Source organism: Mucilaginibacter sp. SG564 (assembly GCF_013149275.1).
Lineage (GTDB): Bacteria > Bacteroidota > Bacteroidia > Sphingobacteriales > Sphingobacteriaceae > Mucilaginibacter.
In genome coordinates, this window is the sequence record NZ_JABGNA010000011.1 from 1 (window position 1) to 115,343 (window position 115,343).

At 41.5% G+C, this 115,343-nt stretch carries 87 protein-coding genes and 1 tRNA gene (1 of these 88 running past the window's edge); 26 read left to right on the forward strand and 62 right to left on the reverse strand.

The annotated features are described in order from the left end of the window. Positions 1 to 296: 296 nt before the first annotated feature. The gene (locus FHW89_RS22460) at positions 297 to 1,130 is read right to left on the reverse strand and encodes a nuclear transport factor 2 family protein (protein ID WP_172337303.1); all 834 of its coding nucleotides are present in this window, start codon (positions 1,128 to 1,130) and stop codon (positions 297 to 299) included. Positions 1,131 to 1,454: 324 nt separating this feature from the next. Further along, the gene (locus FHW89_RS22465) at positions 1,455 to 2,879 is read right to left on the reverse strand and encodes an AAA family ATPase (protein ID WP_172337304.1); all 1,425 of its coding nucleotides are present in this window, start codon (positions 2,877 to 2,879) and stop codon (positions 1,455 to 1,457) included. 54 nt (positions 2,880 to 2,933) lie between these two features. Here FHW89_RS22465 and FHW89_RS22470 point away from each other — a divergent pair, with 54 nt between their 5' ends. The 3 genes from FHW89_RS22470 (at position 2,934) to rsmD (ending at position 4,807) form a co-directional block, all read left to right on the forward strand. Continuing rightward, positions 2,934 to 3,407: a hypothetical protein gene (locus FHW89_RS22470; protein WP_172337305.1), complete on the forward strand. Its 474-nt coding sequence runs from the start codon at positions 2,934 to 2,936 to the stop codon at positions 3,405 to 3,407. Positions 3,408 to 3,476: 69 nt separating this feature from the next. Further along, positions 3,477 to 4,289 (forward strand): DUF3822 family protein, encoded by an 813-nt coding sequence (locus FHW89_RS22475; protein WP_172337306.1) that lies wholly within the window; start codon positions 3,477 to 3,479, stop codon positions 4,287 to 4,289. Next, positions 4,265 to 4,807, forward strand: a complete 543-nt coding sequence (gene rsmD / locus FHW89_RS22480) for a 16S rRNA (guanine(966)-N(2))-methyltransferase RsmD (protein WP_172337307.1) — start codon at positions 4,265 to 4,267, stop codon at positions 4,805 to 4,807. Before FHW89_RS22475 ends, rsmD begins: the two co-directional genes overlap by 25 nt. A 341-nt stretch (positions 4,808 to 5,148) precedes the next feature. Here rsmD and FHW89_RS22485 read toward each other — a convergent pair whose 3' ends face one another. Next, positions 5,149 to 5,898 carry a DeoR/GlpR family DNA-binding transcription regulator gene (locus FHW89_RS22485; RefSeq protein ID WP_172337308.1) on the reverse strand — a complete coding sequence of 250 codons (750 nt, stop codon included), beginning with the start codon at positions 5,896 to 5,898 and terminating at the stop codon, positions 5,149 to 5,151. Between the two features lie 61 nt (positions 5,899 to 5,959). On the opposite strand from FHW89_RS22485, the gene nudK reads away from it, so the two are divergent. From nudK to FHW89_RS22500, 3 genes are all read left to right on the forward strand, one after another. Beyond that, the gene (gene nudK / locus FHW89_RS22490) at positions 5,960 to 6,538 is read left to right on the forward strand and encodes a GDP-mannose pyrophosphatase NudK (RefSeq protein ID WP_172337309.1); all 579 of its coding nucleotides are present in this window, start codon (positions 5,960 to 5,962) and stop codon (positions 6,536 to 6,538) included. Next, positions 6,535 to 6,915 carry a DUF4406 domain-containing protein gene (locus tag FHW89_RS22495; protein WP_172337310.1) on the forward strand — a complete coding sequence of 127 codons (381 nt, stop codon included), beginning with the start codon at positions 6,535 to 6,537 and terminating at the stop codon, positions 6,913 to 6,915. The genes nudK and FHW89_RS22495 overlap by 4 nt, the downstream gene beginning before the upstream one ends. A 291-nt stretch (positions 6,916 to 7,206) precedes the next feature. Then, positions 7,207 to 7,560: a nuclear transport factor 2 family protein gene (locus FHW89_RS22500; RefSeq protein ID WP_172337311.1), complete on the forward strand. Its 354-nt coding sequence runs from the start codon at positions 7,207 to 7,209 to the stop codon at positions 7,558 to 7,560. Positions 7,561 to 7,616: 56 nt separating this feature from the next. Here the strand turns inward: FHW89_RS22500 and FHW89_RS22505 are convergent, their stop codons facing one another. Together FHW89_RS22505 and FHW89_RS22510 are read right to left on the reverse strand one after the other, a co-directional pair. Then, positions 7,617 to 8,525, reverse strand: a complete 909-nt coding sequence (locus FHW89_RS22505) for a GTP pyrophosphokinase family protein (protein ID WP_172337312.1) — start codon at positions 8,523 to 8,525, stop codon at positions 7,617 to 7,619. Between the two features lie 39 nt (positions 8,526 to 8,564). Then, entirely contained in the window at positions 8,565 to 9,017 is a 453-nt protein-coding gene (locus FHW89_RS22510; protein WP_172337313.1) for a hypothetical protein, read from the reverse strand. Positions 9,018 to 9,197: 180 nt separating this feature from the next. Between FHW89_RS22510 and coaD the strand changes: the two genes are divergently transcribed. Next, positions 9,198 to 9,659 carry a pantetheine-phosphate adenylyltransferase gene (gene coaD, locus FHW89_RS22515; RefSeq protein WP_172337314.1) on the forward strand — a complete coding sequence of 154 codons (462 nt, stop codon included), beginning with the start codon at positions 9,198 to 9,200 and terminating at the stop codon, positions 9,657 to 9,659. On the opposite strand, the gene FHW89_RS22520 is transcribed toward coaD, so the two are convergent. After that, positions 9,628 to 10,266 (reverse strand): NUDIX hydrolase, encoded by a 639-nt coding sequence (locus FHW89_RS22520; protein WP_172337315.1) that lies wholly within the window; start codon positions 10,264 to 10,266, stop codon positions 9,628 to 9,630. The genes coaD and FHW89_RS22520 overlap by 32 nt on opposite strands. Here FHW89_RS22520 and pyrE point away from each other — a divergent pair. The 4 genes from pyrE to FHW89_RS22540 all read left to right on the forward strand — a co-directional run bounded on the left by pyrE (position 10,265) and on the right by FHW89_RS22540 (position 13,664). After that, positions 10,265 to 10,924 carry an orotate phosphoribosyltransferase gene (pyrE, locus tag FHW89_RS22525; protein ID WP_172337316.1) on the forward strand — a complete coding sequence of 220 codons (660 nt, stop codon included), beginning with the start codon at positions 10,265 to 10,267 and terminating at the stop codon, positions 10,922 to 10,924. The genes FHW89_RS22520 and pyrE overlap by 2 nt on opposite strands. A gap of 128 nt (positions 10,925 to 11,052) precedes the next feature. After that, positions 11,053 to 11,448 carry an SRPBCC family protein gene (locus FHW89_RS22530; RefSeq protein ID WP_172337317.1) on the forward strand — a complete coding sequence of 132 codons (396 nt, stop codon included), beginning with the start codon at positions 11,053 to 11,055 and terminating at the stop codon, positions 11,446 to 11,448. A gap of 362 nt (positions 11,449 to 11,810) precedes the next feature. Next, positions 11,811 to 13,439 carry an ABC-F family ATP-binding cassette domain-containing protein gene (locus tag FHW89_RS22535; RefSeq protein WP_172337318.1) on the forward strand — a complete coding sequence of 543 codons (1,629 nt, stop codon included), beginning with the start codon at positions 11,811 to 11,813 and terminating at the stop codon, positions 13,437 to 13,439. Positions 13,440 to 13,591: 152 nt separating this feature from the next. Then, a tRNA-Lys gene (locus FHW89_RS22540) sits at positions 13,592 to 13,664 on the forward strand. Between the two features lie 241 nt (positions 13,665 to 13,905). Here the strand turns inward: FHW89_RS22540 and FHW89_RS22545 are convergent. The 32 genes from FHW89_RS22545 to FHW89_RS22700 all read right to left on the reverse strand — a co-directional run bounded on the left by FHW89_RS22545 (position 13,906) and on the right by FHW89_RS22700 (position 58,473). Further along, positions 13,906 to 15,609 (reverse strand): DUF4091 domain-containing protein, encoded by a 1,704-nt coding sequence (locus tag FHW89_RS22545; RefSeq protein ID WP_216650667.1) that lies wholly within the window; start codon positions 15,607 to 15,609, stop codon positions 13,906 to 13,908. A 9-nt stretch (positions 15,610 to 15,618) separates the two neighbouring features. Then, positions 15,619 to 18,234 carry a GH116 family glycosyl hydrolase gene (locus tag FHW89_RS22550; protein ID WP_253952300.1) on the reverse strand — a complete coding sequence of 872 codons (2,616 nt, stop codon included), beginning with the start codon at positions 18,232 to 18,234 and terminating at the stop codon, positions 15,619 to 15,621. Between the two features lie 19 nt (positions 18,235 to 18,253). Beyond that, entirely contained in the window at positions 18,254 to 19,681 is a 1,428-nt protein-coding gene (locus tag FHW89_RS22555) for a sialate O-acetylesterase (protein ID WP_216650668.1), read from the reverse strand. Between the two features lie 8 nt (positions 19,682 to 19,689). Then, complete coding sequence (locus FHW89_RS22560) at positions 19,690 to 21,969, reverse strand: DUF2961 domain-containing protein (protein ID WP_172337319.1); 2,280 nt, start codon at positions 21,967 to 21,969, stop codon at positions 19,690 to 19,692. Between the two features lie 5 nt (positions 21,970 to 21,974). Then, positions 21,975 to 23,267, reverse strand: a complete 1,293-nt coding sequence (gene hisD / locus FHW89_RS22565) for a histidinol dehydrogenase (protein WP_172337320.1) — start codon at positions 23,265 to 23,267, stop codon at positions 21,975 to 21,977. A gap of 25 nt (positions 23,268 to 23,292) precedes the next feature. Continuing rightward, a complete protein-coding gene (locus tag FHW89_RS22570) occupies positions 23,293 to 24,399 on the reverse strand; it encodes a family 43 glycosylhydrolase (RefSeq protein WP_172337321.1) in 1,107 nt (368 codons plus the stop codon). A 35-nt stretch (positions 24,400 to 24,434) separates the two neighbouring features. After that, positions 24,435 to 25,604 carry a glycoside hydrolase family 172 protein gene (locus tag FHW89_RS22575; RefSeq protein ID WP_172337322.1) on the reverse strand — a complete coding sequence of 390 codons (1,170 nt, stop codon included), beginning with the start codon at positions 25,602 to 25,604 and terminating at the stop codon, positions 24,435 to 24,437. A gap of 10 nt (positions 25,605 to 25,614) precedes the next feature. Then, entirely contained in the window at positions 25,615 to 26,793 is a 1,179-nt protein-coding gene (locus tag FHW89_RS22580; RefSeq protein ID WP_172337323.1) for a glycoside hydrolase family 172 protein, read from the reverse strand. Positions 26,794 to 26,800: 7 nt separating this feature from the next. Next, on the reverse strand, positions 26,801 to 28,954 hold the full coding sequence (locus FHW89_RS22585; RefSeq protein ID WP_216650669.1) for a hypothetical protein: 2,154 nt from the start codon (positions 28,952 to 28,954) through the stop codon (positions 26,801 to 26,803). A 40-nt stretch (positions 28,955 to 28,994) separates the two neighbouring features. After that, positions 28,995 to 30,209: a hypothetical protein gene (locus FHW89_RS22590; RefSeq protein ID WP_172337324.1), complete on the reverse strand. Its 1,215-nt coding sequence runs from the start codon at positions 30,207 to 30,209 to the stop codon at positions 28,995 to 28,997. Continuing rightward, entirely contained in the window at positions 30,206 to 31,021 is an 816-nt protein-coding gene (locus FHW89_RS22595) for a glutamine amidotransferase (RefSeq protein ID WP_172337325.1), read from the reverse strand. The genes FHW89_RS22590 and FHW89_RS22595 overlap by 4 nt, the downstream gene beginning before the upstream one ends. 38 nt (positions 31,022 to 31,059) lie before the next feature. Beyond that, positions 31,060 to 32,901, reverse strand: a complete 1,842-nt coding sequence (locus FHW89_RS22600; RefSeq protein WP_172337326.1) for a hypothetical protein — start codon at positions 32,899 to 32,901, stop codon at positions 31,060 to 31,062. 304 nt (positions 32,902 to 33,205) lie between these two features. Continuing rightward, positions 33,206 to 34,411, reverse strand: coding sequence for a glycoside hydrolase family 172 protein (locus tag FHW89_RS22605; protein ID WP_172337327.1), 1,206 nt, complete (start codon positions 34,409 to 34,411; stop codon positions 33,206 to 33,208). 67 nt (positions 34,412 to 34,478) lie between these two features. After that, a complete protein-coding gene (locus FHW89_RS22610; protein ID WP_172337328.1) occupies positions 34,479 to 36,299 on the reverse strand; it encodes a RagB/SusD family nutrient uptake outer membrane protein in 1,821 nt (606 codons plus the stop codon). Between the two features lie 21 nt (positions 36,300 to 36,320). Then, positions 36,321 to 39,509 (reverse strand): TonB-dependent receptor, encoded by a 3,189-nt coding sequence (locus FHW89_RS22615; protein WP_172337329.1) that lies wholly within the window; start codon positions 39,507 to 39,509, stop codon positions 36,321 to 36,323. Positions 39,510 to 39,765: 256 nt separating this feature from the next. Then, positions 39,766 to 40,770, reverse strand: a complete 1,005-nt coding sequence (locus tag FHW89_RS22620; protein WP_172337330.1) for a LacI family DNA-binding transcriptional regulator — start codon at positions 40,768 to 40,770, stop codon at positions 39,766 to 39,768. Between the two features lie 612 nt (positions 40,771 to 41,382). Next, the gene (locus FHW89_RS22625) at positions 41,383 to 42,150 is read right to left on the reverse strand and encodes a PoNe immunity protein domain-containing protein (RefSeq protein ID WP_172337331.1); all 768 of its coding nucleotides are present in this window, start codon (positions 42,148 to 42,150) and stop codon (positions 41,383 to 41,385) included. Positions 42,151 to 42,169: 19 nt separating this feature from the next. Further along, positions 42,170 to 43,531, reverse strand: coding sequence for a PAAR-like protein (locus FHW89_RS22630; RefSeq protein WP_172337332.1), 1,362 nt, complete (start codon positions 43,529 to 43,531; stop codon positions 42,170 to 42,172). A 38-nt stretch (positions 43,532 to 43,569) separates the two neighbouring features. Then, complete coding sequence (locus FHW89_RS22635) at positions 43,570 to 44,448, reverse strand: hypothetical protein (RefSeq protein WP_172337333.1); 879 nt, start codon at positions 44,446 to 44,448, stop codon at positions 43,570 to 43,572. Between the two features lie 2 nt (positions 44,449 to 44,450). Continuing rightward, a complete protein-coding gene (locus tag FHW89_RS22640; RefSeq protein ID WP_172337334.1) occupies positions 44,451 to 46,322 on the reverse strand; it encodes a type VI secretion system Vgr family protein in 1,872 nt (623 codons plus the stop codon). A 17-nt stretch (positions 46,323 to 46,339) separates the two neighbouring features. Continuing rightward, complete coding sequence (locus FHW89_RS22645) at positions 46,340 to 46,960, reverse strand: hypothetical protein (RefSeq protein WP_172337335.1); 621 nt, start codon at positions 46,958 to 46,960, stop codon at positions 46,340 to 46,342. A gap of 2 nt (positions 46,961 to 46,962) precedes the next feature. After that, the gene (locus FHW89_RS22650) at positions 46,963 to 47,856 is read right to left on the reverse strand and encodes a hypothetical protein (RefSeq protein WP_172337336.1); all 894 of its coding nucleotides are present in this window, start codon (positions 47,854 to 47,856) and stop codon (positions 46,963 to 46,965) included. A 97-nt stretch (positions 47,857 to 47,953) separates the two neighbouring features. After that, positions 47,954 to 48,346: a type VI secretion system tube protein TssD gene (gene tssD, locus FHW89_RS22655; protein ID WP_172337337.1), complete on the reverse strand. Its 393-nt coding sequence runs from the start codon at positions 48,344 to 48,346 to the stop codon at positions 47,954 to 47,956. A gap of 79 nt (positions 48,347 to 48,425) precedes the next feature. Continuing rightward, positions 48,426 to 48,824: a type VI secretion system tube protein TssD gene (gene tssD, locus FHW89_RS22660; protein ID WP_076376521.1), complete on the reverse strand. Its 399-nt coding sequence runs from the start codon at positions 48,822 to 48,824 to the stop codon at positions 48,426 to 48,428. Between the two features lie 105 nt (positions 48,825 to 48,929). Continuing rightward, positions 48,930 to 49,499 (reverse strand): NAD(P)H-dependent oxidoreductase, encoded by a 570-nt coding sequence (locus FHW89_RS22665; protein ID WP_172337338.1) that lies wholly within the window; start codon positions 49,497 to 49,499, stop codon positions 48,930 to 48,932. A gap of 121 nt (positions 49,500 to 49,620) precedes the next feature. After that, complete coding sequence (locus FHW89_RS22670; RefSeq protein WP_172337339.1) at positions 49,621 to 51,000, reverse strand: DUF5458 family protein; 1,380 nt, start codon at positions 50,998 to 51,000, stop codon at positions 49,621 to 49,623. A 26-nt stretch (positions 51,001 to 51,026) separates the two neighbouring features. Further along, complete coding sequence (locus FHW89_RS22675) at positions 51,027 to 51,467, reverse strand: type VI secretion system contractile sheath small subunit (RefSeq protein ID WP_172337340.1); 441 nt, start codon at positions 51,465 to 51,467, stop codon at positions 51,027 to 51,029. Between the two features lie 96 nt (positions 51,468 to 51,563). Beyond that, complete coding sequence (locus FHW89_RS22680) at positions 51,564 to 54,044, reverse strand: ATP-dependent Clp protease ATP-binding subunit (RefSeq protein WP_172337341.1); 2,481 nt, start codon at positions 54,042 to 54,044, stop codon at positions 51,564 to 51,566. Between the two features lies 1 nt (position 54,045). Further along, positions 54,046 to 56,412 (reverse strand): type VI secretion system protein TssR, encoded by a 2,367-nt coding sequence (tssR, locus tag FHW89_RS22685; RefSeq protein ID WP_172337342.1) that lies wholly within the window; start codon positions 56,410 to 56,412, stop codon positions 54,046 to 54,048. A 41-nt stretch (positions 56,413 to 56,453) separates the two neighbouring features. Then, a complete protein-coding gene (locus tag FHW89_RS22690) occupies positions 56,454 to 57,413 on the reverse strand; it encodes a PKD domain-containing protein (RefSeq protein ID WP_172337343.1) in 960 nt (319 codons plus the stop codon). A 44-nt stretch (positions 57,414 to 57,457) separates the two neighbouring features. Further along, entirely contained in the window at positions 57,458 to 57,946 is a 489-nt protein-coding gene (locus FHW89_RS22695; RefSeq protein WP_172337344.1) for a type VI secretion system transmembrane protein TssO, read from the reverse strand. A gap of 5 nt (positions 57,947 to 57,951) precedes the next feature. Further along, on the reverse strand, positions 57,952 to 58,473 hold the full coding sequence (locus tag FHW89_RS22700; RefSeq protein WP_172337345.1) for a hypothetical protein: 522 nt from the start codon (positions 58,471 to 58,473) through the stop codon (positions 57,952 to 57,954). Positions 58,474 to 58,673: 200 nt separating this feature from the next. Between FHW89_RS22700 and FHW89_RS22705 the strand changes: the two genes are divergently transcribed. Together FHW89_RS22705 and FHW89_RS22710 are read left to right on the forward strand one after the other, a co-directional pair. Next, positions 58,674 to 59,108 carry a GPW/gp25 family protein gene (locus tag FHW89_RS22705; protein ID WP_172337346.1) on the forward strand — a complete coding sequence of 145 codons (435 nt, stop codon included), beginning with the start codon at positions 58,674 to 58,676 and terminating at the stop codon, positions 59,106 to 59,108. Between the two features lie 10 nt (positions 59,109 to 59,118). Then, a complete protein-coding gene (locus tag FHW89_RS22710) occupies positions 59,119 to 60,972 on the forward strand; it encodes a type VI secretion system baseplate subunit TssF (protein ID WP_172337347.1) in 1,854 nt (617 codons plus the stop codon). A gap of 8 nt (positions 60,973 to 60,980) precedes the next feature. On the opposite strand, the gene FHW89_RS22715 is transcribed toward FHW89_RS22710, so the two are convergent. Beyond that, positions 60,981 to 61,916: a type VI secretion system baseplate subunit TssG gene (locus FHW89_RS22715; RefSeq protein ID WP_172337348.1), complete on the reverse strand. Its 936-nt coding sequence runs from the start codon at positions 61,914 to 61,916 to the stop codon at positions 60,981 to 60,983. A 117-nt stretch (positions 61,917 to 62,033) separates the two neighbouring features. Here FHW89_RS22715 and FHW89_RS22720 point away from each other — a divergent pair, with 117 nt between their 5' ends. The 3 genes from FHW89_RS22720 (at position 62,034) to FHW89_RS22730 (ending at position 65,490) form a co-directional block, all read left to right on the forward strand. After that, positions 62,034 to 62,927: a TssN family type VI secretion system protein gene (locus tag FHW89_RS22720; RefSeq protein WP_172337349.1), complete on the forward strand. Its 894-nt coding sequence runs from the start codon at positions 62,034 to 62,036 to the stop codon at positions 62,925 to 62,927. Between the two features lie 33 nt (positions 62,928 to 62,960). Beyond that, positions 62,961 to 64,100, forward strand: coding sequence for a hypothetical protein (locus tag FHW89_RS22725; protein WP_172337350.1), 1,140 nt, complete (start codon positions 62,961 to 62,963; stop codon positions 64,098 to 64,100). 544 nt (positions 64,101 to 64,644) lie between these two features. Then, entirely contained in the window at positions 64,645 to 65,490 is an 846-nt protein-coding gene (locus FHW89_RS22730; RefSeq protein WP_172337351.1) for a hypothetical protein, read from the forward strand. A gap of 367 nt (positions 65,491 to 65,857) precedes the next feature. On the opposite strand, the gene FHW89_RS22735 is transcribed toward FHW89_RS22730, so the two are convergent. The 6 genes from FHW89_RS22735 to FHW89_RS22760 form a co-directional block, all read right to left on the reverse strand. Then, positions 65,858 to 67,714 (reverse strand): FG-GAP-like repeat-containing protein, encoded by a 1,857-nt coding sequence (locus FHW89_RS22735; RefSeq protein WP_172337352.1) that lies wholly within the window; start codon positions 67,712 to 67,714, stop codon positions 65,858 to 65,860. A gap of 66 nt (positions 67,715 to 67,780) precedes the next feature. Next, on the reverse strand, positions 67,781 to 68,830 hold the full coding sequence (locus FHW89_RS22740; protein WP_172337353.1) for a metallophosphoesterase: 1,050 nt from the start codon (positions 68,828 to 68,830) through the stop codon (positions 67,781 to 67,783). Between the two features lie 72 nt (positions 68,831 to 68,902). Further along, a complete protein-coding gene (locus FHW89_RS22745; RefSeq protein ID WP_172337354.1) occupies positions 68,903 to 70,441 on the reverse strand; it encodes a RagB/SusD family nutrient uptake outer membrane protein in 1,539 nt (512 codons plus the stop codon). Between the two features lie 28 nt (positions 70,442 to 70,469). Next, on the reverse strand, positions 70,470 to 73,862 hold the full coding sequence (locus FHW89_RS22750; protein WP_253952301.1) for a TonB-dependent receptor: 3,393 nt from the start codon (positions 73,860 to 73,862) through the stop codon (positions 70,470 to 70,472). A 128-nt stretch (positions 73,863 to 73,990) separates the two neighbouring features. Next, positions 73,991 to 74,935 carry a FecR family protein gene (locus FHW89_RS22755; RefSeq protein ID WP_172337355.1) on the reverse strand — a complete coding sequence of 315 codons (945 nt, stop codon included), beginning with the start codon at positions 74,933 to 74,935 and terminating at the stop codon, positions 73,991 to 73,993. Between the two features lie 71 nt (positions 74,936 to 75,006). Further along, the gene (locus FHW89_RS22760) at positions 75,007 to 75,597 is read right to left on the reverse strand and encodes an RNA polymerase sigma factor (protein WP_172337356.1); all 591 of its coding nucleotides are present in this window, start codon (positions 75,595 to 75,597) and stop codon (positions 75,007 to 75,009) included. A 326-nt stretch (positions 75,598 to 75,923) separates the two neighbouring features. On the opposite strand from FHW89_RS22760, the gene FHW89_RS29215 reads away from it, so the two are divergent. Both FHW89_RS29215 and FHW89_RS22770 read left to right on the forward strand, forming a co-directional pair. Next, positions 75,924 to 76,040, forward strand: a complete 117-nt coding sequence (locus FHW89_RS29215; RefSeq protein ID WP_172337438.1) for a hypothetical protein — start codon at positions 75,924 to 75,926, stop codon at positions 76,038 to 76,040. A 183-nt stretch (positions 76,041 to 76,223) separates the two neighbouring features. After that, positions 76,224 to 77,858 (forward strand): ATP-binding cassette domain-containing protein, encoded by a 1,635-nt coding sequence (locus tag FHW89_RS22770; RefSeq protein WP_172337357.1) that lies wholly within the window; start codon positions 76,224 to 76,226, stop codon positions 77,856 to 77,858. A 253-nt stretch (positions 77,859 to 78,111) separates the two neighbouring features. Here FHW89_RS22770 and FHW89_RS22775 read toward each other — a convergent pair whose 3' ends face one another. Next, positions 78,112 to 78,708 carry a short chain dehydrogenase gene (locus FHW89_RS22775; RefSeq protein ID WP_172337358.1) on the reverse strand — a complete coding sequence of 199 codons (597 nt, stop codon included), beginning with the start codon at positions 78,706 to 78,708 and terminating at the stop codon, positions 78,112 to 78,114. A 110-nt stretch (positions 78,709 to 78,818) separates the two neighbouring features. Between FHW89_RS22775 and FHW89_RS22780 the strand changes: the two genes are divergently transcribed. Further along, the gene (locus FHW89_RS22780) at positions 78,819 to 79,178 is read left to right on the forward strand and encodes a helix-turn-helix domain-containing protein (protein WP_172337359.1); all 360 of its coding nucleotides are present in this window, start codon (positions 78,819 to 78,821) and stop codon (positions 79,176 to 79,178) included. Between the two features lie 76 nt (positions 79,179 to 79,254). Continuing rightward, on the forward strand, positions 79,255 to 80,214 hold the full coding sequence (locus FHW89_RS22785) for a glycoside hydrolase family 26 protein (protein ID WP_216650670.1): 960 nt from the start codon (positions 79,255 to 79,257) through the stop codon (positions 80,212 to 80,214). Between the two features lie 135 nt (positions 80,215 to 80,349). On the opposite strand, the gene FHW89_RS22790 is transcribed toward FHW89_RS22785, so the two are convergent. The 3 genes from FHW89_RS22790 to FHW89_RS22800 form a co-directional block, all read right to left on the reverse strand. Beyond that, the gene (locus tag FHW89_RS22790) at positions 80,350 to 82,218 is read right to left on the reverse strand and encodes a RagB/SusD family nutrient uptake outer membrane protein (protein WP_172337360.1); all 1,869 of its coding nucleotides are present in this window, start codon (positions 82,216 to 82,218) and stop codon (positions 80,350 to 80,352) included. Positions 82,219 to 82,228: 10 nt separating this feature from the next. Continuing rightward, a complete protein-coding gene (locus FHW89_RS22795) occupies positions 82,229 to 85,600 on the reverse strand; it encodes a TonB-dependent receptor (protein WP_172337361.1) in 3,372 nt (1,123 codons plus the stop codon). A gap of 309 nt (positions 85,601 to 85,909) precedes the next feature. Continuing rightward, the gene (locus tag FHW89_RS22800; RefSeq protein ID WP_172337362.1) at positions 85,910 to 87,067 is read right to left on the reverse strand and encodes a FecR family protein; all 1,158 of its coding nucleotides are present in this window, start codon (positions 87,065 to 87,067) and stop codon (positions 85,910 to 85,912) included. A gap of 169 nt (positions 87,068 to 87,236) precedes the next feature. On the opposite strand from FHW89_RS22800, the gene FHW89_RS22805 reads away from it, so the two are divergent. The 6 genes from FHW89_RS22805 to FHW89_RS22830 all read left to right on the forward strand — a co-directional run bounded on the left by FHW89_RS22805 (position 87,237) and on the right by FHW89_RS22830 (position 97,442). Beyond that, positions 87,237 to 87,845 carry an RNA polymerase sigma factor gene (locus tag FHW89_RS22805; protein WP_172337363.1) on the forward strand — a complete coding sequence of 203 codons (609 nt, stop codon included), beginning with the start codon at positions 87,237 to 87,239 and terminating at the stop codon, positions 87,843 to 87,845. A 322-nt stretch (positions 87,846 to 88,167) separates the two neighbouring features. Further along, a complete protein-coding gene (locus FHW89_RS22810) occupies positions 88,168 to 88,740 on the forward strand; it encodes an RNA polymerase sigma-70 factor (RefSeq protein ID WP_172337364.1) in 573 nt (190 codons plus the stop codon). A gap of 68 nt (positions 88,741 to 88,808) precedes the next feature. Continuing rightward, the gene (locus tag FHW89_RS22815) at positions 88,809 to 89,942 is read left to right on the forward strand and encodes a FecR family protein (protein ID WP_172337365.1); all 1,134 of its coding nucleotides are present in this window, start codon (positions 88,809 to 88,811) and stop codon (positions 89,940 to 89,942) included. 270 nt (positions 89,943 to 90,212) lie between these two features. Continuing rightward, on the forward strand, positions 90,213 to 93,533 hold the full coding sequence (locus tag FHW89_RS22820; protein ID WP_253952302.1) for a TonB-dependent receptor: 3,321 nt from the start codon (positions 90,213 to 90,215) through the stop codon (positions 93,531 to 93,533). A gap of 12 nt (positions 93,534 to 93,545) precedes the next feature. After that, entirely contained in the window at positions 93,546 to 94,997 is a 1,452-nt protein-coding gene (locus FHW89_RS22825; RefSeq protein WP_253952303.1) for a RagB/SusD family nutrient uptake outer membrane protein, read from the forward strand. A 78-nt stretch (positions 94,998 to 95,075) separates the two neighbouring features. Beyond that, complete coding sequence (locus FHW89_RS22830; RefSeq protein ID WP_216650671.1) at positions 95,076 to 97,442, forward strand: right-handed parallel beta-helix repeat-containing protein; 2,367 nt, start codon at positions 95,076 to 95,078, stop codon at positions 97,440 to 97,442. 113 nt (positions 97,443 to 97,555) lie between these two features. Here FHW89_RS22830 and FHW89_RS22835 read toward each other — a convergent pair whose 3' ends face one another. From FHW89_RS22835 to FHW89_RS22895, 13 genes are all read right to left on the reverse strand, one after another. Further along, positions 97,556 to 98,857, reverse strand: coding sequence for a DUF5690 family protein (locus FHW89_RS22835; RefSeq protein WP_172337367.1), 1,302 nt, complete (start codon positions 98,855 to 98,857; stop codon positions 97,556 to 97,558). Between the two features lie 25 nt (positions 98,858 to 98,882). Next, positions 98,883 to 100,043, reverse strand: a complete 1,161-nt coding sequence (locus tag FHW89_RS22840) for a TIGR03364 family FAD-dependent oxidoreductase (RefSeq protein WP_172337368.1) — start codon at positions 100,041 to 100,043, stop codon at positions 98,883 to 98,885. A gap of 9 nt (positions 100,044 to 100,052) precedes the next feature. Beyond that, positions 100,053 to 101,501, reverse strand: coding sequence for a phosphonoacetaldehyde dehydrogenase (gene phnY, locus FHW89_RS22845; RefSeq protein WP_216650672.1), 1,449 nt, complete (start codon positions 101,499 to 101,501; stop codon positions 100,053 to 100,055). A 31-nt stretch (positions 101,502 to 101,532) separates the two neighbouring features. Further along, the gene (gene phnA / locus FHW89_RS22850; protein WP_172337369.1) at positions 101,533 to 102,774 is read right to left on the reverse strand and encodes a phosphonoacetate hydrolase; all 1,242 of its coding nucleotides are present in this window, start codon (positions 102,772 to 102,774) and stop codon (positions 101,533 to 101,535) included. A gap of 328 nt (positions 102,775 to 103,102) precedes the next feature. Beyond that, positions 103,103 to 104,140, reverse strand: coding sequence for an alpha-L-fucosidase (locus FHW89_RS22855; protein ID WP_172337370.1), 1,038 nt, complete (start codon positions 104,138 to 104,140; stop codon positions 103,103 to 103,105). 109 nt (positions 104,141 to 104,249) lie between these two features. After that, on the reverse strand, positions 104,250 to 106,028 hold the full coding sequence (locus tag FHW89_RS22860) for a RagB/SusD family nutrient uptake outer membrane protein (RefSeq protein WP_172337371.1): 1,779 nt from the start codon (positions 106,026 to 106,028) through the stop codon (positions 104,250 to 104,252). 22 nt (positions 106,029 to 106,050) lie between these two features. After that, the gene (locus tag FHW89_RS22865; protein ID WP_172337372.1) at positions 106,051 to 109,212 is read right to left on the reverse strand and encodes a TonB-dependent receptor; all 3,162 of its coding nucleotides are present in this window, start codon (positions 109,210 to 109,212) and stop codon (positions 106,051 to 106,053) included. Positions 109,213 to 109,775: 563 nt separating this feature from the next. Continuing rightward, positions 109,776 to 110,357, reverse strand: coding sequence for a helix-turn-helix domain-containing protein (locus FHW89_RS22870; protein WP_172337373.1), 582 nt, complete (start codon positions 110,355 to 110,357; stop codon positions 109,776 to 109,778). Between the two features lie 330 nt (positions 110,358 to 110,687). After that, positions 110,688 to 111,575, reverse strand: a complete 888-nt coding sequence (locus tag FHW89_RS22875; protein WP_172337374.1) for an alkaline phosphatase — start codon at positions 111,573 to 111,575, stop codon at positions 110,688 to 110,690. Between the two features lie 20 nt (positions 111,576 to 111,595). Continuing rightward, positions 111,596 to 112,600: a metallophosphoesterase gene (locus FHW89_RS22880; protein WP_172337375.1), complete on the reverse strand. Its 1,005-nt coding sequence runs from the start codon at positions 112,598 to 112,600 to the stop codon at positions 111,596 to 111,598. A gap of 19 nt (positions 112,601 to 112,619) precedes the next feature. Continuing rightward, positions 112,620 to 113,717 carry an alkaline phosphatase family protein gene (locus FHW89_RS22885; protein WP_172337376.1) on the reverse strand — a complete coding sequence of 366 codons (1,098 nt, stop codon included), beginning with the start codon at positions 113,715 to 113,717 and terminating at the stop codon, positions 112,620 to 112,622. A 27-nt stretch (positions 113,718 to 113,744) separates the two neighbouring features. Then, a complete protein-coding gene (locus tag FHW89_RS22890; RefSeq protein ID WP_172337377.1) occupies positions 113,745 to 114,671 on the reverse strand; it encodes a metallophosphoesterase in 927 nt (308 codons plus the stop codon). 359 nt (positions 114,672 to 115,030) lie between these two features. Next, positions 115,031 to 115,343, reverse strand: the 3' end of a protein-coding gene (locus tag FHW89_RS22895; RefSeq protein WP_172337378.1) for a sugar-binding domain-containing protein. It continues 2,549 nt past the right edge of the window; the window shows 313 of its 2,862 coding nt (coding positions 2,550–2,862); its start codon lies beyond the right edge, outside the window — the gene reads right to left on this strand; the stop codon is at positions 115,031 to 115,033.

The following is a 115,343-nucleotide window of genomic DNA, read 5'->3' on the forward strand; positions in this document are numbered from 1 at the left end:
TCAAACTCAATCTAAAAGGAATGAGCCCGGTAAAATACCGAGCTCATATTATGAATAGTTAAATTAACTTTGTCCAACTTTTGGGGTGCACTTCATTTGGAGCCTCTTTTGTTTTTGCCGTACTTGATTTGCACAACGTAGGGCTTACAAAGTTTTAAAAACTTCATAAGTCTTACGTTGTGCTTGTTTGTCATCCTGAACTTGTTTCAGGATCCCTCAGGACAGGTTAACCAGCATGATTATGCTTTACTTGTGGGATACCGAAACAAGTTCGGCATGACGTATTTGTTGATGTATCAAAACATAGCATCCGGCTCCACCCCATCCGGGATTGCCTGCTCTACCACCCAGTGTTCGGCTATTTTACTATGCTCAACCCTGAATATTTCATAAAATACGAAAGCTTTTCCAGCTCGTTTGAACTCTGATTGAACAACAACAAAATCACCTTCGCCAATAATGCGGTGTATTTTAATTTGCCGATCACTATCGGCGGTCAAATAAGCACCCAGGCCTTTACCGCTATAAATTACTGCTGGATCATGCTCCACATAGTCTGGCTTTATCAAATCAGTTACGGATACTTTTTGAATTACAGCCTGATAAAATTGATCAATAACGGCTTTACTTTCTGTAGCAGAGGCACTTTGGTCAATTTCATTGCTTCCATTGGTAGCGGTTATAGCCATACCGGTTTGATCCGGCATCGTTTGTATCGCATCCCAGTGTTCGGCCAGCATACCATTCTTTAGTTTAAACAGATCGATAACAGCCATACGCTTACCCATAAATTCGATATCCAGATGGGTCACTACCAGGTCGCCTTCCTGTATAGCCCTGATGATAGGTGATTTGGCACCGGCCGGTGGTAATGGTAACGTTTTTAGATAATTGATCATTTCGGTAATACCTACCCTACCCTGTTTTACGGTTGTATTATGCTGAATATAATCTTCCTGCACAAATTCAGGGATCAGTTCGACCCGTCGCTGACCAACAATTAGTTTATAAAATGACAGTACTTTTTGTTTATTATTTGTAGTATCCATAATGGTATTTGCTTTGGCGGGCAAGCCGGAGCACAGTAAAATGCACGATACAGCCATTGCCTGCAGATTGGTAATTTTCATTACTATTGATAAAAAAATGATGTAAAATTTAGTTCGCGGAAACACTGGCACTAATAGTTCAGTGCTCTTGATAACCTGCTTAACAGGCCGGATTTTTGGCAATCCTTGTTTGATATGTGGTAAAAGTAATTATGCTTTAAAGGTAGCAATATTTTCGGTATAAAGGTAAAATAGGTGCCATCCAATACGAGTAATTTATGGCTTAAAGTGGGTTAACATAAATTCAACAATATAACAGTATTTTTTAATTTAAATAATTGATAACCAACTATTTAAATATATGTAAACCATAAAAAAGTGTAAACCATGTAAACCCACTTTTGCCTATTCCTCGGCCGGAGCAGCATAAAACCTACCGTCGAAATTAACCAGGAAAAGCTCGGTGGTGGCGCGGGTTACGGCGGTATAAAACCAGCGCAGAAAATCCATGTTGATCATTTCGTCGGTCACATAACCCTGATCAACAAATACCGCGTCCCATTGCCCACCCTGGGCCTTGTGACAAGTAATGGCGTAAGCAAATTTGATCTGCAAGGCATTATAATAGGGATTTTGCTTCAATTCATTGTGCATAGCCCTTTTGTTGACCATTTGCTCATAATCCTTCATCACCTCTTCGTAAAACCGTTTTTGATCGGCCTGGGATAGGGCCGGGGAATCGGCATACAGCGTATCCAGCAATATTTTACAATCCAGCACCGGATCTTCCGCATAATCAATAAACTCAATTTGCACATCAGCAAACCTGAAACCATACATATCCTCTATCCTGCGCATTTTCCTGATCCGGGCAATATCGCCATTGGCTATAAAGTTTGTGCTGCTTTCGTCCTGTTCCTGCAGCCAGAAGTAGTTATTTTTCACCACCATGATCTGGTCGCCGCCAGTAAGTTCCTCTTCCCGGTACAATATCCGGTTCCTGATCTGCCCATTGTACAGGTTGGCGTTTTTATTAGAGCGACAGATGATCAGCGTACGATCATATCCATATTTGCGGTAGGCATATTCCAACCCCTCGGGCAAACGCTCCCCCGTCATCCGGAATACATCTTTATATCCTTTGGTGACTACTTTTGGGGCACTTATTTCCTTTGCCCGGATAATATCACGTATGCGGGTAGCATTGTACAGTATCCCTGAGTCTTTTCCCTGCCTAAGCACATCAGTCAGTTCATAGCCAAACACGGTTAGTCCAAACTTATCCTTCATCAAACCTCCATCAAGCGCAGGGCTGTTTTCAGAGCCTACAGGGGGCAATTGGGCGGTATCACCCACCAATACCAGTTTACAATTTTTATCGTTGTAAACGTATCGTAAAAGGTCGTACAGCAACGATGTACGGTTTAGGCCGCCCGGCTCGTCAGATATCATCGAAGCCTCGTCTACAATAAAGAGCGTGTCGCTGGCCAGGTTATCTGCAATGGCAAAGCCATCATCCAAAGTCAAAGCCGATTTTTTGCGATAGATCCGCTTGTGTATGGTAAATGCTTTACGCCCCGAATAGTTGGTGATTACCTTAGCCGCGCGACCGGTAGGTGCCAGCAAAACGGCTTTATATTTATACTCCCTTAAAGCCTTTACTAAAGCGCCCAATACCGTGGTTTTTCCCGTACCGGCGTACCCTTTGAGTATAAAACACTCATCCCCATCATTGCTCAGCAAAAATTCATGTAAGCGGTTAAACAACTCCAGTTGCTGCCCGGTAGGTTGATGCGGAAAGGCCTTACGTATATGATCAAATTCAGTCACTTTGCAAAAATGACGATAAGTTAATTACTTATCAGCATTTTTATAAATTTGACCATGGAATTTGATGAAGATAAAATAGAAGAAACCGGAGGAGACTATGTTGAAATATATTCCAGGCGAGCCATATTCTGGTTTGCTGTATTCAGCCCATTATATGCAGGTATATTGCTCATCATCAATTTATGGGTAGCGGGCTATAAGTGGGTAATAAGCCAGGTAATCCTATTTTTATTGCTGGGCAATGTTCTTTTGTTGTTTATTGTTAAGGCACTTAATATTAAACCCGATCTGGAAGCATTTCGAAAGTTTGCATCAGGCGGCACCCCGGTAACATCGTTTAGCCAGATAATGCCTATTTTTCAATTATTTTGTATAACCCTATTTTTCAATATTTTAGCTGGTATTGTTTTGACAAGATATTTCTTTAAGAAATATTTTCCCGACGATGATTATTACCCCAGGTCTGTTTTATGGCCAGTGCTCATTTATATCCTTTTAACGTTATTTTTGGGCGGACGGGGCTTTTAATCAAACAATGCTTTTTTAATTGCGGTATCTAAAGTATCTGCCGAAAAATATTACTTTTGTTAAACTGGCATGAGCGAATACAATTACAACTACCATGATGATAACTTTAGTCTTGATGAGGCCGAACGTTATAATTTATTGATACAGATTGATAAAGCCACATTTTCGTACGCGATTACTGATCAGGATAAACTGGTTGCGTGCGCCGATATGCACCCTCTGGACGAGTTGACCAACCCGCAGGAGTTACTCGACCTCCTATCAGCCAAGTACAAACAGGTAGTTGTAGGTTTGCCGGCTAATGGTTTTACCCTGATACCGCAAAGCCTTTTCAGCCAGGATCATGTTACCGATTTTGCCCGCTTTTTGGACGTCCAACCAGGCGAAAAAGTATCCGCTCAAGCTTTGGATAGCCACAACACCATTATTTACAAAACCGACAGCACAATTATTAACGCAGCCGAAGAATTTGGCCTGCGTAACAGTGTTTTTTCGTCAAAAGGGTGGATAATGGCCATTGCTCAAAATAACCCAGCCGATCATGATCTGTATCTCAACTTAAATGAATCACAAGTTGAAATTGTGGCCTTTAAGGGGAATCTTTTACGTTTTTATAACCGGTTCGCGTTCCAAAATAACGACGAGCTAACTTACTTTATAGCGCTTGTAGTAAACGAATTGGGTTTGCAACCAGCCGATGTTCATATCTATTTAAACGGCGATATCGACACAGACGATAAAAGGATCGAACACTTAGCTGAATTTTTTGGACAGGTGCAGCTTAACCGGTTACAGATAGTGCAAATCCCCGCCGAAATCTCTGCTCACCAAATATTGTCACTCGCTGCTTTATCTTTATGCGCATCATCGGGGGCAGTTTAAAGGGGTTACGGCTCAACCCACCCAAAAATCTTCCGGTACGCCCTACAACTGATCTGGCTAAGGAGGCCTTATTCAATATCCTCCAAAATCAGATTGAATTTGAGGATATTAAGGTACTTGACTTGTTTAGCGGCACAGGTAACATATCTATGGAATTCGCTTCCAGGGGCGCCGCGCAGGTGATCTCTGTCGACCGTAGCATTCATTGCGTAAACTATTTGAAAGATATATCCCGCCAGCACAGGCAGGAACAGATAAAGACCTACAAGGAGGATGTTTTTAAGTACCTCCAAATGGAAACCGAGCAATACGACCTCATTTTTGCCGATCCTCCTTACGACCTTAACAAGATCCCGGAAATTTCCAAGATAGTTTTTGAGCGCAACTTCCTGGCACCCGATGGGCTGCTGATCGTAGAACATCAATCTATGCAAAATCTCAACAATCATCCAAGTTTTGTAGAGCAACGAAAATATGGACATTCCTCGTTTTCGTTTTTCAGACATCCTGCTGAGTAACGCCCCCAAAAACTTTTTAAACCTTAAATTTTAACAAATTTCTGCCCAAAAACGGGTAAAAAACAGCCAAAAATTTATTCGAAATCATCGATTTTAACACTTTTTAACAAATTTCAACCCGATTTTGGGGCGATTTTAAAATTTTAAAAAGTATTAATTTATTGGCTATCAAATAACTATAGGAAAAATAATTAATTTTTGCCCCGTTTTATCCCTTAATAAAAGAGCCCGGGTCTCTGTAGAAAGAGACCCGGGCTGCTTATGTTATAAAGATACGAAATTTTTCTGACAGACAGTTCCAATCCAGCATATTATCCTGAATAAATTGGATATTCACTGTTTTACCCCACCTGCAAAATAGTCAGCGCGGTATCTTTAAATCCTGCAAGCTTTCCGTCATCAGCATTGGTGATAACCGCTTCAACCTGGTTGATATCGGCAAATTTGAGGTAGGTCTCCTTGCCTACTTTGCTATCATCACATAATACATAAGTATAGGCGCTTTGGCTGATATACATCGATGTAATTTCGGCCTCCAGCTCGCTGTTGGCGAACAAACCTCGGGCAGATATACCATCCACACCTAAAAAAGCCTTACCGGCATGATACCTGGCAATGTGCTCATTGGCTATTTTGCCATGCGTGGCCTGCCGTTCATTATTAAACTCACCGCCAATGATATTGATGGATACTGAGCAATTTTGCAGCTCATAAATAACCGGCAGCGAATTAGTAATCACTTTGATCTTTTTATGCTTGATAAACTGGCACAGTCTGAAAACCGTGCTGCCGCAGTCCATAAAAATAATATCGCCATCGGTGATATGCTCAGCCGCCTTACGGCAGATATCATCCTTTACACCAGCATTTTGAGCTGCCTTATTGGCAAAATCTTTCGGTTTAGCTAAGGGATCAACTTTCATGGCGCCGCCGTGAGTGCGGTACAACAGGCCATCGTTGGCTAATTGGTTCAGATCGCGCCGGGCCGTGATCTCCGAAATATCCAATTCGGTAGCCAGTTCTTTAATGTCAACCTCGCCAGTACGGTCCAATTGCTCCAATATTTTTTGCTTTCTTTTTTGAAAGTTCATTTAAATAATTCTACATTTGATCAAATATAATCAAAATTGATCATTTTTAATCAAATTATACATGACTGATATTAAAATTCTAAAAACAGAGGTACTATCAGACAACTGGTACATCCTCCGGAAAATAATTTTTGAAGCTACAAAAAAAGATGGCACCATACTAAAACTTAGCCGCGAGGCATATGACCGGGGCAATGGCGCTACCATACTTTTATACAATAGGGATACCAAAACGGTGATCCTCACCAAACAATTCCGCGTGGCTACCTACATCAATGGTAACGGCAATGGGATGCTGATTGAGTGCTGCGCCGGTTTGCTGGATCAAAGCAATGCCGAAGATTGCATCAGGCGCGAAACAGAAGAGGAAACGGGTTATCAGATCAGTAACGTAAAAAAGGTGTTTGAGGCATATATGTCGCCGGGCTCGGTAACGGAGATCCTGTATTTTTTTGTAGCAGAATATACAAATGACATGAAGATAAGCGACGGTGGCGGACTGGAAGAAGAGCACGAAAACATTGAGGTGCTGGAACTACCCTTTGTTACGGCCCTGCAAATGGTACAAACCGGCGAAATAAAAGATGGCAAAACCATTATGCTTTTACAATATGCACAACTTAATCAGTTAATATCATGACCACTACACCTTTAGTAATTTTAATAGCAGGCCCGTACCGCTCGGGTACCAATGACGATCCAAACCTGATGGCGCAAAACTTAAAAAAACTGGAAGAAATGGCGCTCCCGATATTCCGGGCGGGGCATATCCCGGTAATTGGCGAATGGTTTGCCCTGCCCCTGTTGGAGCAAGCCGGCTCAACACACCCGGGTGATGCCGCCTATGAAGAGATACTATACCCTGTGGCTCAGCGCCTGCTTACCAAATGTGATGCCGTTTTAAGGATCCCAGGCGCATCCAAAGGAGCCGATGAAGATGTGAGGATAGCGAAAGAACGTGGTTTGAAAGTTTATTTTCAGTTGGAAGATATTGTTGGGGCAGGGAGAGGATTGTAAATACCATTTGAAGACTTACGAAGTTTTAAAAACTTCGTAAGTCTTGCTTTCGGCATAACTCTTTTTAATACATGAAGTTATGCCGAATTTATTTCGGCATCCCACCAGCAAGGTGTACAACCGGGCAGTTAACCTGTCCTGTGAGGTCCTGAAACAAGCTCAGGGTGACGCATTTCCATCATAGCGCATCGTTATATCATTTCTGTATCATCCTTTGCTTTTAAATAGGAGTTGTTGTAAAAATTGGCTTAGTATTACCATTAGTTACTATCAAACAATAACCTCAAAAACATGAACACTTTACCAGAAATAGCCAATCGTTTAGCTTCATTATGTAATGAGCTTAAATTTGTTGAAGCTTATACCGAATTATACGCTGATGACGCCGTAAGCATTGATCCCAATAATAACAATGAGCCTATAACCGGTCTTCATAATCTGCTTGAGCGCGAGAAACAATTTTTAGCTATTGTAGATATCCATGATATTAAAGTATCTGAAGCAACTTTTGCCGGCAGCTACTTCAGTATGGTTCTTTCTATGCATTTCACCATTAAGGGCCAGGATCCTAAAATGCTTGAAGAGATCTGCGTTTATAAAGTTGAAAACGGAAAAATTGTTAGTCAGCAGTTTTTTATAGGCTGATGAGCTAAAGAACCTTTTGTTGTGCTGGGGCACGAAGCATCTATTACAGGTTGGATTTAATTAGAAACAGATTGTGATTCTTGATTTTTGGTTATATCTAATTTATAAGCATCAAGTAGTTTAATTACTGCTGAAATAAATTGTTCGCTGTCAAGATCAGCCCCAATAATTCCTGATCCTTGCAAAATTTCATGTAAAACAGCGGCATTTAAAATATTATAATTAGCTTCGATTTCGGAACTTAATATTTTATTATGCTTTTCACTATTCTCGTATAAATTTTGGGAATGGTACTGCATAACTCTTCTAAACGTATCAGGATTGAGATCCATTTTTAAAATCTCGCCATAAGGACATTCTCTTATATAATTAAAATGCTCGTCAATATTCTTCTTTATATTTTGCATTTTTTCATCTACCACTTCTAATAATGCTGACAACTTTGATAAGTCTCTTTTCATTACGTCAGGTATATTTTCCTCTCGTTTATAAAACAACGAATGGGAAGTTTCGGCCCATACGTGCTCTGAAAGTGTTCTAACTTGAATTTCAACCCTCTTTCCTTCATGATCCTCCCAATTTTCTGCTTTAGCCCATTCGTCCTTTATAGTAACTATTAAATGCGTGGAACTATAATCAAATATTTTCGGATTGGATAAAGGGATTGATTTCTCTAAAACTTTAAATTTATTTTCAATTAATTGAATTACTTGATCTTTATATTCTGGAAATAGCAATACTATTCTTACTCCAATTAAATCATCATACTCAGTAATTGATTCGACAATATTTTTTTTTCGATTGTATTTTTCTTGAATTGATTCAAGCTCCTTTATTCTCGCCGAAATTTCAAATGCTACAGGTATTTCATTCTTCGAAAGCATTTTTGCAATTATTTTTTTAATTTCCTCTAGAAAATCCTCATAACTCTCTCGTAGGTGACTATACTCCTTACTTATATTCATGACATTTAACTTATACTAAGAACATGATTAAACCGTCTTTTAGCTGGTTGTTGTTTCCCATATCCAATATTTTCCGTGGACATGACAAAAAGAATGCAACTCCTTATAAATCTCAATCGAGTAATAAACTGCTGCTATGAGAGTGCCAATTGCTATTATACCTGTTAAAAAATTCATTTGATTACGACTTAGCGTTTGAGCAATTTCAAGATTTGCTAATCTAGAATTTTCGAGAGAACGATTTAAGATATCTTTCTCATATCCATCGAATAATAAGCCTTTTATCTTAATTAGAAATAAACCGTCTCCATTCTGCATTATAAAATCATCCGCTTTAAGTTGATTCACATATCTTTCTATTTCTAAATCAGACGCTTTTATTCCTTTTCCCTCCATCATCTCTTTAATAAAATGCCAACTAATCGCTTCTTGTTCATCTTTAAATAATTGTAGTAACGTATCAAGCTTTTTAATTTGTGATGAGGTTTCCATAAAAGGTTTATTATTAGGCAATTTGAAATTATGAATAAGTTTTCGAATATCAATACGATATTTCTTTTCAGTGAGAGGGTTTCCTGACTCTTAGCTCCTGATTCTAAATATTTCCACCTGATGCTCTTAAACATTAGAAATCATTATTACTTTTGAGCAAAGCATTAACATCAGCCTAAAATGAAGATCGCTCTTTTCCCTGGTTCTTTTGATCCTGTTACCAAAGCCCACGTTGATATTGTAAAACGCTCGGTAAACTTGTTTGATAAGGTTTATATTGGCATAGGCGCCAACAGCAGTAAACAGGGCCTGCTCAGCATTGAAACCCGCGAGCAGATGCTCAGGGCGGTTTTTAAACACGATGAGCGGATACATATTGTAGCTTACGAAGGATTAACGGTAAATTTTTGCAAAAGCATCGGCGCCACTTACATGATCAGGGGGATTCGTACGGTATCTGATTTTGAATACGAAAAAGCCATAGCCCAGATGAACCATGCCCTGGTGCCCGATATTGAAAGCATTTTTATTGTAAGCAAGCCAGGCTATTCGTCCATCAGCTCAACCATTGTGCGCGAAATTATGCGTCATCATGGCGATGTGGCACAGTTTATCCCCGCAGAGGCATTAGCTTATTTGTGACCAGCTTTTCTTTATGTAATACATCCATAATTGACGGAAAAGTATTTTCCACAATAGGTTCAATATGTTCTTTTTTAAACCAGCGCACATCGGTAATACCTTCTTCCTTTTGGGGTTTTAGCTTATCCTTGCCCTTGCTGTCCATGGCAAACCAGTGCGTTTTTTTGAGCACTACCTCACCCCTGCTAATATAAACATGGTAGGTTTTGCATATTTTCTCGTTCAGCTTGCTCACTTTTATGCCACACTCCTCCTCTACTTCGCGCACGGCGGCTTCTTTTACCTTCTCATCCTTCTCAATTTTACCTTTGGGCAGGTCCCATTTATCGTTACGGTAAATAAACAGGTAATCGCCTGCTGTGTTCATCACCAGGCCGCCGGCAGCCTCAATAAGCGTGATGTTTTTGATAACCGATTTTAAAAAAAGTTTGGCATTTCCGCAGGGCACATAGAACAACTTTTTAGGATTTGCCAGTATCCAGGTATAAATTATTCGCAGATCAAATGTCTCAGCATCAAGCCGTTCATAACTTTCTACGTGGGGTGGTTCTGATTCAGTTAACAGGATAACCTTTTCGTTGATATAAATTCTGTATTTTTGAGCCATGTTTAATAATAATGAGATCGAGCAGCAAGTTGCTGAATTCCTGCTGCAAATTAAAGCAATTAAATTACAACCTAACAATCCTTTTACATGGGCGTCGGGGTGGAAATCGCCAATTTATTGCGATAACCGCGTAACACTTTCTCATCCGTCTATCCGTACTTATATCCGTCAGCAGTTAACCATTGCTATCCAGGAAAAATTTGGCAGTGTAGGTTGTATAGCCGGTGTAGCAACGGCCGGTATACCGCAAGGCGCCCTGGTAGCACAGGAGCTGGGACTGCCATTTATTTACGTGCGCTCAAAACCAAAAGATCACGGAACCGGCAGCCTGATTGAGGGGGATGCCACCACCACTACCGGCAAACGTGTGGTAGTTATTGAAGACCTGATATCAACCGGTAAAAGCAGCTTACAAGCCGTTGAAGCCTTACGCGCCGCTGGTTTTGAAGTTGCAGGTCTTGCAGCCATATTCAGCTACGGGTTTGATGTAGCTACCGAGAATTTTAAACAAGCAAGCTGTCCGTTCGTTACCTTATCAAACTATAACGCTTTGATAAAATACGCCGAAGAGCATCAATACATTGCCGATAAAGACGTGGCCGTTTTAAAACAATGGCGCGAAAATCCGGCCGCCTGGGGGCAGATAGCATCTAGCTAAGACTGTCGATTTTTTTGATTCCGACGATTTTTGTTGGAACCATGACTGGCACAATTAAAGGATGAACTGTATTTTGACTGATCATTTCCAAACGTAAAATTTACAACGTATCACCTACAACGTAAAACATGAGCATTTTCACCAGTAATACCAGTATTAACAAACCTATAAATGAGGTTTATGAGTTTTTGGCCGATTTTAATAATCACCAGAAACTGATGCCGGAAAATATACAGGAATGGGTTTCGACCACTGATGAGGCTCATTTCAGCATTCAGAATATGGCCAAACTTTCTTTAAAGATCGAAAGCCGTATACCTGATCAGGAAATTATCATTGTACCAACGGCTAAATCGCCATTTGATCTGAAATTAAAATGGTCGTTATCTTTTGATAACGACCATACCAATATTCTTTTTACTATTGATGCAGATCTGAATATGATGATGAAAATGCTTGCCTCTGGCCCGCTGCAGAAATTAGCGGATCATGAAACAAATAGCTTAACCGAAATATTAAGTTAAGCGCGCCATCTGCCTATCAATATACCTTTCTTTTTTGTGTGTTGTTAATGGCTATTATAATATTGATAACAACCAATGTGATGATTAATGCTGCCATGACCGGTAATATTTAATAATGTATAAATCTGTTGAGTCAAAGGCTGTTCCATTTTTTAATTTTGATTAATTTATAGTTAAATAACACCAAAACGCTTACCCTGTTTTAAATTTACGCACAAAACGGGCAAATATGTACACGACAATGTCAATTAATTGTGACGAGGATTGTACATAAATCCACAATGTGCCTCATTTTAATATCTACCCAAATACCAAAAAAATGAACTATTTACCGTATTTTTGCGCCAAATTACAGGTGCAGCATGATCACGGTATCCAATCTATCATTACGTTACGGAAAACGGACTTTATTTGAAGACGTTAACCTTAAATTTTCGCAAGGCAATTGTTATGGCATTATAGGTGCCAATGGTGCCGGTAAATCAACATTTTTAAAAATTCTTTCGGGCGATATCGACCCTACCAGTGGTTCTGTGAGCTTCACTCCCGGCGAGCGTATGGCGGTTTTAAGCCAAAACCACTATGCCTTTGACGAGTTTACAGTTATCGAAACCGTAATGATGGGCTACAAAGAAATGTATGCCGTAATGAAAGAAAAGGATGCCATTTACCTGAAGGAGGATTTTACCGATGCCGATGGCGAGCGCGCCGGCGAACTGGAAAACCTTTTTGCCGAAATGGATGGCTGGAATGCCGAAAGCAATGCCGCTACCCTGTTGAGCAACCTGGGCATCAAAGAAGAATTTCATTATAACCTGGTAAAAGACCTGGATAACACCCAGAAAGTACGCGTATTATTAGCACAGGCCCTTTTTGGCAAACCCGATATTTTATTACTGGATGAGCCTACTAACGATTTGGACATCCATACTGTAAGCTGGCTGGAAGATTTCCTGGCATCATATGAAGCCATCGTTTTGGTAGTATCGCACGACAGGCACTTCTTGGATACGGTTTGTACCCACGTAGTGGATATCGACTTCTCCAAAATGACCATCTATACCGGTAACTATACGTTCTGGTACGAGTCGAGCCAGCTGGCATTAAAACAACGTGCCGATCAGAATAAAAAAGCCGAAGACCGGGTTAAAGAGTTGCAGGAATTTATTCGCCGCTTTAGCGCTAACGCATCTAAATCAAAACAAGCTACCAGTCGTAAAAAGGCGCTGGACAAGATCAACCTTGACGAGATTCAGCCATCAAACCGTAAATACCCGGGAATTATATTCAACAACCTGGGTCGTGAAGCCGGTGACCAGATATTACAGATAGAGAATTTAAGCAAAACCCTTAACGGCGACCTTCTATTCAACAATATCAGCCTTACGGTAAATAAAGGTGATAAGATAGCCATACTGTCGCAAAACAGCTTGGCCACCACTGCTCTGTACAATATTTTAACAGGCCGTGATACTGACTTTAAAGGTACCTTTAAATGGGGTGTTACCATTAACCCGGCTGATATTCCGATTGATAACGCCGAATATTTTAAAGGTAAAGACGAAAACCTGATCGACTGGTTGCGTGAATATTCACCTGGCGAAAAGGATGATCAGTTTATCCGTGGCTTTTTGGGCCGGATGCTGTTTTCGGGCGAAGAGGTATTGAAAAAAAGCAATGTACTTTCTGGTGGCGAAAAAATGCGCTGCATGTTTAGCCGTATGATGCTGCAACAAGCCAATTTGCTGATGTTTGATGAACCAACCAACCACTTGGATCTGGAATCGATCACAGCGCTTAATAATGGCATGAAAGACTTCCGTGGCACCATCCTATTCACCTCACGAGATCATGAACTGGTAGAAACCGTAGCCAACCGCATATTTGAATTAACTCCGGGCGGCTACATCGATAAATTGATGACCTACGATGAATATATCAACAGCGATGTTGTAGAAAAACAACGGACTGACCTGTACGCTTTGGTTTAAAGAGTCCGAAAGTTAGAAAAGACCGGAAGCCGGAAAGTCGGAAGTAAAAAAAGCTTTCAGACGTTCCGGCTTCCGGTCTTTAGTACTTTAAAGAAAACTCTTTCGCACTTCAATAAAATTTTGTTTATTTGCAACCCCAATAAAAACACCACGACTCCGTAGCTCAGCTGGTAGAGCAAATGACTCTTAATCATTGGGTCGAGAGTTCGAATCTCTCCGGGGTCACTGAAGGAAACATTCTATTATGGATGTTTCCTTTTTTTATACCCATAAGAAAATGATAGCCAGACCGTTAGGCCACCACAAAAAAGAGCTAAAATTTCCCCTGTAAGACTTTATACTAATTTTAAATCGGATCTATTTTTATTCAAATCACCAAGCAATAACGCTTTTTCGGGGTTCAATTTTCTGTTCAGGTTATTTATTATCCGTTAATACAAACTCAGTGCTTACCATACTCCTCCAACTATTTTAACAACTTAGCCATCGTACTGCTTATCCATGTTTCCTGTTTTGGAAAATCGCGATAATTTTTAATATCGTGAAGTAATTCACTGTTTGCACTTATCCCTGCCGATTGCAATATGGCATAATCCTGTAAAGCCTCTGCGAAAACCTCCCACCTGATAGAATCATACGGCCCATCGGGGCCAGGGTAAACCACAAATGGATCGCCCTGAGCTATGCCAGGATAAGCCGTTGCAGCGCCCTCATTAAATGGATCAATAGATTGTTCAGTATCCAGCTTGTACCAAAAATTGTATCCCCAATGCAGAAAACCTTGTGCTTTTAATTTATAGAACAGGAAGCCCGACATGCGTATCTTAGCCAAAGGTGTATCGTAAAACCGGTTGAGCCACGGCCCACGTGGGCCGGTACAATAATAAACCCAGTGTGGTATGCCTTCTTTTAAATAATCTTCTGCCGAACTAATAATGGGAACCGGGATATCCGTCAGCTTATCACGACCATACCTTATATCGCTCAAAGCATCCATAACTTTCATCCAGGGAGCTAATTCATGCAGGAGATCTCTCGCTTTTTTATAGTTCTCTATATGCTCAGACCACGGCTCATCGGATAAATGGAAATAAGAGTTTTCCAACAACTTTTCCTTCTTTAAGAAGCGATGAAATTCCGGAAGATATTGCTTCAGAAAATTAATATATATGGGGTCCATCGCCTTTAAATGCTCATCCCATAACAATCTGTAAGTACCATCTTCTTTTTTAGTATATACGTGCATTGCATCTGCTACCCCCCAATACAACCAAAGGTGTGCCCACTCAAACTTCATGTACCCCAATTCACGGCACATATCAACAAACCGTTTCACATTTGTCCAGTCAAAAATATATTTACCCGGACTCTGTTCATTAACAATCAGCATTTGGCAAGGCTTTTTGAATACGGCTCTTAACTCAAAAAAGTTTTGAATAAATGCCACATCATTACCATGTTCAATCAAATTTTTCATTAGCGCGCGGGTAAGTTTCCACCAACGTTCATCGTACAATTCTGTTTTATAATACAAAGCGGTGGCCTCGCCTCTCCACCAGTGGGTTACATGAAAATCATGACGAGGTTTTATCACCAAATTGGCCACCTTAACTTTTACAAAAAGTTGCTGTTGCTTCTGCACCTTTCCTTCTGTCCAGGATAATTTTACTTTGCACTCATGTTCGCCGGGCGATATAGCTGCTGGTACGGTTAAGGTTATCCAAAAAGAGCGACTGGCATAAGGTGTAGCGTCAGCTTTAGAAACCGGGTAAAGAGGTTCGGGCAGCATCCCCGGCAAATAACCAATACCATCTATTTCTTCCTTGCTTACATCGGTGTTGAAATTCGGAAAAGGTACCAGCCCTACATATCGTACCTGTGTTTGAATATCTCCACCATCTACCAAACAGTTGATCTGGGTTTGATCTTTCATCTGGTTATGAAATGCTACCTGAAAGGATATCTTACTATTTCGGGCGGCAAGTAAGCTCATACTATTTCTTTGCAATACAGGAGATTGCGGAAATACTTTATTTAAAGAACTTTCTAACCAAACGCTCATATGCCGGTCAAGGGAATCTGTTTTATTTATGGCGTAAATTGGCGTAATACTAAAAAGGCAATAGAAAACAAATAAGCCCGAAATGAGTAACCGAATTCTGTTTTTCATCTTAACTTATTAAGCTGGTTGTTTTACCCTACCCTTAGCAGATACATTATGCTGCCCGGATATACTAAAGGTTTTTACGGGTATTTTCCCGTATAACACATTTAAGAATGGCTGTCCATTCTGAAGACTGATTACTCCAAAACCGGTATTTGCCGATATGAAACTTTTAAAATCTCCAACTTTTGGGTCGATATATAACACCTGGTCAACGGCATCAAAGCGCGCTCCTGTCAAGGCCTGTAAAAGACCATAGCTGGCCATGGCACGTGCGTACCAGTGTCCACACTCATACTCATTAAATGGATTCCGAACCCGGCCATCGTAACGATCACGACAGGTACGCACCACCTCCAATCCTTCGTTTATTTGCCCAGTCAGGATAAGATGAGATGCGGCCTGGTATTCAATACCGGTCCATACTTCGTCACTATACACAAACGGGATAGACAGTTTACCACCATTTGGCCAGGAACATAACAACAACCCTCCTTCTTTCCCGATAGCGTAAGTAGGTCTTTGTGGGTTGGCGTGTTCAGACAGATCTGTTTTCAGGTTATATCTATGTACAGAGGCCAGGTGCTGCTTAATCTTTATTTTATCCAATGCGATATCCAATCCACACATCTCAGCTATCCAGACACCCAGTATCCCGTCTGACAAGCAACCCGTGCCATACTGATATTTTGGCCCCTCCTTTTGTAATAACGCGGTTGCTTCTTTCGACAGATTTTTTACAGTAGTAGGATCTTGCACGTTAAGACCTGTCCACTGTATCTTTTGTACAAAATATTCGCCATTATATAAAGTACCTTCCAGTACTGCTTTTCCTTTAGCAAACAGGTCTTCATAATGTTGAGTAGGCTCCTTTAAAAATTTGCCCATCGCGGTAGTAGCTGTTAATGCACCCAGGTAAAAAGTAGTACACATAGGATCAGCGCCCCAAAATTCGATATCGTAGGTATTATGATGAGGTTCTTCCAATACACCACGACCACGTGGATCCCAGGTTTTGATACAATAATCCATGCTCATTTTTACCTTAGGATAAAGGCGTTTGAGCCAGGCATTATCGCCGCTAATCCTCCATTCACGATAAACTTTCATAATACCGCCTAATTGCCCATCAGATGCCGCGTGAAAATTGTGCGCCACCGGACGTATCGGTATCGACGTGCGGAATTGCTGGTGACCATCACAATTCTGACTTACCTCGAACTCTGTTTCTCGCAGCGTTCTTTCCAGTGATGGGAAAAGATGTGAAACCGCCTGCGCGTAATTCCATACGTGTGTGCATGAACCATGACAACTCCCCCAGCTATCACCGCAGCCTTCCCAGTTCCACATACGGCCATCGGTTTGTCGTAAAACTGTAGGCGACTTGAGAATGGTTAAATTAGCTGCAACAGCTTCCAGTGCCTCGGGAGGAAGCGACGAATCATAAAAGGCGTTTTTAAAAATGGTTGATTTTTTATAAAGCTGGGTATAGTTCTGCTGCCAGTATGCGGCTGCCTCCTGTATATTTTTAAATCTGCCGCTATACCAGGGTTTATGGAATTTATTACCGGGTTCGCTGCCTGATTTTTCGCATGGCTGGTCATTATTATTGCGGGGCTCATCGCCTATGCGCAGGTTCGTATCCGGCACATACCAGGTCATCAGAAGCTTAAGGGTTTTCTTCTCTCCTGCGGATAACTTTAAAGGCACGTATAATGAGGCGCCAGGTGCGCCGGACTCTACAGGCTCATTTTTACGTAAATCAGCTGTCTGTACGGTATTCCAGGCCATGGTAAAAGCATCCCACCAATCACCACGAAACCAGCAATGGTCAACCATCGTACTTTCATTATCCGTAAATATGGCAAAGTCGCCGGCTTTTTCGGGAGCTTTCTCTGTTCCATCCTGCGATAATATAAAGCCATTCGTAATAGGTTTAACCGAATTCCTGGCATCTCTTTGCTGCATAAAATTACGGCTGTTATATGAGAAAACCACCTCAATAGTCTTGCTGCTGACATTTTCAAACTCGTATTCCAAAGCGGCTACCGGTAAACTGGAGTTATCCGCGTCAGTTGGTATAAATGGGCTCCAGGCATTAATATTTACTTTCAATGGCATTGAATTGTCTTCCAGTTTTATAGTAGCAAAGGGGAAACGGGCGGTAAACTGTACATCTTTAAAACGTGGCAGGCCCCATGTTTCGCCTCCCCCACCTAAACCAGAATCATGCTGTCCGAATTTTTTCCAGGCAGGCACCGGGCCTTCCAGCACCCTTGCTCCCTTCTCCATTCCCTTTACCGAGATGGCCGCGAACATACAGGGCTCATTAAAGATCTCGGGGTTATTGCGTACCGACATATGTGATATGGCACCGGTTCCCTCGATACAAAACATACCTGCCCCCATACCGCCCAAGGGAAAGGCAACACGATTTAAATAAGCATCCGTATATGTTTCATTGTATACACGTGCAGCGGGGATCATATCATGGCACAACTGCGGTTGCAGATTAGGCGTTGTGGGTTTAGTATCAGCAAACAGATCAGCCGGAATAGCTGCCACGCCCAGTGCACCCACACCCAGGTTCTTAAGGAACTTACGCCTGTTATTATTTTCTTTCATTCTCATAGAATTTAGGTTTATATGATCATTTTATCTGTATCGGCCAGCTATCCGTTCTAAATGGGCCGGCGGGAAGGCCATCTTTACTAAAGAGGTTGCCAATAGCTGTATTACTAAATCCATAGCGTACAGCTATGGGTTGTTTTACCATGGGGCTCCAAACCATCAATATGTTTTTTTTCACTAAGGCTTTTGCCGGATAAAATATCCTATCAGTCCCGGCAATAGTTATTTCGGTAAGAGAGTCTCCTTTTATTTTTAAGCCGCTGTCTGCATCATCAAAACTTATAACAGCTTTCTCTTTATAGATATTTATACTTTTAAATATCGGGTTTTTATAGCGAATGCTGGACTGGTGATAGGTTTCGGCAAGGGCCCAATTGGCCAGCCTTAAACCAACATCGTGCTTATTGGCAGGGTGTACATTATTCACATCCGCCACCAGATCGGTTATAACCACCATCCCGGTATTTGGATGTTTCATGCTTTCGGTTTGGGATTCCCGCATCAATGCGCCCACATTGCTCAATTGATATTTAAAAGGCGCTACCTGTACAAAATAAAAGGGAATATTTTTACTGAACGCCCGCCGCCAGGCATCGATCATAGCGGTAAACAAATGCTGATAAGTACCCGCATTGATGGTATTATTTTCGCCCTGATACCAAATTACGCCTGCTACGTTGAAGTCTTTTACGGGAGCTATCATTGCATTATACGCATAACCGGCAACATTAGGGCATTGATCATTGGCCACTATTTTGGTGGCAGCCTGTTTTAATACGTTATCATTATTTATTACGCTATCTGGCGTCCACACTTCAGCCGACGAGCCCGACCAGGCGGCTTCTACCAAGCCAATGGGCACATTCAGCTTGCTATTTAAATTGCGCCCAAAAAAGTAAGCTACGGCACTGAATGATCTCAGGGAATTACTATCACAAACAGCCCATTGCGCATGACAGTCATCTTGTGGCACCCTGGCTGTAGCCTTGGGAATGTGAAAAAAGCGGATGTTGGTATTGCCTGCTATTTTATAGGCCTCTTTAATATCCTGTAAACCCCAGTTACCGCTCATTTCCATATTGCTTTGTCCCGAACATACCCAAACCTCTCCTATCATTATATTACTTAAAACGATGGTGTTACGTGCCTTGATAGCAATGGTATAAGGCCCACCTGCAACTGGGGTATTGATATCAAGCGCCCAGTTAGCGTTACCATTAGGTTTGGTTTCCGGGTAAGTTTTATTGTCCCATGAAGTGGTAACCGTGATTTTTTCGTAAGGTTCGCCCCAGCCCCAGAGCTTTATGCGGCTCTGCTGCTGCAAAACCATGTTATTGCTCAAAACGGCCGGTAAACGAATATCTGCACGAACAAAAGCACCCGCGCAAATCATCACGACCATACACGCCGTTTTTATAAATCCCTTTTTGTTATTACTATTTTTCATGGTATACATTAATTGCCAATATGGTAATCAGGACTAACATAACTGTAAACCTGATAGACCAATTCACTCCAGGCACTTGGTTCAGGAAAAGGCTTACCAGGATATAATTGCTGACCGTTGGGTATGAATTTTAATTTAACTTTTATAGCCGAAAGTCCTCTGGTTAACCTGGCAGGTATCAGGAATTCATCATCCCTGAAACGGCGGTTGGATGTTTGTATGTTATAAACCCGTTTGCTTAACTCACCCGGCGGGCGAGAAACAACACAGGTGTTGGCCCCGGCAAGATACCATGTGCCCGCCTTTTGCCAATTTACTTTTCCTTCATTCTGCCCTTTAATAACCCGGGCTACATAAACCTCGGCGGTTTGATTTGGGAAGCTATAATCCAGTGCACGCCGCAGTAAGGCACCTAAATTATGGCGGGCAAGCGTTACGGTAAACTCCGATGCACCGCGGGTGTAACGGCCATCTTCCTGGTGCGACGGGTAGATCTCTTTACCCATAAACTCTTTATAGCCCGTTTTTTTATTCAGATCATACCCCCATGCGCCAGTCGGGTAATGGTCTGGCCCCCATTCATAACGGGAGTTTATTGTCTGCACCGCCGATGCATCCGGCGAATAATAAGCGTGCTGCTGTTCACTTTTGATCTGCCCGATATTTAAAGAATCGGTTTTAACGAGCGATGGCGTCGGCAGGCCATACCAATAGGTAACAGCTTCATAATGTTCCTGCGATACATTTTCATTATGTTCAAAACGGATAACGGCGCGGTTACCGAAAGGCATCATATCGGCCACAAGAAAACGATATGCCGACTGGATCAGATCTTTTTCATTAACTGCGGTCTTCTTTTCTGTTGATCCGCAGGGATGCCCTGCCAGCGGAAGCGTCATATTTTCACCCCCCCAATAGTCGCCGCCCCCTGCCCATTCTTCGGTACCCGTGCCGTAAGCCTGCGGAGTTTGACTATCGTCAAAAAAGAAACGTGGGTCACCCTCCAAAGTACTCAGATTGGCGTTATGCGAAAATATAAAAGATGTCCCCATAAAGCTGCCCGACCAATCCCGGTGCCCTTCTATGCCGCGCGTATCCAGCCAGGTCATATCCAGGCCCAGCTCAGGCTTTGGGAGGTCTTTATAAGTTGCATGAAAATAACTACTTCGGTTCTGTGTAATCTTAGCAGGTTCGTATCTTATTTCATAATCCAGCTTCGTTTCCTGTGATGACATTGCAGTCAATTCCAATTTTGCTGATCTGAAAAAGGGCATTGGGTAATAACAGGCCAGTTCAACCTTTTTGTTGATATAATCAAAATGAATATTGATAGGCAGTCCTTTTACAAAATCGGCCTTATTCTCCCGGTTATAAAAAGTACCTGCGCCAAAAAACAAACAAAGGGGTGCATCTATCGACGGATATTTGGCATCATCCCAGGTTACTTTCAGTCTGACACGTTCCAGCTCAATAGCTTTATCAAGCGGTAAACTAAATTTCAACGCCCTGATGGTTGAATTAGTTGTCCGGATATCTGCCACTACGATGCTATCGCGGTTAAGCTTGATATTACCCCTCAAAACCTTAATGTTTTGAGGGGCGATATCAGTACCCGCGCTATTAAGCAGCTTTATTACATCCAGACTTGGCGCTTTGGCCATGTTCCATGAACTGATGGATCGAGAAAGCCGGGTGTCATCAGCGTATAAATGATAGATATAATAACCTGTACCATAAATGGTGCGTGCATAAGCTATCCGCAAGGAATCACGGAAAGGTATCGGTGTCCAGATCAGATCGGCACCTTTGGTAGTGGCCCAGGTATATGCCAATGGTTCAGGAAAAGCCCTGACCGGTATAAACTCAGTTTGTTTAAATACCTTATCGGCATTTACGGGAGCAGCTGTGGCCGTTTCCTTTACTATATTGTCCGTACCATCTATAGTAAAATGCCATGGACTACCGTGCCAGTGGTTAGCCCTGAAAAAATACAATATCCCCTTGCCCTTCACATCCAGGGTAACATTTTCGTCTTCTTTATTCATAAATAAGAAGTGGGAGGCATCATAACCGCCCCCACCCCGATCATAGGTACTTCGCATATAAGCCCTTACACCAATGCGCTGCATTGGTAACAGATCCCAGCGGAGATAAGCATCATCACCTACTGGAATAGGTCTGTACGCTATATCACCTGCTTTTTTGTACCGTGACTGAGCTTGTGCTATCGATGTGCTCAACAGTAAGCAAAGCACACGGATCCAATACCTGATGATCACCTTATTCATTCGTTTTATTTTACTTCATTCAATAAGTGGCCATAGCGCCTTACCCGTAATGCGGCTTGCTCTTTATGCGCTGCAAAACCCTCCAATTCACATAAGCGCATAGCGTACTCACCAATCATGGCACTTGCTTCTTCGGTACAGCGTTGATAGGTACAGTTCTTCAGGAATTTACCTACCCAAAGCCCACCTGTATATTTAGCCGCTTTCATGGTGGGCAAGGTATGATTGGTTCCTATAACTTTATCGCCATAGGCCACATTTGTTTCGGGGCCCAGGAACAGTGCACCATAGTTAGTCAGCTTGTCCAGGAAAAACCGAGGATCCCTGGTGAGTACTTCCACGTGCTCGTAAGCCAACTTATCGGCCTCCAGAATGGCCTCGTCTTCATCAGCCACCAAAATAATAAGGCCATTATTCTCCCAGGCCACACGAGCAATATCCGCTGTTGGTAATTTTGCCAGTTGGCGTTCAATTTCAATTACCGTTTCCCTAGCCAGGCTCGCAGAGGTAGTGATCAATGCTGCAGGTGAAGTTGGCCCATGTTCAGCCTGACCTAAAAGGTCACAAGCTACCATCTCTGCATCGGCAGTATCGTCAGCAATGATCAACACTTCTGTTGGTCCTGCAAACAGATCAATACCCACTCGCCCGTATAACTGACGTTTTGCCTCGGCCACATAAGCATTACCGGGTCCAACTATCATATCCACAGGCTCTATAGTATCGGTACCAATTGCCATGGTTACCAGTGCCTGCACACCTCCAATAATATAGATCTCGTCTGCGCCGGCCATGTACATCGCACATACCGTTGCCTGGGGGATTTTGCCATTAATCGGCGGTGTGCAGGCAATCACTCGTTTTACGCCAGCTACTTTTGCTGTTAATACACTCATATGGGCCGATGCCACCATAGGATACCTTCCTCCAGGGATATAGCAACCTACACTGTTAACGGGTATATTTTTATGCCCCAGAAATACTCCCGGTAACGTTTCGATCTCAATATCCGAAATAGAGGCCCGCTGTTGCTCGGCAAAAAACCTGATCTGCTTTTGGGCAAACCTGATATCGTCTATGACCTGTTGAGGGGTATTATCGACAATTTCTTTGATATGCTGCTCGCTGAGTTTAAACGATGTGGGCGACCAATGGTCAAGCATTTCCGAGTATTGCAGCACAGCACTATCACCACGATTTTCAATATCACTGATTATTTTTTCTACGGTCTCTTTCACCCTGGTATCCGCGTCTTTAATTTCCAACGCGTTTCTTCCACTTTTTAAAACCTCTGCCATGGTTATGTTATATATTATTTTGTTATTATTCTCCCGAAGGTTTTTTTAAGTTTTGCAATGTGCTTACAGGTATGCCAAAATCTGGAGTACCATCAGCGTTCCAGGTAAATTTTTGTATCCTCGGGCTCCTTGATCCACCACAGCCCAGGCCACTTTGTGCATTGGCGTGGTAAATGATCCAATCTTCTTTGTTATCCTTTGATTTAAAGAAGCCATTATGACCAGGACCAAATACATTATTGTCGATATTTTTACTAAATACAGGGACCGGGCTTTTAACCCAGTCAGCCGGATTTAAAGGGTCGCCATCTGCTTTGAGGCTAAGCATACCCAGTCCATAATCATCGGTATTACAACTGCTGCCAGAGTAGACAAGGAATACCCGCCCTGCCGTGTTTTGTAATACCTCAGGACCTTCATTGACCGCCGATCCCTTTTTCTCCCAATCGTATTCGGGCATGCAGATCTGTACTTTAGCGGTTTTCAGTGTCCAGGGATTGGCCATTTCGGCAATGTAAATACGCTGGGTGATATCCTGTTTAGAGATTTGCCCGCTCCAGATAAAGTATAGCTTGCTTTTATATTCCAGCACTGTACCATCAATAGCGAAAAAATCGCCATTAGGATCAAAAAGTCTGCCTTTATCGGCCCATGTGCCATTTAAGGGTTCCGGGGATGAATTTTCGAGCACAAAACAACGTTGCGTACCCAGATCTGACGATGCCCCTGCTGTATAATACAAATACCATTTTCCCTGCAGGTAATGAAGTTCCGGCGCCCATATGTTCCGGGAGTTGGGCCCGGTTGAAGGAGGGGTCCATACTACTGTTGAACTGGCATTACTCAATTCGGAAATTGCAGCTGTTTTGGTAATGGAAATATTGGATACCTGGGTGCTCATGTAGTAAAATACGCTACCGCTTTTAATTACCCAGGGATCGGCACCGCTACTAACTAAAGGATTTTTAAATGTGCTTACCTTAGCCGCCGCCCCAGACGGGAGCGTTGTGTTTGAAACATTTTTTTTGGTGCAGGATAAAATAATGATGAGCGATATGGCCAATAATGCCAGCTTCAGTAAGCTATTATTCTTAACGGTTTGTATGATCCTGCTTTTAATTTGTTTTTTCATCGATAGGTTGTATGGTGAATAAAAATGATCGCTGTTTAATTACCCCACAGCTTTGGATCATTGCCTTTACTTTTGCGCCATTCGTTGCGCCAGCGGTGTATATCAACAGGACCGATCATAGGCATGGGTTTACGTGCGGCAGCACCGGATATGGAAGGTATTCGCTCAGCTTTGTCCTGATACCAATAAGCCACACTGGCCAAATCAAGTGTCATCACATTTGAGCTGCCGTGTTCAATAGTGAATTTTAACGACCGGTCAAAATAAATCGGGTCGGCAATGTTAAAGCGGTAAATATGTGTCTTGCCCAGGAAGCCGATATCGTTATTGACTTTAGCGTAACCAAAATACGGTGTGCTGTAAGGCGTTTTAGGCGCCCCCCAGGAGGTATTAAAGTAATCTTCGGTGCCTGTTCCATTTAAAGTTGGTTTATCATCACCATCAATAAAAATCATATCATCTCCTTCGCCATACCAGTAAGGCGTGGGCGAATGCACGTAATAATTGACACCAACAAAATGCCCTTTGCCCTTAATATCGGCAATTATGTAATTATCCTTTCCGGTTTTGTTGGGCTTGTTGGGGCCAAACATCCAGTGTTCGTCTTCCACACTATCTGCCGGACCCGTAAGCTGTTTGTTATACCAGGCATGGAACCGGCCGGTATTGGCAGGCAGCTTTTTCATTTCCACGTAATCCACATAAAAATAAAACGCCTTAATATCTTGTCCCGATTGGTTTTCGATCTCGATCCGCGCCCCCTTAGCAAAAGGCATCGCGAAATAACTTACCAGGCCATTCCCGTTCATCGGTGTTGCCAGTAACGGCGTCGAAGTGAACAGATATGATTCCTGCCAACCCTGCCCAAAGAATGGGCCGATGGGTGATTCAACAGAAGGGTAATCGTTCCCGTCCCAATACATGCGGATGATAATATCGTTGCGGCTCAAAAACCGGGGTTCAGGTGCCATTGTGATCCAGATGTGATTGATGATACCCGTACCCTGTACATTAAATATCGTCCGCTTTTCGCCGGGCTTAATATTTTGCAGATTGTCGTGATTATCACCGCTCTGATCGTAACTACTTACACGCTTTGATCTTACATCATGTTTGATCAGTGTCAAATCCGTCATTTCCTGAGCGTGCAACCGCGAGGCACAGGCCAAAAGCAATGCAACGACAACGTATTTTAATGATTCCATACCTATAAGTTTAATTGCCCCATAAAAGTGGATCATTACCTTTACTCTTGCGCCATTCATTACGCCAGCGATGTATGTCACCTATATTGATGAGCGGCATTGGCTTTCGGGCCGCAGCATCCGGAATGGCTGGCACAGCAGTAGCTTCAGTTTGATACCAATAGGCTACACTCGCCAGATCTAACGTGAGTACATTATTATGCCCATGTTCAATAGTGAACTTAAACGACTTATTAAAATACAGTGGATCGGTAATATGAAACCGATACAGATGGGTACGTCCCAACCACCCTATATCATTATTTACCCGGGGATAGCCATAATATGGATGTGAGAAAATATCCTTTGGGCACCAGGCGGTATTGAAATAATCTTCAGTTCCCGTACCATTTAACGCGGGTAGCTTCGGGTCATCGATAAATATCATTTCGTCACCCTCGCCATACCACATCGGCGTGGGTGAATTAACATAATAGTTTACCCCAACAAAGTGCCCCTTACCTTTAATATCGGCAATCACATAATTATCCTCACCACAGAGATTATTGCCGGGCTTACCCAGAATACCCCATTCATTCTCCCCTTCAGTTTTGGAGGCACCTGTTAACTGCTTATTATACCAGCTATGAAAACGCCCGGTATTGGCAGGTAGTTTATCCATCGCAGCATAATCAATACTGTAGTAAAAATGATCAATGTTGCGCCCAGACTGATTATCTATCTCGATCCGTGCGCCATTATTAAAGGGCATGGTAAAATAGCATACCATCCCCCGCCCTTCAACCGGGCTTGCAGAAAGCGGCAAAGCACTGTAATTGTAGGACTCCTGCCAGCCCTGTCCAAAAAACGGGCCGATGGGCGACCATACCGATGGATATTCCTTACCATCCCAATACATTTTAATGATCACATCATTACGGCTCAGGGTGCCAGGGTCGGGCGCCATGGTGATCCAGATATGATTAATAATACCAGCGCCCTTAACTTCAAATATGGTCTTTTTTTCATCCTTTGCTATCCGGATAAAATCATCACCGCCACCACTGCGATCATAGCTACTAATTCGTTTTGAGGTTACACCCTGCTGTATTTGAGACAATGCCGACAGATCGTTATTGAGAATTTGAGCATTCACAGCAGTATTAATGAATGCGATGGAGAGAAAAATAGTAAAAATGTTTTTTTTCACGATGATATTATTGCTTTAACATGTGCTTAATGACCGGATCTGCCTGGGCTTTAATGATAGAATTCTTTGTTACGTCCCAAAAGCTGTTTTTTTGTTCAATCTGTATTTGCGAGGTTACTATCCAGCTTTGGATCCAGCCAGTTAATGTACACCAGGCGCCCCAGCCTGCGTCAGAGTTGGAAGCCCAGTAATCCCATCTGCCATAGTCAAAGGCGCGCATCCAGGCACCATCCAGATCGTGATGTTTGGTACTATGTACCTGTATGCGGGTTAAAAAATCCGACAGTTTATCAACCGCATCTTTATATTTTTTATTACCAGTGGCCTGGGCTGCTTCGTTTAAACTAAACAAGGCGAAGTTGCAGGTATACAACATACAGGATGCCTTCTCGCCATTACGAAATATAAGGGAGCCTTCATCTGTTCCATAATCTGCATTACTATTCAGGGCTTTGAACATGCCTTTACCTTTTCCCAATTCTTCCTGTATGGCACCGCTGTCGTCCTGGTATTTCAGTATCTCGTTCACCATTTTATCCAGCCATTGGCGGTGTTCGGGGGTGTCTTCTATACGTACCAGCCATGCCAGCGGCAGTATCATACGGGCACGCTGGGTTTGCATACTACTGCCCCATTTCCATTTATCAGGATAACCATCCATGGTAATTTTAATGGCTTCTTTAGTGCGAGCCAGTAATGGTTCATATTTTGTTTTACTATACAACCATAAATAACAAGCCCACATCCATGATTCAAAATGAGGCGACTCATGCACCAGATCGCGATTGTAATAGTATTGCCAACCGTTTTTAATAATGTCCGCTTCTTCAAGCCGCTCTCCCCTGAAACCTTGTTTACCCGTCGTTCTGAAATTTCCTATAATAGCCTCGGTCAATTCTTTATCCCATTTATCGGTATGCAGATATGATGCCGCAGCTATAGCGCCCAGGATGGCCCGGGAATTATCATCGCCATAAAAAGTTGTGGCATTGGGAGTCGACCAGCCTAAGAGACCAAAAGCCGGACTGTTTGGATCATTCTTATTTCCTCCACGCAGGTTGGAGGTTTTGAACAGATAGTTTACCAGATTGGCAGATTTGGTTTGATATTCGTTATTGTTCAGCAAATTACCTGCGGCAGCCATAGCCATACTTACCTCACCCTGTACATCAGCGCGCATCCAGTAACGGTATTGCTGGCTGCCATCATAGTAAATAGTAGATGTATGCCCCTCGATAATGCCCAGGCTTCCATCACCACTTAGTTTGCTTTGATTCACCGGTGGACCAATAGGTACTGTATTATTGGTCCCATCATGTTTCAACCAATCCGCCTTCCAGCTTTGGTCGATAAAAAAACGGCCATTATTAAACCACTGTGCGCCTTTTTTTATAGAGGTTAAACGAGCGTCTGCAGGTAACCGGTCTTCACGATCAAACATGGGTTTTACATCTTCCAGCCATTTGTCCAGGTTAACATTCTGCTTACCAATTGTATGGGCAAGTATGTATCTCCAAACTGTTTTTACAGCTTTCTGTGGGCCGTAGCGGCCTGTTTCAAAATTGCTGAGGCCTGTCATACTTACCAACACACCATTTCGCTCAAAAAGCAATGGATAAGTTTTGGTATCTTTTAATCCGTATTCGGCTTTATCAAAACCTACTACTTTGGCTAAAACAATGAGGGGGTTGTTTATTTCAACGGGTAAAATATAGCTGTTTTGTACAGCAAACAACGCCATTGGTTTTAAATTTTCACCAAAAACATCTTCAGTTACAACGGCACGTTCCAAATGAGTTTCAACAGGTTGTGCAGGTATAGTTAAACCAGGAAACGCAGAGGGATATTCCACATATAATTTAAGTTCTTTTTTTTGGGCCTGATCAATCAGCTGCTGATTGATCAGGTTAACGGGGTCTGTTTTGGGATAGGCATCGGCAATAATAAATACTCCAGATTCACGGGTAGCTGCATTTACAGCAGCTTGTGGTGTATTGTACTTCTTTACGTTGAAGCCTTCGCGCTTCAGCAATTGAAAGAGATCATTTTTTTCGTTGCAATAGAAATATAGATCCTTACCTTTTGCAAAACATTGGATAACAGCAGCATTCAGCAGGATGCCTATCCAAATAATGCTTTTTATGGTTGTATTTATTTTCATGCTTTTTATCATTACAATTTCAATCAGCTATTGCCGATATTTATTTGTTATACAATTCATTTAATAAACGTAAAGCCTCCTTACTGACCACCTTGTCGGTTCCTGCTTCCATGTATGACCATTTACCCGGACCTGCCTCATAACCACCCAGTTGAAACGCTTCTGCCGTAGGAATATAGCCGATATTGTTTTCGGCATAGGCCACGATTATGGTGTAGGTAAAAGGGGATCCATCCTCAATATCCTGAGCCGTTTCCACAAAGGGTTCACCTGGCAAAAAAACTATGGCTAACTCTCCTATCCTGATAGCACTAAAACGGGCCAGGGCATCCCGTCCATTAGTTATCCCACAACCCGGCCTGATGGGAAGCTGTAGCTTACTATTGGTAAATGCGAAAAGGGAACTATCTATTCTCAACAGTTTTTGATCATTTTGGGCTACTTTGGCCAGGGCGATACCATGTTCCCGGGCATAACCGGGCCCCATAGAAACCGATGGAGGATTAATATCACCCGCCGCTCCATTTAAAAACATAGGCATACCGTTTTGGGTCGAACGTTCCATTTCTCTACACATTTCGCCAGGAAATTCGGCCGAAATATGTTTCATACACATTTCATGTACCGGATGGCATATAGCTTGAACCACAGTTGCTACGCTTTCTTTTTTTTCGTTATAAAACCGAATAGTTTTAACCCGGCGATCAACGGGAAGCAAATCAAGCAATTCCGGGGCTATGGGTTGGAGGCTATCAGACATCACGATCCCTCCGGCCGTTTTAATACGGCGTTGCATGGAAAAATCATTCAGCTCATCATAAAAAACAGACAGTGTACATGGCTGCATGGCTACCAAGGCGCTCTTTATGGCTTCCCTGATCCTGAACTGAACCTTTGCCAGCCAAAACTGGTAGATCTCTGTTTGATATAAGTTTGACAAGGCTACCGATTCGGGCGCATTGTGCGTATGGGTATAAGTGAAAATTATCTTACCGGGATCGATAATATCTGTCATACCCTGCTTAAAATTATCCCATCCCTCAACTGCGGTATCATTTAAAGCAAGCAGATCTGCGGATATAAGAGCAAGCAATTCCGCCCCGGAACGAAATACTAGCACCCGGGCCTTTAATGGCAATCTTACAGACTCGAATGGTTCATAAGTGCCGTTCACTGAGGAGGTTAACAACCCAACCTCAAGCGGCGGGGTTATATCAGTAACCGAAGTTCCGACAAGTAATGGAGATAAGGTCATTTATTTTTCTTTTTAACCCAGTTTAAGGATTGCTGCCAGAACTTGTCGTAATCAGCCCACAGTTCAAAATTGATCCCCCAGTGCGGGGCCGGATCAGACATATAGGTTAATACCCGGCCTTTGCCATATTCGCCCACCACTACCAGCGGATGGCCGGTTTCTTTTACCCTTACCAGTACTTGTCCCTCAGGTTTTTCGTTTACTTCGTTATAACCAAATATGGGTGGAAATTTGTCCCATGCCAAGCCTTTTACTGCCGGATGATCGGGTACCAGAACCTCGGCTGTAAACCCCGCTGATGACTCCACCAGATCCTCGATCAGCAAACAATCAACCGGTAAAGCATCTTTCAAAGTACTCCTGCCCCAGCCCGATTTGGCCTGCACACCACTGAATGATAACCAGCCGCCCAGCATCATCATGCCGCCACCATCACCGATCCACTCTTTGATCACAGTCAACCTATCCGGAAAAGTCACTACTTTGTTTTCACGCCTGGCACGGTCAAAAAAACTTGGATACAGATGGAAACATTTGGCCTCAACATCGCTAATGATTAGGGAAACGGATTGCTCCAGATATTCCTCCAGCTTACCGGGTTCCAGGCGATATAGTTCCCAATTGGCCAAAGGGGTAACATCAACGTGATGCTCCAGGGCTTCGGTAAGGCGTTCACCGTAGAAATGCAGGTCGGCGTCTTTTGTTTCTGTTCCAAAGGGGGTTTCGATAAATGTAGGGCCAACGTGGAATACCCAGTCGCCAAGATATAGCACATGTTCATCTTTTGATCTGAACTCTTTTTTTGCTCTCATAAATTTATAGCCTATTGATTATTAATTTTTTAAAGATTTTATTCAATTATGGTCATGACAGTTTTTTGTATTTCGGTATTTTCTGCCGTACGAATGGTTAAATAAGCCAGATACGCTTTGGCTGTCTGTTTAAATATGATGAATAACACGGCAGATACTATCAGCTCTGCCAGGCTTCTGTAGTAATTCCCAAACCATGCCTCTGTTAGTCCTTGTATGAGTAATGATGTAGCTGCAAAGCCAATAACCGCGATACCCAAGCCGCGATATATGGGTTTAACAATATTGGTCAGCGGTTTTGAGCCGTGTTTTACACGGAATGGTTTCCAAAAACCTAAAGGATGCACTCGTTGGTAAAAATCATCCAATAATTTATCCGGATCTGGTTTGGTAAACAGGGCTACGGTTACCCACAAAACGGTAGTTAACGCCATCACCAGCAGGGTTAACCAATACCAGGATAACACCAGCTTTTGTGCCTGATTAATTCCCAGCCATAACAGCAGTTTAGGCCCCAGCACCACAACGCAAAAGATGATCGCCCCACCAAATGATGCCGCTACCCGTGCCGGTCCATTGAACCGCCACCACCACCATTGTGCCCAATTGGCGGGTAGCTCGGCAGCGCTGAGCTGCAGCATAAATATGGCTACATCGGTTATAATACTCACATTAAATACCACGGCAATAGCCAGTGATATAATGATAGCCATTCCTACTTTCCCCATCAGCATATAGTGTTTTTCGCTGGCCGAGCGTACAAACCATTTACGGTAAATGTCGCTTACCAGCACCTGACTGCCAAAATTCAGATTATCGCCTACTACCGACATCGTGGCGGCCATCATAGCCGCTACCAACAGGCCCATGGCTCCATGTGGCAGCATTTCTTTCATTAACCGGCCATAAACCAGTTCACGGTCGGCACCCGGATTGCGCAGTTCCGGCCAGATCACAGCGGCCGAGATACTGGGCAGTGTAACCAGCAGCAATAAAATAAACATGGTGATAGCCGCTACTACGTACATGGTTAGTGCTTCTGCCGGTGTTCGGGTTGAGAGTATTCGCTGCCCTTCCATTGCCCCTCCCATAGGCGCGGCATCGCCGCCGTAGCCTATACTTTGACCAAACATCCAGGCCATGGCAGCCGCCAGCGGAAACACATCATGCTTAACAGGCGGTATCATCTGTAACATTTCGGGGTGGGTTGAACCAAACATATGGGCAATAGCCGTCGTCATAGCTACAGGTCCGCCAAAATGTGCCAGCGTGAGGCCGGCCAGCGTAATGGTTCCGATAAAGAAAATGCTCATCTGGATCAGATTGGAGATTACCACACCCTTATAGCCAGAAAAGAAAACAAAGAGAAATGAAACCGGAACTACCAAGTATAATGTCTCTACTTTAGTTAACCCAAATGCCGGCCCCATGATCTTAAATGCCGCCAATAATGTGATCCCTGTCCAGGCAGGCATTGCTATTAATGATGTACGTATTGCTATCCATATCCGCATAGCTGACGCCGCGCGGGCCGGAAATCTTAATCCATAAAACTCCAGAGAGGTAAACAAGTTTAGGCGTCGCCAGAAAACCGCAAACAGCACACCTCCAATGAACAAGGCCAAACCAAACCGGCTTAAATACCACCAGGATATAAAGGATCCTGTTACCAAAGCCAAACCACCATAACCTGTTGCTGCATCAGGGCTAACCAGGGCTGCGGTATAAGATATCCCGTTCAACCAGCCGGGGATCTTTCGCCCGCCCAGAAAAAAGTTTTCGAGATTGGCCGATGCAAATCGCCGGTGCCACAGCGACAAGCCAAACATCAGTACCAGGTATACTGCAACTATCCAAACATCCAATTGATCCCAGTTCATATAGATTTATTAATTTGGTCTGGATTGATAATTACATATTGGCTGAAAAAGTTTTCAATCCACCATCTCCTATCTAAAAAATCAAACATGAATACGTAGTCATTTTTATTTATTATATCATTCATCAATACCGGTATTAGAAGCATTATTATCTTAACATTATTTATATTTAGGTTTTGAGCTTTACGGCGATGAATAGAATCTCAATATCCACAACTTTTTTGATCTGGACATTTTGAATGCGTATTCAAATTTAAAATTTTCCAATTAACATTCCAATAGCTGATCAAAATAAATTCACTTTTTATACCCCCTTTATCCTTTCGACCAATGGAGCCAGTTGTGGTAGGTTGCTTTCGGGCTTATCCAGATAAAAATATGCAGTCGCCGAATAGTTATCAACCCTGTAAAAATTCACCCATTCATCTGCAGGGAATTTATCATCAAAAAGATCTGGATAAGCAGGGTCATCCAATAATTTGATTAAACTTCTTGACGTTCCTACCGATATGGGCTTCGCCTTCCCCCCGGCTTTGACTATTGCCCTGATCAGGTCGCGCCCAGCCCCTCCTATTTGTTGTATGGTTACACGGCAATCGGTATGAAAGTATATTGGATCAGGTATATGATACCTGTAAAAAGCAAATTGCTTCTTCTGTTTGTCAACAACCGTTGCACCCTGATATAATTGCGAAAATGGTCCAAGGTTCCATGCCGAGCCAATATAGTCCTCCGTACCGGTACCAGCTAAAGTGGGATATTCATTGTCACCGTCAAGATAGGTTTTTACTTCACCTTCACCAAACCAGGTATCTCCGTATATTTTATCAGCTATTACACCAATATTTGCCCCCAAATACCTGCCTTTACCATTTACCCGGGGTAATATCTCAAAATCCTGGCCTAATTCTACGCCTTTATTATTGCTCCAATAAGCATGAAAATAAGCTATGTTTTTGAGGTGCTTCTTTACCTTGGTCAAATCCACATCATAAAATAGCAGTTGGTTTTGTTTTGATTCATTAATCAGCACGATCCGGGCATGTGTTTTAAAAGGCATAGGGATGTAACAATTGAATGATTTACCTTCAGGATTAGTAAACAACGCACTTTGAAAAGCGGCCATTCGTCCTAAACCCACACCAAAAAAATCCCCCAACGGAGCCGATACCGCTGGTTTTGTGGCTTTATCCCAATACATTTCTATATGAATAGCACGTAAAGCCTCAGGATTACGGTCAATAATGGTCATCCAGATGCGGTTGATAATACCAGCACCGTCAAAATCAAGCAAAGTGACACTTTGGCCGGCATTTATCCATTCGCTGGGATGGCCTTTACCGCCTTTATTCTCCATGGCTCCCCTGCCCTTATCACCGGAGCGATTCTCGAAACTTACCCAACGGGCTTCTGCATCTGCTGGCAACTCATAAAGCTGCTGCGCTTTTACCTCAACTGTGTAAAAGCTAACTATTAACAATACTGCGGTTATTCCAAATGATTTATTCATATATAAATTTTATTAAGTCAAATAATACCGGGGCTCGCCCCCGGTATTAAACTAACCAACTAAACAATCACCAACCCGGGTTTTGTACCAGATTGGGATTTTTATCTGTTTCGCGCTTCTGCATTGGCCATAGGTAATGTTTCTTTTCAAAAACGCGTTTCTCTACTATTGTTCTTACAAAAAAGGCGGGGTCTGTTTTTGATGCGCCTGCCTGAATATTCATACCATAGATATAAGTATTATCGGTTTGTTCGGCTATTTTCCAACGGTGGCAATCAAAATAACGTTGTGTTTCAAATGCCAGTTCAATGCGACGTTCATGATGGATACGCTCTCGCATATCACTTTGCGAAAGGCCTGCTGGTAATCCTGGCATACCGGAGCGAGCCCTGATCAGGTTGACATAACGGTAAACGTCGCCTACTGGCCCCTGCGCTTCATTCAAGGCTTCCGCGTAATTCAAATACTGTTCGCCCAGTCTGAAAAGAACCCAGGTACGTAATACCGATTGTACTACCGGTCTCCAGACAAAACTGGGGTTACACAATTTTTTTACGAGATACCCGGTTTTGGAATAATTGCCCGAACCCGCGGCCTTTTTACCATCGGCGCCATTAAACCAAAATTCCAGTCCCTGTGTGCGGGTTTTCCATATATCACCTGAGAAGTGAATGGTAGCATAAAAACGAGGATCACGGTTGACATACATATTACTGGTGCCTGCTACATACTTTCCACCAGGGTCAGCTTCCGTTGTAAAACCTGTTTCCGTATAGCCAGACTCCGGGTTGATGATTGGAGTATGATCGGCATTATATCCGGTTATGGGTCGCGTGCCATTGGCCATCTCGTAATCATCAACCAGATCCTGCGTTGGGGCGTTCAAGGTAAACCCAAGTAAACTCAGTGGTTCACTATACACATCATGATCATTAAACAAACCCGCGTTGTAGGAAAAAAATGCTTCCTTGTTGTTGTTTACATAAAATATCTCCTGGTAGTTTTTTACCGGATCATTTGTTGCCGAGGTATAAAGTCCATACCCAGCCGCTTCTGTCTGATCGATACAGGTTTTGGCTGCATTGGCGGCGTCCTGCCAGCGTGAGGCAGCAAAAGCCGGAAATAAATGAGTACCCTTATCGTCAACCAGGCCAGTATAATCCGGGTTTCCGTTCCATAGCGGACTGGCCATATAAAGCAAGGTACGCGCCTTTAAAGCCAGGCAAACAGATTTTGCAGGTCTACCATATTCGGCATCAGAGGTAATACGTGCAGGGAGTAACGCAGCGGCTTTATCGCATTCTGATGTGATAAAAGCAACACATTTATCGATCGGATCACGGCGAATGGCTTTCAGATCGGCAGAAAGTGATACCGTATGATCTGAAATAGGTACAGGACCATAAACCCTGATCAATAAAAAATGAAAGTACGCGCGCAGAAAAATAGCTTCTCCTTTTAATCTTGACCTTAATGCATCTGTAAAAAAGTCGTCAAGTGGTACCTTATCAATGTTTTCAATAAAAATATTGGTTTTACGAATGGCGTTATAATTCTCAGTCCACGGATCAGGGATATTATTGCTATAAGATGTTGGGTTCCACGAACCCGCGTTCATGCTGTTTGAAAAAGAGATGGCGTAAAACTGATCCATCTCATCAGATGCACCTATGTAAGGGTTACCTTTGGTATCGTTGTCGACCTGCCTATGCTCTTTTGGTAAGGAAGCATAAATGTTGCTCAGGAAACTTTGTGCATAATCGCGGTTAGCAAAAACCTTATCAATAGTCAGGTCATCATCAGGCGCTTTATTCAAAAAATCTTTTTTACAGGATGCTACTACAAAAAGCAACAACGTGATCATAACTGATTTTACAAGTAATTTCATAATACTATTAATTAAATGTGTTTAAAAAGTAACCTGCAGGCCTAAGTTGAGTGTTCGTACCTGGGGATATCCCCCGAAACTCACGCCATTACTGTTATCCTGCTCCGGATCAATCACCTTCAAATGATCCCAAAGCAATAAGTTGGTACCGTTCACAAAAAAGCGCGCATTACTTATCCCAAGCTTTTGGGAAAAGCTTTTAGGTATATTGTAACCTATTTCGGCCGATTTGAGTCGGAGGTAATTACCATTTGCCGCATACAGAGAATTGGTAACATAATTGTTGGTGTTCTTTACATCGATAACCGAAGGGTACTTGGCATTGGCATTATTTGCGCCCGGGATCCACCGGTTATCATAATATTCTTTAATAACATTATAATTACCAACCCCATCCATAAAGGCCCATACGGGTCGTCCTCCCAGAAAGAAGGTAGAGCGGGCGGCACCTGTAAAGAACACACTGATATCAAAGCTCTTATATCCCAGTGTTATACCAAAACCATACATAATTTCGGGATTACGGGCATAACCAAAGTAGGTTTGATCATCCGGAGTGATCTTACCATCACCATTAAGGTCCTTATATTTAATGTCACCTGGACGGATAACGGATTGTAGCTGCGTTTGGGACGGGCTATTGTCGATATCCTGCTGATCTTTGAATAACCCTACAGCGATATAACCATATGGCCGGTCGATACTCTGTCCACGTGAGTTCTGATAAGCCAATGGTTTTACCGGCGAATCGTCTTCAATTATTTTATTGCGGGCATAAGTAAAGTTAGCCTGGAATGCATAGTAAAATCCACCGGCTGTACGGTTTCTGATCTGTATATTACCGTCAATGCCTTTGTTGTTAACAATACCTAAGTTAGCGTAAGGAATATTATCTCCAAATCCTGCCGAACTGGGGATCTGCTGACGTTGAAGCAATATACCGGTACGGTGTTCGCGAAAGGCGTCAACCTGTAATACCACCTTGCCATTAAACATCTCCATATCCAAACCCAGATTGGCTTTGGTTGATGTTTCCCAACTAATATCTTCATTACCAATACGGCTTTCGGCAAATGCTCCTGTTGGGAAAGCCTGACTGGAACCAAAAGGATAATTGTCAGCATTTTTATTAATGGTGGTTTGAAACAGGAATCGCGAACCGCCGATCTGGTCGTTACCAACTTTTCCATATGATCCCCGGATCTTCAAGGAACTGACCACTTTCTTATTCCAAAACTTTTCATTGGATATGATCCACCCAAAAGCTCCTGATGGGAAAAACCCATACCGTTTACCCGGCGGAAAATTCTCTGAGCCGTTGTAACCACCGTTAAATTCAAGTAAATATCTGGAATCGTAATCATAGGTTACCCGACTTGCCAAACCTTGCCTGCGGAATGGAATATTATCAAGTGAACTGCCGGCAGTGAGGTTAATATACTCCCTCCTATTACCCAATAACAAGCCACTTACCGAGCTCCTACCAAATTTACGGTCATAATTAACCGATGCTTCGAGGTAAACCGCGCGATTAGCGGCGCTGCCATAATAAAACCCTAAAGCAGTCTCTGTTTGGATCAGTTTATACTGATCCTGTCCATTAGTATCCTTACCCAGGTACTGATACGTGCTGGGTATCTTGTGACGTACATTGTCCGTTTCATTGAAGTAGTCATAAGAAAACAAGCCATTAAGCGACAATCCCGGGGTAATAAGCGAAGATAAATCCCATTTTGTACCTAAAGAGCTTTGTAATGTGGTACGAAATTGTTTTTGATAGCCTTCCTGCGTTGTACGAGTGTACGGACTTTCTGATAGGAATGTACCTTTACCGGGGATAGAACCGTCGGGATTTTTAAAAGGATAACTGTTATTGGGTGTATAATTTAAGGCATCATAAATAACGCCTGCACTTGAGCCCGGATAATTACCATTTGATATAATACCGCCTACATTAAGCGCTATAGAGAAACTTTTAGATAGACTTACATCAACATTTGAACGGAAGTTGTAGCGTTTTACACTGGTATTTGTAGGGTATGGAATGGTAGGATCTTCTTTATATATACCGTCCTGGATGGTGTAGCCAACATTGGTGAAATATTTAAATGTTTGATTACCTCCCTGCAGGCTTAAATTGTTGATGGTTTGGATTGTATTCTTTTTTAAGGTGGCATCGATCCAATTAACATCCGGGTATAAAAACGGATCTGAATGATTTTTATATTTTTGCACCTCTTCTGGTGTAAAAAAAGCAGGTTTCCCTACATTGGCCATGGCTTCATTTGCCAATATCGCGTATTCATAACTATTGATAAAATCAGGCAGACGCAGGGCGGTCAGCATAGCCGTTTCTGTACGAAATGTCACCTTTGGCCTGCCTTCGGCGCCACGCTTTGTATTGATCAGAATAACACCATTGGCACCACGTATACCATACACCGCTGTAGCCGAAGCATCTTTTAACACCGAGAAACTTTCCACCTCCTGTATATTGAGATTATTCATATCCCGCTCAACCCCATCAACCAGTACCAGTGGTGCCCGCCCTCCGGATGTGGTACCAAACCCCCGGATATATACACTCGAAGCGTCATAACCAGGCTCGCCAGAACTCTGCCTCGTGATAATACCCGGCAACCGGCCTCCTATAGCATTGGATAGTGAAGGTGTTGAAACCTGCTGCAGATCGGAGATCTTTACGGTTGATACTGCTCCGGTAACTGATACCTTTTTCTGTGTACCAAAGCCCACAACTACTACATCATTTAACTTCCGGCCTATCTCATCCGGAACCAGCTTTATTCGCATGGTGCGGTGATTACCTACCCTAACATGTTGGGTCTTATAACCCACAAAGGTTACGGATATTGAGTCGTTTTCACTCGCAACTTCGATCAGAAATTTGCCGTATACGTCGGTAATTGTTCCTTTTGCACTACCTATTACTTTAACCGTGGCTCCGGGTAATATCTCGTCCTTTTCGTCAACAACAGTACCAGATAACACAAACGATGCAGGATTTGACGTTTTTGGCGCGCTATTTAGTTCGCCAAATGTAGACACCGTGGCGCTTACCTGGTTACATAAAGCACAAATAATAACAAGTAAAAAAAGCTTATAATTATTGTGCTTTGCATATCTAAAGCTCCCTTTTAGATTAATGTGGGTTTCAAGATCCAAAACCCCCGGTTTTGTAGAAATTCGCATAAATTAATAAAGTTTAGCATACGTGTATTATTTATTAATTACTCAAGATGATCGTTTAAAACACGTTCATCCACACTGCGTCATGCAGTCTTTGTTTATAGCTGTTTCAAGGTGGGTTTTCATCAAATTCTCTCATGCTTTTTGGTTTTTATGGTTTATCTATATAGTTACTCTGTTAAAGTGTCTTAAAAAAAATTTGTCTTTTATTTTTTTGAATACGTATTCAAAAAAATAAAAGACAAAAAAAATGACCAAGTCATTTTTTTTGTCTTACAGATGTTCGCACAACCAGGTGCCCTTTCATCATAATCACTTGCGGTTCTGAACTTTTATCGCTGATTTCTTTTAGCATTAACTCCACGGTACTATCAACCATGTCCTCCAAGGGTTGTTCCCAGGTTGTTAAAGAATAAGAAGGCCACTCAGACATCCTTATATTATCAAATCCGATGACCGATATATCGTCGGGTATTTTTAAGCCGATAACCCGTATAGCGTCCATTACACCAAGAGCTATGATATCATTACCACAAAAGATACAATCAATGTTCTTATTACGTGTTATCAATTCCTGGGCGGCTTTAAAACCGCTTTCATAGGTATAGTTGCCCGGTTCAATTACCAGGTTACTAATTCCCCTGTCATCAAGCACTTCTTTAAAGCCCTTCAATCTGTCGATAGTGGTTGACGTGTCTGAAGGGCCCGAAATAAAAGCAAACGACTTGTGGCCCATCTCCACAAGATATGTTGCTATCTGCTTGGCAGCAAGATAATTATCACAAAAAACAGCACTACTCTCCAGCTTTTCGGTATAACGGTTAAATAAAATTACCACAATGCCGTTCCTGTTAAATTTTTGTGAAGCTGATGAGGATAATAAAGCATCCGTAATAATCACGCCCTCAACATTATACTCTAACAATTGGGTTATCTCCTTTTCCTGGATCTCTTCGTTTTCTGAATTAATAAATATCAAATGATAACCCAGTGCTGCTAAACGGTTATGAAATATCTCTAAAACAGCTGAATAAAAAGGATTTCGGATATTTCGCATAACAATACCAATCATCATGGTTTTTCTGGTGATCAGGCTCCTGGCATGGGCATTGGGCTGATATTCTAATTTTTCTGCAGCATCTAATATTTTCTTTCGTTTTTTTTCGGACACATTGGTATTACCTGCAAAAACTCTCGAAACAGTAGACTGCGAAACGCCCGCTAGTTCCGCTACATCCTGAGAAGTGTAATTTTTTTTATTCAAACTTATAAGTGATTAATAAGAACCATAAACATACTGAATACGTATTCAATAATCAAATATAATTTTTTTCTTTAAAAAGAGATTAATTTATTTACTTTTTTTTCGCTTGATATCAGTATAGCGAATTACAAAAATTCGATTAGGATAAGAAAGGCATTCGGATTATAATTATGCACTTATTGAAGCTAATTTCTTCAAACCCTCCATAGAAGAGTTCGAAAACTGTAGTCGCAAGTCACTGAAGGAACATTCCATTATGGACGTTTCCTTTTTTAATGCCCATAAGAAAATGATAGCCAGACTGTAAAGGCATGCTTTTTGCCGAGTCCATATTAGACATGCGAACAAACCTTTAAGTGAGTTGCTAAAAGCCCGTTCGACTCTATATTAATATCCAATTCCATCGAAAACATTTCAAGTCTCACCAGTACTTAAACACAATTAGCGATAGAAGTTAGTTTCTTCAAGTCATCTATAAAAGGGTTCGGAAACTGCGATCAGACCATCACTTAAAGAGGCAACACTAATGTGTTGCCTCTTTAAGTGATAAAAATATACAGATCAAATAATTACAATATGAACGACCTAAAAGCATTTCATATTCATTATAAGTTAGCCTTTCCAATGTACCATGTCATAAGGATAATAAGGATTATCTTTATAGCTGCTATCATCAAGTCCCATTATTTTAGTTACGGCACCAGCCTCCCAGCACCAATACCCCCGGTATGCACGTTCTTTTTTATGAGCATCATACCATGGATCATCTTTATGCAGCTTGTACCAATTTTCCAAGTAAGTTTTCATGGCCTTTTCAGCCTGATCTTTAGGCAGTTTGGTTAATGAAAATATTTCACTATACAGATTTTTATAAATTACGTCATCCGGTATTTTTCCTGTAGTGGTTTTGGCGTTGATGATATACCAAAGCAAACCATCGGGTTTCCACTCTTCAAAACTTGATCCTTCATCAGCCTGTGCCACATAATTAACAACTTTTTTAAAATCTTCGTCCGGGATATTTAACAAATAACCTAAAGAGACCATATCGATCATATCGGCATAAAAGGCATCTGCATCCCAACCTATTCCATAGTATTCAGTAGCTTTTAAAAAATCATCATAACATTGGTTAATATTGTTATTCATAGAATAATTGATGTATACCAAATCAAGATACTCCATTGCAATTATCCAATGATTATAGGGCTTAAGCTTGCTCTCGCTTTGCAGTTTCGCGTTATCTTCCGAATACATTTCAAGATTACGCTGTTTCTTTTTGATCATTGAATCAAAAAAAGCCTCATCTTTAAACTGGGCCCTTATCGGCTTCGCGGTTTCGGCCTTAGAATTTCCAAATATGCTGTTAAAAAAACCCATTTTTATATATTAATTATGTTTAAAACCAACTTGCAATTGTTTTACCCAGGCCACTACCGGCGATCCCCCCTATCACCCCTCCAACTATTCCTCCTACAACCGTGCCAACACCAGGACAAATAGCGGTACCTATAATGGCACCCAACTCCGCTCCTGCGATTCCACCGGCCAGCCCGCCGGCAGCACCGCCAACAGCCTCTTTTGTTTTTTCGCCAAAGCCCCCCTCTTCTTCGTAAGCCGAATATATGTTATAAGCATCAATAGCAACACCAACAACAATAAGGCCACGGCCGGCCACTTTCCCAGCAACACTTAAAGCAGGTGACCTTGCTATTGCCTGGCTCGCTTTAAATAAACCATCGTTAGCTCCTGTAGCGTATTTACTGCTACGCACCGCCTGGGAGAAATTTGACTCTGAAAGTGCTGTTAAAGCTTTTGAATTGCGCAGAGATGAGCGGACACTATTCATCATATTGCCTGCCCTTGAAGTTTGAATCTCCAATGCCTCGCTTTGTCCTCTGGTAGCCTTAAACCCCCTGTCATTCATGGTTTCTGACGTCATGGTACCATCGGGTTTTACTTTAGTGACCTCTCGCGTAAGCGTACCATTATTATTAGCCCTTGCAAATGCCTCTTCATCAGCAGGGTTAATAGCCCCATTATTATCAATATGGTTTCTTGTCCAACGGGCGCTTAACTCACGCCCATTATTGGTATTGGCAATGGTGGCGGTATTATATTTGGTATCGGTTATTTTAAGTTCATCGCCTTTGGCATAGGCACCGTCTATACCAGAAGCAGTGGGCTTATCAATGTTTATTAGCGGGTGTTCGCTCCTAACATCTCGGTATCCTTGCTGCCTGTGATAAACATTATCTTTCATTTCGCCATAATTGCCCTGCCGCCGGTAATCGCTTGGACTGTTTGGCCGCACCAGGCTCAATTTACCGTTTTCCACGTCGTAAATAGTGCCTCGTTGTAATATATCTAAAGTATTGGTATAATCTCCATAAGTAAATACGCCAGCCCCCAATCCGGTTAGGGCTCCGTTACTGCTTCCACTGGGGGCATTAAAATCTACTTTTATTTTACCTCCTTTTTTGCAAAGCAAATTAGCGTCTTCAAATAATAGTTTATAACCATTTACCTTTACGCCCTTATTTGTTTTATCCCAGTAGATAGGTTCAAACTGACAAGGGCCACCCGTAGCTGAGCACCTACCCATTGGCTGAATATTTTCACCGGGGATCATGTCCATTTCACTGGCCAAATACTCACCATATATTTTGGTATTGTTATGATGGGTAACCTTCAGCCTGCACGGGCTTGAACCCTTATCGCAGGTAAGGCAGCTATTATCCGGAATATATTTCTTTGACATCTTATATAACTTTAAGGCGGTGTAACACTTCCTTTATATTATACCATTAACATACTATTCTTAAAAATGCTGGCTTTTTTACCATTTGATTCGGGCAGTTCAGATTGCTCTATCCGCTTGCACTGATGTGCGTTTACCACAGTATAAAAAGATGGTACATGTAACTGTAAATACAGATCAGCGCTTTGCAATACGTTATTTTTAAACAGGTAGATCTCCTCCATTTCGGTTTGCAGATCAACCTTTAGATCATAAGTATTGGTAAGATCTTTCATCATTCGTACAAAAGCTTTCCGGTCAAATTTTTCGTCATCGATTTTTGCGTCATTGGTTATTTTTACCCAATCGCCGGTCTGCTCGTTGTTAGCGTGAATGATCAGCGGCAGATCAACCGGGCCAAAAAAGCCCTTGAGCAATAAGGGATATTTTTCGGTTATTTCTAACGCTCTGTAAAAGGGTTGAAAAAAACAGCGATAATGGCTATAGCCCATAAAACTTTGTAAAAAACGTTTGGGATCCTGTAGTAATTTTTCGGTTTCGGAGAGCATCACATGAATACCTTCATGGTTTTGGTATTTATTGGCAATTTTTACCCGATAACCGTTATTCCATCGGGTTATAAAATGGTTAAAGTTATTAATGCCAATAAATTTTCCCTCAAGATCGGTAATAACCTGTATCGGCAATTGCAGCCATTCCATATCGCCGGCCCATTCGTGGATGAGCGCCGATCCCTCCATGTCCTGATCAAGTAAGGAATACTCAAAAACCCGTTGTTTTTCGTCCTGACTTATCAACTTTATTTGTACCCATCTGTCCTGTACAAACTCCAATACTTTTGTACCGGTAATGGTACGACTGGATGACGTAACCTGATACCAGGCACTTTCAAAATCGGTTCCAAATGATAGTTTCATGATTAGGATTGATTAATTTCAACATCAGCCGCGATGATATGTGCCAAACTGCCTCCATCGATATTCATTTTATCAACCGAACTTATCTCCGCTGTTTTACCCGAGGCCGAAATTTTTCCTGATGGAGCATCCATGGTCACATCTTTTGCCGTGGCAGATAGTTTTACACTTTCTGTTTCACTGGTAAACGAAATATCCTTTTTTGCATTGGTGGTTATCCCTTCATCCTGTGCAGTAACACCGATTGACTTTTTGGCTGTCATGTTGATTACGCCATCCCCTCCACCTTCTTTAGCAGGGGCGGCCGTTATATTTATACTATTACCCGCATTTATATTAATATCTTTTGATACCAGGGTGATGGTATTTGGCGCAGAAATAGTTACCGTTCCATCACCATTGAGCGTAACCACATTACCACTCGGATCTTTGACATTAACACTGCCGTTACTATCATCCAATATTACCGTATTACCGCTTCTAGTCGTGAGCGCCTTAACTTTATTATTCTGGTTACCGCCGCTGCCCGTTTTGCCGCTGAACATGCTACCTATAATAATAGGCCGGGCTATATTGCCCTCTTCAAACGCAACTAAAACCTGATCGCCAACCTCAGGAATAAAAACAAACCCGCGATTCTTGCTTACTTTATCAGAACTGCCTGCATCCGGTGCAACTACCCTTAACCATTCTGTAACATCATTGGATTGGCATTGCCATTTAAATTTCACCTTAATACGTCCATGTCCGTCGGGATCCGCGTTGTCAACCACATCAGCCAGTTGCATATCCGGATTAGGCTTAACGGCTTCATTCACCGGCAGGCGTTCTGTATCAGCGGTTACGCCTTCAAAAGTATTCTGATAATGGCCTACACCGTCTATCTGGTGATAAACTGCCGTAACCAGGAATTTTCCGAAATCCTGCAATTCAAAACTGGTAGCACCCCGCATACTTGTACTCACATTCAGCACTTTTCCCAATCCTACCTGTGGATTATCGCCATTGCCTATAATATTTACCAATTCAGCTATCTGCGCCTTTTGCTCATTATTTACAAAATCACTTATTTCTTTTTGCGAATTCACACGCACCTCCATTGGCCCATTAAAAACCTTGCTAAATACTTTATTAGAAGCATCTATCGCATGTGACACATCCGGATTGCCACCTGCCGCCCCTTGCGGTTCGGCTTTAAGCAACTCGTCTTGTTTGGGATTATAAGCAAACTTATTTTGTTTAAGAGGAGCTATCTGCATAGCGTACTGCAGGCTATGGAGGTCGCGGCCATAGATCAGGCTTACTTCATCAAGCTTATCTGGCTTTCCAAAATTTAGTTTTTGCCCATCATAGTAAAACCATTCATAATACTCAGCCGACAGTCGATTGATAAAGTCATAATCACTTTCGCGGTATTGGATGATATAATCAATTGGAGAAGTATTAGTTGGTTTAATATTGAATTTCAGATCATTTTGAGGTGCATCCTGCGTAGCCAGTTGAATGATGGTTTTAAGATCCTTATTCAGGTATGAACCCAGATCAGGCCCTCGGTCTATCAGTATACCCGGACTAAAGCCGCTAATTAATATATCTCCATGAAAACCATGACTTTGTGATAGCTCTACTTTGGTTACGATCCCGCTAAATATATTTTCGCTACCACTGGCTACCCCAAATTGTACCGTTATGTTTTTACCGATAAAATCTTTAGAGTTTTGCAATGTTACCTGGTTATACTCTTCAACCTGATCATGGTTAAAGCGTAACTGAAAAGTGTGGTGCTCGTTAAAACGCTGATCAAGGTTAAACGTTGAAAAATGCGTTATTGGAGTGCCTTCTATGTTGATATCAACTATTAATTTCTTTTCCATAATTCAGTAGATGATCCCTAGCCTTTGAGTGGCCAAGGGCAGAAATAACTTATAACTTTATACTGGCCCTTTATCTTCCCAAACACAAAACCGTATGAAGTTTCTTTACCGTTTTTTTGTTCATATTGCTGTTGCAGTTCATACAGCTTACTACCTTTGTCAGTTGCTTTTTTTAAGGTGTTGTAATAGTTATCTTGAGTAGCCGGATCAATTTCAGACAGATCGTCTTCTTTACTTAGAGGTATTAACCGCAAGGCATCTTTACTAAAAATAGCTCCTTCGTATATCGGATACTCGGTAGCACTAATTAGTCCTTCTGCAGGATTTATAGTAGTAGCCTTCATATCTTCAGCAGTCCATTGAGGAAGGGTTTGCAACGGAAAGCAGCACATCATTTTCAGCTGTATTTTGTCATGTTTTTTTGCCGCTTCTTTAAATTTTTTTAAAAACGCTCTAAACTGCTGTTCATCATTATTGTTAACAGGAATATCAATTTGAGCCATCTTACCGACCTGTTGTACACGAGAAGTACTAACTGCTGCTTTATTTTGCACGGGCGTATTACCCTTGCAACCCATATGTATGCAAGTCAGCAAAATAAGCTGAAAAAGCAAAATATATGTGGTCTTTTTCATCATGATCAACTTCTTGGTATACTGATAATGGCCCTGTCTTCCATTCTTTTTAAAATTACCGCAGCTCCTAATTGTTTGGATACAGCGTTGACATCAAAAACACGATCCTTTACATACTTACCTTTGGTATAATGGTTAGAAAAGCTCCAGAGGTATGGTGTATGTATTCCCTTACCGGCATAACCAAAGCCGTTATAACCTTCTAGTTTTTGTAATATAAAAGGCAGGCTCCAGTTATTTACCTTATCGTATTTCATGAGCTTAAGGGCGTCAACCGCACTTTCCTCAAAGGTAAAAGGCGGCCCGTGCCCAACCTTTGGCCTGTTGGCGGGCACCTGCACTGTGTAACCCGTTAAAGGATCGCCATTGTGTAAATGTTTTTTAAAACTGAAGGAGCATTCCAGATAATGTACACAAGCAATAAAATACCATGGGATAGAAGAGCCTCCACCAAAAAAATTAACCGGTGAATAAACATCGCCACCAAGTAAAGTAGCACTATTAAAAAAATTATTGCCCAACATAGTATTCGTTTGTGGCTGTGGTGCTACATTCAATAAACTATTTTGTTGTGATGCACCAATCGTTGGCAAATTAAGCGAGCCCGCACTAAACCTGTCAAAAAAAGAAGTATAACTGGAAGCAAATAAATTTCTGTTTGCGGGCGGAAACAACATACCATTGCCTAAGCGAACCAAGCTTGAAATGTTTTCATACCGGTTACGGTTTACAGTTACATTTTCATCAATCACTTTATCAACCTGGGCAACCTTTTCTTTGTTGATTACACAGGTGTTAAAAAGCAACAGATATTCCATAGCCGTTGGAATAGAGGTCTTTTTTACCTTTTTTTTAGTGGTAGGTACAGGGGCACGCGTTATTCTTTTCTTCTTTTTCATAGGTGTATCAAAGAAATAAATAAGAACAAACTAAAAAAATACGGAGAAAATACATTTACTTACTTTCTCCGTATTTTCAGTTTATATAAACGACGGCTTATTTAGGCCAATCGTTTTCGTGCTGGGCATTACCCATTTTTAATTTGCGTGCCGATATCACAAAGCTTAATGACATAGGATTGTTGCCAATGATCGATATACCTTCATTATATTGGATGATATAACCTTCCTCAAAGTTCAACTCCTTCATTTTGGCGTCTTCATCTGATTTTTTGAAGGTAATAGTCCCATTGACGGGTTTGTATTGATTATTAACCATTGATTCGATAACCGATGTATCCTCAGTTGATTCAACCTCAACTTGTATGGTGCCACCGTAAACACCAGATGACGGACGGCCTTTCGCGTCCACATCCCTGTTTAATGAAAAGCTGCATTGCAGCACATCAAACTCCTTTGATCCGAGGGTAATTCTTGCTTTGAAAGCCATTGTTCTAAAAATTTTAAATTAAAAAATAACAAGGTGCACATAAGCACCAGTACAATTTGGTCAAAAAAAATTAAATAATTTAATTTTTGCCCGGCCAGTCATTTACATGCTCTGCACTGCCTAATTTAAGCTTGCGCGCAGAGATTACAAATTTGAGGCTCATTGGAGTAGATCCAGTAATGTCAATCCCTTCAGAATACTTTACAATGTAACCATCTTCAAAAGAAAGCTCTTTCATTTTAGCGTCTTCTTCAGATTTTTTGATCAGCAAAGTACCCGCAATAGGTTTGTACTGGTTGTTTACCATCGACTCGATGATGGAAGTGTCTTCGGTTGATTCGATCTCGATATCGATCGTACCACCATAAACGCCAGAGGAAGGGCGTCCTTTTGAATCAACATCGCGGTTAAGCGCATACGAGCAAGTAAGTACATCGTAATCCTTGCCCGAAAAATTTAATCTTGCTTTGAAAGCCATAACGATAAATTTTAAAGGTTAATAATTTAAAAAAATACAGTTTTTCTGTATCCTTTATAACTACAAATAAGAATTATTATTGTTTTGGTAAATATTATTTTTTTATCAAATAAGCTTTAACCCAAATGAATATAATTTTTGGAGCCATTTTTTGCTGTATTCATTTTGCAGAGAGTACAAATGCCCTATTGTGCTGGTATGCACAGGTTTTATCTGACGTTTTTCAAGAATTCCTTTTTTGATAGCCAGGTATGTAGGGTGCTGATTTTTTTGCCAGTCGTCCCAGGCTGGTTCATCCAGTATAGATATTATTCTGGCAGATTTTCCACTAAAGTTAATATCCATACGCCCGGCAGAACTGATAAATACTTGGTCGGGCATAAATATGCGGTCAAAAAAACCTTTGATACGGGTATTAATGGAATCTTTATAAACCGGGCAAAAAATAGCGATGTGGGTTGCCCATTTTAACATATTGATGGATTGCAGCAGATCGGGCTCCGTAACGGTATTGGGAACAGCAAACTGTTTATTGGGATTAAACTTTAAGTCGGCTATCACCAGCTCTCTTACAACACTCTGGGCGGCTTCTGCCCCATCTTTATAAGCGCCGATCAACGCGGCCGTGTTCTCTCCTTTATTAATATCTGCGTTAATGATCAATAGTTGCCTCATTGGCTACAAACATAGCCAGTATTTAACAATAAATAAAGCTAACCGCGAACTTAAATTAACATCAAACAAAAGAGCCATTTAACAAATGCTAAATGGCTTTTTTGCAGTTATTATTTATTATCTATTGTTGCTTATATTCGGTATCCCAGGTAGTACTGTCATCATCACCTTTCTGACCATCAAGTTTCACAACGAAACTTTTTGCCGGAAAATAAGGGATAATATTGATATCCAAATGAATGCGATCTTTCTGTTGTTCATCGCGTTCAAAACGAATGATTTTAAAACGTTCGATCAACCTGTCGGGACCTTGAATATTATCAAGGAATTTTACGATCTGTGAGCGCAGATCCTGCTCGGTTTTTGAGTTCCAGTTTTCAAAAGCACGACGGTTCAAAAAGTCAAACAATACTTTAGTGATATAGTCAAATACACGAACCACAGAGTATGTCTGAAGGCCGATATTATCACCATTAAACAATGTTTTGGCCGAAAATGCCATCACCTTACCATACTCATTAACCATAGGCACTAAACCTACACGCTCCAGGTGCGATATTTCACTTTTCTTCAAATCAAAGCGCACACCGTCAACCTCATTTACCGCTCCATGTTTTTTACCGGCAGTAACCTGCGACATAAGTGTGTAATACATTTTACCGGCCAATGCTGCAGAGCCTGGCACATAAAGATCATCCACCTCACCAGCTTCTGATACCTTGCCCCTGCCTACCAGCCAATTACAGGTCATGATGGTATTCGACTTAAAGGCATCGCCACCAGTTAAATTGGCGGCGGTAAACAAATCCAATACATCATCCGGCTGTTCCAGATCGGCAAAATCGGTAACCAGCATTACCTTATTATCATAAGCTATTTTTGACCACCGCTCCACAACTTTATTGGAACCGAGATAGCCTGGAATAACCAGAATGGAATAATTTTGGCGCAGATCCAATCGATCGTAATTTTGTTTTAACTCGTTGGCGGTAAACTCAATAAACCTTGGGTTATCTAATTCCTTCAACTGATCAAGCGAGGCATTCATCACCACAACATTTTTCAACTTGTCGGCCTCTGTATTTTTATAAAACAAATGAACCGAACGATATGCCTGCTCCAGCTCGCGTGTAGCTTGTAGCGTGTTCAGCAGATTTTTGTTTAAATTCTCTTCGGTGCTTTGCAGGTTTTCAGTGCTTTTCTCAACAATATCACTTACCGAATCGCCATTTTCCAAAGCATCAATCCACTGATTAAGTTTTAATTTTAATTCCTCACGCTCTGTTTTCTTTTCATCGTCGGTTAAAAATATTTGTTTACGGGCTTTGCGTCCGGGATTAAGGTTCTGTAAGCCTTCAATAGCGGATTCGAGCAAGTCGAACCCACCTACACGTGAAAGTTTATCAAGACTTGATGATAACGATAGCTCCTCTTTCTCTTTAGGTTTATAAACCTGACCAGATGACTGATCATTAAGTATCTGCTCATTAGGTGTTGCCATGATCGTATTTTTATTTGTTTAGGTTATTATTGCTCCAACTCTTTAACTATACCTTTCAGCGCGTCAATAAATGCCTGTTTGGTTTCGGCACTATCAAGGGTTGTTTTTAATGTTTTATTTGTTTTTAACTGCTTAATGATATTCTGATACATTTCGCGCTGAATATTGAGCTTACGCAGATAATTACTTTGCTGAACCAATCTTTTCGGGGCAAAATCGCCCAGGTTGGCAAAATGAAAAGTCTCATTAATACTTGATCCATCCGTCTTTTCAAGGGCCACATTAACCTTGGGCTTGTAATGACCAAATACTTCCTCCACATTTTTCAGCCCTTCCACTTTTTCGGGCCTAAGCGGTTCATTATCTGTAAGTTTTTGGATAAATAATGTTTTATTGGGAGCTATATCATTAAATGCTTCTGAGGTATCGACTTTCTTCTCGTTTCCTCCTATTTCGTAGTTAAACATAATTTCTTAATTAAATGATAAGTATAGAATTGTAAATATTAATAATGTAATTACTCGCAAATTGTTTTTACTGTGGTTTAATTCTTTCAAAAAGAGTTACTTAATATCCCATAATAGCTCATCGTTACCGGTATTTTTACTTATGATCACACTATTTCCCTTTTTTAACTCCCCTGAAATAATATATCGTGAAATGGGCCTTCTAAGCTGGTTGCGTATCACACCCGATAATTGCCTTGCTCCATATTTGGGTGTAAAACCTTTCAATGCCAACATACTCTTGGCCTCGTCGCTGATCTGCATACCGATGCCCATTTTTTCGAGAGCCTGAACCAGGCTTTTGAGCTGAATGTCAAATATCCGCACCACATTTTCTTCTGATATTGGTGCAAACGGCACAATTTCAGATAAACGCGCTAAAAATTCCGGCCGGAAATTTTTACCCATTACCTCCATTAATTGAGAAGATGTTGGCATATTGCCTTTTTGTATTTCGCCTGCTACCCATTCGCTGCCAATATTAGATGTAAACAGGATAAGTGCGTTGGAAAAATCACCTTCTTTACCTAATCTATCATGCATATGACCTTCGTCTAATATTTGCAAAAAGATGTCGAATACCGATGGGTGCGCTTTTTCGATCTCATCAAATAATACTACTGAGTATGGCTGCTGGCGAATTTTATTCACCAAAAGACCACCTTCTTCATATCCTACGTACCCCGGAGGAGCGCCATACAATAAGGCCGCGGAATGCTCTTCTTTAAATTCAGACATGTCAAAGCGAATCATAGCTTTTTCATCGTTGAAGAGAAACTCTGCAATTGATTTAGCAAGCTCAGTTTTACCCGTGCCTGTTGGGCCCAATAAAAAGAACGAACCAATTGGCTGCCCCTTTTTATTTAAACCACTGCGCGATTCCAGGATGGCGTCTGATACTGCTTTCAACGCCTGATCCTGTCCTACTACACGTTTCTTTAGAAAGCCTTCCATGTTTAAAAGCCTTTCTTTTTCCTGAGCTTGTATCTTGCCTAAAGGGATACCTGTTTTATAAGATATAATGGCTGCGATATCCTGTTTATCAACAACCTCTGTTTTATTGCCGGCCAAAGCTTCCAGCTGACTTATATTTCTTTCAAAATAAGCATCAAACTCTTCGGGAGTTTCCAGACTTTCCACCTGTGTTTCGTCCTCCAGTTGCCCCAATAATACGGCACTGATCTTATTGCGCAGCAGAGAATATAACCATTTGTAAGAAAGGATCAGTTCGGGATCATCGTTGCTGTTTTTGAGCTCTTCAAAATGCGCCCGCAATTCGGCTAATGAAGTTATTGAGGTATCGTTCATTAAGCGGATAGCCGCCATGGTACGATCGAGAAGATCAAAAGCGGCATCGGGCAAGCGTCTATCTTTCAGATAACGCTGCGCCAGGCGCACACACTCTTCTGCCGCGTTGGCATCCACTTTTAGGTTATGATGAGACTCATAACGGGGCACCAGCTTTTTAAGCATTTTTATGGCCGTGGCTGTATCCGGCTCATTCACCTGCAATACTTCAAAACGGCGACTAAAAGCCTGTTCGGGCTCGATAACCTTTCGGTATTCATCAATAGTAGTAGCGCCTATTACGGTTATTTCGCCCCGGGCTAATTCCGGTTTGAGCAAATTACCTACCCCACCGCCAATCGGGCCTTTATTATCTAATAACGTATGTATCTCGTCAATAAACAAGATGGCTTTATCCAGCTGCTTTAATTCCCGGAGAATATTCTTCAGTCGATCTTCAATCTCGCCTTTATAAGATGCCCCTGCTATTAATGAACCCAGATCTAACTCATACAATTGTACGTTTTTTAACGAATCGGGTACCTGGTCATTTACAATATCCAGAGCAAAGCCATCAACCAAGGCTGTTTTACCCACCCCGGCATCACCGGTTATCAGCACATTGGGTTTTGTACGGCGACTTAATATTTCCATGACCATCCGGGTTTCCCGCTCACGGCCAATAATAGGATCTATTTTATCATGTCGGGCCAGTTCGGTACGGTCGATACAATATTTCAGCAAAGCACTGTTTGACTTTGGCGGAGTATCCCCAACAGCATCTTTATTGGCTGATGTTTGCACAGCTTGCTGTATCTCCTCATTGCTCAGGTAAATATCCAATAGTTCCTTTTCTTTTACCGGAAACGATTTAAGCTGATTTACATCAAAACCTACGTTGGGTTTAACCAGAGCAATAAGCACACAAACCGGGGTTATGAGGTCAATCCCAAGCTTAATACGCACGTTATCGGCTTCTTCAAAAACCTGTCTAACAGCGTTATTGCCCAGCATTTCATCAGGTACGGTAATGGCAGGTGCATACTCCTCTATTCTAACGTCGGCCCAATCCTGTATATAAGCTGCGTCTTTTCCCAAAGATTGCAGCATACCGCGCAACCCTACCTCCTGGTGCATTAAACCTTTTAACAGGTGCGCCGGGCCAAACTCTTTATGGTGATATTCTTTCGCGAGCGATTGAGCCACCCTAACGGCCGTTTTTACTGATTCACTGAGATTAACTACATTCATGCTATTGCAGGTTGGCCTGGGTTACGTAAAAATAAGTTTTGCCGTTTGAGGTAAAATGCTGGTTAACCAGCACCGAGCGCTTAACCTGCTCGCTGCTATGCACTAAAAACTTAATATATGTCTCGAACTGTTGCTGAGGCATATCTCCTCTTAAATCAGCTACTTTGGTATTCTGGAAACTATTTTTTCCGGGCAATGGCAAACCGGTAACCGTTTTAAAGTATGTACTCAACTGCATATCTTTAATGTCGCCTTTTGATATCTTTTGGTTTAATCGTTTTTGAATAATATCAACGTAGTTTTTAAACAACCTTTTACGATAATCAGAGGCATCCTGCTGCAGGTTTTCGCCTATCATCAATGACAATATATCAGTTAACTGATTATATTCCTGTTCATTTAAAATCAATAAATACTGCAATTGGCCTGGGTGTTGTGTTACTACGCTTGCCGGCAATTGAGCATTAATAAAGTACTTAAATGCATTATGCGGCATATTATTACCTAAGTCATTGGCTGCAGGACTTACCTGCGCAATTACTCCGGGTTGCACATAACGATTTTCGCGCCCGGTAAGCCTGAAAGCACTATCCAATGCATGTACCTGGGTATTAATATCATAATCTGTCTCTTTCATCAGGCGATCAACAGATAAACGCATGGCCTGGTTTGTTTTCACAACGCCTTTGGGCGGGAATACTACAGCACCTTGTATCATACTGTTTTTAGGATAATCCAGATAAAAGGAGATTGAATCGGAAAGCGAGGTATTAAATTGCTGAACATTGCTCAAGCCTTCGCCCGTGATCATGCGTTGTTTTTTAAGATCAGCCAGTTTTATGGCAGATTGTGAAACAATTCGCCTGGCCTGTATCACAAAATCATTATAGATAGGATTATAATCACTAAACACTTGTATAGCCAATAAGCGGGCGTCAGCAGCAGCTACCTGGTCAGCTTCGTTGGCTATATCATCGGCATTATAATTGCCCGATCCGGTAGTGCCTATCAATACAATCAGATTGGTTTCGTTAGTATGGCCTTTAAATAAAGTAAGAGCGGTGTTTATACCTTCAAATACCGGTTGATTTTGCAAAGTAGTGCCGCAACCATTGGTTACCGATGCCTGTTTATCAAAATACTTTACAAGCTCCCTATAATCAGCTGTAAAGTTCATTTTATTGATGCCACCTGAAGGGCAATCCTGCGCATTCCGGTATACTACACCTCCATATGTTATCTGGTTACCTTTTGCATGAGCATTAAATATATTTTCAAATGACTGTATAGTGCTGGTTATTCCGGAGAAATAACTGCGCATAGTGCTACCACCATCAACCACAAAAACAACATTAATGTGATGGATGTTCTTGCGGATGTTCAGATAATCCTGGTATTTAAGATGGCCACCTTTAACATTAAGAATACTATTGTTCGATTTATCATACACATCAACAGCCAGTCCGGTTCCTAACTTGTCATTAGGGCTTAGCACATTCCCTGTAATTACCGGCACACTCCGCAATACAGGCTCATCTGTGCTTATCAAAGGATCAAATTTAAAGTAGGTGCTTGTGGCAGGAGGAGCAGATACCAATATGGCCTGATTGATAGCCGTTGCGGCTGAATCGTCGCCATCTGTAGTGTTATTTTTAGCCGAGCCAATATATAGCCGGTTACCCCAGTTATGCAATGCGTCGGCTGCCACCCATCCATAAACACTCCGGGATGCACTGTCAGCTACAAGTTGTCCCTCAGAACCAACCAGCATTTTTTTACCATCATCTGATTTTTTGAAAACATATACGATGTTATTTAACGCAAGTTTTGCTTTTTTACGGTCCAACTCCGGCGAGGTAAATACATATAACGAATCTGTTTTATCATAATAAAAGTCGGGCATCAGTAGTGGGTTTTTACCGCTGATAACCGCTATATATTTACTGGGATAAGTACCCTGGTTAATAAATGCCGATTGCCAAAGCAAAACTTTCGACTTACTGATCCAGCCATAACTCTGACTCGATTTTTTGTTCGTAAGCTTACGGCCCTGTACCATTCCTGGCTGGTATTTGATCAATTTTATATAGCCATTTCTTTCTTCGCTAACATAAAAAGGATCCATGAACTTTAATTTTTTCATGACCAGAGTACCTCCCGGAGACGTATAAGTGTAATTCTCATCTCGATCAGAGAAAACTATCCATGGTAAACTGGTTTTATCATCGCTGTTATAGATATTGGTACTTTCATTTGGCTTTTCAAATGCAGCAGGCAGGGTTATTACTTTCTTACTAATGGATACAGGCGACTGCGCTTTCACCGAAATACAGCAAAGCAACAATAACATTATTAAAATATTTTTCATCTTGATAGGTGCATATATTAGGTTCATTCGATAACGGTTTATTATTTGGTTCTTCTCGGAGCGGCATTCGAGGTAGATGAATGCTGTTTAACAGTAAGCATACTTGAGCAGGTTGATTTAGCCCTTAAGGTTACCTGGGCTTCATCAATATTAATACCACCGCCAAAAGTAAGCCGCATACAGTATGAGTAAAAGTCGGTTTGCTTACTATCGCCATTGGTTTCCAGGTTAACGGTTACTTTTTCATCACCACAGAAATACTTGTTAACGAGATAATAGTAATTGGTATTAAAATCGGCCCCATTAGCAATGGCTTGCAAATGTGCCCTGATGTCGTCAATCACTTTTCGTTCCCCTTCACCAGGCGTTACAATGGCGTTAACTGTCGAGTCGGGGTTTGATATCAGCATACGATGATAAACAGGGTGTTTGCTTTTATCGGTGCTGAGTTTTATAAAATAAGTTCCGGGATTATGATAAGTGTATAATGCGGTGGCTCCTTTAACATCAACCCTGCCGGTTTCACCAAATGACCATTCGTATATCCTGGCATTGCCTTGTGCTTCCAGCCTGATTTGCTCATTGACGATTCCCTGGGTAGGCCCGTTGATCGTCATCAGGGTATCAACAGACTGGGCAATGGTATCTTTAACATTTACCGGAAACTGCTGCTTTAGGGTACCATCAACAGTAATCCGTACAATATAATCGCCGGCGTGCTTAAATTTATAACTTCCGTTTTGGACGTTTGATTTATCGCCATTACCAAACTCCCATACCCAGCTTTTGGCATTAGCTGTATTATCTGAGTACACGAGGTTTTCGTTTAAGAATATCTCATCTTTTAGCAGCCTGGCATTAACAGTTCTTTTATCAAATAATGAGCTTTTAAATAAAAAAATCAGTGCGGCAATAATGAGTATCCCAACAATGATATATAAAAAGGCATAGGTTTGCCTGTTGGTATCCACGGGGCGGCCGCTGTTGTAATCGTCTTTCATTGGTTTAAAGGTTTTTGTTTTTATAGTGATGTGATGTTTTGCGTTTACTTGCTGGCGCCAAGGCTTTGTTGTAACTGCCGTGTTGATAGCTTACAGTCATCAAGCAGTTTACTAAGCCGGTTCATATCGCTGTAATTACCGGTGAGTTCGCGTTTATCATAAAACAGGTTCTCGAAAAGCTTTGAGGCGTGAATAAAACATTTATACCGGTTATCATACGGACGGCGGTTATAATAGGAACGTATGGCACCAATAGAATTCCTGATATCGTTCTCCAAAAAAAGAGCCTGTACATTGGGGTTAAATTTGGCAATATGTGTGTAGGTAGTGTCGACGGTTGGTATAGCCTCTTTAACCAAAGCCTCAAATTCATCCTCTTCGGCTATTCGCTTGGAAAACTCTTCCTTTGATATAGTTGCACCATCGTTATAATTATAAAAGATGGCTGTACACAATATGGTTGATGTTATCAGAAACATCCCTAAAAACAAAAGGAATTTCTCTCTTCGCTCTTTTAAATTAAACTTTAGCATATGATTTAATAATGTGAAAACCGGCCACTTAGCTTGCTGGCTGCTGCTTTATTTATTTTGTTACACGATTCCAGTTGCGAACGAAGGCTTTCAATCTGAAAACGGGTGGTAAATAATGAATCTTTTACATTAGCTATAGTAGCAATGTGGTTACTTAATTTTTTGTACAGATCGAAACTCTTGAGCGGATAGGGGTTGCTCTGAAGCTTGTCAAGAATATGCTGGTTATTCTCCTGAATATCATTAAGCAAGGTATTTTGATTGTTTAATTCCTCCGAATTCATTTTTGAATACTGCGACAGCTGTTGCATGCGCATAAGAATAACTTCGAAACTATTGTTGATGTCATTACGAATAGCTACTAATTGATCAGTTTGCTTCACTTTGGCATTCAACAGTACCATTTCATGGCTTGAGGTAAGGAAAAAGAAATAAACGGTTACAACAGCAAACATTAATAACCCTGCCAGGTACATTATAAAAACCCTGTAGGATCGGTTCAGGTCAATTATATTTATGGGCTTCATTAAATATATGTAATATTATTGTTAAGAGATCATAGATAACTTAAGATTAAAACGATTAATTATCAATATAAATCATTCAAAATAAAGGATGTAATGAATATTTTATTAACCTTTAAAACATTTCTACAACTATTTTTCAAAAGAAATGTTTATGAAAAAGTGATTTTTTTTATCGCCATCTTGCAAATCAAATATTTAATATGCAAAACCCTCTATATTTCAAGCCATTAAGATTCCAAAACATTAGTTTGGGGCGAGATATGCAAACACAGGATCTGGGAGCCTCTATCTCTCAATACATAGAGCTGATCATTTTTACCAGGTACGGCGAACATCGTTATAACCCCGAGTTTGGATGCGAGATATGGGACATGGATTTTGAACTTATACAGAGTGAAACTCTCTGGGAAGAAAAACTAAGGCAATCATTACTTAAATCAATCAAAAAGTTTGAAAAAAGGATTTATGATATTGATATTGATGTACACATCGGCGAGATCAATAAATTTTATCCCTTAAGAAATGTAAGCGAAATAAAGAAGCAAGTACAGATCATTATAAAAGGAAAGCTCAATAAAACCGGTGAGTATTATACCTTTTCCACGTCATTATTTTTAAGCCCTTTATCTGCATAAAAGCCTAAACATGAGCAAATTATTTTTCACATCGAAAGAAGAAATCAAGGGGCGAATGCTCCGAAACGCTATGGATTTCTGGAACACCACAAATGTTAACGACATTGACCCACTGGTTAAATTATTGATCGAAGCGCTCAGTTCAGAATTATTCAACCTTTCAAATGATGTTAAAAATCTGGAAAACAGAGTGCTCAATAAAATATCAAGAATACTTGCTTCTGATTACCTCACTGCCCCCCTCCCCGCGCATGCCCTGTTAAAGGGCATGCCGGTTGAAGTTAAGGAAACCTTAAACATCAAAAACCATTTTATTTATAAAAAAGCCGTCTCTCCTGACGCAGGCAAAACGACACCGGATACTTTAGAGGCTTTTTTTACTCCAGTAGGCGAAAACTTTGTTTTCAAAGCCGAAATTAAATATACGTTCAATGGCAGGCAATTATGGGAGCATGCTCCGGATGCCCAAAAAAGCTTAATTACGAGTTCATTACCACAATCTTTTATCGAAAACAATACTTTATGGGTGGGTATCGAAACCGACCCTAAACTTAACACGCTTCGGGATGCCGGATTGTATTTTGAATGGCCAGGCTATACTACCAATAATGATTTTTATAACCTACTGTCTGTTACCCGTTTCTACACAGATGAGCGGGAGCTGCATACCACAAGCGGATTAATATATGAAGAGGAGAAAGCGGGCGAAAACAAACCTGTATTTTATGATCAAAACGTTATTAATTTAATTACCCGGGATGTAAAATCATATTATCAAAATCGTTTTATATCTCTTACAGATGATAGCTTAAATGATCTTAACTTGCTTAAAAAAAGCTATCCCACATCCTTTGAAAGGTGGATTGAGCCTTCTGATCTGAAACGGCTTAAGCCTTGTATATGGATAAAAATGGTTTTCCCGGCAATGATCGGGCCGGATGTACTCAACGAACTGCAACTTCACCTAAACTGTTTTCCGGTTATGAGCCGAAAACTACATGAACAAAAATTCAGGGTAAAGGAAATGAATAACATCATCCCGATCAAACCTTCAGCCTATGATCATTTTTTATCCGTTCAAAATTTACATGACGACCTCGATATTCACTATAATGAAATCCCGTACAGCCAGTCTGATCAAAATTTTGAAGGAAGTTATTCTGTCAGAAATGGTGGGGCCGAACGTTTTGACTCCCGGAACGCACAACAGATCATCGAATACCTTTTTGAATTGCTCAGGGATGAAAAAGCTGCCTTTGCGGCTTATGGGAATGATTTTTTAAACTCGACATTAAAAACACTCGAACAAAACATTTCGCTCATTGAAAAAAAATCAAATCAAGCAAAAGACAATCATGAACTAATCAATTATCTTGTTTTGAAACCGGCCAATAAGGCCAGCATGTTATATCTTCAGTTTTGGACTACCCTGGCAGATACTGCTAATAATATCAGAAAGGGCTCCCGATTACAGCAGTTCGAAACAACAAAGCTAAAAACAGATAATTTGCGCTTGATGACCACCTCCATTGGAGGTAGAAATAGTCTCGGCGCTGCCGAACGTATACAGGCATATAAATATGGGCTTACCACCAAAGACCGGATAGTTACTCAAGCTGATCTGACTAGTTTTTGCCAATATGAACTGGGCAGCAAATTAAAAAGTGTCCGCATCGCTAAAGGGGTAAGTATTTCTTCGAACCCCAAAGAAGGCTTTAAAAAAACTACGGATATATATTTAAAGCCCCATGAAGGAAGTAAGCTATCAACAAATGAATGGGACACATTGCTCAGTCTGCTTCAGTCAAAACTGGAATCACGGAGTATCATCAATTATAATTACCGTCTTTTTATTGAAAAGTAGTATTAAATCTAACTACCCAAATAAGTAGTATAACCAAGTCTGGCATTATCCTGCTGCGCCCCTATAATTATTTTTTTAGAATCAGGCGTGGCCAACAATTCGATCTTTACACCGGCCTGCATCGGTATAAAATATGATAGTAGTACATCAATACAAACAGCTGATCGCTCTCCAGGTAAAAAGTCTATCATTGTTGAAGCGTTCAATGGCCCAATAGCAACACGTAGCTCTTCTTCAGGCTCAATCAATTGTCCTGCTATAAAATCTATTCCCAAGGCCGCCTTACCCAATGAAGTCTGTATGTCTGCCAAGTCTTTTTCCCCACGCCCAATCGTTAATTTATAACTGAGTGATATAGACGTTTTAAATAACATGGTTAATACTTTGCCTATAAAAACAAGATTATTCCGTTGCTCATGTATAACAGGCAAAACGTGTATTAATATAAGCATTTGCTTATTTGTAAAGCAGCTAAATTCTTTCCACTCCTTTAAAAATATGTTGATCAGATCGTCGTATTCATTTTTCTTATCCAGACGGTTCTCATAAAGCTCAAGGATCATTTTCAGGTGATTCACCTCTGCTTCAAACGGCGCAAAAAAGCGCCGTGTCTGCTTCTCTTCATCCCTCCTGTCAACAATATCCTTAATCATCTCCTCTTCGGTGATCATTAAACTCGATGCAGGCGGTTTATGGAACAATCCCTCAGGTAACATATCATACAACCCATCTCGATTTACCCAAACCTGAAGCATTTTCTTGTTAGTGATATCGGTTTGGTTTACGGTAATTCCGGCAATCTCTTTTGCAAATGCACGTTGTTGGGGGCCTACTGGTAATATCACAACACCATCAACTTCAACCAATTCATTCTCAACAATTTCTGCAGCAACAACCGTTGCTTTAAAATCAGTATCGATAAGATTAGGGCTCTTGATCTTCATTTTTTAATATTTTTACAAATAATATTTAAAACAATAACCACAATTATTGGTAATTGATTAGACTTATATCAAATTTATTTTTTAAGCCCGTTACAGACCTGAACATACAATTATATCATGGACGTTAAATCATTTTTTATACGTTATCTTATCTTCCCCCTCATCTTCGTGATTGCTGCGGCAATTATGACCATAATTAACAAAAAGAATAAGCTCCTAAGCAATAAACGCCTCATTGTTATTATTCTGTTAACAGCCGTTATTTTGGGCATTCCCGGTCTGTTGGGCTTTCTCGATCTGCAATTTATGCCTTGGGGTTATTTATTTTGTCAACTTATTTACCTAACCCTTGGTTCTGTTTACGTATGGCTTGCTGGTAGATATCATGAAAATGAACTTTTGAATAAAAAGGGCTTCTTTATTTTCTGCACGCTGATTTCCTGCCTGCTGGGCATATATCTTTTTAAACTGGGCTTTGATTGGCTAAACAATTTGCAATATGGTTTATGGGCTGCCACCAGCGTAATCATATTTTTGCTTCCGCCCATTTTCTGGTGGGCTTATATTGCATTTATGAGCATCCCGCTGGAAATATACAAAGTATGGCAATACCCACGAACACCTGAAGATATTAGTATGGAGCATCTTAACTTTGATAAACTAATGGTGTTGGAACTTGATCTGTATAAAAATACGGATGATCCGGAACCCCTAAAAGTTAAGGCTAAAGCACCGCCGAATATGAATTTTGGCCAATGGTTTCAGAAATTTATTGATGATTATAATTTAAAATTTCCGAATGCGCCTGTGGGATATAAAACCAATAAAACCGACAGTTATAAATGGATATTTTACACTAAACCATCTTTTTGGAAACAGCGGCGATTTATCGATCCCGATCTAAACATAACTGAGAATAAGATCACTGAAGCAAACACAATATATGCCAAACGTGTTTCTGAAATTGTAAGCGAGCCAGAACGCACCGGCGATCAGGCCGTTTACCTGTAACCTTTTAATAACATCTACATACAAAAATATGATATGCTTAGTCCATTAAAAAACAAGCCTGTAAACTGGGTAGACGGAATGAAAATTTCCAGCGGGCATTTTATTAGCACGGATAATTTCATACATGATATAGTGAGGGATTCTAACTCCCTTCAACTCAATAACCATAACTTTGGCTTATTACCACCTGTCGCGAACGAATCTGCCGCGTTGGATATACAGATCACGGAGAGGGCCTCAAATCAGGTACAGATTAAAATAAACCATTGTAGCGCGGTAACCGCCGAAGGCCACCGCATTGATATATCCAGAACAGGTACTGAATTGCTGTTTACCCATTATTTCGGTCAGGATAACGCAACAGAAAATTCCGAAACGTACTACGTCTTGTTAACCGTCAACCCGTTCGAGCGCGTGGCAAGTGGCAATCCAGATCCGGAGGAGGTTCCCTTAAGATATCCAGAGGTTGATAAACAATACAATATTACCATAATACCGGCCTCGCAAATAAACGGCCGAAGCTCCCATTTTCTGGAGGTAGGCAAATTCATTAAAAACGGCAATAATCTGCAAACTGATATCAGTTTCATCCCTCCTTGCACATCAGTATTAAGCCACCCGGAACTGGTTAAGTATTATGAAAATTTTAGTAATCAACTGAATAACCTACAGCTACTGTCGTTTCGTATTCTGGATAAAATAACTTCAAAGGAATCTGTTTCAACCATTGGTAAAAACGTAAAAATATTGTGCGAAAAGATGCTGGAGTATATTGCCCGAATCTATTTTTCGTACCGTAACATCGTATACCAACAACCACCGGTATATATGGTGTCATGTTTTTCGGAAATGGCACATATATTTTTCAGCACTGTAAAAAGTATCCCCGGTGCCGAACGCGAAGAATTACTCAAGTATTTTTATGAATGGAAGGATGTTACACCTGGCAACTTTGAGGAGTTACTTGCCCGCCTAATAGAAATAGTTTACAACCATCATGATATCAATTCATCTATGATAACCGTTGATGAATTCCTGCGTGTAATAGTAGCTTTATGGAATAAACTAAGCGGTCTGGAATATATTGGCCAACGTAAGGAAAACATTGTGGTAGCTGAACAACAAGTGATGCAGACTGTACAATCTAAGCGTACATGGACTTTATTAGACTAACTCATAAATCCCGAATAAAACAACCACTTAATTTTTATAATCGAACTTTGTACAAAAAAGTAAAATCAATTATCCTCCAAGAAGGGCGTTAAAATCTTTTTTTTCTTTATTCATCTCGTTTTATCAAATATCGAAGTCGATCTTTTCAAATCTTTAATAAAAAAACTTTTAAACTGTGATCGGAAGTCACTTAAGTAGATGTTCACTTCAGAACATCTACTTTTTATATCACTGCACGTTATTGACCTATAATATTTATACTAAATTCACTGCCCACAAAAAAGAGTTCGAAATTTCAACATAATTCCGCTTCTCAATTAATCAAAATACAGTTATGTATGTTTTTTGCTAAATAAGCGGCTATGAGGTATTCAATTTTCACTTAGGGTGCTTTTAAAGCAAAAGCTCTTTTTCATTAATAGCAAAAAATCACAAATGATATTTTTTAGATATTGTTATTGGCTTTTCAAGCCCGATGCGGTGAAAATGCTACTTTAGTTTCCTTAATCTTAAAACGAAACCTTCCTGAACATTATAATAATTTATGCAACAATACAATATTAACTGGTTGAAATTTAGCATAGGAGTTATCGTTAGCCTGGTGCTTTCGCTAAGTATTCATGTTGTAATGCTCCAAGAGATGAATGTAGCCTTCCCTGATTTTACAGTTATTACCACACCTTACAAATTCTTCACTCGCGTGGTTTCAGTCCTGGGTTTGATCTTTTTTTGGCAATTAGCGGAGAAGAAAGTTGGAGGAGTTATTGCCAAAAAGTGGGCTTTCCTGGTTATTATAGATGCTATGTTAACAGAAAGTCTCTTTAGAGGGCCATTCATGAACGGTTATTGTAGCAATTCTATAGGCTTTATGTTAATAAGCAACATTCCAAAGTTACTGGCGATCGCTATAATGTGTGGATTAATAGCTTTCTCTGCTCCTAGGCTAAATAATTTCTTTCTTAAATTTTTGGCTGCAGCTGCCATAGCCGCTATTTTCATGTTCGTTGCGAGTCCATTAACTACCGCAGTCTGGAAGCCGGTAACGAACTCGATCGCACACCTTGCTCCTACAAACGAATGGTGTAAATTGCCCTATGGTCCTGAAGTGCTCATTCCTTCATATATCAGTTTTGTTGAACCTGTTATGGCCTGTGTGATAATAGCTATCTTAACTTGGGATAAACTTTCACCAGCAAGATGGCTAAAGTATTTGTTGTTCACTTTAATTATATTAGCTATAAAAAATCAATTGTTTATGCCGGTATTTTACGCAATGTTAGGCAAAGACAATCTTATAGTAAATCTGGCAAGCGAGGGACAATTTACCCTGGAAGCTATTATTTTAGCTATAACTACTGGTTTTACTTTTGAGTGGAGCTTAAAAACATAGGTCTATATCTCTCAAATATATTAGAATCTTACCTGGTTTTAATGATGTAACCCATCAGTGGTCCATTCCCGGGAAATCGATCCTGTATTGTTCGAACTATACTACCATCAAAGCTAACTTCCTCAAATCTTCTGTAAAAGGGTTCGAAAATTGCGATCTGAAGGCCACTGAAAGAAATATTCCGTTATGGGCATATCCTTTTATGGGCATAAGAAAAGATAGCCAGAACTTTAGATCGCCGCAAAAAGAGTTCGAAATTTTCCGGCAAGGCCTTATACCTTTATCTAAATTCTTAACATTCGTCAAGCGAATTTCCTTTTCTTCCAACACATGCTTTCAATACGCTCAAAACATGATAGCAGGGAAATTATTTTGCAAAATAATTTCTTAATTCGCCACCGTTTTCTGCGTAGTTCCACCGGATCTGGTCATTCTTTCCATCTCCGTTAATATCAGCAAAAAAGAAATCAGTATCCCCGCTTTGTGAAGTACCCCGCAATGAATAATATGGCCCATCAAATGTATTAGCAGTGGTAGCATAATAAATCTTGAGCTTACCTAAATAATTACCAGGGTTCCAGTAGATCTTATCGGCGCGGCCATCGCCATTTACATCGGTAAAATAAAATACGGTCGCTGCCGAAACACTTGAAGCACCGGCATCGGTGAATGAGGTTGAGGCAGTAAATGTACCGGCGCCATCTGACAGGAAAACTGATGGTTTACCTGAGTTGAGTGTTGGTTGCCAAAGTATCTTATCTGCCTTTCCATCGCCGTTCACATCGGCATAATAAAATACCGAGCCACTTGTAGTGCTTGCACCTTCGGTACCAGACACAACCGTACCGCTGAAATTACCGTTTGAGGTAGCCAGATAAACCCGGGTATGCCCCGAATCAAACGTACCGTTCCAATAGATCTTGTCGGCCTTGCCATCGCCGTTTACATCGGCAAAGTTATAAATGGTGGTAGTACCCGCACTCGTTCCTTCCGGGTTGTCGATCACGGTTGAGCTAAAATTACCATTGGTAGTAGCCAAATAAACACGTGTATGCCCCGAGTTTAAGGTTGGATCCCAAAGTATCTCATCCGCCTTGCCGTCGCCGTTCACATCGGCGTAATAGTAACGGGTAGTGGTTGATGTAGAAGCGCCAGCAGTATGAACCACAGCTGTCACAGCAAAGGTGCCATCACCATTGGACAGGAATATCTGCGGACGGCCGCTATCATAGGTAGCATTCCAGTATACTTTATCAGCTTTACCGTCGCCGTTGATATCGGCAAACGAGAATTTAGTATTGGCATTCGCACTTTTTCCGTTGGCATCGGCATGGGCGCCGCCAAAAATACCAGGCACAAAGTTTGCCATTACCGGCCAGTGATCTGAAGGCCAGAAACCGTTATAACTGGTGGTAATTACTTTCCATGAAGTGAAAGACATACTCCGGTCGCTCATCATCCAGTCTATCTTACCCGTACCAGTATCTGTCCAGCCGTGAAAGGTAAGGTCGCCATCGGTATCGCCAAGGGCATCCACTACATCCAGGCCATCCTTCAGGTTGTTGATCTCTTCGGTACTGGGCTTCGCGTTAAAATCACCAAAAACAATTTCAGGCAGGTTTTCAGTATTGTATTGCTTAACGGCTGCCACCAGCGCCTGAGAGTTTTGTAACCTCACTGGCTGCGAATCAAACTGCCAGTGACTGTTACTTACAAAATATCTGAGGCCTGTTGAATTATCCAACAATTTGGCCCAGGTACCGGTATTGGTTGGCCCAAGTACAACAGTACCGCTGCTTTCCAGCGTAAAACGATTGGTTTTATAAAAAATAACTTTGGGTGTGCCCATACCGGCCGACTCATCAAAATACACCCCATAACCCAGTGTTGCCATCTGTGGGATAAACCAGTTTTCAAATGAATTATCCGAAAACTCCTGCAACCCGAAAACATCGGGATTGTTATCTACAATGATCTGGCGGATGTTACCCTGCCGCTCGGTAATAGATTGCGCGTCGGAAGGGTCATTATGCCTCACGTTGAAGGACAACACCCTGATCTCAGGACTTGTTGCCGATGCAGTAAGCTCGTTAATAGCCGGCAGCTTACTATTATTTACTGTTTTTGTATCGCCAAGCTGTGATTTCTGGCAGCTGGAAAAAAGCAGTAGGCTGCTTAACAAGCAGGCCGCCGCATTGATAAAGTTTGTGTTATTATTTTTCATGATAGGTTGATATATATTTTGATAGGATGATTTACATATAGTACATTATAGTGTAATTAGCTTGGTTTACTTTACCGGTTTATCAAACAATGGAACGGTGAACTGACTGTCGGCATCGGTTTCACTCGTATTGGCATAAGGCGAAAATGTTCTGACCGATAACTCATTGTTCTTAACCGAAAATTTGTACAAGCGCATTAAACCATTCCCGCCGTTTGGCCGGCTTTGATAATCGTTAAGGAAAGCCTTAACCGTATGCCCATTAAAAGTTTCGGAGCGATAACCTTCGCCATTGTCGCCTACGTGGCCGCAAAGCATCATAAACAGGTTGGGATTGCCTTTAAGGCTTTCATAAATGGCTTTACCCTGTGCATTAAAAGGGGCCTGTGGCGTATTGGAACCGGTTACCGGGTTAAAATGTAAAATGGAATGGCTTACCACAATTGCCTTGCGGGTTGCGTATTTGGCCAGGATCTGGTTGGCCCAACTGTACATACCTGCCTGGTCTTCATTAAAAGCATCAAACTCCAAAAACAACACAATAAAATCAACACCGCCTGCCGTAAACAGGTCATAGTGGCTATCGTTATTATTACCATAATGACCACCGTAGTAAGAACGGCCCTCAAAATGCTGTACACCAAAATATTGATTATAGCCATTGGTGGTACCCTTAACCGGATACTGCGACGGAAACTGGTCATGATTACCTACAGCCAATCCATAAGGTATGCTAACCGGGTTTTCCAGCCCGTAAAGTGCGGTTTTGGCCAGGTACCATTCGCTCCTTGCGGTGACGGGATTATCGCCGTGCTCGGTGATATCACCCATGTGTGCTACATAAGCGATATTCTCTTTAACCTGGTTCTTTTTTATCCAGTCAATCTGGGCTTTGAACATGTCAAAGGTTCCACCAAGCTGGGCCTGGGCCAGGTAGTATTGTGTATCGGGCAGTACCGCGATACAAAAATCGCCGGGTTTAACTACCGCGTCGGGGCCGGGCGTATTTAAAACTGTATCTGCCAGGGGTAAACTATTTTCGGCATTTGCATTATAATTCAGTAACAACAGGCCAAGGCAAAACCCGGCTGCGAACTTCTTTCTGTAATTCGGCATTATATTTTTGTTTAAAGATTCATAACATCCCCTCCTGCCCTATGTGCACGAGGGGATGTAAAAAATATCAGATCAATAACCGGGGTTTTGTGTAAGCAACGTATTCAAGCCTATTTCAGCCTCAGGCAAAGGATATAACAGCCTATTGCTATTAACAATGTATGAATCGGGCGAAATGTAGTTGATCTGGGTCTTTAGCTTAACACCAAAAGCATTCATTACATCAACTGCATTACCACTACGCGTCAGATCGTGCCAGCGCTTGTTTTCGAATGCCAGCTCAACACGGCGTTCATGCAAAATAGTATTGCGCAGCGTTGCCTGATCAGCACCGGCAACCGGAGCCAGACCTGCACGGGCCCTAACTGTATTTAAAGCCGCCAGCGGTGATTTGCCCTGCTCGTTTTGGGCCTCAGCCAGTAATAGTAAAGCCTCTGAATAACGGTAGATCGGAAAATCATCCGCAGAGCCGGTTATGGCGGCTGGTGTATGCTCATATTTTTTGATATAAGGCACCGCTGTTTTTCCACTTGGGGCTCCGCTGTAATTTACAACGCTTTTTACCGCGGAATAAGTAAAGTAGTTACTGCCATCGTACGTACCCTCGGCAATACCGATAGAGGCATCCAGACGCTTGTCGCCGGTTTCATAATTACTGATCAGATCCTGTGTTGGTGTATTCCAGCCACCGGTAGTAGTATTGTCAATAGCCAGCGTAGTAATTAACGATGTATTTTTACTGCGTGGCAGGAAATGAAAGCACAATGGATTGGGTGTGGCGCCGGTAAGGGTTCCATCCAAAAACTGCACTTCAAACAGCGACTCTTTGTTGTTTTTATTAGCAGGTAAAAAGGCGTCGGCGTAATTGGTGTTCAAACCATAGCCCATGGTCGATAGAGTGTTCAGCTGTGTTTCTGCATCAGCCCAACGCTTTAACGTTACATAAACATCGGCCAACAGCACAGCTGCCGAACCTTTGGTAGCAATTCCTGTTTGCGGAAACTTTGCCGGAGGCGCCAGTTCGTTTAAGGCATCAGTGGCATCGGCAATGATCTGCTTGTACACATCATCAGAAGATGAGCGCGGCAGGAATGCATCATCGGGCGTAGTCACTTCCTTAACAAAAAGCGGAACGCCGCCAAACAGTCTCACCAGTTTAAAGTACATCAGCGCACGCAGAAATTTACTTTGCCCGTCATAACTTTTCACAGAGGCATCAGCAATACCCGATGCCGTTTTAAGTCTCGAGATCACAATATTTGCCCGGGATATTACCAGATACGCGTTTTGCCATTCTGTAGCGGTATAACTATCGGTTGAAGCATCCATGAAATCAGACAATTTTTCACGATCGGTATACGCTGTACCCCGGTTATTTAAAAACGACTGATAAATGGTGTTATCTGAGCGCATTTCAGAAAACAGGTAATCTGTTGTTACTACGTCTCGCAAACCTGCGTAAGCCGCTGTAACTGCCTGCCCAAACTGTGCATCGGTTTTATAATAGTTTTGATCGCTGTATGATGACTGGGGCGCTAAATCAATAAAGCTTTTTTTACATGAGGCCGCTGTTAGTAAGAATAGCCCCATCAAAATATATATTTTTTTCATTGTGCTCTTTTTAAGCTTTGCTTTCGATTTATTTTATGGAGGCTGAAACACCTAATGAGAAAGTCCTTGGGATGGGGTACGCATTTTCATCAACACCAATACCCTGGGTTGGATCCTGCCCGCTCAGGTTAATCTCCGGGTTCATGCCCGAGTAACCGGTAAATACAAATGCCTGTTGTACCGAAGCATAAACACGAAGAGCTTTGAAGGCGATATTATTTTTAAACGGTATGGTATAACCTAGCGAAATGTTTTTGATGGCGAAATACGAGCCATTTTCAATCCATTGGGAGTTTACTTCACGGCCGATTGCTGTAGTACCTGTTTTAGTGCGCGGATAAATACCCGACCCGGGGTCGTCAACAGAACGCCAGTGATCAAGCGCGGCGGCCAGTGGCACGCGCGAACCATCCATATTGGTTTGATAAGCCCATTTTGCTGCATTCAGGATTTTCCCTCCTACGGAAAATGATGTATGGATATTAAGGTCGAACCTTTTATAGACAAAATTATTGGTAAAACCGCCTGTAAACGTTGGCGTAGGGTCGCCGATAAAGGTGCGGTCGTTCACGTCATCAATCACACCGTCGCCATTAATGTCTTTAACCTTAATAGTTCCTATATCTGATGAACCATTAGGCGAAGTAGTTGTAGCCAGGTATTTTGGAGAGTTGGCGAGATCGGCCGCGTCTTTATACAAACCTTCAAAAACAAAGCCGTAAAACTCACCCAAGTGGTGGCCAACCTGCTGGCGGAAATAATCGGAGGTTACGGTATTATTTCGGCGGATGTAACCTGGCGATACCAGACTCTTGATGATGTTACGATCGAATGAAATATTGAAAGAGCTATTCCACTTCAAATCGTGTTTATTAATATTAACTGTGTTGATGGTAATTTCATGCCCCCAGAATGCCAGCTTACCTACGTTATCATAAACTGTTGTATAACCCGATGAAGTTGGCAATGGCCTGGCTTGTATCAGGTGGTCAGAAATTTTGTGATAATAATCGTAAGTCAAACTGATACGTTTTTTCAGCAAACTCAAATCAAACCCTAAATCAAGCTGTAAACTCCGCTCCCATTGCAAATTAGGATTACCTAAATTACTAAGCGTAGTACCCTGTGTAATGGTATTGTTGTAATTGTAATAGTAATTTGAAGTAGTAGATTGTGCTACATAATTACTCGAAAAGAAGTTATTACCTGTTACACCATAACTGGCGCGAATTTTAAACAGGTCAACGGCTTTTAAACGTTCCATAAATTTCTCGTCGCTTACTACCCAGCCAGCCGATACAGAAGGAAAATTACCGTACCGGGAATTTGCACCAAAACGCGAAGATCCATCGTTACGGAATGCTCCCTGCAGCAGGTACTTGCCTTTATAATTATAGTTAATACGTCCGATAACCGACAATAATGAATAAGCGGTGTAGGAGCTATTACCGGTTACGCTGGTGGCCGCGGTCAGGTACGGGATATCATCGTTCGGGAACCCCAGGCCGGTTAGCGTATTTGATGTTGATGAATACTTTTGAACAGAATATCCTCCTAATATTTCGAAATGATGATCCTGATGAAAAGTTTTAGTATAGTTCAGATAACCCTCTGCTGTATATGAACCATTATCGACCGAGCTGCTGGTACCGGTTGGGTTATTAGCTGTAGAAGTTACAATACCCGACTGATAATAGTTACGTGTTTCGCCACCCTTATCAACGCCTACATTTACTTTTAACAACAGATCTTTGATAACCTCATAATTGAGGTAAGCATTTCCAAGTATGCGTGTAGTTTTGTAATTATCATTAGTAAGATTAAACTGGGCCAATGGATTAACATAGGCTACCATGCCTGGTGAACTCACATTGCGCTGATAAGATCCATCGGCATTGAAAGGAGAGATCAGCGGGCTGGCTTCGAAGATGCGCTCAAATAAGCCACCCACACCATCTGTTGTTAAACGGTTGTTATGATCCAGGCGGTAGCTTGGCGCCAAATTAACTCCCATTTTTAGTCTGCCATTGGCTACAGACAGATCTTTATTGAAACGTGCAGAAAATAAACGTGTCCCCGTGTTAATTAAAACACCTTGCTGATCCTGGTAACTTACTATAGCAGTGGAAGATGATTTTTCTGTTGCCGACTGTATGGTTACATCGTAATTCTGAATAGGCGCGGTGCGCGTAAGCAGTTTATACCAGTTGGTTCCGGTACCATAGCTTGAAGGGTCGACATCAAGGTAAGCGGCTTTATAGTCTTTGGCGATGGTGTAATTTTTTTCATATAACAAACCATCCTCTGCCCGCTCTCTCATAAACTCAGCAAACTGCTCGGCATTCATCACTTTAGGCACCTTATTGCCTGGGATAGATTGCACACCGTAGTTGGCATTAAATTCTACCGAGGTACCCGTACCGGGTTTAGCGTGACGTGTAGTTATGAGTATCACTCCGTTAGAAGCCCTTGAACCGTACAAAGCCGTAGCAGACGCATCTTTCAGGATACTAAAACTCTCAATCTCATCGGGATTAATATTGTTGATACTACCTGTTATAGGCATCCCATCAATTACAAAAAGAGGCTGGTTATCTGTAAAAAAAGATGCAGCACCACGAATACGGAAATCTATCCCTCTGCCCGGCTGACCACTGCTTTGCACAACCGATACACCAGCTACCTTACCCTCCAATTGTTGCGCAAACTGTATTACCGGCATATCCTGCAATGGCGCGGCACTAAGCTGTGCTATTGAACCTGTAACCTCGCGGGCGCGTTGTTTACCGTAACTTACCGTAACTTCTTTAAGCTGATTATCTGCCGTCAAACGGATATTTAACACCGTGGCCCGGTTGCCGGTAACTTTAACATTGGCAGATTCTACACGGTTGTAGCCTACAAACGTAACGGCTACCGTGTAAGTACCCTCGGGCAGGCTGAGGTTATATTTACCATCAAGATCGGTTATCATACCGTACGAAGTGCCCAGGATACTGACCGACGCGCCAGGCATGGGCTCACCGTTTTCATCTGTGACCCTACCGCTTATCCGCCCGGTAAGTTGCCGGTAAAGTATAATGTTACCGGCCTGTTCTTTAAAACCGATCTCCTGCCCTTTGAATAGGGCCATAAGGATGTTTTTCAGGCTTTCATTTTTAAAATCCGCCGCGTCGACATATTTGCCGGCGAGATTTAAAAATACGTCGTCATAGGCAAATACCACATTGGCCTTTTGCTCCAGTTTTTTGATAACCGAAGAAAGGTCCTCCTTGCCGAAGCTGATATCTACCCGGGTGTTTACACCCTGGGCAGCTAACTCAGTGGCCCGTACCGATACCAGGCCAATGGTTAATGATATGGAAATAAGTAAAAAAGAGATACGCATAAACTGTCTGCATAACTGTGTATGGAAATTCATATTTTTGATTGCTTTGTAATGAGTCAAATAGTTGCTGAGCATGGCAGGCGGGGTCGGCAAACCTTCACCTGCTGAAAACTAAAGCCGGCTCCTGCTGAAACAGGGACCGGTTTCTTTATTAATTAGGGCTAATAAATAATTACGTTAGTGCCCTCCTTTCTGAAATGTGCATTGTGTATAGCGCTGATGAGTTTTAGCGTTTCTGAGGCAGGCATATCGCGTTTAATACGTAAACTGAACAGATAATCATGCACCCGTTGATTACCTGCTTTTAAAGTAAGACCGTACAAGTTTTTAAAAACAAGTGATAGCTCTTCAAATTTTACGCGGTTCAAATAGGTATCGCCGTCTTTCCAGCTTTGGCTCTGACTGGCGTCTACTACCTTCTGCTCAAAAGTTCCCTTATTGGTCACATAAGTAAGCTCGTGCCCAGGCGTGAGGAATGACAGCAGCTTTGCTCCCTTGCTCACTCCAACCTTACCAGTAGCTACAGTGACCCTTACATGGGGCAGACTATGATAGGCATTGATATTGAATGAGGTTCCTAAGACCTGTACTTGTAAAGGAGCGGTAATAACCCTGAATGATTTATGTCTATTGTGTTTTATCTCAAAAAAGGCCTCACCTTCATCTAAATAAACCTGACGTATATTTTTATCAAAATTGGAAGGGATACGAATCCTGCTTTGCGCGTTCAGCCAAATAACCGAACTATCGGACAGGGTTAGTTTCCGGATCTCGCCGTTAAGTGTTCTTAAAGTAGTAAAGATTTCCTTGGGTGGGGCTATAGGCCTGCGCAGAAAGTAAATCAGGGCAGACAAAGAGCATAATAACAAAACGCTCGCGGCAATTCGATAGTTGAACCATAATGATGGCACAGGTTTGTGAATAGATACGCTGATGTTAGCTTGTATAACATTTCTGGCACGCTCAAGTTCTTCTTTAGGCAGGGATTTCTTTTCACTTTCGGTCTTGTACGATTCATACCAAGCTTCAATGATGGCCTTTTCGGTTTCATTAGTTGTATCTTTCTGATACCGGCGCAATTGTTTTATAAATTTACGTAGCTCCATGTTGGGGTTTTCAACAGTAAGTCGTTAAAAAGCCATACAGGTACTTATAATTTACATCAACATTTTGTTAACTAATTGTAAAGCACAAATAATACCAGAGCTATATAAGCAGCACTTTGTTCGGGGTGTTTTTCGGAAACAACTATGCGCAGTCTCCGCAGTACTTCGGAGATATAATTTTTTACCGTTTGCTCGGCCAAACCCAGTTTGCTGGCAATGGCTTTTACCGATTGATGTTCGCTGCGCAATTGATAAACCCTTTGCAGCATTTCGGGCATATGTTTAACCGCTTGTTCAAGTGTTTGCTCCAACTCCAGGTATCCGGCATGGTCATGAATAGAGTTCTCCAGCAGTTCCACCCTTTGCAAGGCATCCTCCAGGCGCACATGCGTAACTTTTTGCGATCTGAAATGACTGATCACGCTAAAGCGTACGGCGCTTAATAAATATTGCTCCAGGGTGGTTTGAATAGATAAACTGCGCCTGCGTTGCCAGAGCTTGATAAAAATCTCCTGCACAAGGTCTTGTGCCTGCGCCTCGTCATCAAGCCGTGACAGGGCTGCCCGATATAACCGCTCCCAATAACGCTCAAACATCTGGTCAAAAGCCGAATGATCGTCTTCCCGGATACGTGAGAGTAAAATAGCGTCAGCAGTTTCCATTACTTAGTGGCGCAAACCTACACTACTAATGTTAACTGAACTTTAAGGAAATAATTACCTCATGAAATTACAATGATCTAAATTGTATAAAAAATTAAATGGCCGAATTTATGACAAGTGATTGAAAGTCAAAATGCGCCAGGACAAACCGGACGCAAAACAAATTATTAAGGATTACCAGGAGCACATGAAACCGGTAGCCTCTAAGTTGAATTTTAAAACTGATACTCGGCCATTTTATTAAATAAGCATACATCGATCAACACGGATCAAACTCGCTATGACCATGTTTCAATGCCAGGTACGATGATTATAAAGCGGTAAATCTGGGTAATACTAAGGACAGCTGGGACTGGCTAATTGCCCATGGGGCAACCATCATCCAAACAGACAGGCCAAAAGAGTTATTGAATTATTTACGTAAAAAATCATTACATCGTTAACTTCTCTATAAAAGAGTTCGAAATTGCGGGCAGAAGCTCACTTAAGGAGACAACACCTATGTGTTGTCTCTTTTTTTAATATTGATAAAACCCTGATAAACAAATATTTACAACAATAATTTTTGCAGTTCTATTTCTCGTTAAGGTTTACCATCTTTGCACCTAATTCAATAAGCTCATACTGTGATAAATGTAAATAACATTTCCGTTTCATTTGGCGGAACCACGCTCTTTAGTGATGTAACCTTCTCTATAAACGAGAACGATAAAATAGCCCTGATGGGCAAGAATGGTGCGGGTAAATCTACCATCCTCAAAATAATTGCCGATGTAACCAAACCTACTACCGGTAGCGTAACCGGTCCTAAGGACGCGGTAATTGCCTATTTGCCACAGCATTTGCTCACTCAGGATAAGGTTACCGTGTTTGAAGAAACGATGAAAGCATTTGAAGAGGCGAACCAAATGCAAAAGGAGCTCGATGAGCTAAATGAACAGCTTAACATCCGTACCGATTACGAAACTGATGATTACATGAAGCTGATTGAGCGGGTATCAGAACTGAGTGAGAAAGTTTATACCGTAGAAGTCACCAATTATGATGCTGAAGTAGAAAAAGTGCTAAAAGGGCTAGGTTTTGATCGTAAAGACTTTAGCCGGCAAACTTCTGAATTTTCGGGTGGCTGGCGGATGCGTATTGAGCTGGCCAAAATTTTGTTAAAAAAGCCAGATCTTATTTTACTTGATGAACCTACCAATCACATGGATATCGAGAGCATACAATGGTTAGAAGACTTTCTGATCAACTCGGCAAAGGCAGTGATGGTGATCTCGCACGACCGTGCTTTTGTAGATAACATCACCAACCGTACCATCGAAGTTACCATGGGCAGGATATATGATTATAAAGCCAAATACACTCATTATCTTCAGTTGCGTGCCGACCGCCGCGTGCATCAATTGAAAGCCTATGAGGAGCAGCAGCGTTTCATAGCAGATAATCAGGAGTTTATAGATCGCTTTAGAGGAACTTATTCAAAAACTTTGCAGGTACAATCGCGTGTAAAGATGCTTGAGAAACTTGAAATTATCGAGATAGATGAAGTAGATACTTCGGCATTACGGTTGAAATTCCCACCTTCACCACGCTCAGGGCAATACCCGGTAATGGTAGAAGACCTGACCAAAACATACGGCGACCATGTCGTGTTCAAAAACGCGTCTATGGTGATTGAACGGGGAGAAAAGGTAGCTTTTGTGGGCAAAAATGGTGAAGGTAAGTCAACCATGATCAAAGCTATTATGAACGAGATCGATTTTGAAGGGAGCTTGAAAGTAGGTTACAATTGCAAGATCGGGTATTTTGCCCAGAACCAGGCCGCATTACTGGATGGAAATTTAACCGTATTTGAAACCATCGACCAGATTCCGTTAAGCGATGGCACGGTAAAGATCAAGGATCTTTTAGGTGCGTTTATGTTCAGCGGTGATGATACCACCAAAAAAGTAAAGGTACTTTCCGGAGGAGAGAAAACACGTTTAGCCATGATCAAGTTATTGTTGGAACCCGTGAATTTATTAATACTGGATGAGCCCACCAACCATTTAGACATGAAGACCAAAGACATTATTAAAGATGCGCTTAGGGATTTTGATGGCACTTTGATCCTGGTATCTCACGATAGGGATTTCCTGAATGGACTGGTGAAAAAAGTATTTGAGTTTGGTAATAAACGTGTACGCGAGCACTTTGAGGATATCAAAGGATTTTTAGCCTACAAAAAGATGGATAGCTTAAAAGAGATCGAACAAAGTTAAATGATCTATTAATCCGATCTTCAAGTTATTGCAGCCAATTTCCTTAAGCTCTCCATAAAAAATTAGTAAACTGTGATCAGCAGGGCAGTTAAGGAGACAACATATTTGTTGTCTCCTTTTTTACGTCAATAAAATCTACTTCTTTTTCGATCAGGATACATGAATTATCCTTATTATGAATAAATAAGCTATGAACATAATTCAACACCTCTATTTGATACTTGTTTTAAACGTGTTGCGGAGCACTCTTTCCTTAAAGTACTTTATAAGCCTGCCCGGTTTGTGCGCCCAAAACGCTTTTAACATAGGCCTGTGCAACCCGGCGCATAGTTACCGGTATATGTCCCGAAAAGTATGGAAAATATTGGGGTGATTCCTCTACCACATCCGGGCCTATCGCATTGATACGTACGTTATTTTCCAACTCAATAGCGGCTGCTTTAACAAATGAATCCAAGGCACCGTTAATAGCACTTACCGCCGCTCCAAATGTGACCGGATCTTCACTTAAGCTGCCGGAAGTTAGCGTAAATGAACCTTTTGGATTGATATAGTGCTGACCTATTAAGACCAGGTTGATCTGCCCCATCAGTTTGCTGTTAAGTCCGATCCTGAATTCTGAATCGGCCATATCTTTAAGCGGACCGAAATGCGCGTCGCCTGTCGTGCTGATCAACGCGTCAAATCGGCCAACTTTTTCGAACAAATTTCTGATAGATCTGGTGTCGCTTATATCTACCTGATGGTCTCCACTTTTCAACCCTACCTTTATGATCTCGTTGCCGGTTTCCAACGCTTTTACTACATGTTTTCCAATAGTGCCAGTGGCACCGATGATGATAATTTTCATAGTTTATTTCCTTTTATTTGACGAAGCTAGCCTAATACTATACTTTTGTCAAGTAGTTACCTTTTTGTCAAGTAATGACAAAAAGGTATTAAATAAGCTATTGCTGAAGTATGGAAGAAAATAAAATTCAAAAATATCACAGTGCAGAGGAATGTCCTATTACAGCAACCATTGATGTGATTGGTGGCAAGTGGAAACCGCCTATCATCTGGCTGCTCCTCAAAGGCTCTATGCGCTTCGGTGAATTGCACAAAACCATTCCAACCATGGCATTGAAAGTCTTGTCGCGGACTTTGAAAGAGCTGGAGGCAGACGGCATTATCGACCGCAAGGCCTATCCGGAAATTCCCCCACGTGTAGAATACTCGCTAAGTCAAAAAGGCAAATCCCTGCGCCAAATCATGACACTGATGTCTGAATGGAGCCTTGAGCATATTATGACTGTCGCCGATGTCAGTGAAAAAAATTAAATAAGTCATCTAAACTACTGTAACATTTCAGTTACAATAAGAATGAAACAACTTCGTTATAGATGAAATCTTGCAAATGAATTTATTAAAGTCTTATCTATTATTTACGTTGGGCATATGCATGGTAACCTTCGTCTCCTGCAAAAAAACTGAAGCCCAATCTCCCTCCTCTGATTCAATAATACCAACAGCGTCTTCACTTGTCAAGGTTGCATTAGTTCCGGCTAAAGGAGCATTACTGGGACATTTTTATGGCACTGGTACAATAAATGAAACAGATACCAGGATCGGGAAGCATCCTCAAATTCATCTTTCTTATTATGGATGGACAGATCATTGGGCCAAAGATGAAGCCACCACACAGGACTTTACCGACGGACGCATACCTCTGGTTAATTGGGAGCCATTTGATATTAAGTTTACAGATATTGTGAATGGTAAATATGACAGTCAGATAAGTCTGCAGGCCGATGAAGCTAAAAGACTTGGCAAACATTTTTTCCTTGACTTTGCTGCCGAAATGAATGAGGAAGAAGGTTGGGGTGGCCACAATCCAGATCTTTATATTAAAGCCTACCGACACATTCATGACATCTTCGTCCGCCGCGGCGCTACAAATGTGGTTTGGGTATGGTGCCCGAATAATGTAGATTCACCTGATGCACCAACTGCTATGCAATACTATCCGGGTGATACTTATGTTGATTGGGTAGGAGCCGATGGTTATAATTGGGGAACTTCAGATTCAGATCATGAATGGGAAACCTTCTATAACGTTTTTAAAGATATCTATGCAAAAATCACGGCGACCGGCAAACCCGTAATAATTGGCGAAATGGCCTCAGACGAAGTCGGCGGAGACAAAGCTAAGTGGATATCAGAAGTCATCCCAACTTTAAAAAATCAATTTCCGGCAATTAAAGCCGTAGTCTGGTTTGATGTAGACAAAGAGCGGCATTGGCAAATCAACAGTAAGCAAAAATCATTGGATGCTTACCGAAATATGGCAAAAGATCCCTACTTCAACATACCTTAATGTGGCAGGTTCTTAATCAGGTTTAATGATTTCTGCCTGGTTTTAGCATTAAACATTATAAAATCCAGCAGTTGGGCTGTCAATCTACAGCGATTGTGTTTAAAGGCAATCGCTGTAGATATCCAAATTTACCGATTACCACCCATAGTTCTGCACCAATGCCGGATCAATATTAATCTCTGTTTGTGGTATAGGCATTAGGTAATGACGGTCTGCAAAAACCCTTGTTTGGTCAACAACGGTTTTGTAAAATACTGCTACGCCTGCGGCTTCACTATTGGAATCAAAACCGCTAGAACTTAGTTCTGCGGGGGTCGGTCTGGCGTTTAAACCATGCATATTGCCGTTATCAACTGTTTTAGCGATCAGCCAGCGACGCACATCCCAAAATCGTTGGTTCTCAAAAGCAAATTCCACTCGTTTCTCGTTTTGTATCCTTTTCCGCATACCCTCTTTGGTATTATCAGAGGCGATGATGGGTAGACCTGGCATAGAAACGCGGCTCCTCACACTATTTATAGCACTATAAACCTCGCTGGTTGGCGCCGGTTGATACTCATTCATCGCTTCAGCATAAATCAAATACATTTCGGCCAGGCGTATCAGCGGAAAATTACGGTTGGCGCTACCGCCCCCTTTTAAATTAACCGACGGATCTGCCCACTTCCTCCAGTTATAACCAGTTTCACAATTCGTTCCTGGTTTTGGCCATCCGTCGCATCCGCCACCATTATTTCCAAACCACGCAAATTTTAGCGGTCTCGCGTTATTGGTATAATTCCAAACGTCATATTGAAAGAATATAGTAGCATAAAATCGGGGATCCCTGTTTTTATACATGTTCGAAATATTTGAAACAGCTGTGTTTTGCACGCCATCCCACAACTCACCATTCCAAAAACCGGTAGTTTGATAACCAGACTGAGGATCTGTTATAGGCCGTCCATTGTTCATTTCATAAGCATCAACAAGTTCCTGAAAAACACTCATTTTACCATTCCCGTTAACGGCGTTCGCATCCCTTCCATTGGGCATATAAGTACCTTCAAAATCCCGGTTACCTCCTATGATCAGCGGCAGTATGATTTCATTATAGTTTCTGCTAAAAAACAACTGTGCGTAATTATCAACGGGATTGGCCGGGTTGGGATTAGACAGTGAATAGGCATTCAGATCCAGGACAGCTTTTGCGGCATTTGCTGCCAACAACCATTTATTGTTATCGTAGGTTTGCGAAAATAACTGGGTACCGTCGGCATTTTTAATATTGGCATACATTGAATTACCATTAAATAAAGGACTCGCAGCGTAAAGTAAAGTACGCGCTTTTAGCGCCAATGCCGCTCCCTTGGTAATCCGTCCATAATCACTTGAACCATTCGCATAAGATATGGGGAGAATTGCCGCTATCGCATCGCACTCCGACGTGATAAATTTCACTACCTCGTCCACAGAATTCCGTGTCGTTGTAGTAGCGGCCGGGTCGGTTGGAGTCAACACTTTATTGACCAAAGGCACAGCGCCATACCTTCTGAATAGCTCAAAGTATTGATTGGCCCGTAAGAACCTGGCCTCCGCCTTGTAAAGAGGTATCCGGGGTTGATAGTAGTCGCGGCGCGAATCCGGGATGGGTGTTTGATCAATGTTGGCCAGAAAAATATTTGCAGAGCGAATATACTGGTAAGCGCCGCTCCAGATATCAAGCGAGTTATTGGTCGCGTTCCATGCACCGGAATTAAAAGGCAGTTCGGCCACATTTTCCCAGTGATTTTTACATTCATCGGTACAGGCGCCCAACACAGTACCGCCGCCGTGAATGAACTGCACATCGCCACTGTTTAACGATGCATATAAATGCGCCCAGGCACTTTCTGCATTTTGAATATTATTAAAAACAGCATCTTGGGTAACCAGCTCTGTAGGTACTACATTAAGATACTTTTTACAGGAAGCCAGGCCAATGCAGGCTATGACGATCAGGTATATGAATTTCTTGTTTTTCATGTCAAATACTTTAAAATGTAAATTTCAGGCCGGCGTTGATCACCTTTTGCTGCGGATAGGTACCGGTACCATTATTACTAATTTCAGGGTCAAAATTGAAGTCTTTGAGCTTACTCCATGTCAGGAGGTTGATGCCGTTCACAAAAACACGCGCATTATCTATCCCTATACGCTTCATCAAATTTGCAGGCAAGGTATAACCCAGCTCAACCGTTTTTAAACGGAGATAATCGGACGAATAGATCCAGAAAGTGGAAGCTTGCTGATTGTTCACATTATCGGCCGAAGAAATTCTCGGGAACATATAATTGCCATCCGGGTTTGATACTACCCAGTGGTTATTTACAACCTGCTCAAGGGCGCTGGCAAATCTGGAGAATGGATATATACCAGATCCAGACAGCAGGGTTGAGCCTCCAAGCCCTCCCTGAAACAATACGCTAACATCAAAATTGGCATAATGATAACCTAATGCCACACCAAATTGGGATGTGGGATTTGCTACTTTACCAGGCAGATAGCCCGCATCAAGACTGTTAATGATACCGTCGCCGTTAAGGTCTTTGTATTTGATATCACCGGGCTTGGTAACACCAAGACTGGATTGGGACGGGCTTTTATCTATATCGTCCTGGCTTTTAAATAACCCGATAGCGGTATATCCGTAAATTTCATTAATACTTGTGCCTTTCAGAGCCTGCCATTCACGCCCAGGATAATCAGGCTGCGCATAGAACAGAATCTTATTGCGAGCATAAGCATAATTAATCGTTATACTGTACCCTTGTTTCTTACCGAATTCGTTTCGGTGGGTAAGCGAAATTTCATAACCCCTATTGTCAGTTATTCCTGCGTTGACAGCCGGAATTTGCGGTAAGCCGATGAATCCCGGTATCAGCTGTGAAGTTGCCAATATATCATTGCGGCGTTCTTTAAATACATCTGCAGAAACAGTCAGCATTCCTTTCCACAAACTCAAATCAAGTCCAAGGTTTATTTTCTTAGCTTTTTCCCAGGTCAGTAGTGTGTTCCCGGCCTGCCCCTCCAGATAGCCGTTATAGGTATTTCCATTACTATTGAAGCCAAAAGTATAACCATTGCCCTGTACCCAGGTGCTTAAATAAAGAAATCTGCTTGATCCGATCTTGTCATTACCAACAAGTCCATAGGAGCCCCGTAATTTCAGTTGATCAACAAAGCCGAAGGATGAGTTATCTTTTATAAAATGTTCATTGGATACTATCCACCCCGCAGAAAAAGCAGGAAAGAACCCAAACCGATGACCCTGAGCAAAGTTTTCGGAGCCGTTATAACCAAAGTTAAATTCCACCAGATAGCGATCGTCATAGGCATAGGCAGCCCGCCCTAAAAGACCCTGGTATTTATAGGGCAAACCATTAATGGCATTAGCTACTCCACCGCCTACAGCGTCGAAAAAGCTCGACTGATTATAGATGGCCATGGCTTTGACCGAATGTTTGCCAAAATCCCGATCATAATTAAGATAAGCTTCCAATACAGTGCGACGCGAACCATTGGCATTTACCTGGTAGTCCAGGGTTCCCTTGCCGTTATTGACTATTACATAATGCCCGTTTGTTGCTAAATCTGTCTCTGTATCTGCAACTCCGGGATTTAGCAAATATTGATAGGTGATATTAGATAACGGCCTGTTAACGTTCCGGAAATTATCGTTATCAAAAGAAAGCCGTACCCGTGTACTCAAACCTTTGGTTAACCAGCCTAAATCCCATTTAAAACCAGCTGTAGATTGCAGTTCGGTTTCAAAGTTTCTTTGATAACCAGACTGGGTCAAGTCCACGTAAGGAGATTGGTTAGTATTTGGAGCAGCCCCGGGTGAGCCGTCGGGATTGGTTATCGGATAGTACCAGGCCGGCGTCTGCTTGATATCATTAAATATCTGCGATGCACTTACCCCAGGGTAGTTTCTGTCATAAACAATGGCTCCCAGGTTAAGCTCAAGGGTTAGATTTTTGGTAAGGTTTAGGTCGATATTCGAACGAAAGTTGTATTTGTGGGTTATCGCTTGTATATCATACTTGCTTACTGCTTCTTCGTAATTATACAAGCCATTTTGCTGAAGGTAAGATAAGGAGATAAAATACCGTGCCTTTTCAGTGCCTCCCGAGACATTCAGATTTCCCTGTCTTAAGTAAGAAAAGGGCTTCAGCATCGTTTTTGTCCAGTTAACATTGGGATACAGATATTGATATGCCGGATAGGTACGATCCCTATATTTATTCAACCGTACGTCGGAATAAGTACTCGTGTCTGCGAAAAGACCGTCATTGATCAAGCCTTCTTTATAAAGCTTTCGCCCGGTATAAGAATCAACATATTGAGGTAGGGAGGTTGGTGATTGCCAGCCATTTTGCGCGGTTGCAGTTATGCGTGATGTACCTATTTTACCCCTTTTTGTAGTAACCAGGATCACCCCGTTGGCGCCTTGGATACCATATATAGCAGTTGATGCGGCGTCTTTTAAAATACTTACATTTTCCACCTCGTTAGGATCCAGCCCGCTGAAATCTCTTTGAATACCGTCTACCAGGATCAGCGGTGCTGAATTATTGGTGGTGCCAAAGCCCCTTATATTCAAATTCGACCCATCTGCTCCGGGCTCGCCGCTATTTTGAACCGCTAATAATCCAGGTAAACGGCCAGCCAGTGCATTACTTAAGTTAGCAACCGGACTTTGCTGAAGTTCTTTGGTGCCTATGGCTGCTATCGCGCCTGTAACGCGTTCTTTTCGCTGTGTTCCATACCCTACAACAACAATTTCCTGTAGCCCTGTTCCGGGACTAAGCGCAATAACCCCAAGATCTTTTGTAACCTGAACCTCCCTGGTTGCATACCCTATAAAGGATATGACCAGGGTGCTATTACCTGGAATGTTCTTGAAGGCAAATTCCCCTAGATCATTTGTGGTCATGCCCTGTTCGGATCCCTTGATTTTCACAGATGCACCCGGCAGAGGCTTGCCTGTTTCATCCACTACAGTTCCCTTAACATCTATATTGGCCGCTACGGGTTGTTTATCACTGAGGTCCTGCCCTCCTCTGGCGTTATCGTTACTTTTAATAACCACCGTCTTTTCAGCAAAGTTATAGGATAGCGCCAGTCCTTTTAAACATAGATCAAGCACATCCCTGATATCGGCATCTTTAACGTGAATGGATACCGGTGGACAGCTTTGCAACAACTTGTTCTTATAAAAGAAAGTGTAGCCGCTTTGCTTATTGATTTCCTTCAATATTTTCTCGAGTGATACCCCACTTTCTGACAAGGTGATCTTTTGGGCGAATACGTCTGCTTTAACCTGAAAAGTAAAAGCAATCGTTAACAAAATAATTAGCTTCATCAGTAAAAATGTTCTTCGACATAAAAACAGAAACTCGCAGTTTTTTAAACTACGTAGATAAATTTTCATAGCTTCGTTAGGTTTTTGGTTGGGTTAAAAAGTAAACTGAGTAGGTTTTCTATAAATCTCAAAGCCAGAAACTTCCGCGCAAGCGGACTTAGCCGGTTGTGTTAGCGCACTACCGGCATTTTTGTTCAGGGAGATTCTTGTGGGAGTTTTTCTAGTATTTTTCTTTCTTCATATAAATGAGGTTTTGTGGTTTATAATTGGTTATTGATTCTGAGGTTACAATCAGCAAATCAAAAGCGGCTATGATGAAACGATCAGTTTTCGACCGCTCACTTTTATATGGATATCATCAAGTGTGAGAATTTTGATCACGTCAGAAAATGATGCGTTCCTGGGTATTTCTCCACTATAGGTATCTTTACCTATCGGCCCCTGATAAACCACATCAATATCATACCACCTGGAAATTTTACGCATTACATCTTGGATATCAGCATTCCTGAATAAGATCACCCCCTTTTTCCAGGCGGTATAATCTTCTGCCGCAACGGTCACTTTAGCAATTTGACCATTTCCGAAAATGGCTTGTTCATTCGGTTCGATAGCAAGCGCGCCACCACTCGATAAGGCCAGCCGATTCTTTCCATAGACTTCAACACGGCCTTCCAGCAGGGTAGTTTTAATTACCCCCTCCTCCTGGTAAGCGTTGACGTTGAAATGCGTTCCTAATACCTGTACCACCTGCCCGGCGCTGAGCACTTTAAACGGTCTGCCCGCATCATGGACCACTTCAAAATAGGCCTCCCCTGACAATTCCACAACTCTTTCGGTTTTCGTAAAATCAACAGGAAATCTGATTGTACTGGCCGCATTCAACCAAACTTTCGTTCCATCAGACATGACCAGTTGATATTTTCCTCCCCGAGGCGTTGACATGACATTATAAAGCAGGGACGAGTGAAAAGATCCGGATGTATTTTTTTTATAAAATAGCGTGCTATCAGCATAATTTTCAGCGGTAACGTTGTTTTGTGTAAACAATTCCCCTTTCTTTGAACTGTCAAGCGCTATTTGCCTACCGTCTGCGAGTATTAGGATCGCCTTATTGTCGCCCGGCTTAATGGTGCTTTTATTACTGGCCAATTCATAAGGCATAGTATCTTTTGCTCTGAAATATTTTTTGCTAATAAATAGCCCGCTGAGCACAAGAACCAGAATTGCCGCTGCCGCAGACAAATAGACCAACCTAAGCTTTCTGACTTGGTTTGTAGAGATTCTGGTATGCAGATCTTCTTTAAGCCGTTTTTCTATTTTTTCCTTACTTCCAAATTCTGGTAGCCAGGGAATATCAGACAGGTCGAAGCTATCCCTGTATTCTTCAAACATTTTTTGCTCTTCCGGCGTACAATTGCCAGACGTGCATCGCTCGTATAATTTTTTAAATTCTTCGTAAGACATGGTTATAACGGTTACTCTTATAGACAACTATTTCAGGAAGAACTCACATACTTTTTTACTTTTTTTAGATTTTTTTACACATACCTTGAATAGCATCCCCAGAAACCGTCCACAATTAAAGTTTGTTATTAAATTGCGAGGTTGAAGTGTACATTTAAGACCAACTAAAATGAACCACCCCTTACCAACAGACGAAGAATTATTTGAAGCAGTTAAGCGCAATGACAAAAAAGCGTTTAACTTGTTGTATGCACGGTATTGGGCATTAATCTATAAAAAAACTTTTTCTTACCTGCATGATACCGATGCCTGTATGGCTATCGTCAACGATATTTTTGTTAACATCTGGGAAAAGAGAGAAGCGCTGAACATTATCACTTTCAAAAATTATCTGACTTCTGCTGCCCGCTACCGGGTGTACAATTTCATCAAAGCGAATCATGCTTCTCCCCTAACCTATGTTCAGGATTATCAAAAATTGGATGATTTGAGTGTAGTATATAATCATGCTGAAAGCAATATCCAGACAATCGAATTAAGCAGCGACTTGGAGAAATTGCTGGACAGGCTGCCTGCGCGATGCAGGGAAATATTTTTGTTGAGCAGGGTGAATAACCTGACGAATACAGAAATTGCAGATAAACTATCCATTTCGAAAAGAGCTGTCGAAAATCAAATCTCATTGGCATTGCGATTCCTAAAGCCATATTTTAAACACTATCCGACCGTGTTGCTCCTTGCAAAACTGTTCGTTCTACATTCGAAATTCCCGTTATAGTTCATTGAGATTAAGTAATACAAAGGTTGTATCCTGACGTGTAGTTATAGCGTCTCGCCCCAAGGCCACTCGATTCAACCATTGGTGCGACCATTGAATCAGCTATCCGGGATTTAGCAAAAAAGGATTATGAAAATGCTCCCTTTTTAGATTACTGCCAATTTCGCTTAGTCTTATGACAAATTCGCAAAATTTTAATTGGTAAACATTTACCAACTTTATAAACCATTATATACTTTTTATTGCTACACCCTTATTAATACTAAACATGTACCCGGCAACAAATAGCCGGCTATATACCCTGATTGTTTAAAAATATTGTATGTCTAATCATCACGCTTATTCGGATAAAGAATTGGCCTATCTGTTAAAGGATAGTGATGAAATGGCCTTTACAGAAATTTATCACCGGTTTTATGGCGTGCTTTACCACCATGCCTATAAAAGCTTGCCCGATTCCGAAGCGGTAAAGGATGTGCTCCAGGAGGTCTTTGTATATTTATGGAACAACCGCGACAGTATAAACCCAGAAGATAATCTTGCTGCTTACCTGTATACATCTGTACGAAATAAGGTGTTGAACAACTTCAGGCATTTGAAAATTAAAAAAGATTATATCGCGTCATTTCAAAATTACCTGGATAGTAATAGTCAACCCGAAGCAGATGAGGCTATTCGCATAAAACAACTTATTGCCATTGTTGAAGCAGAAATAACGAAGCTTCCGGCACAAATGAGGCTCATATTTCAGATGAGCAGAAACAACCATCTTTCGCACCAGGAAATCGCTGATCAGCTTAATCTCAGCGTGTTGACCGTTAGAAAACAGGTTAATAACTCATTGAAAATTTTAAGATTAAAACTGGGAAGTAAATTTTTTTTTCTTTTTTTATAATTCATCTACTCCCTACACCTTCCTGAAGTGCATATAGCGTAATAAGGGCTCTCACTCCTTAACCAATTATGTCAAAAAAAGACGCGACAGATCTGTTGAACCGATACCGTAACGGTGAGGTATCCGAAGAAGAAAAAGCTTTGGTAGAAAGCTGGTATGCAGCTTATACCCAAAACGCTGCTACTCCTAAAATTGACGATCAGGAGCTGGAAAAAAATCGCGATGAAATTCTCCGGCGCGTTCTGTCTGACGTATCGGGCACAAGGAAAATTAATTTCGGCAGGTTGATCAGTATCGCAGCACTTGCCATTTTGATATTATGTGCCAGTGTGTTATTTATAAAATACCGCACGCCCCATCAGGGTCAGCCATCCTATGCGGTTAAAAAGGGTAATACAAATATACCTCCCGGCGGTAACAGGGCCACGCTAATTTTATCAAACGGCAGCACCATCAACCTAAATGATACCAAAAACGGGGCTTTGGCTAATGAGAAAGGTGTAGTTATTCATAAAAACGCAGATGGCCGCATTACCTATGATGAATCCAGCCACAATGCAACTCCCGGGGCCAATGTATTTAACACCGTTATTACACCCAAAGGGGGGCAATACCAACTTGTTTTAGGTGATGGCACCAAAGTTTGGCTCAACGCCGCATCGACATTAAAATACCCGGTAACATTCAGCGGTATAAAACGTGAAATAGAGCTTTCGGGCGAAGCTTACTTTGAAGTAGCCCATGATCAGCATAAACCATTCCTGGTAATATCAAATGGGCAAACAGTGGAGGTTTTGGGCACCCATTTTAATGTGAATGCCTATCCTGATGAAAAAATGACCAGGACCACATTACTGGAAGGCAGTGTTAAAGTATCAGCAGGTGAAATGACCAGCAAAATAAGGCCAGGCCAGCAGGTTCAATTTAAAGATGGTCACCTGGCAATAGCACAGGCCGACATAGAAGAAGCCATAGCCTGGAAAAAGGGATTCTTTTATTTTAAGGATGATGATATTCAAACGGTAATGCGGCAGCTTTCGCGCTGGTACGATGTAGTTGTAAAATACGAAGGGCAAATTCCCACAAGGGAATTTTCGGGGCAAATGAATAAAAACATCAATGCCTCACAGCTGATGCACATTTTAAGTATTGAGCAGATCCATTACCGGATAGAGGGCAGAACAATTATTATTATGCCTTAATTATTAACACACCAGTTATTCATTTTAAACAACATATATGAGAAAAAAAGTACAAAAAACAGTCCCTTAGGCAAATCGCCGGCGGTTAATTAAAACCAGAAACGTACCCCGACTGCAATCGGGATACGCATATCTGAGTTAACCTCCTTTACAGAAAAATGATCTTATTCAGCAATCATCCATTAACTCAAACTTTTCAAAAGTATGAAATTAAAGTCTCTTTTTGTGTCCACTGAAAATCGGTGGCTCCCCAAAAAAATAATACTGATTATGAAATTGACTACCCTCATGATTTTACTGGCAATACTGCAATGCAGTGCTGCGGTTTTTGGTCAAAAGATTAGTCTTAATGAAAGCAATGCTCCTTTAAAAAAGGTATTGAAAATCATTAATGATCAAACTGGTTATGTATTTTTTTATGAATCTAAAGTTATCCGTAATAAAAACATTACCGTAAATATTAAAGACGCTTCCCTTGATGTGGCCTTGACAACCTGTTTAAAAAGCCTACATTTAAGCTATGAAATAGTGAATAACACTATTTTTATTAAAGAACTTCCCGTAACTGTTCAACCATCGAAAACAGCTGATGCACAACAAGTCGTTATAAAAATAACCGGTCAGGTTTTTGACGAAAAAAACAATACTCTGCCTGGTGTTACCATACGGCTGAAAGGCGCGCAAACTGTTGTAATTGCAGATAAGGACGGAAAATTCAATATAGATGTACCCAATGCTAATGCGGTACTTATTTTTTCATTTATAGGCTATGCGACACAGGAAGTACCTGTTTTGCAAGACCGACCAATGAACGTTCACATGCAGCTTGATCAATCAAAACTGAACGAGGTAGTTGTATTGGGCTATGGCTCTGTAAAGCAAAGCGACCTTACCGGGTCAGTTTCAACCATTTCATCGGCCAAGGTAACACAGGTAAAAGGCATATCCAATGTTGCACAAACCTTACAAGGGCAGATGGCCGGTGTACAGGTAAACCAGGCCTCCGGGCAACCTGGCGAGGGTATGAAAATTGCCATAAGGGGTACCAATTCCATTAACGGTGGCAATGACCCATTGTACGTGATTGACGGGCAGATCACCCAGGGGATCAGCGCCCAACTGAACGTAGATGATATTGCCTCTATTGATGTATTGAAAGATGCTTCCTCCACCGCGATATATGGCTCCAGAGGCGCAAATGGCGTTATCATGATCACTACCAAAAAAGGCACTTCTAAGACATCCGGAAAACCACAGGTAAGTTATGACGGCTATTATGGAGTAGCTGATCTGAGACATAAATTAAAGCTGATTGATGCATCGGAATATGCCCAGTTACAAAATGAAGTTATAGCAAACGACAATGCCTCAGGGTTAAATAAACCGGCAAAACCACTACCATGGACACAAGATCAAATTAAAGGTCTGGGTAAAGGCACCGATTGGCAGGATTTGGTCTACAATACCGCGCCTACGCAAAATCATACCATATCTGTGGGCGGCAACACCGAAAATACCCGGTATTATACTTCCTTTGGCTATTTTAACCAGGAGGGCATTATTACCAACTCCAGTTACCGCAGGCTTTCCGGTAGAATTAACCTCGACCAGAAGCTTAATAAACAATTAAATTTCAACATCAGTTTGGCTCTTACCAAAGACACGTATAGGAAAAATAACTACCAAAATGCCGATTATGGCGGTGTCCCATTTCAAACCTTTGTAATGCCGCCAACAGAGGGGGTTTATAAGCCTGATGGTACTTACACCGTATTTACAGGTTTAAATTACGGGCAAACCAATCCCGTAGGCATGGCTAAAGAACAGTATAACCCATCTAGCACCTTACGGATACTGGGAACTGCCGCCTTGACCTATGAGGTAATTCCGGGACTGAAACTACGGTCAAGTGTGAGTATTGACAATGCGGACGTTCACCAGGATAATTACAATCCGCCATCAATTACTTTTGGTCAGCCTGCCGGTAATGCTTCACAGAACTATTCAAACTCCAATTCGTTCGTGAACGAGAACACCGCTACTTATACCCATAACTGGGGAAAACATAATCTAAACGCGCTGGCAGGGTTTACTTTTCAGCAGAATCATAGCCGTTATTTGAACAGCGGTACCGCTTCGGGCTTTGTGAGTACTGTGTATGTAGATAATAGTTTGCAATCGGCTACCACACTCGCCAATCCAAGTACGGGCAATTCAAGTAACACGCTCATCTCGTACCTGGGCAGATTAAATTACAATTATGCAGGCAAGTATTACGCTACTTTCACCGCCAGAAGAGACGGCAGCTCGGTATTTGGATCCAACAATAAATACGCGTTCTTTCCATCAGGAGCATTGGCCTGGACTATATCAGAAGAAGATTTCCTGAAAGAAAACCCGACCCTGAGCAACCTTAAACTGAGAGCGAGTTATGGTACGTCCGGAAACCAGGCTATCAATCCTTATCAAACTTTGGCTTCGGTATCAAGCATAAATACCATCCTGAATAACTCAAACACTACTGGTTACTATTATTCGTCCGTTTCCAACAATAACCTGAAATGGGAAACTACTAAGGAGCTTGATCTGGGTATTGATGTGGGCATTATCAAAAACAGGGTAAGCCTTACCGCCGACTATTACAATAAAAAAACAAGCAATTTATTATTATACGTAAACCTCCCGTCATCAACCGGTTTTGGTACCCAGCTGCAAAACGTAGGTAAAGCTTCAAACAAAGGCTATGAGTTCTCAATAAACTCCCGGAACATTGTTGGCAGCGACTTTACCTGGTCTTCTACCTTAACTTATACCCATAATCAAAATAAGTTATTAAGCCTCGGGATCGGGGCTGATGGGAAGCCAATACCTTACCAATACATCGGTACAGGAGGTAACTGGTTTCCGATGATTGTTGGACAACCTATGAACTCATTTTTTGGGCAGCAGGTAACAGGTGTTTATCAGAGAGATGCAGAAGCAAAGGCCAATGGCGAACCCACCAAACATGCCGGTGATTACAAATTCCTGGACTATAACCATGATGGAGTAGTAAATGACGATGACAAACATGTATTAACAACCCTGCAGCCTAAATTCACCGCTGGCTTTAACAATACGTTTACCTATAAGCATTGGGACCTAAGTGTTTTAATTACCGGTTCATACGGTGCTACGCTGGTAAATGAACTCAGGAAGTACAGCCTTACCCTTAACGGACAATGGACACCAACCCAGGAAGCTTATGATGCACGCTGGAAAGGGCCGGGCACCAGCAATGCAGGTGACAAACCATCGGCAAACAGCATGCAGTATACACGTGATTATGCCAATAGTTTATGGGAAGAAAACGGTAATTACCTCAAGATAAAGGATGTTACACTGGGCTATACTTTTAATGCCGCGCAGCTTAGTCGTATTAAGATATCGTCAATCAATATTTACATAAGCGCGCAAAATTACTTTACCATCACCAAATACACCGGTTATGATCCGGAAGTATCCTGGGCGTCGTCAACAGTAAACGGGTGGGACCGCGGTAATTACCCATCAACAAAATCAATCACAGCAGGCGTTAGGGTGAAATTTTAAATTGAACAAATCATGAAAAGATCATATAAAAAATTGTTTTTAAGCATGGCTATTGGGATGACCATAGCCATAAGCGGATGCAAAAAAACGCTGGAAGAACATCCTCAAACATCTATTACCCCCGGTACATTTTTTTCCGATCCGGCCAGTTACCAATTAGCAATTATAGGTTTATATGGCGACATACCGCTGTATGATGGCAGTATGCAGGAAATGCCTACAGATATTTACGGGGCACCTGCCCCGTCGGTTGAGCAAGGTTTACCCATGTACCAAAATGCCCCTCAGCCATATTATTACAACACCCAGGGCTGTTGGCGAAGTGGTTACCGCCTTATTAAAGATGCCAACTTTGTTTTAGGCGCCCTGCCAACCTCGCCGCTTGACGCGGCAACTAAAAACAAGCTAAGCGCCGAAGCCCAATTTATGAGGGGCTACGCCTACTTTTACCTGGTACAACTTTACGGCGACATCCCAATGCCAACAAAAGTTATTGTTGATAATAATCCCGCCAGTTTACAGCTACCCCGCACACCACAGGCAGATATATACAAACTGATACTGAGCGACCTGACCTATGCCGAGCAAAATTTGCCCGACAAGGCAGCCACAGCAGGCAGGGTGTACAAATCGGTAGCTTCGGCGCTTTTGGCAAAAGTTTACCTCACTATGGCTGGCAATCCTATGAAACAGACAGCCTACTACCAAAACGCAAAAGATGAAGCTTTAAAAGTGATCAACTCGGGATTGTTTACTCTTGTAGATGATTATGCCAATGTTTTTCATCATACCAGTTATACAACAGAATCTATCTGGGAGCAGTCATATGTGATTTCAAAGGGCGGTAACCCTTTACAGGGATCAACCGGCACAGCCGATACTTACAGGCCTTTACTGGTGCCTGCTCCCAGCTTTATCAGCAGTTTCCCGAAAGGCGACCGCAGACGGATATGGGGCATACTGGATCAATATCCCGATCCTAAAGTAAAAGGCGGTGTATTGGCACCCTTTTTTCAGAAATACTTTGATACTACAGGGGTTTCAAAAGGTGCTACTTCCTCTACAGTAATTAATCCCTGGAATTTTATTTATATCCGTTATGCCGATATGTACCTAATAGCAGCAGAAGCTGAGAACGAGATCAACGGGCCAGCCAATGCCTATCCATATATCAATACCATTCGTAGGCGTGCCCGGGTAGATAAGTCGGACCCCACAAACGTTCCTGATCTGGCCGGTCTCACACAGGATGGTTTCAGACAGGCCGTTTTAAAAGAAAGAAAATGGGAGTTTGCTTTAGAAGGAAATACCTGGTTTGATATGAAACGAACCAACACCTTCCAGCTTATTCAGGCCCAAAGAGGAAGCCAGCTCATTAACCCCATAGGCCCATACAATCAAACATGGCTTATTCCTGATATTGAGATCACGGCTAACAATATCCCTCAAAATCCACTTTATTAATCGTTAAATTGTACTTCTGGGCGAACATTATCGCGCTGGAAGTACAATTAATTTTATTCTCTTTAATATTCCATGCTAATGCAGTTTTTAAAATCAACTATCCTGACTATCTCATTTATCACGGCAGGTATATTTATGCAGCCTTGCTTTGGGCAGAATAAAATTTATGTTTCCAATAGCGGGAGCGATGAGAACGACGGTACTTTTAAATACCCAGTTCAACACCTGGCAACAGCATTGTCAAAAGCAAGCGGATATGTTAACAACAATGTAGTTGTCATACTACGGGGAGGAGTCTATCCTCAGCAAAAAACAATGGAGCTCAACCAGGGTAATTTTAAAGAACGCTCCCTGACTATCACTTCATATCCAAAAGAAAAAGCGACCATTACGGGCTCAGCTAAAGTAAACCCGGTATGGCAGCCTTACAAAGGAAATATTATTAAAGCAAAAGTGGCTATCGACTTTGCTCCCGATCAGTTATTCATCAATGGCAAAAGCCTTCCAATGGCCCGTTACCCTAATTTTGATTCTACAGTACGGGTTTATAATGGAACGGCTAAAGATGCGATAAGTGAAAGCAGGGTAAAAACCTGGCAGGCTCCAGCCGGAGGCTACATTCATGCACTGCACTCGGGCGAATGGGGTAGTTTTGATTATCTGATCACCGGGAAAGACGATAAAGGTATATTGACTTACGAAGGCGGCTGGCAAAATAACCGCCCTTCTGCCATGAACAAACAATACCGGTTTGTAGAGAATATTTTTGAGGAACTGGATGCCCCTGGCGAGTGGTTTTACAATAAAACAACCCAAACACTTTATCTATACCCACCCACAGTAACTGATCTAAAAAAAGCTGTATTTACCATGAGCGGCTTAACCGATCTGATCCATATCAGCGGTAGTAAAGAGAAGCCGCTAAGTAACATCACTATTAAAGGCATTAACTTTACGCAAACAGCACGATCATTTATGCTGGCCAAAGAACCTTTACTCCGCAGCGACTGGAGAATGTACCGCGGCGGAGCGATCCTGATTGACAGAACGGAGCATATAACCATCAGCAATTGTAGCTTTTATGAATTGGGCGGTAACGCGGTGTTTGTAAGTAATTATAGTAAGAACGATACCATCCGCGAAAACTATATACATACTATTGGTGGTAATGCTATTGCTTTTGTTGGTAGTCCTAATGCAGCACGATCACCTGCTTTTAGTTACGAAACTTTTGTTCCCTGGGATAAAATGGACTACCAACCGGGTCCTAAAAATTCGGATTACCCTCAATACTGTGTAGCCACAGGTAATTTGATACATCACATTGGTACTATAGAAAAACAGGTGGCTGGTGTGCAGGTCTCTATGTCGTCGCATATCACAATAAGTCATAATACCATTTACCATACGCCAAGGGCCGGGCTCAATATGAGCGAAGGTACATGGGGCGGGCATATTATTGAGTTTAATGATGTGTTCAATACCGTACTGGAAACCGGCGATAACGGGGCTTATAATTCCTGGGGCAGAGATAGGTACTGGTTGCCTGAGCGTAACGTGATCGATAGCATAGTGGCGGCCAGGCCAGGCATTCAGTTTTTGGATGTGATTGATCCCGTCACCATCCGCAATAACCGTTTTCAGTGCGATCATGGCTGGGACATTGACCTGGACGACGGCAGCAGCAATTACTTAATATATAACAATGTTTGTTTGAGCGGTGGTTTAAAACTACGCGAAGGTTACAGCCGTACCGTTACCAATAACATCATCATCAATAATACCTTTCATCCGCATGTGTGGTTAAAAAACAGTAATGACATATTTGAATATAACATCGTGAGCCTGCCATATGCCCCTATCCTGATGAATAACTGGGGTAAAAGCATCGATCATAATTATTTCCTGACAAAAGATGCCCTGGCAGCAGCCCAGAGCTTAGGTTTAGATAAAAACAGTAATTATGGTGATGCCCAGTTTATCGACGCGAAAGGCGGAGATTATCATTTAAAACCTGGCTCTCCGGCTTTAAAATCAGGTTTTAAAGATTTTGATATGCATTTCGGGGTAACTTCCATAGTTTTAAAAAAGTTGGCCCAAAAACCTGCGATCAATCCTTTGGTTACTTCCACAAACCAGGGTAAACAAAACCAGGTGGAATGGCTGGGTGCGCGTTTCAAAAACATTGAGAGCCTGGGAGAAAGATCAGCTGCCGGTTTGCATGATGATAATGGTGCGTTGCTTACGGATCTCCCACCGTCATCACTCGCAGCAAAAAACGGTTTAGAAAAAGGCGATGTAGTAATTAAGATCAATGAAGACAGTGTTAATTCTGTAGAAGAATTACTCAGGATATATCAGAAAATCAAATGGATGGGAAAAGCCGAACTTATTATAATGCATAACCAGGTGCCCAAAACTATTCATGTTAACTTCAACAAATAAATAAACCGTTAAATTTTCAATTATCAAGTTGTAAGGTCAGTACAGGAAACATTCATTAGGTAATGTTTCCTTTTTTATATCCATAAAAATTGTGTTATCATGATCATTCCTGATTAAACATTCCTGTTCAGCGTTTCTGTAAAATGCCCCTTGCTCCCTATTTTGCGGTTAAAAAAAACAGCGGTAAGTACCAATAACAGCAAACAAATAATGGCAAGCAGGTAACTAAATTGCATCAACATATTGGCCCAACTTAAATTTTTCATAAAAAACTCTTTGTAAAGCAGCAGGCCAACGCTACCTAAATAACCAAAAGAATCACAGATATAAACAAAGAAACCGGCATTGGCCTTTATTTTAAATAAGGCTATCATGCGGTCAAATAAAACCACCTGTATGGGTGTATAGGCCAGAAACATCCCCATGCCTACCAGCAACATCCACCAAAACGGATTTAATATATGCAGATGAAAAAGCAGGGTACTGCCGCCGCTCATTAATAAACCAAGACCAATTAAATATTGTGTACCCCAAAAACCTTTAATATTATTACGGATAAGCGAAAGGCATGCAATAGCTGCTAACACTATAATCCCGGAGATAGCCTCAGTTATGGAAAAAACCGACTTATTCCAGTTGGGGGATATTTCATTCCATATTTCTACCGAAAAGTTATCCCTAAAATCGCGCATGGTGGCCAATATGGTATAAATTAACCCAATTAAGAATATACCAAAACCATACTCCTTTAAAGCAATTTGCCTGTCGGCCGGGGTCATGGCTACCCGTTCTACTCGTAGTAATTTATCAGTTTCCGTTGGTTCTGGTATTACAGAAAGCATCCAGACAAAGGTGAGGAACAGCGGCAAAAAAAACAGGCCGATAACACCCGGCATCCAAAACTCCGAGATCATCGGAAACCATTCATGAACTATGAAATAAACGGTTTTCAATATCCCCGACGATACAATCAAACTGATACTCAATCCCATGGCCAGCATTTCGGTAAAACGCCTGCCTTCCAGGTAACTAAAAACAATACCCCAAACCATACCCAGGGGCAAACCATTCAGAAATAAAAAGAAAAAATTGTACGGGCGTGGTACAAGGCCAAATAATAAAAGTGAAACTTCGGCAAAAAGAATTAGCGAAATAATAAGCTTTACCCTACCCGATGCCTTTAGCTCTGAAATAACCTTTATACCAATGAATTTTGACACCATATAACCCAGCACCTGGGCAATGATCAGGATAGCCTTATAGTCAATACCCCAAAGCGCCAGGCCTGCGTATGTGCCGCTGGTGAATGGCTTTCGGAAGGCATACATACAAAAATAGGTACCAAAAGCCGCCAGCACACACCAGCATATGAAGAAAACTTTTGATTGAACAAGCAACTTATTTATTTGCTTCATATGATGGCGATGAACTGAGTAATGATCAGTTATATATTCCCTGTATACTGGCCTCCGCGTATCCTCCGGCACACGTCATGCCTTTGCCGCCAATGGCTGTGCGAATATGTATCCGGCTTTCTATATCCAGCTCTACCACGTGCTTGCTGTTGTGCTGCGGATAAACGCCAGCCCAGGTTGAGGCTATTTTACTTACATCAAAACCTACAATATTTTGCGCTTCTTTCAACATCAGTTCATTGATATGATTGTTGATATCAAAATTCAGATCATCGGAATGATTTACATCTGCATATTCATGCGAATCACCAATGATGATTGATCCATCCACGGCTTTTTTAAACAGGATGTGTACACCCCATTTTTTTAATTCGGCATAATGCTCGGGTGTTGTAAGTTTGGTATATGAAGGGCATTCCTGGAATGATTCATACCGGCGGATAGAAAGCCCGGTTAGTATATTCCCCTCTAACTGCACCTCGGGCATCGGAACTGTCCGCATCATTTGTAATTTACATAAGATGATACCGCTATCTTTAAAATGATCGGCAAATAACAATTTGTATTCGCCTCCATTACACACAATTACTTTATCGGCTATAAATTTCTCTTTTGTTGAACTCGTCACTTCCACATGATCGCCAATAACTTCACAGTCAATAATAGCTGTAGCCGGCTTATAGGTGAGTTGTGGATATTTGGTGATAGCATATTTGATGAGGCGATAGATGAGCCTATCTGGTTCCACACTTAATTCCTGCGGAAAGAAAATCCCGCCCTTACAATACTGATCATTTAGCGCCGGCCATTTAACCAGGCAATCTTTTGCCGATAGCAGCGAACCCTGGTAACCAAAGGAATCCATACGCTCTTTTAATTCGTGAGCCAACTGCAATTCTTCAGGGTCAGACGCCAGGTAAACGCTACCATTATTACGCACACTGATGTCAAATTCGCGCTGGATCTCCTGATACAATTCTGCTGTTTTGATGGCGTAAGGAAGCCAATCGGAAGACATACCGGAGGTTACTACCTGGCCAAAGTTTCTGACCGTCGCGCTTATAGGATACTGATCTTTTTCGGTCAGCAGTACTTTTTTGCCCAAACGTGCAGCATGCAAGGCATGAAACGTACCCAATATGCCAGAGCCAATTACAATTAAATCGTATGTTGATGAATTATTCATAATGATTTTTTACCAGGGCATTGAAAATGTTTTTACAGTAGTGAAGCACTTAATCGCCTCGATCACGCCTTCTTTTATTCCTAGGCCGGAGTCTTTAACACCACCAAAAGGCGAACTCTCTATCCTATAGCCCGGCACTTCATTAATATTTACAGTACCTACTTTTAGCTCCTTCACAAAACGGATGGCATGATCCATATTGGTAGTGACCACACCTGATGATAAACCAAAAGCGGTAGAATTGGAAAGAGCTATGGCATCATTAATATCTTTAAAAGTTAAAATGGGTGCCAGAGGTCCAAAAGATTCCTGAACAACCATTTGCGCATCCCGCGGAACATCTATAATCACCGTTGGTTGTAATAAAGCACCCGTGCGTTTACCTCCCAACAAAATCCTGGCCCCGCGGGCAACCGCTTTGTCCACCACGCTTTCTAGGTATATGGCCGATTGTTCGTCAATTACCGTCCCAACCCTGGTTTCAGGATCTGCCGGATCTCCGCAGGTATATTCTTTTGCCTTTTCAACAAAGCGTTCGGTAAACTCTTTGGCTATATTTTCCTGTACCAGGATGCGCTTTACAGCAGTACAACGCTGACCTGAATTCCGGAAAGCACCTTCTGCTGCCAATGTAACAGCCAGATCAAGGTTGGCATCTTCCAATACAATCAATGGATCATTGCCGCCAAGCTCCAGGATCACCTTTTTATACCCCGCCGTTTGCGCTATCTTTTTCCCTACAGCAACACTGCCGGTAAATGATACCAGATCTACCCGCGGATCCTGCACCAATGCCTCGGCAACATCTTTGGTATCTCCTAAAAGTACACTCAGCATATATGCCGGCAAACCCGCCTGGTACAGTAGTTCTACAAACCGGATAGCCGTTAAGGGTGTTTTTTCCGAAGGTTTTAGTATAACCGGCGTTCCGGCTGCTAAAGCCGGAGCAATTTTATGCGCCACCTGGTTTAGCGGGTGATTAAATGGTGTAATAGCAACAGCCAGTTTTAAAGGCTCACGCAGCGTAAATATTTTTCGCTGTTTGCCGTTTGGTGATATATCGCAGGAAAATACCTGCCCGTCATCTTTTAAACATTCTATGGAGGCAAACAGTAACACATCATGCGCGCGACCGATCTCATACCGCGCTTCAGAAATACATAAACCCGATTCGGCGGTGATCAATTTAGCAAATTCCTCTTTTCTGTCCAACAGCATCGTTTTGGCTTTATCCAAAATGCTATATCTCTCGTAACGGGTTAATATTTGACCACCTTTTAAGGCTATGTCAATAGCAGCCTGGATATCGTTACCGCCCGCCATTTCCACTGTGCCTACAAGCTGCCCGTTATAGGGGTTATTAACAGCTAATATCTTCCCGGATGATACAGGTTCACCGGCTATTAATGAGGCCAGTTTGAACATATTATCAGTACTTAACAATGTTTCCTCTTTCATCGTCCTCTTAAAATTCCTCTATGACACCCAATTAATGGGTACCGTTAACTGCAAAATCGAATACATCAAAATTCCGTGGATCGCCCTGCGCCTTCATTTTATATAAACTGTTTAATGGGTGCGAAACCACTAATGGCACCATTTCCTCATACCTGCCGCCGTGTGAGCGCAGGGTTCCGTCCAGGGCTTTCAGATCATGATCGGCAGCTGTTTTTCCAACTACTACATCACGTGCCGACAATACAAACAGGTCGCCTGTCCTATCTGCCGGTTGCTCCAGGATACGGCAGCCCGTTTCTTTATCATACACCTCGGTAATACCGGGCTGCTGTGCCAGCCAGTTTTTCACGTCATTGATATTCGAACCATTTTCCACGTGCACAGCCACATAGGATCCTAACGCACCATGATGTTTTACATAAGGGTCGGTTATAGGGCAAATAACCCTGAAACCTGTACCAAATTTTTCTGTGAGCATGGTTTCGATAAACAATACATTTGGCGAACCGTCGGCTTTTACTTTGGCGTTCATGCCATGATCTGCCGTTGCGCCAATAACGGCCCTTAATGCAAGCATTTTGCCCAATTCAATATCCTGAGCCTCATAGAATGCCAGTGACTCTTCGGTATCAGGTGCATAGGTATGTTGCATATAATCGGTTAACGATAGGTATAGAAAATCGGCCAGGCCTTTTTCTATCAGTGCAACGCCTGCCCGTAAAACAAACAGACTGGCTTCGGCACTATAAATGGCCGGTGTTTTATGCCTGATAACTTCTTCGGCATTTTCAATGCCATGTGTTTCCAGTTTTGCCTGATCGGCCTTTTCGGCAGAAAAAGCGATACCGTTCAATTTATAAGAAAGAATATCCCGTAATTTTTCTTTTGCGGTTACCACGGCTACTTTACGCCCTGCATTTGCCGCGGCAGCCAGCAAAGTATCCGCCCGGAGATATTCTGATGAGTTCATCATCACTTCCTGATCTTTTTGGGCATCGTAAAAGAAATTACCACAAATGCCATGCACCGCCGGACTAACACCCGTTACAATAGATGAGTTATTGACATTGGTAAAAGATGGTAAAGCTCCGCGCACCATACCACGATAGCCTTGTAATGCCATTTTTTTAAGATTAGGCATGCGATCATGAGCCAATGTAGTATCAAGATATTCATCGGCCGAGCCATCCATGCAGATAACTACAATGGGCTTTGCAGGTGGCGTATATAATTTACCGTTGGCCGAGAAAGACGTTGTTGAGATGGTATTCATTATCTATTTTTATATAATCAAGTTCTAACTTTATCAGTTGCAATGGTAAAAGGGCCGTAACCGCTACGCCCCTTAAACAAACACATTAATCAACTTTACCAGTACTTTTAAAACCACAACTGAAGCCAAATTCTGCTTACAATCATTGTTTAGTATTTATATTCAAATGTAATTATTTTTTGTAAAAAAGTAAACAAATACTAAACTTTTTGAAAATATTTTTCTACATGCGCTTAATACGTATCTCATGAAAAACTAAAAAACCGGCATCCAATTGTTTACTAACACTATATATACTAGAACATTAATGCATCCCTTAAAAAGGAAATTATTTGTGGATGCTCATTCGCTTATTTACAACTTTGATGGTATCGATAAAATGCTCATCCAGCTTTCCGTTAGGCAATGGGCCTGTATTTAACACAAAAGACGCATGTTTGCCTGCCACTTTTTCCATATTATGTATAAGGGTATCAACCGGTTTATATATTTGTTTAGAGTAGTATCCCCATTTATTACTGCTCATATCCATGGCTTGCAATGGCATTTGCTTTAAACGAATATCACTATCGTACGCAGACTGCGGAAAAGGATCATATAAAGCATATACCATAGCATCTTCACCCGGAATGTAAAACATATCATGATTATTGATGATCATACAAGCTGGCTGCAATTGATGAATCAACTTGTAAATTTCTCCAAAGGGATATCTGCCTACATCTTTTGACCAATATCCATCAAACCATATCCCGGCAACCGTTCCGTATTTGGTAAGTAACTCAGTGAGCTGATTTTTCATATACTGAATATACTTTTGCTCATCCCTATTTGGATTAGGTAATTGATGCTTATAGGTTCCCCCTTCGTCTTTACGAAACACAAAATCTGGATGATGCCAGTCCAATAAGGAATAATACAACCATAATTTTATCCCCTGTTTATGACACTCATCGGCCAGGGCTTTAATAATGTCTAATCGCTTTTTTCCGTGATGCATGATTGTCCAATCTGTATATTTAGAATCGAACAAACAAAAGCCATCGTGATGTTTGGTGGTTACAGTAATATATTTAAACCCTAATTTTTTTGCAGCAGCTACCCATTCTTTAGCATTAAAATCTCTGGGATCAAACTGGTCAGCAATTTTTTCATACTGAGGGACGGTATATTTACGCATGGCCCAGGCTTCATCCACATCATCTAACTGCGAATAAATACCATAATGGATAAACAAACCTAATTTGGCGTTATTAAACCATTCCCGGTTTTCGAGATTGCTTTTAGAAGGAATATATGATGATTGCGCAAAGCCCGCCATTGAAAAAACAAGCATTATGGAAAACGCAGTGATAATCTTTTTCATGATGTGATTTTTAATATTCTGTTTTATGAAATATAAAAAGGGCCACATCCCTGCGGCCCTTAATTAAAAATTAACTAACCAACAAAGCTCTTTTGATATTTATACTGTTTTACCAACCCGGATTTTGTGTTAACTTTGAGTTAAGCTGCAACTCCTGGGTAGGCAAAGGGAAATAGTAATTTTTAGGATCGGCAAATGTTTTGACCAAGGTAGGGTTCACCACTACGTTTCCATAGTTACCTTTGCTTAAAAAAACATCTGTTCCAATTACAAAGTAAGCTACGTTTGGTATGGGATTCGCAGGTTTACTCGATACCAGGCCAACATCGGGCACCCCATCGCCATTCATATCAAAAATACCTGTAGATGGGAAGTACATGCCATAAAAGGTCTTGGCTAACAATGCACCATTTTTCCACCGCATGAGGTCATCATAACGAAATCCTTCACCTGCCAACTCTACTCTTCGCTCCCGGCGGATCTCCAACAACACATTTTGTAAGGCACCCGACACATTGGGATAAGCTATTGCCAATACAGGGTCAACAGGCACATTCATCAATAAATGAGGCATCCCCACTCTGTCCCGAAGTAAGTTAATGGACATATCAAGGTCGGCTTGTGAAAGCGTACCCGTTCCGGCATTCGCCAATTCTGCTTTTGCTTCTGCATAGATCAACAGAATCTCCCCATACCGAAAATCTATTCCTGCATTGGTATTGCTATTGTATGCAAGAGCAGTGGGATCAAAATACTTAAACAGATAATAACCAGTTTTAGACTTACCTAATGTATTTGGCCCAAACATATCACCATATGCCAGCGTAGTTGGAGGCAAAACGGTTTGCGGTAATCTGGGATCGCGATTTTTAAACTCCCCTTTAACCATCATGGTATCGTAACCTGGCACTTGAGTAAAGGGAGTGCCATTGCTGGTAAGATAAGTATTCATACAATCCTTTGTCATACCCATACCGTCAGACCTGATAGCCGCATCGGTTGCTGAATAAACATGAAGAGTACTACTGTAATATGTACCTAATATTACTTCAGCCCCTTGCGGATCTCCCGGATTATAAAATAAAAATAAGTTCTGATAGTCCTGACCAGGCTTTCCGGTAGTATATAATTTAAAATTACCACTTTGCATCACTGCAAGGGCCGCGCTATCTGCTGTTTTTAAAAACGACTGACTACCATCTATTCCCTGATACTTTCTAAATGTCCCCTCATGCAACCCTACTCTGGCCATCAGTGACAGTGCTACCCACTTGGTAATAGTGCCAGAAGGCCCGGTAGGATTGACATTATTTACGGCAAACCTCAGGTCAGCCATTACCGAATCCATAACCAGTTGCCTGGAATCTCTCGCTTTATATAAATCAGCAATGTCATTTGGCGCTATAGCCCTTCCATACCAGGGCAAAGCACCAAAGCGCTTTGCTTTATCAAAATAAAACCAGGCCCTAAAAAATCTGGCCACCCCTACATAATGATTTTTTACAGTCTGTGGTGCGTTTGCTTTTTGATAATTCTGTAAAAAATAGTTCACAGTTTTTAAATAAGTCCACGTCCAGCCTGCCTGACTGGCAGTGCTTGGCAATACCAGCTGACCAGCCACTACTTTATTAAAAGGAAAGTTCTCGGTATTATCACTTTGCACATCTCCCGCTCTATAGGAATCACCTAATAATTGTGAGGGAAGAGTGGGGACATAAGAATAAAACCCGTTACTATAGGTATCTAAATCAGAAGCATTATTAAAAAAGTTTTGTTCTGTTATGTCCGATACCGGATACCGGGTCAAAAAACTATCTTTTTTACAGGAGTATAATGATAAGATACTTAGCATCATACCGATTATCGCAATTATATGAAACTTTTTCATTGTTGTGAGTTTGAACTAAAAATTAAAACTTTGCACTTATACCAAATGAATATTGGCGTTGGAAGGGATACACTTTCCCTGAGCCCCAGCTACCACCCAATCCTTCCGGGTCAAAACCTTGCGGTAGATGATCTGATTCCCAAAGGTCCTCTCCGCTAAAATATACCCGCAAGCGGTCAACACCTATCTTTTTTAATTGAGGGAGGGAGAACGAATACCCAACGGTTAAATTTTTAAGACGGACATAAGCAGCGCTATAGAGATACCTGGTTTGAGGAACTGCAAGATCATACCATGCTCCGGCATCACCTTCCCGCCAGCCCTTCAGGGCAGGATAGAAAGCATTCGGGTTTTGCGGGGTCCAGGTGTTATTCACGATATTCTTAGTAACATTTTCCCAGGGTGCAAAAAACATACTCCAATAATAGCCCTCAGTAGGGTAAAAACTCGCCTTCCCTACCCCTTGGAAATAGAAGCTTAAATCAAAATTATTCCAGGAAAAATTACCTCCCGCGCCAAAATTATACCGGGGAGTGGTATTACCAATTACTTTGGCATCACCCGGATTTGCTACCGTACCATCGCCTAACGTAATTTTTCCATCATGGTTGAGGTCGGCATATTGCAGCTCTCCTGCTTTGTTCAAATTATAATATCCCATAAGCGCGGATTGATCTGGCGCTGCTTTCGCGGCGGCATCTGTTTGAAATATCCCTAAGTCTGTTAGCCCCCATATATCACCCACGTGTTGCCCAACATAATAACCACCTCCTTGCCAGTATTTTGTAGGATTGTTATACCGGGTAATTATTGACTGAGAGTCCCAAACATTCGCCCGCAAACTATAGTTAAATGGTCTTCCTGCTAAGTCAAATTTATCGTTATAGGTAAGGCTCAGGTCCCATCCCCGCGTTCTTTGATCGGCAGCATTCTCTTTAGGCTGGCTTGCTCCTAAGACGGCCGGGAGTTGAAATCCCGCCGTTATCATATTTTTGGTATCGCGCTGATATATGTTAAAGGAAACATCCAGTTTGTGAAACAGGCTAAAATCTACACCTGCAACAGAATTATAAATTTTCTCCCAGGTAAGTGACGGAGATACTAAATTAGGTGGAGTAACGGTCACGGGTTGAGCACCACCTAATAGATTGGTGGTTGTGCCATGTCCAAGCAGCGGAATAAACTGGTAATTCCCTAAATTCTGGTCATTTCCCAAGGTGCCATAAGAGGCACGAAGCTTCAAATTATCAACTACACCAGTGAGGCTTTTAAAGAATGGCTCTTCCGATACCCTCCATCCCAGGGAAACGGAAGGAAGAAATGTATACTGTTGGGTGATCGGAAAACGGGAAGATCCGTCATAGCGTCCATCTAACTCCAACAGATATTTATTGTCATAGCTATAATTCAAACGTGAGAAAGCTCCCCTGGTAGCCCATTGATAACCAGATCCACCAACCTGGGGTGTTGCTCCTGTTGTTCCCCCAAGATAGCCTACGCTATTGGTAATCAAATTATTGTTAAGCGCAGAAAAGGTATTAAAGCTATTCTTCTCCTGATTGAAACCAATCATCCCCTTAAAGTAATGCTTACCAAAAGTTTTTTCATATTCTGTATAAATATTGATGATCTGATAAGAATTATCGTCGGCATATGCTGATGCATTGGAGTGACCTGCATAGAACACCTGTTGATTTGGCCCGTTTTCATACGGAACAACTAATTGAGATGCCTGATTGTAATCATTGATGGCTCTGAAGGTATAATCACCTTTAATTCTCCAGGCATTATTAAAAAACGAAGTTGTAAAACCAATAGTGTTTTGTGGTTGATTAGTCACCGTATTGCTACGAGCTCCATTTTTTAAAAAACCTATATAAGCTCCCGCAGAGGTATATGACCCATCTGGGTTGGTAACAGGAACTAATGTATTAGCGCGGCCAATGGAGTGATAAAGATCGCCTGACGTCCAATCAGATGTCCATAAAGAAGGCTGATTATAAATGATACGATTGTATGCTGTGTTCGTATAAACACTCAGCCAGCTTGTAACCTTCATATCCAGTTTCGCACGAATATTGAACCTGTTATAATAGTCGGCATTATCACGAAACACCCCATTCTGGTTACTATAACCAGCTGAAAAATAATAAGTGATCCGATCGCCTCCGCCACTCACCGTTACATTATGGAGCTGGCTTGTGTTAATGGGTTTATATAGGTCAGTGAACCAATTATTGCCGGCTGCATAAATATAATTAGCCGGGTCGGCAGGATCGGCAGTTGCCGCTGGGAGGCTGGGATCTTTTGACCGCGCGTTGGCATAAGCCACGGTTGCGCTATTAAATAAGTTCACGCCATAGTATGAATAGTAAGCCTGGTTCTTATAATCAACTACAGTGGCCGGGTCGGTTACCACATCTGGCAGATTAGTTATCTTATGCAGCGAATAATTCATACTATAGGTAACCTTTGGAGTTCCCGTTTTCCCCGACTTTGTTGTGATCAATACCACTCCAAATGCAGCTCTGGAACCGTAAACAGCCGAGGAGGCAGCATCCTTAAGTACGCTTACACTGGCTACATCATCAGGATTAATATTGCTAACATCACTGGTTACAATATTATCAACCAATATAAGCGGCCCGCCTCCATTAATAGAAGTAAATCCCCATATATTAAAGGATGGTGCAGCGCCGGGTTGGCCGCTCGGAGAAGTTACCGTTAAACCTGGCAACATCCCCTGCAACCCTCTTCCAACATTGGGTATGGGCCGATCTTCCAACACAGCACCACTGATGGTATTTACGGCCCCTGTTAGGTTAGCCTTTTTCTGACTGCCATATCCAACTACAACAACTTCATTTAAACTGCTTGATGAAGCTTTCATCACTACATTCAGATTGGCACCGTTTACCGACACCTCCTGCGTAACGTACCCAACAAAGCTAAAAATCAGAACATCCTCTTTATTGGGAGTCGTGATATGAAAATTACCCTGCGAGTCGGTAACTGTACCAGTTGATTTACCCAGCTTTGATTTGATGATAACACCAGGTAAGGGTTTATTACTATCATCGGTTACCGTACCGGTAACCTTACTTTGGGCATAGGCAACATCCAAAGCCAGCAGCCATACCACTACCGTGATCAGGCCATACTTGAACAAGTAAAAAGTCTTCATTTTTTAACAGTTTAAATTTTAAGTTTTGTTTAGTATTTATACAATTATAGACATTATTTGTAAACAAAAAGTAAAGTAATATTAAACTTTTTAAATGAAATATCATTTATCTATAAACTAAATCGTTTTGCAAATACAGTTAAGGATGATTTTTAAAATAAAGTATATATAACTGTAAATTAACAATTTACAAGTAAATTAATTACACAAACGTTTGTGTAAATTATAAACCCAAGAGAAAGAAGATCATTTAACTCACACGAAACAACTGTTTAATTGTTTATAAATACTAAAGAAAAATAAAATCAACAAAACAAAGAAATTTACACCATTTTTTAGATAAAATACATCATGATAAATACAGCAAATTATAGGCTTGAGGAGTACTTTTTTTCGAAAAAAAGAGCAGACGTTGAAGATATCAGAGATGTAGCGTGAGCAGAATACCTATTAAAATAGCCGACAAAGGCGGCTTCTCTCAAAATTTGGGATGGAGGTATAAAAAAGGTCCGTATTTAAATACGGACCTTTTTCTAATGCTATTTGACGTGGGTTAGGTACTATCAATCGTTCGAGATGAAATAATAAACTACCAGCATGATGGCTTCAGAATCGCCAATGTTAGATAAATTGTGCCCCAAGCGTCCGTCAAAGAAAATGGAATCCCCTTCTTCCAAAACATAGCTTTTATCTTCTATCAGGTATTCAATTTTACCTTTAATCAGATATTTGTATTCAAAAGCATCGGTAACCACCATTTTATTGCGGCGAGCACCTTTCTTAAGTTCTAACAACACAAAATCAACAGGGCCTCCCTTTATATTGCGCGTAAGCATTCTTTGGTAGCTAAAACCTTTGGAGGCTTCTTTTTGAATAGGACTGTATTCTGATGAGCGGATAACGAATACTTTTTCCTGGTGACCACCGGATGAAAGGTCCTTAAAAAATTCCGTCAGGTCGAGATTTAACGATTGAACGATATTCATCAATACTGGAAGTGAGGGTATAGTACGGTTATTTTCAATCTGGGATATTAATCCTTTACTAACACCTGCTTTATCTGCCAGTTCCTGAATGGTTATGCGTTTGTCTTTTCTTATTTCTTTTAAACGGTAGCTGATCTTCAGGATAATATCGTCTTGCATAATAGTTACTTTCGCTCAAAAGTAATTAAAATTTCACAATGGTACCCGTTACGCTATGCAATGAATAAGGGCAAACGCATTCAAATTTATTTTGACCGATTTAATCCTATAATTTATTCGAATGGCCACACTGGACACTCCGGCGGAATCAGAAAACAATCAGTAACGAGCCTATAAAATGATGGCTTACACTATTTCAAGGAAAAAACTAATAAATAACTAATTATCAATAATTTAACTACATAAAATCCATAAAAAATACAAACCATGCAAACCCACTTTCTAGCAAAATAGCCCTATTTAAACAGTATAAACTATGATAGGATCCATTTAATCAAACCCATCAGTTACGGGTTTCCCGCGCCAGCTTTGTGGCATTTTCAGTCCAAATATCCAGGCTATAGTAGCAGCTGTATCATAAGTAATGATCACATCTTTTATTTCGTGATTCTTTTTAACACCTGCACCGTTTATGATCCAGGGTATCTGTATCTCATCCAATGATTTGCCGCCGTGCCCCTTGTTAATACCGCCATGATCGGCAGTCACCATAATAATGGTCTCGTTTTCGATACCCGCATCTTTTACAGCTTGAACAATCTTCCCTATCCGAGCATCAACCTTTTGCAGTTCTTCATAATATGCTGGAGTGCGGTGCCCGATATTATGCCCTACTCCATCTGGCTGACTAACGTGGATGAATGTAAATAACGGCTTTTGCTTTTTGATGACGCTTGCAGCCGTGTCTACACAGAAATCATCGCCTGCATCGCCACCTGGTATTACCATATCAATAGCATCTTTTTCAATCAGCGGCGCAATACCGTCCCAGCTATAAATGGCCGCGGTTTTCGCGCCTGGCTTTTGATCACGGATAACACTGAAGATGCTTGGAAAAATACCGTACTTAGTTATTGTTACCGACGGAATTTCCGGAACTTTGCTATTCCATTCTGTATAGCCGTGCTCTGTTATCCCCGCACCCATTAACATAGATGCCCAATTATCGGCGCTTGAAGATGGCATCACACACCTTGCCTTTAACGACCATGAACCTGTCTCCATCAAATGTTTTAAATTGGGCATTTTGGCACCGGGTACAGCATAAGCGCCAAAACCATCGCAGCCTATTAATACTACGTGTTTTACGTGTTTAACTTGCGCGCTTAATTGTAATGCCAGGCTAAAGAGGCAAATAACTGTCAGTAATCTTTTCATTTAGTGTTACGCGTTAATATTTATGAATTAATTTTGATCTTCCTGTCGGATATATAAGGCACTATGGGGTAGATATAGTCAATCGGGTTAACGCCTAATTTCTCAGGCGACGACCCAATAAAAACCGATCGCCTGCCTCGTATACTGATCGTTCCCTCCTGATCGATTTCGACCATAGCCCATAGTGGATCTTTATAAGGCACTGTATATTTTACCGCAGGCTTGGCCTTGTCAACAGCTTCCGAATAGCGAATCTCTTTATATTTATCACCCAGCCATTGGTAGGAGGCGCTATTGATCTGCACGTAGTGTATACCGTTGATCTGGTTATAATAATCCTGATGATGATGCCCGCTTAGTACTAATATCACTTTGTGCTTATTCTTTTGATTGGCTTGTTCAAGCGTATAGCGCATTAGCGTACCATTCTCCAGTCCGCCGGCATCATTATCCAAACCCTGATGACAGCATATTATGGTGGGTAAGGTTGCTCCATCAAGATCTTTCTTTAGCCATTCCACTTGGGCCGGAGAAATAAAGCGAGCATATCCTGGGGAGCTGTCAGGCGAGGGATTGTGTTCATTTCCATCCAAAACCACAAAGTGAAAACCGTTGATATCAAAAGAATAAAATTTTGCCTTCGCTTTCCAGAATTCAACCACCTGATCGCGTGTGAATCCACCATCAGTGTCATGGTTGCCAATTACATGATATTTGGGGCCGTTAAACTTATTCCAAACATCCATTAAAGGAAGGTTCTCCTTTTTGGGAAAGCAAAGGTCTCCCATCTGGATAATAAAATCCGGTTTTTCGGTATTCATATTATCAATAAACGCCGATAAACGATCCATCCCATCATATATCAGATCATGGTGCAAATCGGCAATAACACCAAACCTGATCTTTTTATCTTGCGGCTGTAATTGCAAAGCAACGGGTGAAGCTATCAGCTTTTGAACAGGGGTAATAGCTAATGCACCAATCGTTAGTTTTTGAATAAAAGCCCTTCGATTTTGATTTTTCATGGTATTATATAAACCAAGTTTATTTTATTACGCTATCTATAGCCTCGCCAATAGGATTTACCGATGTGAAATTAAAGTCTAATAATTTGGCTATAGTTTTTGCATACTGGTCCTGATAAATCTGTCCGCTGTTTTTCACTTCGCCCAATGATTTTATTTTAGGTCCGATAGCCATTAACCAGGTATCGTTGGCGTGCGGAATACTGGCGCCATGGCTTGTCCATTGCTTTCCTTCTCCCCGCCCATGATCGGGCATCACTATAATGGTGGTATTGTTCTTATAAAAGGGATCTTTTTGCATATAGTTCCACAAGCTGCTGATCATTGCGTCGATATTGTGAATGGCATCTAAATACAGATCATAAGTGCCCCCGTGAGCGTGATCGTCGGTATCGGCCAGGTCAAGGTAAACTACTTTGGGATGTTTAGCGGCGATGTATGATTTGGCAAGCGCGTACGTAGTGGCATCTAAACGCTCACCATCACCCCAAATCTGAGGTTCATAGTGTTGAATTTCATTGGCCAATTTTTCAGCTTCCGTAAGGTCATTCCCTTTGATATCTTCAAACGGGTTGTTGACCATTAAGCCATTCCGGTTACGGTTGATGATTCTGGCTACAGCATCCCAGGAGGCAAAAGCCACCACCTTACCCTTATATCCTTTTTGCTGATCAATAAACTCTAATACATTTTTATTAGGGTTATCTGGATAATCGTTAGAGTTTACTTTAGGATCGGCATACCCTGTTAAATTTTCATTCCGACCAGGGTATGAGAACCAGTATGGATTTTTCACATTTACCAGGCTGCCCAAATCACGGTTGCCATACAATTGCCCATCTTTTGCAAAAACACTCCACACAAAAGGCATTAGCTTAGCTCTTCGCTCCCGCTGATCATCAGACCAGTACTTTTTTATTCGCTGAACAGAGTCCTGGGAGTTGTATTTTTTATTCAGTATCAATGCTTTCTCGGCGCCCTGAAAAACTTCGTGCCACCGCAAACCATCTATAGATACGATGAGGATATTTTCTGCTTTGTCAGCAGGAACTTTTTGGGCCGAAACCGTTACACTGATCAACAGTAGAAACAATAAGGAGAAGGATGTTTTTTTCATTTCAATTAGGATTAAAAGTTCTATTGGCTAAGCTTCATATTTGATATACTGGTCATCAAAACTGCCATTGCTATACAAGTTCAATATAGAGTATCCCGGCACCGTTTGTTTATAAGAGCTTTTGCCATCGTCGCCCGGTTCCCACCAAAAGCCACTGGCTGCACCGTTACACAAGTAACTTACATCGTTATACCAAACTTTATCTAACAAGTGAATGTGCCCGCTCAGACAAACTTTGATATTTTTGTTTTTATTGAACACTTCAATAAACTTCATAATATCCAGGTGGTTATAGCTACCGCTTACTTTAAAAGGGCCTATAAAATCAGGTTTATTATCAATAATGCCCGTGCAGCTCAGAAGAGGATAATGTGACATGATCAATGTTGGCTTCCCATTGCTGGATTGTACATCTTGCACAAACCAATTCCATTGATCTTCATCCAACATACCCGGACTTTTTGGATGATTGCTATCCAGCATAATAAAGTGCCATCCATTTTTATCAAAACTGTAATAGTTATTTTTTAAACCCAGCATTTTTAGCACACCGGGTTTACCAAAAAGTTCATCACCTTTCCCCTGCCACCACATATCATGATTGCCAAGCACACTGTACATCGGGATATCTTTTACTAATTCAATACTATCCTTCCAACAGTTCCATAATTCAATTACCCTCTCTTTTTTAATATTATCATAATCTGCCGCGTATATAGAATCACCACCATTCAATATCAGGTCAACCTTATCTTTTTTGATCATTTCCAAGCACTTCTTGAAACGGGCTACTGCATTATACTCGGGCCTGATGTGCACATCGGTAATGTGCGCTATCTTTAAAACCCTTTTTTTCTTTTGCTCATAATTTATTGGCGATGCGGTAACTGTGTTACTTAATACTGCTGCTCCGCTAACCAAGCCGATTTGTTTAATTAGGTCCCGTCTTTTCATACATATAGTTTGTAATTAGAATTGGCGCTGTCGATGTCAAATATAAATACTAAACATTAAGTTTACAAATACTATACAAAAATTAATACATTTTAGTAATTTATTTAACATGGTAAGCTTCAAATCAAAGGAGATCTGCATTTTTGAAAGTATAGCTGTAAAAAGGCGATTCCTGTGTATTAACGTTAGCTTAATGATAGAAGTGACTTTAATATCGTGATAATTATTTATGCTCGTGTTATAACCGGCTGCAAGGTAAAAAAGGGCCTAAACAACATAGTTTAGGCCCTTTTATTTCATCAATAATTAAAGGAGATTTTATAAGATCAAACCGATTTATCCAATTATGTACATTTTACTTATCGGTATAAGTCGATAATTTTCCCCAGATCGACCGTTTGTTTGGGATTAAAATCTGCAGAGTCCATATAACTTATTAAACTGTACAGTAACTGTTTTGCTTCCGGCCGTTTATCCGCATCCGATAACAAGTCGATACCTGATATGATCAGTTTCCCGTTACCTGCGCGACATTCAAACACCAATCCAAGCGACTGCGCGGTCACCCAGTCATCAATAACCCTAACAATAGGCTGTAAGCCTGTTGCCACTGAGTCCAGGCGAATTGCGCTGGAGTGAGACATAGCATCCCACCATTGCCAATTACTGTAA

Excerpts from the sequence above, each read along its gene's own strand:
- FHW89_RS22745 (WP_172337354.1), bottom strand. The coding sequence starts at position 70,441 with ATGAAAAAAATATATATTTTGATGGGGCTATTCTTACTAACAGCGGCC.
- FHW89_RS22585 (WP_216650669.1), bottom strand. The coding sequence starts at position 28,954 with ATGAAAATAAATACAACCATAAAAAGCATTATTTGGATAGGCATCCTG.
- FHW89_RS22475 (WP_172337306.1), top strand. The coding sequence starts at position 3,477 with ATGAGCGAATACAATTACAACTACCATGATGATAACTTTAGTCTTGAT.
- FHW89_RS22890 (WP_172337377.1), bottom strand. The coding sequence starts at position 114,671 with ATGAAAAGACGGGACCTAATTAAACAAATCGGCTTGGTTAGCGGAGCA.
- tssD (WP_076376521.1), bottom strand. The coding sequence starts at position 48,824 with ATGGCTTTCAAAGCAAGATTAAATTTTTCGGGCAAGGATTACGATGTA.
- FHW89_RS22870 (WP_172337373.1), bottom strand. The coding sequence starts at position 110,357 with ATGCAAGACGATATTATCCTGAAGATCAGCTACCGTTTAAAAGAAATA.
- FHW89_RS22520 (WP_172337315.1), bottom strand. The coding sequence starts at position 10,266 with ATGGCTCAAAAATACAGAATTTATATCAACGAAAAGGTTATCCTGTTA.
- rsmD (WP_172337307.1), top strand. The coding sequence starts at position 4,265 with ATGCGCATCATCGGGGGCAGTTTAAAGGGGTTACGGCTCAACCCACCC.
- FHW89_RS22880 (WP_172337375.1), bottom strand. The coding sequence starts at position 112,600 with ATGAAAAATCAAAATCGAAGGGCTTTTATTCAAAAACTAACGATTGGT.
- FHW89_RS22605 (WP_172337327.1), bottom strand. The coding sequence starts at position 34,411 with ATGAATAAATCATTTGGAATAACCGCAGTATTGTTAATAGTTAGCTTT.
- FHW89_RS22630 (WP_172337332.1), bottom strand. The coding sequence starts at position 43,531 with ATGTCAAAGAAATATATTCCGGATAATAGCTGCCTTACCTGCGATAAG.
- FHW89_RS22875 (WP_172337374.1), bottom strand. The coding sequence starts at position 111,575 with ATGAAAAGATTACTGACAGTTATTTGCCTCTTTAGCCTGGCATTACAA.
- FHW89_RS22840 (WP_172337368.1), bottom strand. The coding sequence starts at position 100,043 with ATGAATAATTCATCAACATACGATTTAATTGTAATTGGCTCTGGCATA.
- tssD (WP_172337337.1), bottom strand. The coding sequence starts at position 48,346 with ATGGCTTTCAAAGCAAGAATTACCCTCGGATCAAAGGAGTTTGATGTG.
- coaD (WP_172337314.1), top strand. The coding sequence starts at position 9,198 with ATGAAGATCGCTCTTTTCCCTGGTTCTTTTGATCCTGTTACCAAAGCC.
- FHW89_RS22695 (WP_172337344.1), bottom strand. The coding sequence starts at position 57,946 with ATGCTAAAGTTTAATTTAAAAGAGCGAAGAGAGAAATTCCTTTTGTTT.
- FHW89_RS22820 (WP_253952302.1), top strand. The coding sequence starts at position 90,213 with ATGAAATTGACTACCCTCATGATTTTACTGGCAATACTGCAATGCAGT.
- FHW89_RS22720 (WP_172337349.1), top strand. The coding sequence starts at position 62,034 with ATGGACGTTAAATCATTTTTTATACGTTATCTTATCTTCCCCCTCATC.
- tssR (WP_172337342.1), bottom strand. The coding sequence starts at position 56,412 with ATGAAAAATATTTTAATAATGTTATTGTTGCTTTGCTGTATTTCGGTG.
- FHW89_RS22625 (WP_172337331.1), bottom strand. The coding sequence starts at position 42,150 with ATGGGTTTTTTTAACAGCATATTTGGAAATTCTAAGGCCGAAACCGCG.
- FHW89_RS22535 (WP_172337318.1), top strand. The coding sequence starts at position 11,811 with ATGATCACGGTATCCAATCTATCATTACGTTACGGAAAACGGACTTTA.
- FHW89_RS22665 (WP_172337338.1), bottom strand. The coding sequence starts at position 49,499 with ATGAGGCAACTATTGATCATTAACGCAGATATTAATAAAGGAGAGAAC.
- FHW89_RS22700 (WP_172337345.1), bottom strand. The coding sequence starts at position 58,473 with ATGAAGCCCATAAATATAATTGACCTGAACCGATCCTACAGGGTTTTT.
- FHW89_RS22755 (WP_172337355.1), bottom strand. The coding sequence starts at position 74,935 with ATGGAGCTACGTAAATTTATAAAACAATTGCGCCGGTATCAGAAAGAT.
- FHW89_RS22710 (WP_172337347.1), top strand. The coding sequence starts at position 59,119 with ATGAGCAAATTATTTTTCACATCGAAAGAAGAAATCAAGGGGCGAATG.
- FHW89_RS22600 (WP_172337326.1), bottom strand. The coding sequence starts at position 32,901 with ATGAACTGGGATCAATTGGATGTTTGGATAGTTGCAGTATACCTGGTA.
- FHW89_RS22825 (WP_253952303.1), top strand. The coding sequence starts at position 93,546 with ATGAAAAGATCATATAAAAAATTGTTTTTAAGCATGGCTATTGGGATG.
- pyrE (WP_172337316.1), top strand. The coding sequence starts at position 10,265 with ATGTTTAATAATAATGAGATCGAGCAGCAAGTTGCTGAATTCCTGCTG.
- phnA (WP_172337369.1), bottom strand. The coding sequence starts at position 102,774 with ATGAATACCATCTCAACAACGTCTTTCTCGGCCAACGGTAAATTATAT.
- FHW89_RS22795 (WP_172337361.1), bottom strand. The coding sequence starts at position 85,600 with ATGAAGCTAATTATTTTGTTAACGATTGCTTTTACTTTTCAGGTTAAA.
- FHW89_RS22785 (WP_216650670.1), top strand. The coding sequence starts at position 79,255 with ATGAATTTATTAAAGTCTTATCTATTATTTACGTTGGGCATATGCATG.
- FHW89_RS22750 (WP_253952301.1), bottom strand. The coding sequence starts at position 73,862 with ATGAATTTCCATACACAGTTATGCAGACAGTTTATGCGTATCTCTTTT.
- FHW89_RS22735 (WP_172337352.1), bottom strand. The coding sequence starts at position 67,714 with ATGAAAAATAATAACACAAACTTTATCAATGCGGCGGCCTGCTTGTTA.
- FHW89_RS22715 (WP_172337348.1), bottom strand. The coding sequence starts at position 61,916 with ATGAAGATCAAGAGCCCTAATCTTATCGATACTGATTTTAAAGCAACG.
- FHW89_RS22505 (WP_172337312.1), bottom strand. The coding sequence starts at position 8,525 with ATGAATATAAGTAAGGAGTATAGTCACCTACGAGAGAGTTATGAGGAT.
- FHW89_RS22760 (WP_172337356.1), bottom strand. The coding sequence starts at position 75,597 with ATGGAAACTGCTGACGCTATTTTACTCTCACGTATCCGGGAAGACGAT.
- FHW89_RS22635 (WP_172337333.1), bottom strand. The coding sequence starts at position 44,448 with ATGAAACTATCATTTGGAACCGATTTTGAAAGTGCCTGGTATCAGGTT.
- FHW89_RS22885 (WP_172337376.1), bottom strand. The coding sequence starts at position 113,717 with ATGAAAAAAACATCCTTCTCCTTATTGTTTCTACTGTTGATCAGTGTA.
- FHW89_RS22610 (WP_172337328.1), bottom strand. The coding sequence starts at position 36,299 with ATGAAATTACTTGTAAAATCAGTTATGATCACGTTGTTGCTTTTTGTA.
- FHW89_RS22675 (WP_172337340.1), bottom strand. The coding sequence starts at position 51,467 with ATGTTTAACTACGAAATAGGAGGAAACGAGAAGAAAGTCGATACCTCA.
- FHW89_RS22550 (WP_253952300.1), bottom strand. The coding sequence starts at position 18,234 with ATGAGAATGAAAGAAAATAATAACAGGCGTAAGTTCCTTAAGAACCTG.
- FHW89_RS22805 (WP_172337363.1), top strand. The coding sequence starts at position 87,237 with ATGAACCACCCCTTACCAACAGACGAAGAATTATTTGAAGCAGTTAAG.
- FHW89_RS22500 (WP_172337311.1), top strand. The coding sequence starts at position 7,207 with ATGAACACTTTACCAGAAATAGCCAATCGTTTAGCTTCATTATGTAAT.
- FHW89_RS22640 (WP_172337334.1), bottom strand. The coding sequence starts at position 46,322 with ATGGAAAAGAAATTAATAGTTGATATCAACATAGAAGGCACTCCAATA.
- FHW89_RS22690 (WP_172337343.1), bottom strand. The coding sequence starts at position 57,413 with ATGAAAGACGATTACAACAGCGGCCGCCCCGTGGATACCAACAGGCAA.
- FHW89_RS22775 (WP_172337358.1), bottom strand. The coding sequence starts at position 78,708 with ATGAAAATTATCATCATCGGTGCCACTGGCACTATTGGAAAACATGTA.
- FHW89_RS22810 (WP_172337364.1), top strand. The coding sequence starts at position 88,168 with ATGTCTAATCATCACGCTTATTCGGATAAAGAATTGGCCTATCTGTTA.
- FHW89_RS22815 (WP_172337365.1), top strand. The coding sequence starts at position 88,809 with ATGTCAAAAAAAGACGCGACAGATCTGTTGAACCGATACCGTAACGGT.
- FHW89_RS22555 (WP_216650668.1), bottom strand. The coding sequence starts at position 19,681 with ATGAAAAATAGTAATAACAAAAAGGGATTTATAAAAACGGCGTGTATG.
- FHW89_RS22670 (WP_172337339.1), bottom strand. The coding sequence starts at position 51,000 with ATGGCAACACCTAATGAGCAGATACTTAATGATCAGTCATCTGGTCAG.
- FHW89_RS22790 (WP_172337360.1), bottom strand. The coding sequence starts at position 82,218 with ATGAAAAACAAGAAATTCATATACCTGATCGTCATAGCCTGCATTGGC.
- FHW89_RS22725 (WP_172337350.1), top strand. The coding sequence starts at position 62,961 with ATGCTTAGTCCATTAAAAAACAAGCCTGTAAACTGGGTAGACGGAATG.
- FHW89_RS22595 (WP_172337325.1), bottom strand. The coding sequence starts at position 31,021 with ATGAGAGCAAAAAAAGAGTTCAGATCAAAAGATGAACATGTGCTATAT.
- FHW89_RS22860 (WP_172337371.1), bottom strand. The coding sequence starts at position 106,028 with ATGAAAAAGTTTCATATAATTGCGATAATCGGTATGATGCTAAGTATC.
- FHW89_RS22800 (WP_172337362.1), bottom strand. The coding sequence starts at position 87,067 with ATGTCTTACGAAGAATTTAAAAAATTATACGAGCGATGCACGTCTGGC.
- FHW89_RS22530 (WP_172337317.1), top strand. The coding sequence starts at position 11,053 with ATGAGCATTTTCACCAGTAATACCAGTATTAACAAACCTATAAATGAG.
- FHW89_RS22615 (WP_172337329.1), bottom strand. The coding sequence starts at position 39,509 with ATGCGAATTTCTACAAAACCGGGGGTTTTGGATCTTGAAACCCACATT.
- FHW89_RS22485 (WP_172337308.1), bottom strand. The coding sequence starts at position 5,898 with ATGAACTTTCAAAAAAGAAAGCAAAAAATATTGGAGCAATTGGACCGT.
- FHW89_RS22705 (WP_172337346.1), top strand. The coding sequence starts at position 58,674 with ATGCAAAACCCTCTATATTTCAAGCCATTAAGATTCCAAAACATTAGT.
- nudK (WP_172337309.1), top strand. The coding sequence starts at position 5,960 with ATGACTGATATTAAAATTCTAAAAACAGAGGTACTATCAGACAACTGG.
- FHW89_RS22470 (WP_172337305.1), top strand. The coding sequence starts at position 2,934 with ATGGAATTTGATGAAGATAAAATAGAAGAAACCGGAGGAGACTATGTT.
- hisD (WP_172337320.1), bottom strand. The coding sequence starts at position 23,267 with ATGGCAGAGGTTTTAAAAAGTGGAAGAAACGCGTTGGAAATTAAAGAC.
- FHW89_RS22590 (WP_172337324.1), bottom strand. The coding sequence starts at position 30,209 with ATGACCTTATCTCCATTACTTGTCGGAACTTCGGTTACTGATATAACC.
- FHW89_RS22645 (WP_172337335.1), bottom strand. The coding sequence starts at position 46,960 with ATGATGAAAAAGACCACATATATTTTGCTTTTTCAGCTTATTTTGCTG.
- FHW89_RS22865 (WP_172337372.1), bottom strand. The coding sequence starts at position 109,212 with ATGAAGACTTTTTACTTGTTCAAGTATGGCCTGATCACGGTAGTGGTA.
- FHW89_RS22740 (WP_172337353.1), bottom strand. The coding sequence starts at position 68,830 with ATGCCGAATTACAGAAAGAAGTTCGCAGCCGGGTTTTGCCTTGGCCTG.
- FHW89_RS22570 (WP_172337321.1), bottom strand. The coding sequence starts at position 24,399 with ATGAAAAAACAAATTAAAAGCAGGATCATACAAACCGTTAAGAATAAT.
- phnY (WP_216650672.1), bottom strand. The coding sequence starts at position 101,501 with ATGAAAGAGGAAACATTGTTAAGTACTGATAATATGTTCAAACTGGCC.
- FHW89_RS22835 (WP_172337367.1), bottom strand. The coding sequence starts at position 98,857 with ATGAAGCAAATAAATAAGTTGCTTGTTCAATCAAAAGTTTTCTTCATA.
- FHW89_RS22680 (WP_172337341.1), bottom strand. The coding sequence starts at position 54,044 with ATGAATGTAGTTAATCTCAGTGAATCAGTAAAAACGGCCGTTAGGGTG.
- FHW89_RS22560 (WP_172337319.1), bottom strand. The coding sequence starts at position 21,969 with ATGAATAAGGTGATCATCAGGTATTGGATCCGTGTGCTTTGCTTACTG.
- FHW89_RS22830 (WP_216650671.1), top strand. The coding sequence starts at position 95,076 with ATGCAGTTTTTAAAATCAACTATCCTGACTATCTCATTTATCACGGCA.
- FHW89_RS22575 (WP_172337322.1), bottom strand. The coding sequence starts at position 25,604 with ATGGAATCATTAAAATACGTTGTCGTTGCATTGCTTTTGGCCTGTGCC.
- FHW89_RS22495 (WP_172337310.1), top strand. The coding sequence starts at position 6,535 with ATGACCACTACACCTTTAGTAATTTTAATAGCAGGCCCGTACCGCTCG.
- FHW89_RS22855 (WP_172337370.1), bottom strand. The coding sequence starts at position 104,140 with ATGAAAAAGATTATCACTGCGTTTTCCATAATGCTTGTTTTTTCAATG.
- FHW89_RS22650 (WP_172337336.1), bottom strand. The coding sequence starts at position 47,856 with ATGAAAAAGAAGAAAAGAATAACGCGTGCCCCTGTACCTACCACTAAA.
- FHW89_RS22460 (WP_172337303.1), bottom strand. The coding sequence starts at position 1,130 with ATGAAAATTACCAATCTGCAGGCAATGGCTGTATCGTGCATTTTACTG.
- FHW89_RS22780 (WP_172337359.1), top strand. The coding sequence starts at position 78,819 with ATGGAAGAAAATAAAATTCAAAAATATCACAGTGCAGAGGAATGTCCT.
- FHW89_RS22510 (WP_172337313.1), bottom strand. The coding sequence starts at position 9,017 with ATGGAAACCTCATCACAAATTAAAAAGCTTGATACGTTACTACAATTA.
- FHW89_RS22545 (WP_216650667.1), bottom strand. The coding sequence starts at position 15,609 with ATGAAAAACAGAATTCGGTTACTCATTTCGGGCTTATTTGTTTTCTAT.
- FHW89_RS22730 (WP_172337351.1), top strand. The coding sequence starts at position 64,645 with ATGCAACAATACAATATTAACTGGTTGAAATTTAGCATAGGAGTTATC.